General features: G+C 68.8%; 114 protein-coding genes and 3 tRNA genes (2 of these 117 running past the window's edge). 17 read left to right on the forward strand and 100 right to left on the reverse strand.

From position 1 onward, the window contains the following. The 19 genes from RDU83_03175 to RDU83_03265 form a co-directional block, all read right to left on the reverse strand. A protein-coding gene (locus tag RDU83_03175; GenBank protein MDQ7840014.1) for a class II aldolase/adducin family protein crosses the window boundary here: on the reverse strand, window positions 1-506 show its 5' end (the start). Its footprint begins 571 nt before the window's first position; the window shows 506 of its 1077 coding nt (coding positions 1-506); the start codon lies at window positions 504-506; its stop codon lies beyond the left edge, outside the window. A gap of 27 nt (window positions 507-533) precedes the next feature. After that, window positions 534-1190, reverse strand: coding sequence for a response regulator transcription factor (locus tag RDU83_03180; GenBank protein ID MDQ7840015.1), 657 nt, complete (start codon window positions 1188-1190; stop codon window positions 534-536). Further along, a complete protein-coding gene (locus RDU83_03185; GenBank protein ID MDQ7840016.1) occupies window positions 1187-2959 on the reverse strand; it encodes a GAF domain-containing sensor histidine kinase in 1773 nt (590 codons plus the stop codon). Before RDU83_03185 ends, RDU83_03180 begins: the two co-directional genes overlap by 4 nt. 21 nt (window positions 2960-2980) lie before the next feature. Next, complete coding sequence (locus tag RDU83_03190) at window positions 2981-3976, reverse strand: polyprenyl synthetase family protein (protein ID MDQ7840017.1); 996 nt, start codon at window positions 3974-3976, stop codon at window positions 2981-2983. After that, window positions 3976-4884 carry a carboxypeptidase-like regulatory domain-containing protein gene (locus tag RDU83_03195; protein ID MDQ7840018.1) on the reverse strand — a complete coding sequence of 303 codons (909 nt, stop codon included), beginning with the start codon at window positions 4882-4884 and terminating at the stop codon, window positions 3976-3978. Before RDU83_03195 ends, RDU83_03190 begins: the two co-directional genes overlap by 1 nt. Further along, complete coding sequence (locus RDU83_03200; protein MDQ7840019.1) at window positions 4881-5150, reverse strand: hypothetical protein; 270 nt, start codon at window positions 5148-5150, stop codon at window positions 4881-4883. The genes RDU83_03195 and RDU83_03200 overlap by 4 nt, the downstream gene beginning before the upstream one ends. Then, entirely contained in the window at window positions 5147-7102 is a 1956-nt protein-coding gene (locus RDU83_03205; GenBank protein ID MDQ7840020.1) for a heme lyase CcmF/NrfE family subunit, read from the reverse strand. Before RDU83_03205 ends, RDU83_03200 begins: the two co-directional genes overlap by 4 nt. A gap of 8 nt (window positions 7103-7110) precedes the next feature. Further along, complete coding sequence (locus tag RDU83_03210) at window positions 7111-7503, reverse strand: cytochrome c maturation protein CcmE (GenBank protein ID MDQ7840021.1); 393 nt, start codon at window positions 7501-7503, stop codon at window positions 7111-7113. After that, entirely contained in the window at window positions 7503-7631 is a 129-nt protein-coding gene (locus tag RDU83_03215; GenBank protein MDQ7840022.1) for a hypothetical protein, read from the reverse strand. Before RDU83_03215 ends, RDU83_03210 begins: the two co-directional genes overlap by 1 nt. Before the next feature lie 2 nt (window positions 7632-7633). Beyond that, the gene (gene ccsA, locus RDU83_03220; GenBank protein MDQ7840023.1) at window positions 7634-8293 is read right to left on the reverse strand and encodes a cytochrome c biogenesis protein CcsA; all 660 of its coding nucleotides are present in this window, start codon (window positions 8291-8293) and stop codon (window positions 7634-7636) included. A gap of 3 nt (window positions 8294-8296) precedes the next feature. After that, on the reverse strand, window positions 8297-8944 hold the full coding sequence (locus RDU83_03225; GenBank protein ID MDQ7840024.1) for a heme exporter protein CcmB: 648 nt from the start codon (window positions 8942-8944) through the stop codon (window positions 8297-8299). After that, window positions 8941-9654, reverse strand: coding sequence for a heme ABC exporter ATP-binding protein CcmA (gene ccmA, locus RDU83_03230; GenBank protein MDQ7840025.1), 714 nt, complete (start codon window positions 9652-9654; stop codon window positions 8941-8943). Before ccmA ends, RDU83_03225 begins: the two co-directional genes overlap by 4 nt. After that, on the reverse strand, window positions 9651-11261 hold the full coding sequence (locus tag RDU83_03235; protein ID MDQ7840026.1) for a hypothetical protein: 1611 nt from the start codon (window positions 11259-11261) through the stop codon (window positions 9651-9653). The genes ccmA and RDU83_03235 overlap by 4 nt, the downstream gene beginning before the upstream one ends. Then, the gene (bshB1, locus tag RDU83_03240; GenBank protein MDQ7840027.1) at window positions 11243-11926 is read right to left on the reverse strand and encodes a bacillithiol biosynthesis deacetylase BshB1; all 684 of its coding nucleotides are present in this window, start codon (window positions 11924-11926) and stop codon (window positions 11243-11245) included. The genes RDU83_03235 and bshB1 overlap by 19 nt, the downstream gene beginning before the upstream one ends. Beyond that, complete coding sequence (locus RDU83_03245) at window positions 11911-12618, reverse strand: glycosyltransferase family 2 protein (GenBank protein ID MDQ7840028.1); 708 nt, start codon at window positions 12616-12618, stop codon at window positions 11911-11913. The genes bshB1 and RDU83_03245 overlap by 16 nt, the downstream gene beginning before the upstream one ends. A 6-nt stretch (window positions 12619-12624) precedes the next feature. Further along, window positions 12625-13314, reverse strand: a complete 690-nt coding sequence (locus RDU83_03250) for an HD domain-containing protein (protein ID MDQ7840029.1) — start codon at window positions 13312-13314, stop codon at window positions 12625-12627. Further along, window positions 13311-13604 carry a preprotein translocase subunit YajC gene (gene yajC, locus RDU83_03255; protein MDQ7840030.1) on the reverse strand — a complete coding sequence of 98 codons (294 nt, stop codon included), beginning with the start codon at window positions 13602-13604 and terminating at the stop codon, window positions 13311-13313. The genes RDU83_03250 and yajC overlap by 4 nt, the downstream gene beginning before the upstream one ends. Before the next feature lie 67 nt (window positions 13605-13671). Then, window positions 13672-14784 (reverse strand): tRNA guanosine(34) transglycosylase Tgt, encoded by a 1113-nt coding sequence (gene tgt, locus RDU83_03260; GenBank protein ID MDQ7840031.1) that lies wholly within the window; start codon window positions 14782-14784, stop codon window positions 13672-13674. A gap of 14 nt (window positions 14785-14798) precedes the next feature. Beyond that, window positions 14799-16064 (reverse strand): Glu/Leu/Phe/Val dehydrogenase, encoded by a 1266-nt coding sequence (locus tag RDU83_03265; GenBank protein MDQ7840032.1) that lies wholly within the window; start codon window positions 16062-16064, stop codon window positions 14799-14801. 161 nt (window positions 16065-16225) lie between these two features. Here RDU83_03265 and RDU83_03270 point away from each other — a divergent pair, with 161 nt between their 5' ends. Beyond that, window positions 16226-16522: a hypothetical protein gene (locus tag RDU83_03270; GenBank protein MDQ7840033.1), complete on the forward strand. Its 297-nt coding sequence runs from the start codon at window positions 16226-16228 to the stop codon at window positions 16520-16522. Here the strand turns inward: RDU83_03270 and queA are convergent. The 10 genes from queA to RDU83_03320 form a co-directional block, all read right to left on the reverse strand. After that, the gene (gene queA, locus RDU83_03275) at window positions 16519-17550 is read right to left on the reverse strand and encodes a tRNA preQ1(34) S-adenosylmethionine ribosyltransferase-isomerase QueA (GenBank protein MDQ7840034.1); all 1032 of its coding nucleotides are present in this window, start codon (window positions 17548-17550) and stop codon (window positions 16519-16521) included. The genes RDU83_03270 and queA overlap by 4 nt on opposite strands. Then, window positions 17550-18698 carry a SpoIID/LytB domain-containing protein gene (locus tag RDU83_03280; protein MDQ7840035.1) on the reverse strand — a complete coding sequence of 383 codons (1149 nt, stop codon included), beginning with the start codon at window positions 18696-18698 and terminating at the stop codon, window positions 17550-17552. The genes queA and RDU83_03280 overlap by 1 nt, the downstream gene beginning before the upstream one ends. Further along, entirely contained in the window at window positions 18695-19723 is a 1029-nt protein-coding gene (gene ruvB / locus RDU83_03285) for a Holliday junction branch migration DNA helicase RuvB (protein ID MDQ7840036.1), read from the reverse strand. The genes RDU83_03280 and ruvB overlap by 4 nt, the downstream gene beginning before the upstream one ends. Next, entirely contained in the window at window positions 19720-20343 is a 624-nt protein-coding gene (gene ruvA / locus RDU83_03290) for a Holliday junction branch migration protein RuvA (protein ID MDQ7840037.1), read from the reverse strand. The genes ruvB and ruvA overlap by 4 nt, the downstream gene beginning before the upstream one ends. Beyond that, window positions 20340-20813, reverse strand: coding sequence for a crossover junction endodeoxyribonuclease RuvC (locus RDU83_03295; protein ID MDQ7840038.1), 474 nt, complete (start codon window positions 20811-20813; stop codon window positions 20340-20342). Before RDU83_03295 ends, ruvA begins: the two co-directional genes overlap by 4 nt. 13 nt (window positions 20814-20826) lie before the next feature. Further along, window positions 20827-21570, reverse strand: a complete 744-nt coding sequence (locus RDU83_03300) for a YebC/PmpR family DNA-binding transcriptional regulator (protein ID MDQ7840039.1) — start codon at window positions 21568-21570, stop codon at window positions 20827-20829. 16 nt (window positions 21571-21586) lie between these two features. Next, the gene (locus RDU83_03305) at window positions 21587-23938 is read right to left on the reverse strand and encodes a penicillin-binding protein 1A (GenBank protein ID MDQ7840040.1); all 2352 of its coding nucleotides are present in this window, start codon (window positions 23936-23938) and stop codon (window positions 21587-21589) included. 161 nt (window positions 23939-24099) lie between these two features. Further along, window positions 24100-24175 (reverse strand) — tRNA-Ala (locus RDU83_03310). A 22-nt stretch (window positions 24176-24197) separates the two neighbouring features. Continuing rightward, complete coding sequence (locus tag RDU83_03315) at window positions 24198-24560, reverse strand: hypothetical protein (GenBank protein MDQ7840041.1); 363 nt, start codon at window positions 24558-24560, stop codon at window positions 24198-24200. A gap of 10 nt (window positions 24561-24570) precedes the next feature. Further along, the gene (locus RDU83_03320) at window positions 24571-25284 is read right to left on the reverse strand and encodes an SDR family oxidoreductase (GenBank protein MDQ7840042.1); all 714 of its coding nucleotides are present in this window, start codon (window positions 25282-25284) and stop codon (window positions 24571-24573) included. A gap of 103 nt (window positions 25285-25387) precedes the next feature. Between RDU83_03320 and RDU83_03325 the strand changes: the two genes are divergently transcribed. The 3 genes from RDU83_03325 to RDU83_03335 all read left to right on the forward strand — a co-directional run bounded on the left by RDU83_03325 (window position 25388) and on the right by RDU83_03335 (window position 28314). Next, the gene (locus RDU83_03325) at window positions 25388-26137 is read left to right on the forward strand and encodes an acyl-[acyl-carrier-protein] thioesterase (GenBank protein MDQ7840043.1); all 750 of its coding nucleotides are present in this window, start codon (window positions 25388-25390) and stop codon (window positions 26135-26137) included. A 62-nt stretch (window positions 26138-26199) separates the two neighbouring features. Beyond that, the gene (locus RDU83_03330) at window positions 26200-27726 is read left to right on the forward strand and encodes an alkaline phosphatase family protein (GenBank protein ID MDQ7840044.1); all 1527 of its coding nucleotides are present in this window, start codon (window positions 26200-26202) and stop codon (window positions 27724-27726) included. A gap of 99 nt (window positions 27727-27825) precedes the next feature. Then, a complete protein-coding gene (locus tag RDU83_03335; protein MDQ7840045.1) occupies window positions 27826-28314 on the forward strand; it encodes a hypothetical protein in 489 nt (162 codons plus the stop codon). A 37-nt stretch (window positions 28315-28351) separates the two neighbouring features. Here the strand turns inward: RDU83_03335 and RDU83_03340 are convergent, their stop codons facing one another. The 16 genes from RDU83_03340 to infC form a co-directional block, all read right to left on the reverse strand. Then, window positions 28352-29155, reverse strand: coding sequence for an arginase family protein (locus tag RDU83_03340; protein MDQ7840046.1), 804 nt, complete (start codon window positions 29153-29155; stop codon window positions 28352-28354). A 2-nt stretch (window positions 29156-29157) separates the two neighbouring features. Next, window positions 29158-29234: transfer RNA gene (locus RDU83_03345), tRNA-Ile, on the reverse strand. A 34-nt stretch (window positions 29235-29268) separates the two neighbouring features. Continuing rightward, window positions 29269-30441 carry a M20 family metallopeptidase gene (locus RDU83_03350; GenBank protein ID MDQ7840047.1) on the reverse strand — a complete coding sequence of 391 codons (1173 nt, stop codon included), beginning with the start codon at window positions 30439-30441 and terminating at the stop codon, window positions 29269-29271. Between the two features lie 65 nt (window positions 30442-30506). Further along, complete coding sequence (gene tyrS, locus RDU83_03355) at window positions 30507-31724, reverse strand: tyrosine--tRNA ligase (protein ID MDQ7840048.1); 1218 nt, start codon at window positions 31722-31724, stop codon at window positions 30507-30509. Window positions 31725-31761: 37 nt separating this feature from the next. Then, on the reverse strand, window positions 31762-34122 hold the full coding sequence (locus RDU83_03360) for an endonuclease MutS2 (protein MDQ7840049.1): 2361 nt from the start codon (window positions 34120-34122) through the stop codon (window positions 31762-31764). A gap of 13 nt (window positions 34123-34135) precedes the next feature. Further along, window positions 34136-34678 carry a DNA-3-methyladenine glycosylase gene (locus RDU83_03365; protein ID MDQ7840050.1) on the reverse strand — a complete coding sequence of 181 codons (543 nt, stop codon included), beginning with the start codon at window positions 34676-34678 and terminating at the stop codon, window positions 34136-34138. 1 nt (window position 34679) lies between these two features. Further along, window positions 34680-36452: a DNA polymerase/3'-5' exonuclease PolX gene (gene polX / locus RDU83_03370; protein ID MDQ7840051.1), complete on the reverse strand. Its 1773-nt coding sequence runs from the start codon at window positions 36450-36452 to the stop codon at window positions 34680-34682. A gap of 10 nt (window positions 36453-36462) precedes the next feature. Next, window positions 36463-36972 (reverse strand): CvpA family protein, encoded by a 510-nt coding sequence (locus RDU83_03375; GenBank protein ID MDQ7840052.1) that lies wholly within the window; start codon window positions 36970-36972, stop codon window positions 36463-36465. Window positions 36973-37034: 62 nt separating this feature from the next. Then, window positions 37035-39098, reverse strand: a complete 2064-nt coding sequence (pheT, locus tag RDU83_03380) for a phenylalanine--tRNA ligase subunit beta (protein ID MDQ7840053.1) — start codon at window positions 39096-39098, stop codon at window positions 37035-37037. Continuing rightward, entirely contained in the window at window positions 39099-40082 is a 984-nt protein-coding gene (pheS, locus tag RDU83_03385; protein MDQ7840054.1) for a phenylalanine--tRNA ligase subunit alpha, read from the reverse strand. 365 nt (window positions 40083-40447) lie between these two features. Then, complete coding sequence (locus tag RDU83_03390) at window positions 40448-41248, reverse strand: RNA methyltransferase (GenBank protein MDQ7840055.1); 801 nt, start codon at window positions 41246-41248, stop codon at window positions 40448-40450. A 12-nt stretch (window positions 41249-41260) separates the two neighbouring features. Further along, window positions 41261-41917: a TrkA family potassium uptake protein gene (locus RDU83_03395; protein MDQ7840056.1), complete on the reverse strand. Its 657-nt coding sequence runs from the start codon at window positions 41915-41917 to the stop codon at window positions 41261-41263. A 45-nt stretch (window positions 41918-41962) separates the two neighbouring features. Continuing rightward, window positions 41963-43315 carry a potassium transporter TrkG gene (locus RDU83_03400; protein MDQ7840057.1) on the reverse strand — a complete coding sequence of 451 codons (1353 nt, stop codon included), beginning with the start codon at window positions 43313-43315 and terminating at the stop codon, window positions 41963-41965. A gap of 72 nt (window positions 43316-43387) precedes the next feature. Further along, complete coding sequence (rplT, locus tag RDU83_03405; GenBank protein MDQ7840058.1) at window positions 43388-43747, reverse strand: 50S ribosomal protein L20; 360 nt, start codon at window positions 43745-43747, stop codon at window positions 43388-43390. A 48-nt stretch (window positions 43748-43795) separates the two neighbouring features. Beyond that, on the reverse strand, window positions 43796-43993 hold the full coding sequence (rpmI, locus tag RDU83_03410) for a 50S ribosomal protein L35 (protein ID MDQ7840059.1): 198 nt from the start codon (window positions 43991-43993) through the stop codon (window positions 43796-43798). A gap of 18 nt (window positions 43994-44011) precedes the next feature. Next, complete coding sequence (gene infC / locus RDU83_03415) at window positions 44012-44575, reverse strand: translation initiation factor IF-3 (protein ID MDQ7840060.1); 564 nt, start codon at window positions 44573-44575, stop codon at window positions 44012-44014. Between the two features lie 240 nt (window positions 44576-44815). Here infC and RDU83_03420 point away from each other — a divergent pair, with 240 nt between their 5' ends. From RDU83_03420 to RDU83_03430, 3 genes are read left to right on the forward strand one after another with little or no spacing between them, the layout of a single operon-like run. Next, window positions 44816-45613 (forward strand): ABC transporter permease, encoded by a 798-nt coding sequence (locus tag RDU83_03420; protein MDQ7840061.1) that lies wholly within the window; start codon window positions 44816-44818, stop codon window positions 45611-45613. A gap of 16 nt (window positions 45614-45629) precedes the next feature. Beyond that, a complete protein-coding gene (locus RDU83_03425; protein MDQ7840062.1) occupies window positions 45630-46439 on the forward strand; it encodes an ABC transporter ATP-binding protein in 810 nt (269 codons plus the stop codon). Next, window positions 46436-47791: an MlaD family protein gene (locus tag RDU83_03430; GenBank protein MDQ7840063.1), complete on the forward strand. Its 1356-nt coding sequence runs from the start codon at window positions 46436-46438 to the stop codon at window positions 47789-47791. The genes RDU83_03425 and RDU83_03430 overlap by 4 nt, the downstream gene beginning before the upstream one ends. Here RDU83_03430 and ltaE read toward each other — a convergent pair. The 30 genes from ltaE to RDU83_03580 form a co-directional block, all read right to left on the reverse strand. Next, entirely contained in the window at window positions 47788-48834 is a 1047-nt protein-coding gene (gene ltaE, locus RDU83_03435) for a low-specificity L-threonine aldolase (GenBank protein ID MDQ7840064.1), read from the reverse strand. The two genes, RDU83_03430 and ltaE, sit on opposite strands and share 4 nt — an antisense overlap. Further along, a complete protein-coding gene (locus RDU83_03440; GenBank protein MDQ7840065.1) occupies window positions 48824-49117 on the reverse strand; it encodes a hypothetical protein in 294 nt (97 codons plus the stop codon). Before RDU83_03440 ends, ltaE begins: the two co-directional genes overlap by 11 nt. 35 nt (window positions 49118-49152) lie before the next feature. Then, window positions 49153-49950: an S-methyl-5'-thioadenosine phosphorylase gene (locus tag RDU83_03445; protein MDQ7840066.1), complete on the reverse strand. Its 798-nt coding sequence runs from the start codon at window positions 49948-49950 to the stop codon at window positions 49153-49155. Continuing rightward, entirely contained in the window at window positions 49947-50717 is a 771-nt protein-coding gene (locus RDU83_03450; GenBank protein MDQ7840067.1) for an NAD-dependent deacylase, read from the reverse strand. Before RDU83_03450 ends, RDU83_03445 begins: the two co-directional genes overlap by 4 nt. Further along, window positions 50717-51964, reverse strand: coding sequence for a lactate racemase domain-containing protein (locus RDU83_03455; GenBank protein ID MDQ7840068.1), 1248 nt, complete (start codon window positions 51962-51964; stop codon window positions 50717-50719). Before RDU83_03455 ends, RDU83_03450 begins: the two co-directional genes overlap by 1 nt. Next, window positions 51964-56382, reverse strand: coding sequence for a VWA domain-containing protein (locus RDU83_03460; protein MDQ7840069.1), 4419 nt, complete (start codon window positions 56380-56382; stop codon window positions 51964-51966). Before RDU83_03460 ends, RDU83_03455 begins: the two co-directional genes overlap by 1 nt. After that, on the reverse strand, window positions 56382-57269 hold the full coding sequence (locus tag RDU83_03465; protein ID MDQ7840070.1) for a DUF58 domain-containing protein: 888 nt from the start codon (window positions 57267-57269) through the stop codon (window positions 56382-56384). Before RDU83_03465 ends, RDU83_03460 begins: the two co-directional genes overlap by 1 nt. Next, window positions 57266-58258, reverse strand: a complete 993-nt coding sequence (locus tag RDU83_03470) for a MoxR family ATPase (GenBank protein MDQ7840071.1) — start codon at window positions 58256-58258, stop codon at window positions 57266-57268. Before RDU83_03470 ends, RDU83_03465 begins: the two co-directional genes overlap by 4 nt. Before the next feature lie 33 nt (window positions 58259-58291). Continuing rightward, window positions 58292-59878, reverse strand: coding sequence for a hypothetical protein (locus RDU83_03475; GenBank protein MDQ7840072.1), 1587 nt, complete (start codon window positions 59876-59878; stop codon window positions 58292-58294). A gap of 8 nt (window positions 59879-59886) precedes the next feature. Then, window positions 59887-60615: a hypothetical protein gene (locus RDU83_03480; protein ID MDQ7840073.1), complete on the reverse strand. Its 729-nt coding sequence runs from the start codon at window positions 60613-60615 to the stop codon at window positions 59887-59889. Window positions 60616-60635: 20 nt separating this feature from the next. After that, complete coding sequence (locus RDU83_03485) at window positions 60636-62234, reverse strand: hypothetical protein (protein MDQ7840074.1); 1599 nt, start codon at window positions 62232-62234, stop codon at window positions 60636-60638. Window positions 62235-62296: 62 nt separating this feature from the next. Further along, window positions 62297-62569 carry a zinc ribbon domain-containing protein gene (locus RDU83_03490; GenBank protein MDQ7840075.1) on the reverse strand — a complete coding sequence of 91 codons (273 nt, stop codon included), beginning with the start codon at window positions 62567-62569 and terminating at the stop codon, window positions 62297-62299. A gap of 135 nt (window positions 62570-62704) precedes the next feature. Further along, window positions 62705-63910 carry a methionine adenosyltransferase gene (locus tag RDU83_03495; GenBank protein MDQ7840076.1) on the reverse strand — a complete coding sequence of 402 codons (1206 nt, stop codon included), beginning with the start codon at window positions 63908-63910 and terminating at the stop codon, window positions 62705-62707. An 88-nt stretch (window positions 63911-63998) separates the two neighbouring features. After that, on the reverse strand, window positions 63999-64667 hold the full coding sequence (locus RDU83_03500; protein MDQ7840077.1) for a rhomboid family intramembrane serine protease: 669 nt from the start codon (window positions 64665-64667) through the stop codon (window positions 63999-64001). Further along, window positions 64664-65749, reverse strand: a complete 1086-nt coding sequence (ispG, locus tag RDU83_03505; protein ID MDQ7840078.1) for a flavodoxin-dependent (E)-4-hydroxy-3-methylbut-2-enyl-diphosphate synthase — start codon at window positions 65747-65749, stop codon at window positions 64664-64666. Before ispG ends, RDU83_03500 begins: the two co-directional genes overlap by 4 nt. 5 nt (window positions 65750-65754) lie before the next feature. Beyond that, entirely contained in the window at window positions 65755-66774 is a 1020-nt protein-coding gene (locus RDU83_03510; GenBank protein MDQ7840079.1) for a M50 family metallopeptidase, read from the reverse strand. A 5-nt stretch (window positions 66775-66779) separates the two neighbouring features. Further along, window positions 66780-67937, reverse strand: a complete 1158-nt coding sequence (gene dxr, locus RDU83_03515; protein ID MDQ7840080.1) for a 1-deoxy-D-xylulose-5-phosphate reductoisomerase — start codon at window positions 67935-67937, stop codon at window positions 66780-66782. Beyond that, the gene (locus tag RDU83_03520; protein MDQ7840081.1) at window positions 67925-68737 is read right to left on the reverse strand and encodes a phosphatidate cytidylyltransferase; all 813 of its coding nucleotides are present in this window, start codon (window positions 68735-68737) and stop codon (window positions 67925-67927) included. The genes dxr and RDU83_03520 overlap by 13 nt, the downstream gene beginning before the upstream one ends. Continuing rightward, window positions 68730-69482 (reverse strand): polyprenyl diphosphate synthase, encoded by a 753-nt coding sequence (gene uppS / locus RDU83_03525; protein MDQ7840082.1) that lies wholly within the window; start codon window positions 69480-69482, stop codon window positions 68730-68732. Before uppS ends, RDU83_03520 begins: the two co-directional genes overlap by 8 nt. Further along, entirely contained in the window at window positions 69475-69690 is a 216-nt protein-coding gene (locus RDU83_03530; GenBank protein MDQ7840083.1) for a PASTA domain-containing protein, read from the reverse strand. Before RDU83_03530 ends, uppS begins: the two co-directional genes overlap by 8 nt. 10 nt (window positions 69691-69700) lie before the next feature. Next, window positions 69701-70258 (reverse strand): ribosome recycling factor, encoded by a 558-nt coding sequence (gene frr, locus RDU83_03535; GenBank protein ID MDQ7840084.1) that lies wholly within the window; start codon window positions 70256-70258, stop codon window positions 69701-69703. After that, on the reverse strand, window positions 70255-71007 hold the full coding sequence (gene pyrH, locus RDU83_03540) for a UMP kinase (GenBank protein ID MDQ7840085.1): 753 nt from the start codon (window positions 71005-71007) through the stop codon (window positions 70255-70257). Before pyrH ends, frr begins: the two co-directional genes overlap by 4 nt. A gap of 28 nt (window positions 71008-71035) precedes the next feature. Beyond that, complete coding sequence (gene tsf / locus RDU83_03545) at window positions 71036-71611, reverse strand: translation elongation factor Ts (protein ID MDQ7840086.1); 576 nt, start codon at window positions 71609-71611, stop codon at window positions 71036-71038. Window positions 71612-71614: 3 nt separating this feature from the next. Further along, complete coding sequence (gene rpsB / locus RDU83_03550; GenBank protein MDQ7840087.1) at window positions 71615-72436, reverse strand: 30S ribosomal protein S2; 822 nt, start codon at window positions 72434-72436, stop codon at window positions 71615-71617. A 201-nt stretch (window positions 72437-72637) separates the two neighbouring features. After that, entirely contained in the window at window positions 72638-73597 is a 960-nt protein-coding gene (locus tag RDU83_03555; protein ID MDQ7840088.1) for a tyrosine recombinase XerC, read from the reverse strand. Beyond that, window positions 73542-75698: a type I DNA topoisomerase gene (gene topA, locus RDU83_03560; GenBank protein ID MDQ7840089.1), complete on the reverse strand. Its 2157-nt coding sequence runs from the start codon at window positions 75696-75698 to the stop codon at window positions 73542-73544. Before topA ends, RDU83_03555 begins: the two co-directional genes overlap by 56 nt. Before the next feature lie 31 nt (window positions 75699-75729). Then, window positions 75730-76890 carry a DNA-processing protein DprA gene (gene dprA / locus RDU83_03565; protein ID MDQ7840090.1) on the reverse strand — a complete coding sequence of 387 codons (1161 nt, stop codon included), beginning with the start codon at window positions 76888-76890 and terminating at the stop codon, window positions 75730-75732. Between the two features lie 6 nt (window positions 76891-76896). Next, window positions 76897-78408, reverse strand: coding sequence for a YifB family Mg chelatase-like AAA ATPase (locus tag RDU83_03570; GenBank protein MDQ7840091.1), 1512 nt, complete (start codon window positions 78406-78408; stop codon window positions 76897-76899). A 68-nt stretch (window positions 78409-78476) separates the two neighbouring features. Continuing rightward, window positions 78477-80423: a TRAP transporter fused permease subunit gene (locus tag RDU83_03575; GenBank protein MDQ7840092.1), complete on the reverse strand. Its 1947-nt coding sequence runs from the start codon at window positions 80421-80423 to the stop codon at window positions 78477-78479. A gap of 5 nt (window positions 80424-80428) precedes the next feature. Continuing rightward, on the reverse strand, window positions 80429-81421 hold the full coding sequence (locus RDU83_03580) for a TAXI family TRAP transporter solute-binding subunit (GenBank protein ID MDQ7840093.1): 993 nt from the start codon (window positions 81419-81421) through the stop codon (window positions 80429-80431). Window positions 81422-81611: 190 nt separating this feature from the next. On the opposite strand from RDU83_03580, the gene RDU83_03585 reads away from it, so the two are divergent. Genes RDU83_03585 through hemG form a run of 10 tightly spaced genes read left to right on the forward strand, consistent with a single transcriptional unit; the run spans window position 81612 to window position 92071 of the window. Further along, complete coding sequence (locus RDU83_03585) at window positions 81612-82250, forward strand: helix-turn-helix domain-containing protein (GenBank protein ID MDQ7840094.1); 639 nt, start codon at window positions 81612-81614, stop codon at window positions 82248-82250. Then, window positions 82247-83155 (forward strand): hydroxymethylbilane synthase, encoded by a 909-nt coding sequence (gene hemC, locus RDU83_03590; protein ID MDQ7840095.1) that lies wholly within the window; start codon window positions 82247-82249, stop codon window positions 83153-83155. Before RDU83_03585 ends, hemC begins: the two co-directional genes overlap by 4 nt. Next, window positions 83152-83982 (forward strand): uroporphyrinogen-III synthase, encoded by an 831-nt coding sequence (locus tag RDU83_03595; GenBank protein ID MDQ7840096.1) that lies wholly within the window; start codon window positions 83152-83154, stop codon window positions 83980-83982. The genes hemC and RDU83_03595 overlap by 4 nt, the downstream gene beginning before the upstream one ends. Continuing rightward, window positions 83957-84961 carry a porphobilinogen synthase gene (hemB, locus tag RDU83_03600; protein MDQ7840097.1) on the forward strand — a complete coding sequence of 335 codons (1005 nt, stop codon included), beginning with the start codon at window positions 83957-83959 and terminating at the stop codon, window positions 84959-84961. The genes RDU83_03595 and hemB overlap by 26 nt, the downstream gene beginning before the upstream one ends. Continuing rightward, entirely contained in the window at window positions 84958-86238 is a 1281-nt protein-coding gene (gene hemA / locus RDU83_03605; protein ID MDQ7840098.1) for a glutamyl-tRNA reductase, read from the forward strand. Before hemB ends, hemA begins: the two co-directional genes overlap by 4 nt. Window positions 86239-86246: 8 nt before the next feature. After that, the gene (hemL, locus tag RDU83_03610) at window positions 86247-87551 is read left to right on the forward strand and encodes a glutamate-1-semialdehyde 2,1-aminomutase (protein MDQ7840099.1); all 1305 of its coding nucleotides are present in this window, start codon (window positions 86247-86249) and stop codon (window positions 87549-87551) included. Beyond that, complete coding sequence (locus RDU83_03615; protein MDQ7840100.1) at window positions 87548-88672, forward strand: TIGR04053 family radical SAM/SPASM domain-containing protein; 1125 nt, start codon at window positions 87548-87550, stop codon at window positions 88670-88672. Before hemL ends, RDU83_03615 begins: the two co-directional genes overlap by 4 nt. Beyond that, window positions 88669-89703: a uroporphyrinogen decarboxylase gene (gene hemE, locus RDU83_03620; protein ID MDQ7840101.1), complete on the forward strand. Its 1035-nt coding sequence runs from the start codon at window positions 88669-88671 to the stop codon at window positions 89701-89703. Before RDU83_03615 ends, hemE begins: the two co-directional genes overlap by 4 nt. Continuing rightward, a complete protein-coding gene (gene hemH / locus RDU83_03625) occupies window positions 89700-90638 on the forward strand; it encodes a ferrochelatase (GenBank protein MDQ7840102.1) in 939 nt (312 codons plus the stop codon). The genes hemE and hemH overlap by 4 nt, the downstream gene beginning before the upstream one ends. Further along, window positions 90635-92071: a protoporphyrinogen oxidase gene (gene hemG, locus RDU83_03630; GenBank protein MDQ7840103.1), complete on the forward strand. Its 1437-nt coding sequence runs from the start codon at window positions 90635-90637 to the stop codon at window positions 92069-92071. Before hemH ends, hemG begins: the two co-directional genes overlap by 4 nt. A gap of 10 nt (window positions 92072-92081) precedes the next feature. Here the strand turns inward: hemG and RDU83_03635 are convergent, their stop codons facing one another. From RDU83_03635 to priA, 25 genes are all read right to left on the reverse strand, one after another. After that, a complete protein-coding gene (locus RDU83_03635) occupies window positions 92082-92459 on the reverse strand; it encodes a YraN family protein (GenBank protein MDQ7840104.1) in 378 nt (125 codons plus the stop codon). A gap of 10 nt (window positions 92460-92469) precedes the next feature. Beyond that, window positions 92470-93096 carry a ribonuclease HII gene (locus tag RDU83_03640; protein MDQ7840105.1) on the reverse strand — a complete coding sequence of 209 codons (627 nt, stop codon included), beginning with the start codon at window positions 93094-93096 and terminating at the stop codon, window positions 92470-92472. After that, complete coding sequence (gene lepB / locus RDU83_03645; GenBank protein MDQ7840106.1) at window positions 93093-93746, reverse strand: signal peptidase I; 654 nt, start codon at window positions 93744-93746, stop codon at window positions 93093-93095. The genes RDU83_03640 and lepB overlap by 4 nt, the downstream gene beginning before the upstream one ends. Window positions 93747-93762: 16 nt before the next feature. Then, window positions 93763-94104, reverse strand: a complete 342-nt coding sequence (gene rplS, locus RDU83_03650; GenBank protein ID MDQ7840107.1) for a 50S ribosomal protein L19 — start codon at window positions 94102-94104, stop codon at window positions 93763-93765. Between the two features lie 74 nt (window positions 94105-94178). After that, window positions 94179-94904, reverse strand: coding sequence for a tRNA (guanosine(37)-N1)-methyltransferase TrmD (gene trmD / locus RDU83_03655; GenBank protein ID MDQ7840108.1), 726 nt, complete (start codon window positions 94902-94904; stop codon window positions 94179-94181). Continuing rightward, window positions 94894-95463: a ribosome maturation factor RimM gene (gene rimM, locus RDU83_03660; GenBank protein MDQ7840109.1), complete on the reverse strand. Its 570-nt coding sequence runs from the start codon at window positions 95461-95463 to the stop codon at window positions 94894-94896. The genes trmD and rimM overlap by 11 nt, the downstream gene beginning before the upstream one ends. Next, window positions 95432-95836, reverse strand: a complete 405-nt coding sequence (locus RDU83_03665) for a YlqD family protein (GenBank protein MDQ7840110.1) — start codon at window positions 95834-95836, stop codon at window positions 95432-95434. The genes rimM and RDU83_03665 overlap by 32 nt, the downstream gene beginning before the upstream one ends. Window positions 95837-95847: 11 nt before the next feature. Then, on the reverse strand, window positions 95848-96108 hold the full coding sequence (locus tag RDU83_03670; protein MDQ7840111.1) for a KH domain-containing protein: 261 nt from the start codon (window positions 96106-96108) through the stop codon (window positions 95848-95850). Window positions 96109-96126: 18 nt separating this feature from the next. Then, window positions 96127-96402, reverse strand: a complete 276-nt coding sequence (gene rpsP, locus RDU83_03675) for a 30S ribosomal protein S16 (protein MDQ7840112.1) — start codon at window positions 96400-96402, stop codon at window positions 96127-96129. A gap of 30 nt (window positions 96403-96432) precedes the next feature. Continuing rightward, window positions 96433-97752 (reverse strand): signal recognition particle protein, encoded by a 1320-nt coding sequence (gene ffh, locus RDU83_03680; GenBank protein ID MDQ7840113.1) that lies wholly within the window; start codon window positions 97750-97752, stop codon window positions 96433-96435. Next, complete coding sequence (locus RDU83_03685) at window positions 97745-98605, reverse strand: methyltransferase (protein ID MDQ7840114.1); 861 nt, start codon at window positions 98603-98605, stop codon at window positions 97745-97747. Before RDU83_03685 ends, ffh begins: the two co-directional genes overlap by 8 nt. A gap of 98 nt (window positions 98606-98703) precedes the next feature. Then, complete coding sequence (gene ftsY / locus RDU83_03690; protein ID MDQ7840115.1) at window positions 98704-99612, reverse strand: signal recognition particle-docking protein FtsY; 909 nt, start codon at window positions 99610-99612, stop codon at window positions 98704-98706. 6 nt (window positions 99613-99618) lie between these two features. Then, entirely contained in the window at window positions 99619-103251 is a 3633-nt protein-coding gene (smc, locus tag RDU83_03695; GenBank protein ID MDQ7840116.1) for a chromosome segregation protein SMC, read from the reverse strand. A 75-nt stretch (window positions 103252-103326) separates the two neighbouring features. Next, window positions 103327-104595 (reverse strand): glycosyltransferase, encoded by a 1269-nt coding sequence (locus tag RDU83_03700; protein ID MDQ7840117.1) that lies wholly within the window; start codon window positions 104593-104595, stop codon window positions 103327-103329. A 98-nt stretch (window positions 104596-104693) separates the two neighbouring features. Next, window positions 104694-104771, reverse strand: a tRNA-Pro gene (locus RDU83_03705). A 42-nt stretch (window positions 104772-104813) separates the two neighbouring features. Next, window positions 104814-106118, reverse strand: a complete 1305-nt coding sequence (locus tag RDU83_03710; GenBank protein MDQ7840118.1) for a S1 RNA-binding domain-containing protein — start codon at window positions 106116-106118, stop codon at window positions 104814-104816. Between the two features lie 97 nt (window positions 106119-106215). Further along, window positions 106216-107256 carry a histone deacetylase gene (locus tag RDU83_03715; protein ID MDQ7840119.1) on the reverse strand — a complete coding sequence of 347 codons (1041 nt, stop codon included), beginning with the start codon at window positions 107254-107256 and terminating at the stop codon, window positions 106216-106218. Next, window positions 107253-107939, reverse strand: a complete 687-nt coding sequence (rpe, locus tag RDU83_03720; GenBank protein ID MDQ7840120.1) for a ribulose-phosphate 3-epimerase — start codon at window positions 107937-107939, stop codon at window positions 107253-107255. Before rpe ends, RDU83_03715 begins: the two co-directional genes overlap by 4 nt. After that, window positions 107936-109936, reverse strand: coding sequence for a PASTA domain-containing protein (locus RDU83_03725; protein MDQ7840121.1), 2001 nt, complete (start codon window positions 109934-109936; stop codon window positions 107936-107938). The genes rpe and RDU83_03725 overlap by 4 nt, the downstream gene beginning before the upstream one ends. Then, complete coding sequence (gene rlmN, locus RDU83_03730; protein MDQ7840122.1) at window positions 109933-110979, reverse strand: 23S rRNA (adenine(2503)-C(2))-methyltransferase RlmN; 1047 nt, start codon at window positions 110977-110979, stop codon at window positions 109933-109935. The genes RDU83_03725 and rlmN overlap by 4 nt, the downstream gene beginning before the upstream one ends. Window positions 110980-111043: 64 nt before the next feature. Continuing rightward, window positions 111044-112420 (reverse strand): 16S rRNA (cytosine(967)-C(5))-methyltransferase RsmB, encoded by a 1377-nt coding sequence (rsmB, locus tag RDU83_03735; GenBank protein ID MDQ7840123.1) that lies wholly within the window; start codon window positions 112418-112420, stop codon window positions 111044-111046. After that, entirely contained in the window at window positions 112410-113093 is a 684-nt protein-coding gene (locus RDU83_03740) for a zinc metallopeptidase (GenBank protein MDQ7840124.1), read from the reverse strand. Before RDU83_03740 ends, rsmB begins: the two co-directional genes overlap by 11 nt. A 35-nt stretch (window positions 113094-113128) precedes the next feature. Then, window positions 113129-114094, reverse strand: a complete 966-nt coding sequence (gene fmt, locus RDU83_03745; GenBank protein MDQ7840125.1) for a methionyl-tRNA formyltransferase — start codon at window positions 114092-114094, stop codon at window positions 113129-113131. Window positions 114095-114105: 11 nt separating this feature from the next. Further along, complete coding sequence (def, locus tag RDU83_03750) at window positions 114106-114621, reverse strand: peptide deformylase (protein ID MDQ7840126.1); 516 nt, start codon at window positions 114619-114621, stop codon at window positions 114106-114108. Between the two features lie 70 nt (window positions 114622-114691). Further along, window positions 114692-115343: the final stretch of a primosomal protein N' gene (priA, locus tag RDU83_03755; protein ID MDQ7840127.1), read on the reverse strand. The gene runs 1436 nt beyond the window's last position; 652 of the gene's 2088 nt are visible here — the last part of the coding sequence; its start codon lies beyond the right edge, outside the window; the stop codon is at window positions 114692-114694.

Raw genomic sequence — 115343 nt, forward strand, 5'->3', positions numbered from 1 at the left:
TGCCCGGCCTCCGCCAGCGCAGCCGTGAGTTCGTCCCCCTCCCAGAGCGCTTCCTCCAGGTCGGCGTGGAACTCGTTGCTGATCACGAGCTGGGCCGATGCCAGAGGGTACATCCGGTCGAAGATGCGGCCGAAGAACGCCTGGTCGTCGGTCCCGTCCACGGCGAAGTAACCCTGCTCCAGCGTTACCACGTAGGCGCGCACCTCGCTCCCCTCCGGCAGCAGGTACAGCACCATGTTGCTGAGGGTGCGGACCAGCAGCGGGTACAGCGCCGGCAGGACCTCCCCGGTGGGAAGCGGGCCCTCAATAACCGAGACGACGAACGTCGCCTGCGCCCTGCGGCGGAAGGGACGGAGGGCGTCGGGGTCCACGAAGTGGAGCACGACCCTGGGTGCCTGGTCTGGGGAGGTCTCTTCAAATCCGTGCGCCAGGAGCACTCGCCGCAGGCCGTCGGCGAACCAGATCTGCCTGGGGGACCGAGGGTGACCGGCGGTGGCGAAGTTCATGGGCTCCTCCCCCTTGGAGGTCCTGTTCTACGGCTCGATGAGTCCTTTCCGGATAGCGTAGCGTACCAGCTCGGTCCGGTCGTGCAGGCCGAGCTTCTCGAAGATGTGGGCGCGGTGCGTCTGCACGGTCTTGATGCTGATGTAGAGGCGGCTCGCAATTCCCTGGTTCGTGAGCCCCTCTGCGATAAGAGCAAGCACCTCGCGTTCCCGCGCGGTCAGCCCGTCGAACCGCCGGCGCTCGGCCTCCCCGCTGTCCAGACGCCTGAGGTAATCCTGGACCACGGTACGGGCGACCGAAGGGTAGAGAAACGCCTCGCCACGGCTTGCGGCGCGGACCGCGTCCACCAGGTCGGTGGCCGCGCCGCGCTTCAACACGTACCCGGACGCCCCGGCGCGCAGCAGCTGAAACACATAGTGCTCGTCCTCGTGCATCGTGAGCGCCAGAACCCGGACGTCGGGCATCCGCTCGCGGATCTGGCGGGTGGCCTCGATGCCGTTCATGCCGGGCATGCTGAGGTCCATCACGACCACGTCGGGGTGTACCGACTCGACCATCGCGACGGCCTGCACGCCGGTGTCTGCTTCTGCGACGACCTGGATGTCGGGGTGCGCCGCCAGGATCATGCGCACCCCTTCGCGGACGATGGCGTGATCGTCCACGACGACCACGCGGATTCTCTTCACTGTTCCGCCCCGGTGTCGCGCAGCGGCAGCATCGCCGTGATGATCGTGCCTGCCCCAGGCTTTGAGTGAGCCTCCCATCGGCCTCCTACCAGCTCGACGCGTTCGCGCATCCCCATGAGGCCGAAACCGCCATCGCGGCCGGCCGTACGGATCCTCTGGGCGTCAAACCCCTGGCCGTTGTCTTCAATGCGTACGCGCAACTCCCTCCCGACCAGAGCCAGGTCAACGTTCACGGCGGTGGCCCGGGAGTGGCGCTGCACGTTCGCCAGCGCCTCCTGCACCAGCCGGAACGCCACGGTCTCCATAGCCGGCGGAAGGCGGCCGGCGATTCCGCTCACGGAAAGCGACCAGGTGATGCCGCGGGGATCGAGAAGGGACTTGGCATACCAGCGCAGCGCTGCGACAAGCCCCAGGTCGTCTAGGATGGACGGCCGCAGGTCGTAGATCAGCCGGCGGATCTCTGCCAGCGTTCTCTCCGCCAGGTCCCGCAACTGAATCAGGTGGGCCCGAACCCGATCCGGTGATTCCTCCTGGGCGGCGAGCTCGAGGTTCACGATCAGCGCCGTCAGGGCCTGTCCGGCTTCATCGTGGAGCTCGCGGGCAATGCGCCTCCGCTCGTCCTCGTGGGCGGTGATCAGTTTCTCGAGCAGTTCCCCGCGGGTGCGCTCCTTCGCGGCCACCTCGTCAAACAGCATCCCGCGCTCCACGGCAAGGCCGATCTGATGACCCACCGTTGAGAGCATCTGCAGCTCGCGCTCGCTGAAGGTGCGCCCGCCAGGCAGCACCAGGTTCATCAACCCCAGGGTACGCGTGCTCGCGCGCAGCGGAACGCTGGCGTGCTGGGTGTGGGCGATACCCACCTGTGCCAGCCGCTGGCAGTCCACGGCGTTCACGGCAAGGGGTAGCCGGTCCTCGGCCAGCAGGCGCAGGCAGTGGCAGTCCCCACCCATCCTCAAATTCGCTTCAGCGGCAAGCGGCGCCGGCAGTCCGAATGAGGCGGCAAGGCTCAGATGGTCGCCCTCCCGCAGGAAGACCCACCCGGCCTCCACACCCAGCAGCCGCGCCACCAACCGCAACGCCTCCTGGGCCGACTCCCCGACGTTGGTCAGCCGGTTCAAGGCGCCGGCGATCGCGTTCAGCAGTTCCAGCTCGCGGGTGTCGCGCCAGGACCGCACGATCCACCCCACGCCGAGCATCAGGGTAAACAGCCCTGAGAGCAGCGCGCCGGCGATGCCGCCCCACTCCTGTGTCCTCACGAAGGGATATCCTACCGCCAGCAACCCTGTCAGAGCGAGCCCCCAGGTGACCAGGTAGGTCGCGGGATCATGGCGGGGTTCCTCCACGCGATGGTATCGCCGCGCGACCACGATGAACAGCACGCCCGCAACGAGGGACGGCGGAAGCGCGCCCCACGGCCACGGATGCCCTGCCAGGGCCAGCACCCAGGCCGCGAGGACGGCGAGGACGGCCACCGCCGAGGCCCATCGCAGGAGACGTCGCTGGACCGGGAACGATCCCAACAGCAGCAGGGCGGCGGTCAGCCTCAGCAGGTGGCGCCCGATCATCCAAGCCGGGGAGGTGGCCGTGTCAAGTACTACCTCCGCCACCTGGTGCGCCGTCAGGAACCCATACGCCGCCGCCCACCACAGGACCGGCCGGCCGCGCGTGTCGAGGTAGCGCAACAGGAGAAGAAGGGTAACGGCCAGGTGCGTGCCCACGCCGAAGGCGACGGCGGCAGGCACCCAATACGGCGAGGTCAGACTAGGCACGGCGAACGTTTTCCCCTGCCCTCAGCGGGTCCTAACCACGACGAAATCCGCCAGACGCAGAAGGCCTGCCTTCGCCGGGCCATCAGGCAGCACATCGAGGGCGGCGGCGGCGACTCCCGCCGACCTCCGCGCGGCGTCCATCGCGTATCGGAGGCCACCCTGCCGATCGAGGATCTCACGCATCTCATCGCGCGACCCGGCACCCCACGGCCGTTGCAGCAAGCTGAGCAGGCGATCACGGTCGGGCCCTGGCGCGTTGCGCAGCGCGGCGATCACGGGCAGCGTGATCTTGCCCGCGTCTATGTCGCTCCCGGTGGGCTTCCCGAGCGACCCCGGATCGCCGATCAGGTCCAGGGCGTCGTCGGTTATCTGAAACGCCACCCCCCACCGCAGGCCGAACTCCGCCATCGCACCGACTGTGTCAGACGGCGCACCGGCCAGCAGAGCGCCGCACCGGCACGCGGCAGAGAACAGAGCCGCGGTCTTGCCCCCGATGATGGCGTAGTAGCGGGCCTCGTCCTCGTGCGGGCGATCGCCGGGGGAGGCCGCCATGATCTCAGAACGGCTCATCAACACCGAAGCCTCCGCGATCGCCGGCGCGACCTGCGCATGCCGGATGCGGCTTGCCAGGCCAAAAGCGGTGGCAAACAGGTAGTCGCCGGCCAGGACGGCAACCTGGTTGCCCCAGCGCGCGTTCACGGTCGGAACCCCCCGGCGGAGATCGGCCGCGTCAATGATGTCGTCGTGAATCAGCGAGGCGACGTGAACGAGTTCCACGGTCCCTGCCAGATGGAGCCGCTGCTCGTCGGCCCCGCCGCAGGCGCTCGCACTGAGCAGCGCCAGCGCCGGGCGGATCAGCTTCCCCTGAGCCGACAACACGTGATCCACAAGGCCGGAGATGAACGGGTCGCTGGATGCAAGCTCTCGCCGCAGAAGCTGGGCAAGGGATCCAAGGTCCTCGGCTACAGGCGCGTAGATCTGATCGAGATCGCTTCCCATGGGCGACGGGCCAGGCATCAGCGACTCCCCTCGCGCAGCGCGGCCCACGCCAGCCCCAGGGCCAGCAGTCCGGCAAGCAACGCAGCAGCAGCCGGGGCCGGCCACAGCCTAACCGCGGGCACGCCGATCACCGCCAGGGCCAGATCCCCCACGGGCACGGCGCGCGCGGTGGCGCGCGTGTAGGTCTGGCCCTCGGAGACGACCGGCGCGGCCTGCTGCAGCCGCGGGGAACGCGCCTCCGCGGGATCGGTCGTGAACAGCTCCAGGCGCTCGACCGGCAGCAACAGCTTGCGGCCGAGGTCAACCTCGCCGGAGGCGGCCACGCTGTAACCGTACGCAACCTGGTGCGTGCCAGGCCGGACGATCAACCGGTCCACGATCGCGCCGGCCTCCACCCGGGGCTGATGCAGTCCTTGATTGAAAGCCACGTACCGGGCTCCCGGGGGCAGGGGAAAGACCACGCTGCCCAGGAAGGTCTGAGAGCCGGCGTTCTGAAGATGAACGGCTTCCGAGACGCGCACGTACCCCTTCCGGGCCTCGACCGCGATGCCTAGCAGGGAGATCCGCAGCGGCACGCGGTCCGAGGCATCGAGCACTTGAAGAACGACCTCGGCCGGCATCCCGCCGCCGAGGACCGCGTGGGCGGCATAGGTCACCCCGTCGCGGACGGACTGCACCAGGTAGCGGCCGTCGGGGAGGCCGCTGAACGCGAACCGGCCGCGCGCGTCGCTGCGCGCCCGGTCGACCTGCACCGCGCCCTCGGGGCCGATGAAGACGAGCGCCACCTCGGCATCGGGCACCGGCTGCCCGGTGGTGCCGTTGCGCACCACTCCGGCGGCGGTCCCGCCTGCGGGGGCGCCGGATGAGGAACCGACGGCGAGGCCGGCTGCCAGCAGCGCTGCCGCGATCAGCAGGGATCGCCTCACTGCCCGGCTCCCGGCCCGGCCAGTTGCCGGAAGACCTCTGAGGCCTCGGCTTCTAGGGTGGCCCGCGCTGCCCGGTAGTCACACTCTGACAGCTTGCCGGTATGCCAGTCCAGGTCCAGATCGTGCAGGGCGCGCAGCGCTGCGTCACTGGCGGCCTCCAGCGCGTCGCGCGGATCCGCCTCCGGAAGTTCCAGGGACTGAAACGCCGGCGCAAGCAGGTACGCGGCGATCAGTACCGCCACGGTGAAGAAGAGCACCTCGGTCACGGCGCCCTCCGCCTCCGCTCGGGCAGGACGGCAAAGGCCGCCCCCAGGACGGCCACGACGCCGCCGGCCCAGAGCCAGGACACCAGCGGATGCACGAGCACGCGGATCGTTCCCCCCCCGTCCGGCGTCCATTCGGAGAGGATGAGATAAAGGTCCTCGCGCAACGAGGAGCGGATGGCGACGTGGTGCATCGGCTGCTCCTGCGCGCGGTAGAAGTACCGCTGCGGGGAGTATGAACCCAAGAACCTCGCGCCGGCCCAGACCCGCACCGATGCCTCGGTCACGTCTATGCCGGGAAGCTCGCTGTGGCGAAGGCCGCCGTACTCGAGGGTGTACCGCCCAACTCTAAAACGCTCCCCGGGACGCAGCGTGGCCCCGGCCTGGGTGTCGAACGCGCTGCTTGCCGCGATCCCAACTAGCATAAGTAGGACACCGAAGTGCACCGCGTAGCCCCCGTAGCGGCGGCGGTTGCGCGCGAAGAGCCGAACCAGCGCCAGGGGCGCGATCTCCCCACGCCGGATGCGCACGCGCGTGCCCCGGACCGTTTCCAACACGATGGTGCCCAAAACGAACAGCGCGGCGGCAAACACCAGGAGGGCGCCGGCGTGGCGCACGCCGAGCAGACCCAGCACCAGCGCGCCGAGCACCGCCGCCGCCGAAGGGAGCGTGAAGTTCCCGGCGAGCTGTTCCCGCGTGGCCTGCCGCCACGGCAGCAGCGGTCCGATTCCCATCAGCAGGAGTATGCCGATGGAGATGGGCACCATCACCGTGTTGAAGTAGGGCGGCCCCACGTTAATCCTGACGCCGCGGAAGGCCTCGGTCAGGACCGGAAACATCGTGCCCAGCAAGACAACGACGGCCGCGGCCACGAAGAGCAGGTTGTTGGCAAGGAAGGCCGTCTCTCGGCTTATGACCGACTCAACGGTGCCGCGGCTCTTCAGCGCCTCCCATCGCCAGGCGAGCAGGCCGAAGGAGACCAGCAGCAGAACCGACAGAAAACCCAGGAAGAGATATCCTATCAGGGGGGCCTCGGCGAAGGCGTGGACCGAAGACAGCACCCCGCTGCGCACCAGGAACGTTCCGAAAACCGTCAGCCCGAAGGTGAGCAGGATCAGCGCGACGTTCCACGCTGCCAGCATTCCGCGCCTTTCCTGGATCTGGATCGAGTGGAGGAACGCCGTGGCGGTCAGCCAGGGCATGAACGCCGCGTTCTCCACAGGGTCCCACGCCCAGTACCCTCCCCACCCTAGCACCTCGTACGACCACTTCGCCCCGAGCAGCAGGCCCAGCGTGAGGAAGATCCACGGCACAATGATCCATCGTCGGGAAAGCGCCACCCAGGTCTCGTCCAGGCGGCCGGTGATCAGCGCCGCGACCGCCAGCGCGAACGGCACGCTCATTCCAACGAACCCCAGGTAGAGCATCGGCGGATGAACCGACATCCACGTGTTGCGCAGCAACGGGTTCAACCCCTGCCCGTCTGGCGGAGGCGGAACCAGCGGGACGAACGGGTTGCTGGCCCCTGCCAGCAGGACGGAGAAGAAGGCCGCGACCACCAGCAGCGTCGCGGCCGCAGGGCCCTGGAGGTCCGGATGGGACCGGAGGCTCCATACCGCCGTAACCATGTAGCCCGCCAGGATAAGGGCCCACAGCAGCAGCGCGCCGTCGTGCCCCCCCCAGAACGCCATGATCGTTTGTAGCAGAGGCTGGGTTGACTCGCTGGCCATGGCGACAAAGCGCACCGAGAAGTCCCTAGCGAGGAACGCCGTCCAGAGCGCCGCCGATGCCAGCGCCATCAGGAGTGCCCAGACCGTAACGGCCCGGCGCCCGCTGGCGAGATACCCGCCGTGCCGTCGGGTTAGACCTAGCGTCGTTGCCGCGATCCCGTAGAGCGCGACGACCAAGCCGGCCAGCAGGGCGAACCGGCCGACCTCACCCACGAGGTTCACCATTCACGCTCTCACCGCTCCGGGTGCTTCTCCTTGTACTCAACCGGGTGGGTGGAGATGACCTGCGAAGCCAGCAGGATCCCATCGCCGTCCAGCCGCCCCTCCACGAGCACGTTCTTGCCCTCAGCGAACAGGTCGGGCAGCGGTCCGCGGAAGCGCACGTTGTAGCGCGTGGTCCCGTCGGTGATCGCAAACCGGGATTCGCCATCGGCCTTGACCACCGATCCCTCTACAACCCGACCGGCAATCCTGACCCTGGCCGCGCGCAGCTCCGGCCGGCCGGCGAACTCGGTAGTGGTCAGGTAATACACCATGGAGGATCGGGCGCCGTGGTAGGCCGCGAACGCCAGCCCCAGCACGATGATCACCGCCCCCACAAACAGCTTACGCCGAGCCGGAATCATTAGCGTCCCTGGCGCGTGCCGGCCGCGTCGGAGAGGTCGGCGATCAGGCGCTGCCGCGCCACCAGGGTCCAGGCGTACCCCGCGAAGAGCGCGGCGGCCACGATGTAGGCCGCGGCCACGTATCCCACTGCTACGCGCTCCCCTCGAGGGCCTCTGCCAGCGCGTCCAGGGTCCGTTCCTGGCGCACGCGCAGGACAAGAAGCGCCGCAAACACCACCAGGAACGCCACCATGTTGATCACAAGGGGGACCAGCATGCTGGGAGGCAGCGCCGGCCCCTCCGGACGGAAGACCGTCGGCTGTGGGTGAAGCGTGCGCAGGAGGACGGCCGACCAATGGATGATGGGGATGTCCAGCACCCCCACGATCCCGATGATGGCGGCGGCCCGCGCTCCCCGGGAGCCGGGCGCCCACGCGCGCACCATTAGATAGCCGATGTAGATGAACCAGAGAATCAGCGTGGTGGTCAGGCGCGCGTCCCAGGTCCACCAGGCGCCCCAGACCGCCTTGCCCCAGATGGCGCCCGAGAGCAGGGTCATGGAGATGAACAGCACTCCCAGCTCGGCCGCCGAGTGCGCCAGGCGGTCCCACCGAGGGTCGCGCCGCCACAGGAACAGCACGCTGCCGGCGAACACCACCAGCAGCGCGACATAGGCGGTCACCACGCCGGGCACGTGCAGGTACATAATGCGCTGCGGCGCGCCTTGAAACAGCTCGGTGGGCGCCGCCAGCAGCGCCCAGGCGACGCCCACGAGCATCAGTGCAATTCCGAGGAACAGCAGCACCCTCACCCGTCATTCCTCAACAACGTACTCGAACAGCAGGAAACTCGCCGTAACGAAAATGATATCAAAAACAAGCAGTAGCTGCAATTGCGCGCCGATCGCCGAAAGCGGCAGCCCATCGAGGATTCCGGTTGTGGCGCCCACCGCGGCGATAATTAGCGGAAGCACCACCGGGAGCATTAGTATCGGCAGGAGCGCCTCCCGCAGGCGGGCCTGTACGATCAGCCCTCCGAACAGGGTGCCCACGGCCGCCAGCCCAACCCCGCCGAGCAGCATGGGAAGGGCCAGCGCGGGCAGATGGGTCCAGATCGTTTCCGTGAACAGCGCGCCGAAGAGCGGCAGGGAGATCACCTGCACGAGCACCAGCCCCAGCCAGTTCGTGAGCGCCTTGGCCGCAAAGATCAGCCCGCGGTCAAGCGGGGCCAGCAGGAGCGCCGTCAGGTGGTCGCGCTCCAGTGTAAACGTGCGAGTGAACCCCAGCGTCGCGCCAAACGCGTAAGTCACCCACATGGCGGCGGGAGCGGCCTCGGGGCCGGACCGGGTGGCTCCGAGCACGATTGCCAGCAGCAGTGCCAGCAGACCCATGGCCGAAACGATCTCGCGGCCGCGCCACTCCAGGCGCAGGTCCTTGCCCACCAGCAGGCGCACGACCCTCATCGCCGTCCCTCGCGGAACCAGGCCGCCAGGAGCTCCGCGTTCAGCCCCGCGGCCGGCATGATTTCGGTGAGCCGTCCGTCCAACATCACGGCGACGTCCGCGCCCAGCGCCCCGGCTCCGGTCGGGTCGTGCGTCGTCAGGATCACCGTGCAGCCGCGCGCGGCGCCGGCGCGCAGCGTGGCGGTCAGGCGGTCGGCCGCGCCCACGTCGAGGCCGGTGTACGGCTCGTCCAGGATCAGCAGGTCGGGCTCGTGCAGCAGGGCTCGCGCCAGGTTCACCTGTTGGCGTTGTCCGCGCGAGAGCACGCGCACCCGCCGGCGGGCAAGCGGCCGCAGCGCGTACTCGTCGAGGGCGGATTCAACCACTTCCGGCGCCAGGTCGTACAGTCCCCCAAAGAACTTCAAGTTCTCCTCCACGGTCAGCGCATCGTAGAGGAGCGACTCGTGGGGAACCAGGCCGATTCGCCGCCTGATCTCCGGCAGCGGCCCCGACGGCTCGCCGAACCACGCCACGCTCCCGCGGGTCGGCAACGACAGGGTGGCGATAAGGCGAAGCAGCGTGGTCTTGCCCGAACCGTTGGCGCCCAAGATCGCCAGCGTTTCGCCGGAGTGGACGCGCAGGTCCACGCCCCGCAGCACAGGCCGGTGGTCGAAGGCCTTCACCAACCCTCGCACGTCCACCGCCCACCGCTGTGGAACGCCGCCGATCACCCCCGCACCCCGCGTCCCTGGGCACCGTCACTCAGTTGGTCCACAAGCTCCTCCACCGCCTCAACGGGGAAGAGAAGGAACGGATAGCCGCGGTAGCCCGTCGCCTCGACCTCCTGCTCACGCCGGTTGTGCCGGCGGAGCGCCTCCTGCGCCTCGCCCAGGTGGTCGGCAACCGCACCCGTCAGAATGAGGTTGAGTTCGCGGATACGCTGGGTGGCCTCCCGGCGCTCCCGCCGCGTCAGGTCCGCGGCGGCCTCGAGGCGGCGGATGAGCGCCCACTTCTCGGCCACCAGCGCACTGTGCGGTCCGTCGCCGGAGGGCAAGAACCGGTCCGGGTTGTGCTGGAGGTCCAGCAGCAGCCGCTGCAGCCTTTGGCGTTCGTCCTGCAGGGGCGCGGCGGCGGGAAACGGCAGATGCAGGGTTGCCGTGACGGTGGCGTAGGCCGGCGGGGAGACGCCGTAGAAAGCTTCCATGACGGCATCGGTTGCGCGGTCGTATCGCCCGCCGCCGACCCCGTGGATGAACAGGTCGGAGACAACCAGTCGGGCGAATGCGGTCAGAGCAAGCGCGCGGGGCCGGATCCCCATGGCGGCAAAGACCGGATCATCGGGGCGGCGGGGAACCGGGCCCACGTCGCCGCCGCCGGCATAGAACCTGCCGCCATCGGCGCCGACGAACAGCGCCTGCCTCTGCCCGCCGGCCACGAGCCAGAAGGGTATCTCGATCCGCCCGGGCTCCACCGCCAGGTCGGGAAATGGCTGGGCGCCGGTGCGGATGCCGTAGTGCGCGCGGTAGGCGGCCAGCATCGCATTGTGCACGGCCGCGAACCGGCCGGCGTGGTGCGCGATGGAAAGCACGAATCGTCGAAACGACCCTGTGCGGGCCAGCCACGATACGGGCAGGTCAAGGTAGGGACGCGGTCCCTCCAGGGCGCGGCGCGCCGCGGTTACGGCCCCGGCGAGCCCCAAGCCCGAGGGCGGAACCGGCAGGAGGCGCGCGCGGCTCCATCCCATGGCAAGAGCAGGACCGCCGGCCGTCTGCAGGCACGCATCAATGGCTCCCAGGAACGCCCGCCACTGTTCGGGATCGGGCGCCGGAAGCACCTCCGCGGGCACATCAGGACCGGCGCGGGAGAGCACGATTCGTTCGCGGCGCAGTAGGCCGTCGGCTCTGGGCACCTCAGCGGCGATCTCCTCAACCGCGTCGGTGTCCACGATCAGATCAAGCCCAACACCGTCGGGGGGAACCATGCGCGCCAGGGCCAGGTACTTGATCCAGATGCCCGGATGCGCCAGGACTGGCTGGTGGCCGGTGCACAGCACCTGTGCGCTGCCGTGATCGGGCACCTCCAGCCCCAGCCCGCGGGTGTAGGCCGCGGCCAGGGCCAGTGCCTCCGGGCGGGCGGTGCGGCGAAGCTCGCCCAGAGGGATCCCGCCCACCTCGACGGTCGCGGCATCGAGCGCCAGCCGGTTGGCCCTTCCCAGCGCCGGCCACGTGTCGTAGGCAGGGACGCCCACGGCCAGTGGGGAGGTGGTTGGGATCTCCAGCTCGAGCTCAGGCCACCGGAACGGCCCCACGGCCTCAGCCATCAGATCAAGCCGTCCCAACGTGATATCCCAATCTCCTCGCGGCAGACGAACGCCTCGCCGTACCGCCGGTGGATCAGGCGGCCCCAGTAGGCACTGGTCTCTCTTATCGTGTCGAGGATGTGGGCGTTCCCACGCGCGTCGCCGAACTGCGAGGTGTAGGCCGCCACCGCCGCCATCTTGGTCTCGATATGGTCTGAGATGTCCACGATGAACGACGGCTTAACGTGCAGCCGGTAGTGCGTGCTGAAGAAATGATAGACGCGGTCAGGGTAGTGCGGCTCGCCCTGCATGGAGGTTCGTGAGAGCTTGGCCGTGAAACGGGCGGCCTCAGCCAGCGCGCAGGCCGCGACGTGATCGGGATGGGCGTCCACCCAGTATGGGACGAAGAGAACGTCGGGACGCACCTTGCGGATCACATCGGCCACCTGAAACCGCGCCTCGATCGTGTCTTGGAGAAACCGGTTGGGCAGACCAAGAGTGAGGCGGCGCCGAACACCCAATAGGCGTGAGGCCTCGTCCGTCTCCGCGGCCCGTCGTTCGGGCGATCCGATCGGGGTGGGCTCGCCGTCGGTCAGGTCGCACACAACGACCTCGTGCCCCTGCTCGTGCAGCAGGCAGACCGTGCCGCCCATCGCGATCTCGACATCGTCCGGGTGGGGACCTATGGCTAGGACAACGGCCAACGCGCCACCTCCTGGGCGAGCACCTGTTCGTAGTATCGCCGCCTGGCAGCCACATCGTCCAGCCCGCCCCAGAAGCGCCGCTCGGGGTTCTTGTAGATGCGCGGGACCGGGAGCTCACTGACCCGCAGCCGGTGGTGCGCCGCCTGAATCCACACCTGCAGCGGCAGGCCGTAGGAGGGCTCGGTCAGCGCCATTCGGCGGAGCGCGTCGGCGCGATAGGCCTTGAAGCCGCAGAACGCGTCGGTGATGGCGTAGCCGGTGAGCACGCGCAGGCGGGCGGTGATCTCCTCGTTCAGCTCCCGCCGATCGGCCGGGGCCTCATCGCCGCCGACGCCGGGGTCCAGGTAGCGGCTTCCGGAAACGATATCGGCATCCTCCAGCGCGGATGCGAACTTGGGTATCTGCCGAGGCTCGTGCTGCTCGTCGCAGTCGAGCGTGACCACGGCGTCGTACCCGTGGGAGAGGGAAAACGAAAACCCATCAATGAGTGACTGGCCGTACCCCTCGTTATGCGCGTGGGTTATGACGGTGATGTCGGGGTAGCCGCGCAGCACCTCGGGGGACCGATCGGTCGAGCCGTCGTCCACGACGAGCACGGATAGACCCTGAGCCCACCGCCGCACCTCGTCGAGTACACGGGCGAGCGTCGGCTCCTCGTTGAAAAGCGGTAGAACTACAACTGTTCGGCGCATGCACGGCTACAGCAGCTTGGTCCCGTTTATCTGTAACTTGAAGCCGCACCCCAGAAATTCCGCGGCGCGCCGGCACATCAGCATCCGGTCCAGGAAGATCTCAAAGTACTCCATCACCTGCGACATCGTGGTGTCGATCGTCAGCTCTAGCGTGATGGTCTTGCTCTTCTCGTCCACGCGTAGAAACGAGTGCTCCACGGCGTAGTTGACCCTGTCGTGGATGTCGAAGGCCTTGGGATTAGGGTTGCGCACGCGCGAGCGGTGGACGTCGGACTTGTCGGCCAGAATAACCGCGGCGCCAACCGCGCTGACCACGTCCCCGTGACGTTCCTCGTGGTTGCCTATGGCGCCCATGACGACGGCCCGTTCCTCGGGCGGCATCTGCAGGCGTGTGAGGATGCGGTCGGCCAGCATGGCAGAGGCCTGCTCGTGGTTCGTGCGGCTCACCAGGTTGCCGATGTCGTGGAGGTAGGCCGCGATCGCCGCCAGCTCGACGGTTCTCGCCTCATGCCCCAGCCTGCGCAGGATGTTGGTCGCGATGTTCGCGCTCAGACTGGCGTGGCGCACACCGTGCTCGGTGTACCCTATGACGCCCGTGTACTCGTTGGCCTTCGTGATGAAGGCCTCAACTTCGGGATCGCGCCTGACGTCCTCCTGGGTCGGTGGCGTACCGATAGGGCGCTGCTCCGCGGTCACTCCTCTCCCTTCGGCTCAGCCTTGGAGCGGATGTAGCTCACGGCCCCCCGGTCGGCCTTGACGCGGAGGTTGGGTGCCAGGTCCAGGTTTAGGACATCTTCCTTGATCTCGGCGATGGTGGCGTGGATTCCCCCGATGGTAACCACCCGATCGCCGCGCCGAAGGCCGTCGAGCATCTCCTTGCGCTTGCGCGCCTGGGCCCTCTGGGGACGGATCATCAACAGGTAGAAAACCACGAAGATCAAAACCCAGAGAACGACCACCACAACCTGCGACTGTGCTTGGGGCATCAGCAAACCCTCCTACTCAGTTGGGGCCGGGCAACAGTTTCAACGATCAGGGCACGTCCCCTCTAATTTACCACTGCGAAGCATACCTCGCTAGTACCCCCCGCATCCAGTGCTCGTACCGGTCCTCGCGCAATGCCAAGCGTGCCTCTCCGAGCAGGTTTCCCATGAAGGCCAGGTTGTGGTAGGTCGCCAGGCGGGGCCCCAGCATCTCGTCCGCGGCAAAAAGGTGCCGCAGGTAGGCGCGCGTGGTCCGCGCGCAAACACGGCAGGCGCAGTCCGGGTCCGGCGGCGAGAGGTCGTCCCGAAACCGGGCGTTCCTAATATTGATCCTGCCGGACCGCGTCAGGAGGACGCCGGTCCGGGCCACCCGCGTCGGCAGCGCGCAGTCGAAGAGGTCTATGCCGCGGGCGACGGCCTCCAGCAGGCTTGGCGTGTCCCCAAGACCCATGACGTACCGCGGCCGCGCAGGCGGCAGCTCGGCGACCGCGGCCTCGATCGCCTCCTGCATCACCTCGCGGGGCTCGCCCACTGAGAACCCTCCCAGTGCGTAGCCCTGGAACTCCAAGGCTGCGGTCCGCCGTGCGGCCTCGGCGCGGAGCGCGGGATCGAACCCGCCCTGCACTATCCCAAAGAGCACTCCGGTACCGCTGCTGGCGTGGTGATCGCGGGAACGCACGGCCCAGCGCAGCGTCTGCTCCATCGCCGCCCGGTCCTCGCCGGGATCGTGCGGGTAACCCAGGCAGACGTCGAGCGGCATGACGATGTCGGAGCCCAGCTGCCGTTGAATCTCCACCACGCCTTCGGGCGTGAACCGGTGCAGGCTGCCGTCTATCGGCGACCGGAAGGAAACGCCCTCATCGTCCACGGTGCGCGTCGCCGCCAGGCTGTAGACCTGGTACCCGCCGCTGTCGGTAAGGATCGGCCCCGGCCACCCCATGAACGCGTGCAGCCCCCCGGCGCGCGCGATGATCTCGGGGCCGGGCCGCAGGTAGAGATGGAACGCGTTGGCCAGGATCATCTGCGCGCCCGTCTCGGCAACCTCGTCGGGGGTCAGCGCCTTGACGGTCGCGTTGGTGCCCACCGGCATGAATGCCGGGGTCCGAACCTCGCCGCGGGAAGTAAGAAGGCGGCCGGCACGGGCTGCGCTGCGCGGCCCCTGGCGCACCACCTCGAAATCCATCGCGTCGGGTGTGGCTACGGGTAGATCCCGCGTATCATCAGCGCCTCCGCGACGCGTTCGACCGCGATTTGCAAGGCGGCCAGCCTGTAGGAAATGCCCTGCGCGCGGGCCAGCTCGATCACCTCGTGGACGCTGCGCACCATGATCCGATCGAGGCGCTGGTTGATGTCTTCCTCGCTCCAGAAGAACAACTGCAGGTCCTGCACCCACTCGAAGTAGGAAACCACCACTCCTCCGGCATTCGCCAGAATGTCGGGCAGCACCGTGATCCCTTTGGCCGCCAGGATCACATCGGCGTCAGGCGTCGTGGGGCCGTTGGCCCCCTCCACGATTACCTGGGCCTTGATCCGGTCGGCGTTGGCGCTGGTGATCTGACCTTCCAGGGCGGCCGGCACAAGGTAGACGCACGGCAGTTCCAGCAATTCCTGATTCGTAACGGCCACCGCGCCGGGGAATCCCACGACGCTCTTGGTCTCCTCCACGTGCCGCAGCAACGCGGGCATGTCCAACCCGTCGGGATTGTAGATGCCGCCGAACACGTCGCTGACGCCAACGATCTTGCAGCCCTCCGCGGCCATCAGCGCCGCGGAGGCCGATCCGACGTTCCCGAACCCCTGAACGACCACCGACGCCCCGCACCAGGGAAGGCCCAAAATACGTGCCGCCTCGCGCGCGGTGATCATGCAGCCGCGGCCGGTCGCTTCCTTCCGACCCACCGATCCGCCGATCGAGACCGGCTTGCCGGTCACGACGGCCGGCACCGAGTGGCCGGCGTGCATGCTGTACGTGTCCATGATCCAGGCCATGACCTGCGCGTTCGTGCCCACGTCCGGCGCCGGGATATCTCCCAGGGGATGCATCATCACGCTGATCTCGGAGGCGTAGCGCCGGGTCAAGCGTTCCAGCTCACCGGTGGAAAGCGTCGTGGGATCCACTACAACCCCGCCCTTGGCGCCGCCGTAGGGCAGGTTAACCAGGGCGCACTTCCAGCTCATCCACATGGCCAGGGCTCGGACCTCGTTGAGGGTCACGTCCTGGTGGTAGCGGATCCCTCCCTTGGTCGGTCCGAGCACGGTGCTGTGATGCACACGATATCCGGTGAAGATCCTGATGGACCCGTCGTCCATCTTGACGGGGAAGTTGACGGTCAACTCGCGGTTTGGCGTAACCAGATACTCCTGGATCCCCCGCTTGAGCGTCAGACGTTCTGCCACCTGCCAGAACTGCTGCAGCGCCATCTCCCATGGATCATCCTTGATCGTCACAACCTGCGAAGCCATCTCTCCGGTAACCACAATCCAACCTCCCTCTTCCCCCACCTCATCCTTCCTGCCGGTAGATGCGTTATCCTCCAAAAAGAGCGGGCTGCCGAGGGCGTGTTGCCTCCCCTGGGGCCAGCCTGTAGAATGTCGGCGTACGCACGCACCTTTCGGAGGCTCAGATGCCGGAGGAAACAAGCACGGCAGCCACAACCGAGGTTCCGGTCTCCGCACTGAATCCCGGCGGGCGTCCCGCAGCCGCCCCGCATACCCCTGCCGTTACGGTCCGCGACACGGTGAACAGCGGCGTTGAGATCCGCGCCACAGCGTCGGAGGACGAGAACCTCAAGAAGCTGCTGGGCGGGCTGGGGGCCTATCAGAACCCCCTGCGCCCTGGCGCCTGGCAGGTTGATCACCGGTACCGCGCCGAGGCGATGCGCCGGCTGGAAGCTGCCGGGTACTCGCTCGCCGAAGTCTAGAGAATCAGCATAGCGTCCCCGAAGCTGTAGAACCGGTACCGCTCCCGCACCGCCTCCGCGTATGCCCGCAGGATCGCCTCGCGCCCGGCGAACGCGGAGACGAGCATGAGGAGCGTCGTTTTGGGCAGGTGGAAGTTCGTCACGAGCCCCCCCACGGAACGGAAGGCGTAGCCCGGCGTAATGAACAGATCGGTCCATCCGCTGTAGGCCTGAAGGCGGCCGTCAGGGGCGGCCGCGCTCTCCAGGGCCCGCACCGCAGAGGTGCCCACCGCTATCAGCCGGCCGCGTCGGGCGTTCACCTCCGCCGCGGCCTCGGGCGTAATCGAGAAGTGCTCGGCCTCCATCCGGTGCTCGCGCACGTCCTCTGCGCGCACGCTCTGGAAGGTTCCGATCCCAATGTGCAGGGTCAGCGTGACCAGCCCCACGCCCTGATCGCGAAGCCCGCCCAGCAGCCCGGGCGTGAAGTGCAGCCCGGCGGTGGGCGCGGCCACGGCACCTTCCTCCCGGGCGTAGACGGTCTGGTAGTCGTTGGGATCCGATCCGTCACCTCGGATGTACGGCGGAAGCGGCACCTCGCCGCAGGAACGGAGCAAGTCGAGCATGGTCCCGCCCGAGAGCAGACGCACCAGGCGCCGTCCGTCCGGCAGTCGGCCCACCACCTCCAGGGGCGTGGCCTGCGGACCCACCTCGACGATCGTACCCGGCGGAAGCCTGCGTCCGGGGCGCGCCAGCGCCTCCCAGGCGCCCTCGCCTCCCAGGCGGCCGCCTGACGGACGGAGCAGCAGCAGCTCGACCGCTCCCCCTCCGGTGCGCCGGCGCCCGCGCAGCCGCGCCGGGATCACGCGCGTGTCGTTCACCACCAGGGTGTCCCCTTCGCGCAGGCAGTCGCCGATCTCACGGAAGATGCGATGCGTCGTGCGCCCGCTGGAACGGTCGAGCACCAGCAGACGCGAGGCGTCACGGGGCGAGGCCGGGCGCTGCGCGATGAGCTCGGGAGGGAGCGTGTAGTCGAAATCGGACAGGCGCATCAGGGACGCGCGGAGACCGCGACGCCCGTGTAGAAGTGCTTGAGGATGGCGGTGTAGTCGCGGCCTGCGAGCGCCATCCCGCGGGCGCCCCACTGGCTCATTCCCACGCCGTGACCGAAACCCCGCCCCGCGAGCTCGACGGAGCCTTCCCCCGGGAGGGAACGCACCGCGAACAGCGTGCTGCGCAGCACGCTGGTGCCCACCGCCGTACGGAACTCGGTGCCCCGCATCTCGCCTCCTCCGGAGGCAGAGGTGAGCCGGAGGACCATCACCCGCCCTGACGGGCTGGTGGACCCAACCTCAAGACGAGAGAGACCCGTCAGGATACGGCCTGCGCGCTGGAGCCGCGCCTCGATCACCGCCAGGTCGAGCCGGAGGGTCCACTCGTGGCCGGGCGCGTCCCTGGAAAACGGATCGGGCACACCGCGCAGGTGGGGCGACACGCTGCCCCAGACGTACTCGCTACTCTCCGTGGCGCCGCCCGAGTCGGCATGGTATGCGGCGAATGCGGGCCTGCCGTTGTGGAGGAGGATGAGCCCGCGCGTGGCGTCCACCGCTGCGGTTGTGCGGGCATCCTCGGCAGCCACCCCGCCGTAGACCTGCGAATCGGTCGTCGCCCGCACGTCGTAACCCTCGGCCGCGAACCTCCCGGCGCTGTGCACGGCCAGCGAGCGCGCGGCGATCGCCTGGGCCCGCAGCGCCTCGGGCGGCCAGCGTGGATCCATCTCGCTGCGCACCACGCCGTAGAGGTATTCTTCCAGATCGAGCTCGTTGATCGCGGTCACGCGGCCCAACGAGGTGCGGCGAAGCTCGATCAAACCTCTGTACGGCCGGCCGCCGAGCTGGAGGTGGGCGGCCCGCGGCATCAGGCGGACCAAACCGCCGTAGGAGACGCCGTCCAGTTCAAGCCCTCCTGCCGCGGCGCGCGCGGTCAGCCGTCCTGCTTCGAGCGTTTCGCGACGGCCCGACTCGACGTCGAGCAGATCGAATGGACCGGCGCAAGCCACGGCCAGTGACTCCTGGCCCAGCAGCAGCCCCACGCGAACCAGGTCCGCGCTCTGCGCCGTCCCCTGCCATGCACGGGCGGGCGCACACAAGGCCAGCAGCACCACAAGCACGAGCACCGCCAGCCCGCCGGGCGGCCTCATTTTGTCCACAGGCTGCCCTGGCCGCGCCCCTCGGGCTGAACCAGGCCCAGGTGGGCGTACGCTGCCGAGGTGGCGCGCCGGCCGCCCGGTGTGCGGGCAATGAGCCCGGCCTTGAGGAGATAGGGCTCCACCACCTCCTCGAGGGTGTCAATGTCCTCGTGCAGCGACGCGGCCAGGGCCTCGATGCCGGCCGGGCCGCCGCCGTACACCTGTATCAAGGTGCGCAGCAGATCGCGATCAAGGCCGTCCAGGCCGAGGTGATCCACACCCTCGAACACCAGCGCTTCCTGGGCTACCGCCTGGGTTACGACGCCCCCGGCCCGCACCTGAGCGTAGTCACGGACCCGGCGCAGCAGGCGGTTGGCGATCCTGGGGGTACCACGGGACCGGCACGCGATCTCCTCGGCCCCACCCGGCTCCACCGGCACCTGCAGGATCCCGGCCGATCGGAGAACGACCCTCATCAGGTCCTCATTCGTGAAGAAGTCCAGATGGTGGAAGATGCCGAACCGCTCCCGCAGCGGCGATGACAGCAACCCGGCCCGCGTCGTCGCTCCTACCAATGTGAAGGGCCGGAGCTGGTAGCGCAGGGTGCGCGCGTGCTGCCCCTTGTCCAGGACGAAGTTCACGCAGAAGTCCTCCATCGCAGGATAGAGCAACTCCTCGATCCCCCGCGAGAGACGGTGAATCTCGTCAATGAAGAGGACGTCCCCGGTGTTGAGGTTGGTGAGGATCCCCATCAAATCGCCGCCCCGCTCCAGCGCCGGACCGCTGGTGCCCACGAGTTGCGCGCCCATCTCCCGGGCCACTACCGCGGCCAGCGTGGTCTTGCCCAGCCCGGGTGGGCCGTGGAGCAGGACGTGGTCGAGCGATTCGCTCCGACCGCAAGCGGCATCAATGCTGATGCGCAGCCCCTCGATTACCCGCGTCTGTCCGATGCACTCGTCGAGCCGCTGTGGCCGAAGGGTGCGGAGGACCTGCTCCTCCTCGGTGGCGACCTCGGGGTCCAACCGCTGCCGGCTCATTCGACCCCGCCCCGTTCGAGGCGGTAGACTTCCTGGAAGAGCGCCTCAACCGAGTCCAGGTGCGGGGCACGGCGGAGCGCCTCCTCCACCATCCGGTGGGCCTCGGCCGCACGGTGTCCGAGCTGGCGTGTAAGCACCAGAACGACCTCCTCGCGAAAGTCGGCCTCCGGAGCTTTGGGCGGCTCGGCGGCCTCGCGCAGCAGCGCGTACTTGCCCATCTTGCCGTGGAGGGCCGCTATCACCTTCTCCGCGCTGCGGCCGCCGATGCCCGGCAGCCGTTGCAGAAACGCCGCGTCCCGCCGCTCGATCGCGTCGGCTATCTCGTGGACCGACCGCACCATGGCGCGCACGGCCTTGGTCGGCCCCAGGCCGTCCACGGTGATGAACCGCTCGAAGAACTCCTGCTCGATCTCGCGCAGGAACCCTATCAGTACCGGCCGGGGTTGGTTGGTGGTGGCGTGGTAGAAAACGAACAGCTCCAGCGGCGCTTCACCATCGCCGGGAGGCAGAGCCCCCTCGACCACGGGCGGCAGCAGCACCTCGTAGCCCACCCCGCCGACCTCCAGCACGATCGCCCCCTCGCCTCGGCGCAGCACCCGCCCGCGCAGGAATCGGATCACCGGCTCACCGTCCGCAGGCGCGCCAGCCCGGCGTACGCGAGCGCCAGGGCGTCGGCGGCATGTGGTTGGGGCAAACGGCGCAGCCCCAGAAGCGCGCGCACGGCTTCCTGAACCTGGGCCTTCGTGGCCCGACCCGAGCCGGTCACCGCGCGCTTCACCACGCTCGGCGCCAGCGTCACCATCCGGGCACCCGAGGCGGCCACGGCCAGGCAGATGACACCGCGCGCGTGCCCCAGCACAATGGCAGTCCTGGGAAACCGGGGGTGCGCGAACAGGTCCTCGAGGACCACCAACTCGGGCCGCACCTCGCGCAGCAGCAGCTCGACGTCCTGGTGCAGGTGCCGCAGGCGGCCGCCCAACTCGCCGCGTCGGTCCGTCGCCAGCACGCCCATCTCGAGGACCTGGGGGCGGGATCCTCCACCTTGCAGGACACCGTACCCGGTGTGCTCCAGACCGGGATCAATCCCCATGACAAGAGGCGCGTTACCCAACCTGCTGCAGTATCTCGTCAGGAATGTCGAAGTTGGCGTGCACGTTCGCCACGTCGTCCAGGTCTTCGAGCGCGTCCAGCAGCCGGAGCACCTGCTGCGCTTCCTTGCCTTCAACCCGGACCGTGTTCCTGGGATGCATCCGGATCTCCGTGCCGGATACGGTCACGCCCCGCGCCTCCAGGGCCTGCTTGACCTTGAAGGCCGCTTCCGGAGCGGTGAGAACCTCGAAGGCCTCGTCGGTTGTGTGCACGTCCTCGCCTCCTGCTTCCAGCGCGGCCAGGAGGAAGTCGTCCTCGGAGAGGGTGCCCCTTTCCGCGGTTACCGTTCCCTGGCGCTCGAACATCCACGCGACGGAACCGCCGCCCAGGTTGCCTCCGTGCCGGGTGAACACCGCGCGCACCTCGCTTGCGGTGCGGTTGCGATTGTCGGTCAGCGCCTCCACCAGGACCGCCACGCCGCCCGGCGCGTACCCCTCGTACACGACCGACTCGTAGTCCGCGCCTGCCAGCTCGCCTGATCCGCGCGCCACGGCCCGGTGGATGTTGTCGCTGGGCATCCCGGCTTCCCTGGCCCGCTCGATCGCGGCGCGCAGGCGCATGTTGGCGTCAGGGTTGCCGCCGCCTTCCTTGGCCGCCACCATGATCTCGCGCGAGACCTTGCTGAACAACTTGCCCCGCACCAGGTCCACTCTCTGCTTCTTGATCTTTATGTTGTGCCACTTGGAATGCCCGGACATGGCGCATGCACCTCGCTCAGCGGCCCTGCTGATCGGCGGCCGGATCGGTTACGGTCACGGTTCGTGAGGCCCGCGACCCGTTCAATCCGACTGCCGTGATGGATATCACGTACTGCGTGCCGGGCGCCCGGTAGGGCGGCCGGAACTCATAGGCGAATCGGCCCGCGGCGCCGGACTGCATCGAGACCTCGGCCGCCCTGGCACCTCCCCCCGCACCCTCGGCGGTCACAACGATCGTCACCATGGCACCGGGCACCGTGGAACCCTCGATGGTGAAGGGCGGCGTCAGCAGCGCGCCGTCGGCCGGCGCGCTCACGGCCAGCGGCGTGGGCTCCGAACCCCCTCCGGCCGGCTGTACAACGGTGAGGTCGTACCGCGTGGGCGCCGTGGACCGGGTGAACACCTCGCGCCGGGGGTGAGGACAGGCAGGCGTCGCCAGTTGCCAGGTTCCTGCGCAGACGGTGGTCACGACGACGCCCTCGGGAGGCGCCCAGTCGCCGGGTGGGTGCGCTGAGGTGGCCTCCCGCATGAACTTGGCCCAGATCTCGGCCGGCACCATGCCGCCTACCACCCTGCGCATGGGCGTGTTGTCGTCGTTGCCGACCCACACGGTGGTCGCGAGGTGTGGGGTGTAGCCCACAAACCAGGCGTTGCGGTAGTCGTCGGTCGTTCCGGTCTTGCCCGCGGCCGGACGGCCTATTGCGGCGGCGACGCCGGTCCCGCGTTCGATCACGCCCTTGAGGAGATCGGTCATCACGTAGGCAACCTCAGGCGATAGGCCCACCTGACGCCGGGGTCGGTGCGCTTCCAGTACCTTGCCGCGTGAGTCGGTAACCTTCAGGATCGCCAGCGGCTGCGCGCGCAGGCCGCCGCTGGCCAGCGTGGCAGCCGCGGTCGTCATCTCCAGTGGGGTTACGTCGGCCGATCCCAGCGCCAGGGACAGGTGGGGCTGCAGCGGGCTCTCGATCCCCATCGCCCGGGCGGTCTCGATGACCCGTTCCGGACCCAGCTCAACGAGCATGCGCGCCGCGGGTATGTTTATCGAGCGCTCGAGCGCGCGCCGCAGCGTCACGGGCCCGGAGTACTTGCCGTCGTAGTTCTTGGGCGTCCAGTCCGGGGCGCCGCGGATCTTGTAGGTGATCGGTTCGTCTTCGAGGATGCGGGTAGGCGGTATTCCCTGAGCGATGGCCGTGGAATAGACGAAGATCTTGAATGCCGAGCCGGGCTGGCGGCGGGCCTGCCAGGCGCGGTTGAACTGGCTGGCGGCGAAGTCTGCCCCGCCGATCATGGCGCGGATCGCGCCGGTCTTAGGATCCATGGACACCAGCGCTGCCTGGCCGACGTTCAGCTTGCGGCGCGCGGCGCCGGCGATTCCGGCGCGCACCGCCTTATCGGCCGCGGCCTGCATCCTAGGATCCAGAGTGGTGTGCACCTGGAGCCCCCCGTTGTAGACCAGGTCCTCGCCGTAGGTCTCGAGCAGGCGCGCGAGGATCAGCGAGACGAAGTAGGGCGCGCGCATGCCGACCAGGCCGGCGTTGGACGGCGGGGCCAGCGCGATCTTGGCGGTTCGCGCGGCGGCGGCCTCCTGCGTGCTGATGTAGCCCAGGACCGCCATGCGCGCCAGCACAAGGGCCTGCTTCTCCTGGGCCAGGGCCAGGTTGCGGAAAGGCGAGTAGGCCGACGGCGCGCGGATCACTCCGGCCAGCAGCGCGGCCTCGGGCAGCGTCACGTCCCTGACCGGCTTGCCGAAGTAGACGCGGGCCGCCATCTCGACGCCGTAGGCGCCGTGCCCGAAGTAGTACTGGTTCAGGTAGCGCTCAAGGATCTCTTCCTTGGTGAGCCGGCGCTCGATCTCAAGTGCCAGCAGGACCTCAGCCACCTTGCGGCTGAGCGCTCTCTCCTGCGAGAGGAAGAGCATGCGCGCCAGTTGCTGCGTGATGGTGCTGCCGCCCTCCACCAGCTCGCCCTCGCGGAGGTTGCGCCACATCGCGCGCGCGATGCCCCTGGGATCCACGCCGCGGTGGCTGTAGAACCGTTCATCCTCGATGGCCAGCACGGCCTGCCGCAACACCGGGGGAATCTGGGTCAGCGGTACGATCTGCCGGTTCTCGCGATAGAGTGAGGCGATCATCTCGCCGCCCTGGCCGTAGATCCGGGTGGCCTGACTGGGAGGCGTGTAGAGCCGCGATACGTCGTGGATCTGCCGCCCCACGGCGACCGCCACCCCAAGTGCCACGCCGCCGCCAACCAGCAGCACGAGGCCCAGCAGCACAAGCAGCAGGATGATGGCAGTCCAGGAAGACCGGCGGGGGCGGGAGCGCCGCGCGCGCGTGCGACCAGAGTCAGGGAGCGGACGCCTGTGTGCCATGGTGGATGAGCCCGGCGGCGAGGCCGGATCCGTATCATTGTAGCATACCCTTCAGTGCGCTCGGCCCGCCGGCGCCGTAGCTGAAAGGAGCTTCCCGCATAAGGAAGGGACGCGGATCAAGACCCGCGTCCCTATTCTGCGGCATCTGGGTGTGCCGCGCCTGGTGGAGACGAGCGGATTCGAACCGCCGACCCCCTCGTTGCGAACGAGGTGCTCTCCCAGCTGAGCTACGTCCCCGGACAGCAGCGATTATACGCGCCTACCGCCGGGCGCGCAATCGCCGCAGGCCCCACCCGGCGACCGCGCCGGCCCCGCCCGCAGCCCACATCGCCGGCAGCGGCTGCACCAGGATCAGCAGCCCCCACGGCCCCACCCGGTCAAGCAGCGTTACGGCCCGCACCCAGGTCTCGGGGACGATCAGCAGAGGCAGTGGCGCCAGCACGGCTCCCCACAACCCTCCAAGGATGAAGCCGAAGACCGCGCCTTCAGCCAGCACTGGCAGGAAGCTCGCGCTCCACCCGACCTGCCGCAAATCCCAGTTGCCGAGCGCCGCCTCGACCGCGTACCCGGTCAGGTACGCGGCAAGGATAGCCACCGGCAGACGCCGCCAGGAGTCCCTCACAGGAAGCTCCTCACAGCCGGATCGAGACCGGCACCACCGGATCTTCAAGCGTGACCTCGGGGTGCGCCGCTAGGTAGAGCACCAGGTCCGCCACAGCGGCTGTCGAAAGCAGCCGCGCCGGGTCGAAGTCGGGCGTCGCAGCCCAGCGCATCGGCGTGTCCATGGGCGCGGGCGCCAGACAGGCCACGCGTACCCCTTGCGGCTTGACCTCAAGTGCCAGTGCCCGCGAGAAGCCGATCACGGCCGCCTTGGCCGCGGTGTACACCGCGACTCTGGGCGCGCCGGTGATGCCGGCCCGCGAGGCCACGTTCACGATCAACCCGCGCCCGGATGCCAGCATCGGGCGCAGCGCCGCGCGGTTGGCCAGGAAGACCGAGCGCGTGTTCATCGCGAACATGTGCTCCCACTCGACCAGCGTGACCTCTGTAAGCGGCTTGATCAGCGCGGCCCCGGATGTAACCACCAGCAGGTCGAGCCGCCCGCCCGCCTCCAGCGCGTGCGCCACGATGCGTTCGGCGTCGGCCTCCAGGGACGCATCGGCCACGACCGCGCTCGCCCGACCGCCAAAGCGGCAGATCTCCCCGGCCACTGCCTCAACCTGGGAAGCCGTGCGTGCCGCCACGACAACCTCGGATCCGGCGCGCGCCAGCGCCAGGGCTACTTCTCGTCCCAACCCGCGGCCGCCTCCTATGACAACCGCGCACTGCCCTGCAAGATCCATCATGGAGTCTGCCCTCCCATCCACACATTTCCTATATTCCCTGGAACGCGGTTGCACGCCTGCCCGCCGGCCGGTACTGTGAAGGGGTATTCATGAGGGGTGGCCCGTGTCCATCAACGCTCCGGAGTCGTTCTCGCTCACCTCCCGCATCCGCTACGACGAGTGCGGCGCCGGCGGCGTTGTCCGCGCGTCGGTGTACGTCCGGCTCCTGCAGGAGATGGCTTTCGAGCACTCCGCGGCCTGCGGGTATCCGCCGGAGTGGAACATCGCGCGCGGCCTGTTCTGGCTCGCGCGCCGGGTCCGACTCGTTGTGGAGGCACCGGCGCGCCACGGCGACGCGCTGGTCTGCACCACCCGGCTGCTGGGCGCCCGGCGCATCCTGGCACGCCGGCTCGGCACGGTGCGCCGAGGGGACAACGACACGCCGGTGGCCACCGCAGTCGTGGACTGGATTCTGACCCAGAACGGCACCACCCCGGTGCGCATCCCGGAAGATGTGGCCGCCTCCTTCCCGGGCATGGAGCGCACGGTCGCTCCACTTCCCCTGGAGGAGCCCAGTCCGCCGGCAGGAGTGCCCGAGGCGTCCCTGTGGGTGCGGACCAGCGACGCCGACGCGATGGCCCACGCCAACCACCCCGTTTACCTCGACCTGCTCGACGACGCGGTGTTCCGGGCCGGGGGCGGCCAAGCAATCGCAGCCCTCCCACGCACCTACGATCTCCAGTATCACGCCGCGGCCCCTGTTGGGGCACCGCTGCGCGACCTGGCCTGGGCTGAGAGCAGCACCTGGCACTACCGGCTGGTTACACCCGAAGGCCGCCTAATACTGCACGGCCGCCTGGCGACCTCGGCCTAAACGCGCGCGCCCTCGGGCAGGTCTACTCCCAGGGGACACCTCTCGTTCGAATGGAGCCTGCGATGATCCGTGCAACCGCACTGATGCTTGGTCTCTTGCTCGCGGCCGCTCTTCCCCATCCCGAGCGCTCGTCGGCGTCTCCGTTCCAGCACGTCGTGGTGATCGTGATAGACGGCGCCAGGCCCGACTACCTCGATCTCACGCCGATGCCAAACCTACGACGGCTGATGCGCGACGGCACGGTCTACACCCGCGCTTGGATCGGGCAGATGATCGCCAACACCCCGCCGGTGCACGCCACCCTGGCCACAGGAACGCTCCCGCGCACCAACGGCGTGGTCGGCTTCGGATGGAAGGACCCCTCCAGCGGGCGGATGACCTGGCCCACGTCCATGGAGGCGGTGATGCGCGGCGAGCAGCAGCGAGTGCTGGCCACCTCCGGTGTACCGACGATAGCCGGCATCCTACGGGCCAGGCGGCCCGGGCTCGTGGCTGCCTCGGTCAGTTCCAGCAAGTACTTTGCCGCGGATGCGATGGGGTTGGAGGCAAACTACATTGTCTTCCGCACCCGGCCGTCGCGCGCGACCTCTCAGCCCTCGGCCGTGCCTGGACGCGAGCCGCCCCCCGGGGTGCTCGATGTTCCCTCACTGCGCGATCCGCGTAACCCCTCGGACGCGTGGGCCACCGACGCCGCGCTGGCGCTCTTCCGGGCGGTGCGGCCTCAGGTGCTCCTGCTGAACCTGCCGGCCACGGATGAACAGGGTCACGCCACCGGCGGCATCGTCGCCCCGGAGATCATGAGTCGAATCGTGCAAATCGCCGACGTCCAGATCGGTCGCCTGCTGCGCGCGTACGAGGACGCGGGCATCCTGGCGCAGACGCTCTGGGTCGTGACCTCGGATCACGGCATGGTGCCTGGCGAGCGGCTGATTGATGTCGCCCAACTCCGAAGGGCCGCCGCAGAGGCCGGGGCGCGCCTGATGGGCGGTGGAGGATCCAGCGCAGAGTTCTGGGTTGATGACGCCGGGAAGATCGAGGCGGCCGCCCGGGCCATCGCGGGCGTCGGCCTCCCCGGCGTCTCCGCCGTCTATCGCAAGGTGCGCGAGGGCGCCGGTTTCGCCTATGTCCCGGTCGAGGCCGGATCCCCCGTCCCTCCGGATCTCGACGCGGCCTACCGCTATCTCTTCTCTACCTTTGCCGGCGCCCACGGGCCCGAGATCGCAGTCCCGTACCGCGAGAACACGATCAACCGTGGCGATCAGCCCACCGACCCGACGCTGCCGTTTCGCTATCGCGGCTCGCACGGCGGGGTATCGTGGCTGATACAGCACATCCCCCTGGTCATCAGCGGCCCGGGAGTCCGGCGAGGGCTGGTCACCGACTACCCGGCCCGGGTGGTGGACATAGCGCCCACGATCTTGGCCCTGCTGGGCGCGGTCCCAACCGGTATGGACGGTATCGTGCTGGGCGACGCGTTTGATGTCCCGCCGGGCGGCTCGCTGGAACTCCAAGAGGCCCAGGCCCGCCGTCTCCGTCCGCTGCAGGACGCCCTGATCTCGGCGTCCCGGCGTGATCGGGCTGGACGCTAGCCTGGGAGCGCAGAAGACAGGCCTAGACTTCCCCTGCCTTGGGAATATCCAGAGCGACGCGTGCCGCAGCGCTCGGCCCGCTGTCAGGGGGAATACGCAATGGAAAACACGGAGCTGGAACGCCTTCGGGCGCGAATCGAGCACCTGGAGCGCCGGCAGCGGGCCGGCCTGTTGAGATGGTGCTTGAGCCTGGTGGCAGTTGGTGTGATGGCGTTCGGGGTGCAGCAGGCAGCGTCGCAGAACGAAATCCTCAGGGTGCGCGGCCTGGAGGTCACCGACGCCTCGGGCATCGTCCGCATCGGGCTCAACGTCCAGCAGGACGGAACCGCGGAGATCCTGCTCGCCGAGGCCGCGGGGCGCGGACGTATGTGGCTCAACGTGCGCCCCGACGGCACACCTGGTGTCATCATCGCCGATGCCGGCGGTCGCGGCCGCATCTGGTTCGTGGCCTCACCGGACCGGCCTTCAGGCGTGATCCTGTCCGATGGGATGGGCAGGGGCCGCGTATGGCTGAACGCCTCCCCGGACGGGTCGCCGGGTCTCGTGCTTGTGGACAACTCCGGAAAGGTCAGGTTCCAGGCGCCCTAGCCGGGCCGCAGCGGCAATGCCAGTCCAGGTTGCGGTCTCACTTGAGGCTGCCGCGTAGGACGTCGAGCAGCTCCATGCAGACCCTCTTCGTTCGGCCGTCCTCATCCAGGTTCGGATTCCAACTCGACACCGAGATGGCAACTACCCGGGTGGTGTGAGCCAGGAGAGCGAAAACCTCGGCCAGTTGCGATGCCGCTGGGCCACCTTGAGCAAGGTAGTTCTGGGCAGGGGCATCCAGCGGGTTCACGACATCGGTGTCGAAGTGAACGTACAGAGGCCCCTCCGGCAGATCTCCCTCAAGCAATGCTCTGACGTCGCCCACGTGGCGCACGGACGAACGCGCAAGAGCCTCTCGCTCCCCGGGATCTAGATCGCGCGCGTCGGTCAGGACCACCTGCCGCTCTGGCAGGTTCACCAAGCCCGCGGCTTCCACGAGTCTCTGCTCCCCGCGCCCCACGATCATGGCGAGGGGCATTCCTCCCAGGAATCCGCTTGGAGTCGTCTCCCAGGTGTTGAAGTCTCCGTGCGCGTCAAACCAGATCAGCGTGGGGTTGGTGCCCGCACGCTGGAGACCGGCCAGTACTGCTATGGCAGAGCAGCAGTCCCCGGAAATGCTGACTGGTCTCTCACCGCGCCGCACAGCATCGCAAACAAGATCCGAAAGGCCCCTAAGCAGAGGCGACACTGCTGCGATTTGATCACCATGACCAATGGGCTGCTTGTTCGCGTCATAGCAGTCCAAGCCCAGCGCTTCCAGCTGAGAATACGCCTCATCCAGGAAGAAGGGGGTGACAATGAATCGGTCGGGCATGTGCGGATGGGCTTCTTTCATGGCGGGCATTCTGGTGGGCCCTGGTGGACTCGAACCACCGACCTCGCCCTTATCAGGGGCGCGCTCTCACCACCTGAGCTAAGGGCCCACGGGCAGCATCGAGTATACCCGCCGTCACCAGTTCAGGCAACTGCAGGGGGCCCTCCGGCAAACTCCCTTCGCACCTGCGCGAGCAACTCCGGTCGCGCCATCAGGTCGTACGCCGTCAGCGCCATGGCCTTCGCCGCTGCGAGCATCGCCTCCAGGCCGCGATCCCCAAGTGAGGCCTCGCGAAACTCCAGGGTGTGCCCAACCATATCCTTCGGGCCGATCGCCACATACGGGTGGATGGACGGGATCGCCTGGCTGAGATCACCCATGTCCGTGGAGCCCATGCGCGGACGGTCGGGAGGGGTGTCCTCGGGCCATCCCAGGGACTCCAGGTGCCGGCTGAACGCTCCTGCCAGGGCGCGGTTTGGCTTGATTGCCTCGTAGCCCTTGCGAGATGCGTGCTCCAGGGTCGTCCCAGTGGCCAGGGCGGCCCCCCGGGCGATGTTGATCACGCGTTCCAGCAGCTCGCGGGCGTATCCGTCGTCTGTCGCCCGCACCGTGAGCACCGCCTCGGCACGGTCGGGAATGATGTTGGGTGCTGCACCACCGTAGGTGATGATGCCGTGGATCCTGGCATCGTCGCGCACCTGCTGACGAAGCAGTCCTATCCCCACGAACGCCTGGATGAGGCCGTCCAGCGCGTTCACGCCTTCGTCAGGGGCGGCAGCGGCATGCGCCGATCTTCCGGCAAAAGTGACCGCCAGACGGTAGGAAGCCAGGGAGGGCCGGCCTGAGAGGGTGTAGCTTGCCGGATGGAACATCAGGGCCGCGTCCACGCCCTGGAAGGCGCCGCGCTGCAGCATGATCACCTTCCCGCCGCCGCCTTCCTCGGCCGGGGTCCCCATCACCGCCACGCGGCCCGGCAGGTGGTGACGGACCGCGGCCAGCCCGATGCCGGCTCCCAGCGCCGCCGTACAGATGAGGTTGTGGCCGCACGCGTGCCCTATCTCTGGGAGCGCGTCGTACTCCGCCAGAATCGCGACGGTAGGCCCGTGATCTGATCCCGCGATCTCTGCCCGAAACGCGGTTTCCAGATCGGCCACGCCGCGCTGCACGCGGAACCCGTGCCGTTCAAGCGCCTCGGTCAGCCAGGCGGCCGCCTGCCGCTCCTGAAAAGCGATCTCCGGCGTGGCGTGGATGCGGCGGGCAAGCTCTATCAGTTCGCCTGATGCGGCGTCAATTGCCGACAGTATCTGTGCGTGCATGAGGTGTGTCGCCTCCATGGGGGATTGAATGAGGCGTTCTGCGCGTGACCGCGGCTGTCCTCCTGCTACGCGATCGTGATGCGCGCGAACCGTCTCCGGCCGACCTGAACGACCAGCCCCTGACGGGCGGGGACGATTGCCTCCACGTCGTGGATCCGGCCGCCGTCAACGCTGACGCCGCCCTGGCTGATGAGCCGCCGCGCCTCGCTGTTGCTCTCGGCCAGCCCGGTCACCACCAGCAGTCGGATCAGGCGGATCCGCCCATCGGGCGCCTCATCCGCGGGGACGTACGCTTCCGGGATTTCGTCGGGCAGTTCCTTTCCCACAAAGAGCCGCTCGAACGCGGCCCCGGCGGAGTGGGCCGCTTCCTCGCCGTGCCAGAGAGCGACGATGGCCCCGGCCAGGCGTCGCTTCGCATCCCGCGGGTGCACGCTTCCGTCCTCCAGCCCTTGGCGAATCGCCGCGACCTCTTCCATGGGCACGTCCGTAGCGTACTCGAAGTAGTCCGCCATTAGCGCATCGGGAATGGACATCGCCTTGCCGAACATCTCGGAGGACGGCTCGGTTATCCCAATGGCGTTGCCCAGGGACTTGCTCATCTTCTCGACCCCGTCGAGCCCAGGCAGTAGCGGCGTCAGCACCACAACCTGCGGCGGCTGCCCCACCTCGCGCTGCAGGTCGCGGCCCATCAGGTTGTTGAACTTCTGGTCGGTGCCTCCCAGTTCAACATCGGCCTCCAGCGCCACCGAGTCGTACGCCTGGCAGATGGGGTAGAGCAACTCGTGCATGTGGATCGGCACCCCGCTGCGCAACCGGGTGGTGAAGTCGTCGCGCTCTAGGATGCGCGCCACCGTGACGCGCGAGGTCAATCGGATCACGTCGGCAAACGAAAGCGCGCCCAACCACTGGCTGTTGAACGTGACCCTTGTGCGCGATGGGTCGAGGATCAGGCCGTACTGCTCGCGGTAGGTCTGGGCGTTGGAGGCGATCTCCTCGGGCGAGAGCATCGGGCGCGACTGCTTCTTGCCCGTGGGGTCACCGATCATCGCGGTGAAGTCGCCGATCACGATGATAACCTCGTGGCCCAGATCCTGAAACTGCCGCATCTTGCGCAGCACTATCGCGGTGCCCAGGTGCAGGTCGGGCGCAGAGGGATCGAGACCGAGCTTGACCCGAAGCGGGCGGAGGAGGCGCAGCTTGGCCAGGAGATCCTCCTCGGAGATGATCTCGGCACAACCGCGACGCAATCGTAACAGTTGCTCTTCGGGTGAAAGAAACACCATGCTCCTACCTCCGGAAAACGGGCTGCGATACCTCAGCTTACAACATCAGCGTGACAACCGTCGCGCCGTCGCCGCCTTCGAACCGGTCGCCTATGTGGAACTGCCGCACGTGCGGGTGCCCACGCAGGAACTCGTGCACGGCCCGCCGCAGCGCACCGGTGCCCTTGCCGTGAATCACGGCCACCTGCTGCAGCCGCGCGCGAACCGCGTCGTCCAGGTAGCGGTCCACAGCCAGAAGGGCCTCGTCCACGGTCTGTCCGCGCACGCTGAGCGACGTCTCCACGACAGGCCGCGCGGGCACCTCGGCGCGCCCGGCGGACCGCGCAGGGACCGAGGGCGCACCGCCAACTGCCGGGGCCTCGTGCAGCGCCTCCAGGGGGACGCGCGTGCGTAGCGTGCCTACCTCCACCTCCACCTGGCCGTGCGCATCAGGACCGGCCACCACGGTGCCGACCCTGCCCAGCGGCATCACGTAGACCGTCTGGCCTGCGTGCACGCGCTCGACCATCGGTCCTGGCGGCGCCGCGGGCTCCTGGGCGGGCAACGCCTCCAATGCCTCCTTCAGGTGTGACCGCGCCCGCCGCACCGCTTCCTCGGTACGCGCTGCGCGCACCTCTGCCATCACCGCGTCCAGACGTCTGCGCGTCTCGATGATGATCGTCTCGCCGGTCTGCCTGGCCTCTGCCAGCAGGCGCCGGCGCTCGCGCCGAATGTGCTCGGCCTCCTGGACCATTTGCTGCTCGGCCTCCTGGGCCGCCGCCCTGGCCAGCGCGGCCTCGGCCCTGTCCATCTCCGCGGCCTGCCTGTCGCGCGTGAGGTCATCCAGCACCTGCTCGATGGCCACATGCTCTGGCGCCAGAAGGGACCTTGCCTCCGCCACGACGCCGGGATCGAGACCCAGCCGTTCCGCGATGACGAGGGCGTTACTGCGGCCCGGAAGCCCGATCTGAAGCCGGAACGTGGGCCGCAGCGTCTCAACGTCGAACTCCACGGACGCGTTCTCGATACCGGCTTCCACAGAAGCCAGCATCTTCAGCTCGTTGTAGTGGGTGGTGACCACGGTGTGCAACCCGCGGCGGTGCAGTTCCTGAATGATCGCTCGGGCCAGCGCCACCCCCTCGGTGGGATCGGTTCCTGCGCCGACCTCGTCGAGCAGAACAAGCCCGGGCGGCCGCACGTTTCGCAGGATCTGGACGATGGCGCTCATGTGCGACGAGAAGGTAGACAGGTTCTGTTCGATGGACTGCTCGTCGCCTATGTCCGCGTGCACCTGGTCGAATCGGGCGACGGTGCTGCCGTCCGCGGCCGGTATGAACAGCCCTGCCTGGGCCATCAGGGCCAGCAGGCCGATGGTCTTCAGGGCCACCGTCTTGCCCCCGGTGTTGGGGCCGGTCACGACCAGCGTGGTGAACTCGCCTCCCAGGATGATATCCACCGGGACGACCTCTGCGTCACCCCGGGCGAGGACCAGCACGGGGTGACGCGCGCAGTGCACCTGCATGATGCCGTCCTCGCGCACCTGTGGCGCAGTGGCCCGCAGGCGCGCGGCCAGCGCGGCCTTGGCCGATGCCAGGTCCAGATCGCCCAGGATCTCCCCGTTGGTGCACAACGCTCCGGAGTGTTCACCCACCAGACCCGACAGTTTGCGCAGGATCCGGAGGATCTCCTCGCGCTCCGCGGCATCCAGCTCGCGCCGCCGGTTGCCCAACGGGACCAGCGCCAGCGGCTCCATGAAGAGCGTAGCTCCGCTTGCGCTCGCGTCGTGCACGATGCCCGGGAACTGCGCGCGGTGTTCGGCCCGCACGGGCATGACGAACCGATCACCTCGCATCGTCACCAGCGACTCCTGCAGGTAACGCGCGACGGCCGAATCGTGGAGCAGTCGCTCCAGCGACTCCCGCAGGCGTCGCTCCACGGCCTGGTGCTCGTCGCGGATCCGGCGCAGCTCGGGCGAGGCCGTACTCAGAACCCGGCCCTGGTCGTCCAGGGCCCTGACGATCTCCGTCTCCAACCCCGGCAGCGCGGCCAGGCGGTCGGCCATCGCTGCCAGGCGTAGGGCCAGAGTGCGACGCGAGCGCAGGTGGGCCTGGACGCGCCGGGTGACCTCCAGGGTCTGCGCCACGTCGAGCAGTTCCAGGGGTTCGAGCATTCCGCCCGATGCCGCCATCGCGGCCTGCACCCGGATGTCGCGCGCGCCCCGCACCTGGATCTCGGACTCCGCGGCAACCGCCACCGCCTCCGCGGTAACCTCCAGGGCCGCGCGCACCGCCTCGCCTTCGCGCAATGGCGCCAGGCGCAGCGCCAGCTCGCGCCCCATGGGCGTCACGGTGCCCTCGGCCAGCGCCGCAAGGATCTTGGGAAACTCGAGCACTCGAAGGGTGCGCGCGTCGGCGATCATTGACACCTCTTCATTATAGACGAGAGGGAAACCGCCGCGAGAGCGCGGGGTGGTCGTCCAGTCCGAACCGCCACGCGCGGCCCCGGGCGTTGCTAACCCCGATGCGCGGACCGACGGCAACGGCGACGCGGCGGCGGCCGCCATGAGCCAGGTAGAGCGGAGGCACGGTAAGATCGGAGCCGTTGTGCTCCAGGCCGACCGACATCGCGACGGTCAGGCGGCCGGGGCCTGAGGCAGCGGGCTCGATCGCCCGCAGGAGCACCGCCCCCGGCCGTCCCTCGGGCTCGGTGACAACGTTCAGGCAGGCGTGCAGCCCAAACGCACGGTAGACGTAGGCGATCCCGGGCCGGCCGAACATGACCGCACTGCGCGGGGTCCGCTTGAAGGCATGGCTGGCAGGGTCGTCGGCCCCCCGGTAGGCCTCGGTCTCCACGATGCGACCTACCAGCACTCCCGACGGCGTCTCGTGGACCAGCAGATGGCCCAGCAGGGAACGGGCGACGGCCACCGTGTGCCGTGCGAAGAAGCTGCGCGGAAGCGGCCGGAACTGTCTCATCTCACCGGCTGCGCCGCGGGCGGCCTTCCCGGTGGCCGAGCACCTCGCGCAGCGACGCGAGCGGCAGCGTGTTGATGACCTCTCGCGCCTCGACCCAGCCGCGCCGGGCGGTTCCCACCCCAAGCGGCATGTAGCGCAGCTGCGCGCACGAGTGCGCGTCCGTGCCGATCGCCAGGCGCGCCCCCCGCTCCCTGGCCAGGCGGACGTCGGTGTCCTTGAGGTCCAGGCGCTCGGGCGCGGCGTTGATCTCAAGCGCGGTCCCGGTTCGGACCGCGGCGTCCACCACCGCCTCGATGTCCACCTCGTAGGGGTCGCGCGCGCCGAGCAGGCGGCCGGTGGGGTGACCGAGGATATCCACGTGCCCGCTCTCCATCGCCCGCACTATGCGCGAGGTCATCTCATCACGGCTCATTCGGAAGCGGGTGTGCACCGATGCGATCACCAGGTCGAGGTCGGCCAGCAGCTCGTCGGGGTAGTCCAGGGTGCCATCGGCGGAGATGTCGCACTCGGTGCCGATGAGAACGGCTATCCCCAGGCGGTCTGAGAGAGCGCGGACCTGCCGGATGTGCTCGCGCAGGTCCGCGGCCGGCACTCCTCGCGCGACCTTGAGCGACTGCGAATGATCGGTGATGCAGACGTACTCGTATCCCATCGCCACTGCGGCGGCTGCGATCTCCTCGACGCTATCGGCGCCGTCGCTCCACGATGTGTGCGCGTGAACCTCGCCGCGGATGTCCTCGGCCTCGATCAACCGCGGCAGCCGCCCTGCCTCCGCCGCCTCGATCTCGCCCTTGTCCTCCCGAAGTTCGGGCGGGATCCACGGCAGGCCGAGGGCGCGGTAGATGCCGGCCTCGGTGCGACCGGCCACCCGGCGACCGGCCACGCGGCGGTCGTCCCCGCCGCGACCGTCCCCCGACCGCCACAGGCCGTACTCGTTGAGCTTCAACCCGGCGCGGGCCGCCCGCTCGCGCAGGGCGACGTTGTGCTCCTTGCTGCCGGTGAAGTACTGCAGCGCCGCGCCATACGCGGCGGGCTCCACAACGCGCAGGTCGGCCTGCAGCCCGATGTCCAACACCACGGAGGACCGGGTGGAACCCCGCTCCAGCACCTCGCTGACTTCGGGCGCCGTCGTGAAGGCGTCCATCACCCGACCGGGCGCCCGGCTGGTTACCAGGATGTCCAGGTCGCCCACGGTCTCCCTCATGCGGCGGATGCTGCCGGCGGCGCTGATCTGTTTCACGCCTGGGACGGCCCGCAATCGCTCCACCATCTCGACTGCCGCGGGTAGGGCAAAGCCCAGGGGCCGGCGCCCGGCCTGGCGGCGCACCATCGCGATGCCGCGCAGTATGGCCTCCTCGGTCCGCTGACCCATGCGCGGCAGTTCGCGAATGCGGCCCGCGGCAGCCGCGGCCTCCAGTTCGTCCAGCGTCGAGATGCCCAGCTGCTCGTGCAGCAACAGCGCGGTCTTGGGCCCGACCTCAGGCACCAACATCAAGGTGGTCAGCCCAGGCGGAAGCGAGGCGGCCAGTTCTTCGTAGGCGTGCATCGTGCCGGTGGCCAGGAACTCGACGATCTTCTCCGCCAGGGCCTTGCCTATTCCGGGAATCTCGGTCAGGCCTCCTCGGGCGGCGACCTCGGCAACATCCTCTGAGAGTCCCTCTATGGCGCGGGCTGCCCGGCGGTAGGCGTTGATACGGAAAACCGACTCGCCCCCTATCTCGAGCAGATCGGCTATCAGCGCAAACCGTTGGGCGACGGCCCGGTTCTGCGTCACGCCGGGTTCGTCAGAACCTGTGGTCCGGACCGATCGGCGGGAACGGGATCGGGCTGATCCGTTGAAGGTGAGTGACGGCGCCTCGCTGAGCCGCCGCGACGTACCGCACGATCGGCGACCGCTCGACGTCCTGCGCGATGGCCTCCGACAGAGGCGAGGCCAGCAGGATTCCTACCCCGGCCATAGTCGCGACCAGGGCCTTGAGCGCGCCTGTGAGAATCCCAAGGAGCTGGGCGTACAGGCCTGGTCGCTTGCCGCCTGGCAGGATGCTGATCAGCACGGCCAGCAGCGTGTACGCGACCAGGAAAGCCAGGACGAATCCAACGGTCCGCCCCCATTCCAGGGGCAGGGGGCTCCCTTTTGTGATGCGCTCGCCCAGGGCCGGGAAGGCGATCGCCGCGGCCGCGTAGGCAACCACCAGCGCCACCGCGCCCAGCAGGGACGCGACGCCGCCCTTGAACATTCCCTGCACGACGAACCCAATCAGCAGCACGATCGCGATCCAGTCAAGCCAGGTCACTGCAGCCACCTCCAGGATGCCCGTTCACCAAAGACGATACCCTATATGCCACTCCGGCATACCTATGCGCGGACCTTGACCGGCAGGCGCGCGGCCAAGGCCGCGCATATCTCCAGCATCAATCCCTCGATCTCTTCGCCGGTGAGGGTGCGGTCCGGAGCGCGAAACGTCAGGGTGTAGGCCAGGTTGCGCGTCCCCGGAGCGAGCGGCGGGCCGGTGTAGGCGTCGAACAACTCCACCGACTCCAGCAGTGCGCCGCCGGCCTCGACCAGCGCTCCCTGTACCGCCGCATGGGGCAGACCCAACGGCGCCACCAGGGCAACATCGCGCACCACTGCCGGATACCGCGGCATGCCCGTGAATCTCGGCTGAAGCACCGCGCGGCCGAGCAGCACATCCAGATCCATCTCGCTCACGCAGGTGCGGCCTGGAAGATCGAACCGGGCGGCAACTTGGGGATGCAGCTCGCCCATCACCCCGGCCTCCACGCCTCCGACGCTGACGCGTCCACACCGCGCCGGATGCATCCACGCGGGACCGCCGGCTTCCACTGCAAGCGGTCCTGCCCGCAGCTCGCCGGAGAGGGTTTCCAGCACGCCCCTCAGGTGCAGCAGCGTGGCCTCGCGCAGATCCCGGGCGTCCTCCCAGAACCCGGCCAGCCACACCCCGCGCATCGCTATCGCCAGTGCGCGCCGTTCCCTCACCACGCCGCCTTCAGCCCGGAAGGTGCGGCCGATCTCAAACAGGTGGATCGCTCCCTGCCGCCGCGCGACGTTGACCCGTACCGCCTCCAGCAGTCCCGGAAGCAGAGCGGACCGCAGGTGGGTGTGATCGGCGGTAAGCGGGTTGGAGATGGGCACGGCCAGGCGCCACGGATCGCCCTCCTCCACCCCCAACTGGTCCAGCGCGCGCGGGTGGACGAGTGACAGCGTCATCGCCTCGGTCAGGCCCGCACGCACGAGCGCGTCGCGCGCAGCGCCCTCGGCTTCCAGCGTGACCGGGCGGCGTCCCTGCTGCATGATCTCGCACGGCATCGCCTCTGGAATCCGGTCGTAACCGTGGTGGCGGGCCACTTCCTCGACGAGGTCTTCCTCGCGCTCCAGATCCCTTCGGCCGACCGGGGGCACGGCGAAGACCGAATCCCCCTCAAGGCGTACCTCGAGCCCGAGCCGGGTGAGGACGGACACAACCTCATCAGGCGGTATCTCCACACCCAGGACGCGCACCAAGCGCGGGAGCCGCAGCCTGATTACCGGCCTGGGCACCGGCGCCGGATAAACGTCCACCCCAAAGCGCAGGACCCGTCCTCCCGAGAGGCCGGCTATGAGCCCGGCGGCCCGGCGCGCTGCACGGGCGACCCCTTCGGGATCCACCCCGCGCTCGAACCTTGCGCTGGCCTCGGTGCGCAGGCCGATGCGACGGCTCGTGCGGCGCACGCCGGCAGGCGCAAACGACGCTGCTTCCAGCAGCACAGTGTGGGTCCCCGGCCCGATCTCGGTCTCGGCGCCGCCCATAATGCCGGCCAGGGCCACGGGACGGCGGGCGTCCGCGATAACGAGCATCGCGGGGTCGAGCGTGCGTCCCACGCCATCCAGCGTCACCAGGTGCTCGCCTGCGGCGGCCGATCGCACGATGATCCGACGTCCATGTAGCGCGTCGAGGTCAAATGCGTGCAGGGGTTGCCCCCATTCCAGCATCACGTAGTTCGTCGCGTCCACCACCGCGTTCACGGGCCGGATACCGGCCGCCTCCAGCCTGGCAGCGATGGCAGGGGGCGAGGAACCGACCGTGATACCCGTGATCACGTGGGCCACGTAGCGAGGGCAAAGCGAAGCGTCGGCAATCTCCACCGCGGCCATGGAGGAAGCGGGTGGGTCCACCTCGTCGAGATCGTCCTCCGGCAGATGTGCGTCGCAGCCCGCCCACGCCGCCAGCTCGCGGGCGATGCCGATCATGCTCAGCAGGTCCGGCCGGTTGGAGGCTATCTCGAGATCCAGCACCAGGTCTCCCCCGGCGCGCTCGACTCCCTCCACCCCGATGCCCAGCATGGGCAGGCGCTCGACCAGCGCCTCGGCGGGTTCGGGCAACTCAACGTACTCTCTCAGCCACGACAGCGGGGCGCGCATCTAGAACTGCTCCAGCAATCTGAGATCGTTCTCCCACAGCAGGCGGATGTCGGGGATCCCGTAGCGCACCATGGCCGGCCGGTCAACCCCCAGGCCGAACGCAAGAGCCGTGTACCGCTGTGGGTCAATCCCGGCCATCTCCAGCACCCTGGGGTGGAACATGCCGCACCCGCCCAGCTCCAGCCACCGTCCCTCGAACGACACCGCCAGTTCGGCGCTGGGTTCGGTGAAGGGGAAGTAGCTGGGCTGGAAACGCGTCTTGGTCTGGGGCCCGAACATCTCGCGCGCGAACGCGGCCAGCACGCCCTTGACGTTGGCGAACGTGATCGTCTCGCCGACCATGAACCCGTCCACCTGGTGGAACACCGGCATGTGCGTGGCGTCCACGGGGTCCCGGCGATAGCACCTTCCGCTGGTGACGATGCGCATCGGCGGCGTCCGTCCCACCATCACCCGTGCGTCCACGACGGTGGCGTGCGTGCGCAGCAGCAGCTCGTCGCCGAGATAGAAGGTGTCCTGCGTGTCGCGGGCCGGGTGGTCGCGCGGCATGTTGAGCCGCCCGAAGTTGAACTCGTCGGTTTCCACTTCGGTTCCCTCGACCACCTCAAACCCGAGCCCGATGAAGATCCGCTCGACCTCGTCGAGCGTGCGCCGAAGCACGTGCCGGCGGCCCAGCGGCCCGCGCCGGCCGGGCAGCGACACGTCAATCCGCTCATCTGCCAGGCGTTCTGCCTCCTGAGCAGTGGTGAGCTCGGCCGCGCGGCCGTCGAACGCCGCCAGCAGCGTCTCCCGGGCGCTGTTGAGGCGCGCGCCGAGTGACGCGCGCTCGGGTCCGCTCAGGACAGGGATGCCCTTGAGGAGCGCGGCGATCTCGCCCCGGCGCCCCAACACGCGGTGGCGCATGGCCTCCAGCACGTCGGGTGCCGTCACCCCCCCGAGCGCCTCGATCGTTTGGGTCACGAGCCGGTCAACATCATCGGGCATGTGGCCCCTCCCGGGGAATGCCAAAGCGCCTTCGCCCCCAGGGGCGAAAGCGCCTCGCTTCCGCGATACCACCCTCATCCATCGCCTGGCGGCCGTGCCGCACGCTTCTCAGTCGGGCAAGCGGCTCAGCGGACCCGGGGTTGTCCGGGCACACCGCCGATATGCCAGGTATGCCCAGATCGAGCCGGTCGATTCGAAGAGCCGCCACAACGCCTCAGCCGACCAGACCTGGTCCACGGCCCTCCTCTGATCGCTCGGAGAAACGATCCTGAAACCCGCGCCAGATCAGGGTTCCAGCCAATGCCGTGCGCTTGCCGTGAGTATAGCACAGGCTGAAAGCGGCTGACAAGCGTGTGAGGGGCCGGTCATAGAATTGCGGGCGGGGCGCCGCGCCTGCGGACGACCTCGTATAGGAGCACGCCCGCCGCCACCGCGGCGTTGAGCGACTCCACCGGCCCCAGCAGTGGAATGCGGACGCGCGTCCCAAGATCGAACCACGCCGGATCAGGCCCGGCGGACTCGTTCCCAACGACGATCGCCAGCGGTGGACCCAGGGGCGCAGAGGTATAGTCCTGATCTCCTCTAGCGTCCGCCACGATCACGCGGACCCCGCAGGCGACAAGTGCCGCCCGCAGCGAGGCACCGTCGAGCCCAAGCACGGGGACCCTGAAGGCCGCTCCCATGGAGGCGCGCATCGCCTTGGGCTGAAACGGATCCGCGGTGCCCTCGGTCACCGCGACCGCCGAAGCTCCGGATGCGGCCGCGGTCCGCACCATGGTGCCGAGGTTTCCGGGATCTTGGATTCCGTCGGCTACCAGCAGCAGGAGCCCGGGCGAAGTTAGGATCGCAGCGTCCGGCGGGGACGGACGCCGGGCCAGGGCCACGACTCCCTGGGATGTCGTCACGCGGCCGGCGGCCTGCACGACGCGCAAGGTGGCCTGGCAGACGCGCGCGCCTGCATCCCTGAGGCGCGCGCCCAGCGGCGAGCCCGCGGGGTCCTGCTCGTCGCCGGCAATCAGGGCCGCCTCAATGATGATGCCGGCATCGAGGGCCTCCTGGATCAGGCGCGGCCCGTCCAGCACGATCCGCTGCAGGGGATCGCGGCGCGGATGCCCGCCCGCCCTCCGCATCGCCTGCACCAGGGGGTGGCGCGTGGAGGTGATCATGTCGCCGGTTGGCTAGAGTGAGGTCTCCAGCCTGGTAAGCTGCCGGTTCTCCCCCACCACGACCAGCACGTCCCCGGCCAGAAGACCGGTCTCCGGGTCAGGGGAGATCAGCAACTGACTGTCCCGGCGGATCAACAGCACGCTGACGCCGAAACGGGCCTTGAGATCCAGCCTCCCAAGTGTCTGGCCCACCAGGCGATCGGGCACGCTGAGCTCCTCGATCGAGAACGTGGGTGAGATCTCAATGTAATCCAGGACCCCGGGCGACGAGAGGGTGTGTGCGATGCGCACGCCCATGTCGCGTTCTGGGTAGATAACCACGTCCGCACCGACGCGATCGAGCACCTTGCCCTGCAGGTCGTTGGAGGCCTTGGCCACGATCTTCTTGCAGCCGAGCTCCTTGAGGATCAGCGTGGTCAGGATGCTCTCCTGCATGGCAGCGCCGATCGCCACGACCACCGCGTCCATGTTCGCAATCCCAACGCCCCTGAGCGCCTCGGCGTCCGTTGAGTCCAACTGCACCGCATGCGTCACGTCATCGGCTATGCGCCGGAGCGAGTCCTCGTTCTTGTCGATCGCGAGCACCCGGTGCCCTAGCTGGTGCAGCGTCGCCGCTACGCTCCGGCCGAACCGCCCCATTCCAATCACCGCAAATTCGCTCATCGTCATCTCCACCCGCCCGGATGATCCGACCGTGGCGCCGGGCTCACGTCGTTATCCGATGTACAGCCTCTCCTCAGGATAGCGCACCCGGGGCGGCCGGTGCCACCGGGTCAGCCCGAACGCGACCGTCAGCAACCCGACGCGGCCGCTGAACACGGTCAGCATCACGATAATCCTGCCCCACGGTGAGAGGTGTGGCGTCAACCCTGTGCTCAACCCCACGGTCCCGAAGCCCGACGTGATCTCGAACAGCGCCGGCAGGAACTCCACGCGCTCAATGGCGGCAAGCATGACCGACATCGCGAACACGAAGGCCAGCGAGACGAAGGCTATGGTCAGGGCCTTGTTGATATTCTGGACCATAATCCGGCGTCCGAACATCACCGGCTCCCCGGTTCCCCGGATGCTGCTGAGAATCACCGCCAGTGGCGCCATGAACGTTGTCGTCTTGATGCCTCCGCCCGTACCGCCGGGGGATGCACCGATGAACATGAGCGCGGCAATGAGCATTAGTGTCGGCTCCGCCAGCGCCCCGATCTCAATGGTGTTGAACCCCCCGGTCCTGGGCGTCACCGCTTGGAAGAAGGCCGCGAGCAGCCGCGCGGGAACCGGCAGGGCTCCCAGCGTCTTGGGGTTGGCAAACTCAAACAGCGCGATCAACGCCGTCCCGATGCCTATCAGCATCCCCGTGGCCAACAGCACCGTCTTCGAGTGCAGCGTCAGGCGCCGCGAGCGCAGATCGAACAGTACCGAAAACCCGAGGCCGCCAAGGATGATGAGCCCCGCGATGATCATTGACACCACCGGGTCGCCGGCATATGCGGTCAGGCTCCTAAAACCACCCATCAGGTCAAACCCGGCGTTGTTGAACGCCGATATGCTGTGGAAGACCCCCAGGTACAGCGCGCGTACAAACGGCTCCTCGCCCATCCAGCGCAAGGTCAGAATCGTCGCTCCGGACGCTTCCACGATCAGCGTCATCAGAATGAGGCGCCGCGTGAACCGCACCACGCCCCCGAGGTCGTAGAGGTTGTGGGACTCGGTGAGGATGATCCGCTCCCGAAGCCCGATTCGCCATCTCAGAACAAGGGCCAGGAGCGCCCACGAGGTCATGTATCCGAATCCCCCGAGCTGTATCAACACCAGGATCACCAGCTCGCCAAGAGACGAGTAGTGATCCGCGGTGTCCACGACCGTCAGGCCGGTGACGCACGTCGCCGATGTGGCGGTGAAGAGCGCGGTGAGAAAGGGCGTGGGCCGACCCGACTCGGAGGCAGCCGGCAGGCTGAGCAGCACCGCTCCGACCAGGATGATCGTTATGAAGCCAATGATGATGGTCTGGGAGGGGCTGAGGGTCAGCCGTCCTGACCAGGGATGTCGAGCCAGCGCGAACTGGCGAACCATCTACAGAGTCGGCGTCCTCGCCACGCCCATCCCTGGCATTGCACGGAGCCGCCGGGGACCAACTACCGGCGGCTAGGACTCCAGATGTGCCTTGGCGCGCGCGACCAGCGCGTCAAAGGCCGTCCGGTCTTTCACCGCCAGGTCGGCCAGGACCTTGCGGTTCACGCTCACGCCCGCCTTGCGTAGGCCGCTGATCAGCCGGCTGTACGAAACGCCGCTCACGCGCGCGGCTGCGTTGATGCGGGTGACCCACAACCGCCGGAACTGCCGCTTGCGCAGGCGCCGACCCGCGAATGCCTGCGCCAGAGCGCGGGTTACATACTGCGTGGCCAGGCGGTACCATCGGCTCTGGCCGCCCCGGTACCCCCGCGCCAGTCGCAGGATCTTCTTGTGGCGGCGACGTGCTGTGACGCCGCGCTTGATGCGTGCCATGACCAACCCACCTTCCGTTGGGACACTGCCTGGCGGACCCCCAATGCGCTATTGGCCGGGGAGCAACCGCCGCAACCGCTTCTCATCGCTGGCGTGTACGGAGACCACTGCGCGCAGAGAGCGCCTGCGCTTGGGGCTCTTCTTGACCTTCAGATGCCCGCCGTGCTGGCGCCCCCGCGTCAGGCGGCCTGACCCCGTCGTTCTGATGCGCTTCGTGGCGCCCTGGTGTCGCTTTGTTTTTGGCACCGATCCCTCTCCCGTCTCCTACCCCTTGCGAGGGGCGAGGAGCATGATCATGTTCCTGCCTTCCTGCTTGGGCATGCCCTCGACCACCCCGACTTCTGCCACCGCCAGGGCCAACCGTTGGAGCAATGCCTCCCCCACCTTTGGGTGGGCCATCTCGCGCCCCCGGAACCACATCGCGACCCGGACCTTGTCGCCGTCCTTGAGGAACTCCATCACCCGGCGGATCTTGACCTGGAAATCGTGCTCGCCTATCTTCGGGCTCATCCGCATGCCCTTGAGATCGCCGCCGCGCGACTTCCGGTGGGCGTCCCTGTCACGCTTGCTCTGCTCGTACTTGTACCGCCCGTAGTCCATGATCTTGCACACGGGCGGGGACGCCGTGGGGGCTACCTCCACGAGGTCCAGAGTGTGCTCCTGGGCGCGCGTGAGCGCCTCACGGGTGGGCACGATCCCCAGCTGCTCGCCGCCGGGACCGATCAATCGCACCTCTCGGACTCTTATCCGGTCGTTGATCCTAGTCTCGCGTTCGATGCTCTCTCGCCCTCCTTGGCCCCCCGTGCTTGAGATCGTCCGACAGCCCAAGAAACAAAAAGGGGACGGCAGGTGCCATCCCCACATTCGCGCCGCTGCCACAGCGACCCGGGTCGCATCGCGGTACCTCTTGAACGCCCGGGTGAGAAGCGGATGGCTTCTACTTTCGGCTGCCAGACCTTGCGGAGTATAGCACGGGGGTATGTGGCCGTCAATCGTATGCACCGGCCCGTAGCAGCGCGCGCCCCCCGCAGGGGAAACACGCGCCATGACACCGAACGAAGTAGGAGTATGCGGGGGAACTCCAGAGAGACCCGGGGCTCGCACTCGCCGGTCGCCGCGCTCGGCAGCGCGGTCCTCCACGGCCTGTCCGAACTCGGCAGGGCCGCCCAGATGTTGGCCGCGGCGCTCCGCTGGGTGCTCCGCGGGCGGCTGGAGATCCGCGAGACGGTGGTCCAGATCAACCGCATCGGAATTGAGTCCGTGCCGGTCGTTCTGATCACCGGCGCCTTCTCGGGCATGGTCCTGGCCTATCAGACGGCGCGGCAGCTGGCGGATTTCGGCGGCCAGGGCTTCGTCGGCGGGCTGGTAGGTCTCTCCATAGCGCGTGAGGCCGCACCGGTCTTCACGGCGATCACCGCGGCCGGCCGGGTGGGCGCGGGCATGGCAGCGGAGATCGGCACGATGGCCGTAACCGAGCAGATCGATGCCCTGCGCGTGCTGGCCACCGATCCGGTACGCTACCTGGTGGTCCCGCGGCTGGTTGCGGCGGCCCTGGCGCTGCCGATCCTGACCGCCTTCGCAAACGTCGTGGGCGGGGCCGGCGGATACGCCGTGGCCACCGCCGCCGGGATCAGCGGCGGCGCCTTCATGTCGTCGATCCAACGGTTTCTCTGGCCGTACGATATCGTGGTCGGCCTGATCAAGGCGGTCTTCTTTGGACTGATTATCGCCTCGGTGGGCTGCTACCGGGGCCTCAACACCACCGGCGGCGCGGACGGCGTGGGGCGCGCGACAACCGGCGCGGTGGTCGTCGCGATTGTCCTGATCCTCGTGTTCAACTACTTCCTGGACATGATCTTCTTCTAGGCTGTTGCGTGGAGTGATGAACAAGAAGGCGCGCGAGGGAACAATGGTTGAACAACATCCCCCGGGCACGCCGGGTGAAGCGGTCATCGTCGCGTCGGATCTCTGGAAGTCGTTCGGTCCGACCGTGGCGCTGGCCGGCTTCTCCCTGGAGGTCCGCCGCGGCGAGATCCAGGTAATCATGGGCCCCAGCGGCTGTGGAAAGAGCGTCCTGCTCAAGCACCTCGTGGGCCTCGTCAAACCCGACCGGGGCGAGGTTCTGGTCTTCGGACAGCCGGTGCACGCCATGTCGGAGCATGAGCTCGACGCGCTGCGGATCCAAATCGGTGTCGTCTTTCAGTCAGCCGCCCTGTTTGACTCGCTCACCGTGACACAGAACGTGGCGTTCCCCCTGCGCCGGCACCGCCGCCTGACCGAGGGGGAGATTGCCGAGCGGGTACGCGATATGCTGGCACTTGTGGAGATGGACGGCACCGAAGACCTCACGCCTGCGGCGCTGTCAGGAGGCATGCGCAAGCGCGTCGGCATCGCCCGTGCCCTGGCGCTCGACCCCCCTCTCATGCTGTATGATGAACCTACCAGCGGGCTTGACCCGCTGACCGCGCACACCGTGGACAAGCTTGTCCTGCGGCTGCGGGCGGAGCTGGGGGTGAGTTCGGTGGTAGTCACCCACAGTCTGGACAGCGCTTTTCACCTGGCCGACCGGCTGGCGGTCATGGACTCCGGACGCCTTACCGCCTCCGGTACGCCAGAGGAGATCCTGGCATCCACGGACCCGTTCGTCCGGCGGTTCCTGGACACCCGTGCGATCGAGGTGAGGGCTTCATGAGCGCGGAAACCAAAGCGGGGATCGTCACGCTGCTGGGGGTCGTGGCGCTGGTCGGTTCCATAGCCTTCCTGCGCGGAGGGTTCGCGATCCGCGATCAGGGCTACACCCTGCACCTCCGGGTGGCCAACGCGGGCGGCCTGACCCTGGGGGCTCCGGTGCACATGGCAGGGATCGAGGTCGGCCGCGTGAAGCGACTCAGTCTCACACCGGAGAAGAAGGCGGACGTCGTTCTCAGCGTGCGCCATGGGGTCTCCATCCCCGAGGGATCGCGCTTCTCTATCGCCTCCGCGGGGTTGCTGGGTGATCGTCTGGTAACGGTTATCCCGGGCCCGCCCGGCGCCCCGGCCCTGGCGCCGGGGTCGGTGGTAACGGGTACCGAACCCCTGACGACCGACGAACTGCTCGACCGCGTGGTTTCGGTGGCCAAGCGCGCAGAGGAGGCGCTGTCAAGCGTCAACCGGGTCATAGGCGATCCGGACCTCGCCGAAGGTCTGCGCGAGACCGTGCGCAACGCGCGCGAGGCATCGGCCCGGATGGCACGCGCGGCCGACCACGTGGAGCGTACCACGCGGACGCTGGACCGTACGGTTACGGGCGAGATTCCCGAGATCGCCCGTCAGTTGCGCGGCATGGCTGTGGAGCTGGCGGGGGCCGCCGGAGAGGTACGCACGCTGGTCAGGCAGGTGGCCGGGGACGGGCGCACCGCGGAGCAGGTTCGGGCGGCCGTGACCTCGATCCAAAGGGCATCAGCGGGAATCGAGAAGATGGTGGGCGATCTCTCCGGCGTGGTCAACGAGCAGGAGGTCCGCGCCGTGCGCTCCTCGCTGGCCGAGGCTCGAACCGCGATCACCGACGCCAGGCTGGCGGTGGGCGAGGCCCGAACTGCGATCGGACGCGCCGACCGCGTGGTTGAGCGGGTCGGGCGGATCTTGCCCGAACGGTTGGAACTCCCGGACTTCCGCAGCGCCTACCGGCTCGAGTACGCGTTCTGGCACGACGGAACGCGCCTGGCGCACGACGTGAGCTTCACGCTGCTGCCGGATGCGCCGCGTACCTACCTGTTTACATGGCGGGAGGTCGGAGGAGCCAACCGCATTGGGCTGCAGGTGGGCAACAAGCTGGACGAGCGGACGCTGTTCCGCTACGGTCTGATTGACTCTCACCTGGGCGTCGGTCTGGATTACCACGCGTCGCCCAGCACCTCCTATGCCCTGGACCTCTACAACATCAGCAGCATCAGCCTGAACCTCTACGCCCGCTACTACCTCCGACCGGATTACGGTATAACGCTGCGGGCACAGAGCGTGTTCTCCCAACCGACCTTCGGGATCGGGATGTTCAAGAGGTTCTAGCCGACCAGCACCGCCTGGAACGCCCGGACCACGATCGGCACGTCATCGGCGGTGATATGGCGGTTTGTCACAAGCCGAATCCGGCGCGGACCCGAGGCACCAACCCAGACGTTGCGTTCCCGCAGGCGCTCTGCGACCGCGACCGCGTCGTGTCCGATCAGGTCCAGGCGAACGATGTTGGTCTGCACGCGGGCCAGATCAATCTCCAGAGCGGGGATGCCGCCAAGTGATGCGGCCAGCGTGCGCGCAATCCGGTGGTCATCGGCGAGGCGGTCCACCATTTGCCCTAGGGCCACGATTCCGGCGGCGGCCAGCACTCCGGCCTGCCGCATGCCGCCCCCGAGCATCTTGCGGAAGCGCCTGGCGCGGTCCACGAACCCGGATTCGCCGCAGAGCAGCGACCCCACCGGCGCAGAGAGCCCCTTGGACAGGCAGAACGCCACCGAGTCAACCGGCGCCGACAGCGCGGATGCCGGCACGCCCAGCGCCACGGCCGCGTTGAAGATCCGGGCCCCATCCATGTGCACGGGTATGCCGTGACGGTGAGCGGTCGCGGCCAAATCCTCGATCTGCCCCAATGGAATCACAGTCCCCCCGTGCCGGTTGTGGGTGTTCTCCAGGCAGACCAACCGCGTGGGAGGATAGTGTACGTTCGGCGGCCGCAGCGCGTCCTCGAGCTGCTCGCCGCTGATGCACCCCCACTCCGTCGGCAGGGCGCGGGGCATGGTTCCGGCTAGGGTGGCAAGCGCTCCGCCCTCGTAGTGCAGCATGTGGGCCTCTGAGTCGGCGATCACCTCATCGCCCTTCTGCGTGTGGGCCATGACCGCCAGCACGTTGGCCATGGTCCCGCTGGGAACGAAGATGGCCGCGGCCATGCCGGTGCGCTCTGCGGCCAGCGCCTCCAGCGCGTTGATCGAGGGGTCTTCGCGGTAGACGTCGTCGCCGACCTCGGCGCGCGCCATTGCCTCCCTCATCGCCTCGGTGGGATGCGTCACGGTATCGCTGCGCAGGTCTATGGCGCGCGGCAGAGAGCTACTGCTCATGGGGAGCCCTGGAGGCGGAGTACAGGCCGATGCCGCGGCCGGCCACGGCTGACCCGACATACGCCATCAGGAACAACAGCACTCCCTTCAGGGCCAGCGTCCGCAGCGCCTCGCCCGCGTCCACCGAAGGAGCAGAGCCCGTGAGTTGCCCGATGACGCCGGCACCGGTAATATCCCGGTAGGCCAGCGTAAAGACAATCACCAGAAAAAGGATCCCCAACAGAAATACAAACAGACCCAACCACCTTCCCGACTGATCGCCTTCTGAACGCGCGCTGATCATCGATCTCCCTCCGATACTTTTTTTTGTGCGCCCGACTACGAACGGGCACCGGCCAGCGCGGACCCGCAACGACACGTGCGCTCACCGGGCACCGCGGCCACCACGCCCAGTATCAGCTCCCGCAGCCGGGGAAGGTTGGCCTGGAAGTTGCGGAGCACCTCTTCCGCGCTGACGGGTGCGGCCTGCGGGTCGCCCTCCACCCCTACATCATAGTCGGTTATCAGCGAGACGTTCAGGTAGCACAGCTCGGCCTCCCGGGCCAGCAGGGCCTCTGGGTACTGGGTCATGTTGATGACTTCCCAGCCGGATGCGCGAAACCAGCGGCTTTCCGCCCGGGTCGAGAACCGCGGCCCCTGTATGACAACCACGGTACCTGAGGGGTGCGCGCTCAGACCCAGCCGGTTGGACACCTCTTGGGCCACGCTCCGGAGCTGCGGGCAGTAGGGATCGGCCAGACTAACGTGCACCGTCTCCGGTCCGTCGAAGAAAGTGTCGCGCCGACCGCTGGTTCGGTCCACGAGCTGATCGCAGATCACGAATTCGCCCGGCCGGACGTGGGCCTGGAGACTGCCCGCGGCCACCGGACCTATCACGCGGGTAACCCCAAGCTGCTTCATCGCCGCGATGTTCGCACGGTAGTTGATGGCGTGCGGCGGCAAATGGTGTCGCCGGCCGTGTCGGGGCAGAAACGCCACCTTTCGGCCCGCGACCTCGCCCAGGGTGACCACGTCGCTGGGCCGCCCGTACGGGGTATCGACCTCCACCTCCCGCGCGCCTTCGAGCAGCGAGTAGAACCCAGAACCTCCAATCACGCCGATCTCTGCCTCGCTCATCCGGCCTCACGCCTCCTCCTGCACATGTCGTGCTCGAGCAGGGCCGAGATCTCCGCAAGCACGCCCCCGGCGCTTGCCCTTATGGTAATCGCAGCCCGATCGTCGTACGGCGTCGGTTCGCGGTTGACGATGATGAGCCTGCCACCGGCCTCCAGCGTTTCCAGGGGCAGGTAGGCCGCGGGAGTAACCTGAAGCGATGAGCCCACAACAAGCATCAGGCGACTGGCGCGGGCGGCCCGCACCGCGGCCTGCCACGGTTCCTCTGGCAGCAGTTCGTCAAAGAGAACCACGTTGGGCTTCAAAAGGCCGCCGCACGAAGGACATCGCGGCAGGCCGCCGGCTCCAATCGCGGTGCGAAGCCGTGCGGCGGGGCCCAGCTCTCCGCACCCGATGCACGCCGACTCCCGCAGGTTGCCGTGCAGTTCGATAACGCGGCAGGAACCTCCGGCCTGATGGAGGCCGTCCACATTCTGGGTGACCACGGTCTTCACCCATCCTGCGCGCTCCATCGCCGCAAGAGCACGGTGGCCGATATTGGGAGCCGCGCCGCCCAGGTGACAGAGTCGCTCGCGGTAGAAGTCGTAGAAGACCTCAGGCCGCCGCTCGAGCGTCCCTCGCGAGGCAACCGCGATGGGATCCACTCCCGCCCACAGGCCGGACGCTGAGCGAAAATCGGGAAGACCCGACTCGGTGCTCATACCGGCGCCGGTGAAGACGATCGCTCCTCCGGCCATCCTCAGCAGCGAGGCCGCTTCAAGCGTGCTCATCATAGGTCAATCAGCCACCCATCTGGGTCAAACGGCCACCCCTGACCCTCGCCGATCTCGACCCCTTCCTGGTCGTGCATCTCCTCGGCCACGGCCTGGGATACCAACAGGCGCTCCAAGTGCAGGGTGTTCGCGATGCGCACTACCCTGGCCTTCCGGGGTTCGTCAATGCCCAGCGTCTTGAACGCCGTAACTATCGCGTCGCGGTCGGATGGAAGCGTGATGGGAATGAACGTCCTCTGTATAAAAGTGCTGGTAATAGCGTTCAGGTTGGTAACCTCCCGGTCAATGGCGTCCACCAGCCGCTGCGTGGTAAGGTCGGCAAGACCGATGCCATTGGCATTGCCCTCGGACTCGGGCGAGAGGCGCAGGGCCACGATGCGGCCGATCCGGGGAGAGGCGGGCTCCGGCATTCCGGGGACGCGCATCCGCCCGATTATGGTGGGATCCATCCCGGTGCCGGAGAAGTTCTTACCGACCCGGTCCACCACGAGGACATCCATCTCCTCCACGGGCAGGCGCGGCATCATCTCGCGCGCCCTGGCAAAAAGCGCCATCTCCCGCTCCACCAGCTCGTTAGGGAAGAGCGCCTCGACGATGGCCGGCTCGTCGCGGGCATTCTCAACAACGGCCAGCCCTCCCACCACCATGCCGCGATCAAGGTACACCTGTGCCATCGCGCGAATCGCGCCGGGCAGCGCAGTCAGCCCCTGCCGGTGAATCTGCGTTGCGCCCTCAACCTTGCCCAAACCGACACCGAGCATCTTCATGAGGCCGCTGCCAAACGGCTCGAAGAAGATGGTGTGGGGCTTGATGCGGTTGACCACCAGGATCCCATCGCAGCCGGCAGCTGCGCGGTCGCAGAAGGCGGCCAAGCCGTCCGGCGTGTGTCCGATGACCACGGTCTCCATGCGTGTCGAGATCGGCGCTCCCACCGTTTCTTGGGTAATGCCGAGATGCGCGAGTAACCGGCGCTGCCCATCGCTCGTGCCCCTGCCGTGACTGCCCATGGCGGCCACAACCAGCGGATCGGCCCCGCAGCGGCGCAGGTGATCCACCGCGGCCCGCAACACAACCGCGATCTGGGCGATCCCCCGGCTGCCCGCGGTCAGCGCGATGCGCCTCCCCCTGATCCGCGGATCCAGCTCCAGGCGCGCCAGCGCCTGGTGGGTCGCCTCCTCGAGGTCGGGAATCCTCGTGCCGGGCAGGCGCCGGTGTATCGCGTGCATTGCGGGAAGTGCCGTCATCAATGATCTCCAGGCCTGTCCCGTTGGGTGCGCTGGCGGCGCAGCCGGGCGATGTAGAGGCGGGCAGCCGTCTCCATGGAGGCGGCGCGCGCCGCTGCCTCGGCCTCGTCCTCGATGCGCCACCTATCGGCGGCGTCATATTCCGCGTCGTCTGGGGCCGGTGCTCTCCTTGCAACGGCCGCCGCCATCGCCGCCAGGCGCCCCAGGTTCTGCTCGATCGCCGAGAGGCGGCGGAGCGCCACCTCGGCCGCAAACCCCACCATTGCCATGGCGCCGAAGAGGGGCCATAGCGGCCTTGACCTACGCTCGGGAGAAAGCGGGGGCGCCAGAGCCTCGGCAGGCGTTGCCACGACACGCGCGCCTGCCGCTTCCACCATGTGCGCAATCACCGCTCGGTTCAGCCCAACCTGCCGGAGCTCCGGCGAGTACGGCACCGCCAGCGGGAGCGTGAACCGGCCCGTCTGCCGGCCGCCTTCGAACGCAACCACCCTAACAAGATACGCCCCAGGCGGCGGAAGCGGAAGGTCGGCCTCGTACCAACCCGGCCGGGTCTGGACGAGGGGAGCCGCCCCCACCTCGCCACGATCGCCGGCAAGCGTCACGGCGGCCTCCCAGCCCATGTAGGGAGAGCCGTCGGTGGCGCGCGCGTCGAGCACGATGCGCACCCGCTCACCGACCGTCTCGGCGTGAACGTCCAGCGATCCGGTCTGGCGGCTCATCGCCCACCGCACCGCCTGGGACCAGAACCGCGCCGCACCGCTCCAACCGCTCCAGGGAGCGGTCCACCGAGACCGCGCGTCGGTCGTGATCGCCACGGCCCGTCCGACGCCGTAGTTCCATGCCGCCAGGATCGGATCGTCCTGGTGGGAAGTCAGGATCACCTCTGTTGACGGCTTGGGGGCCGTCACAAGGTAGCCCAGCAGCGGCGGCACCGGTCCCAAATCCGCGACCAGCGCGGAGGCGCCCGCGAGGCGCGGGGTGAAGCGTTCCTCCACCACGTACGAACGTGTTGCCAGGAGCGCCTCTGCCGCGAGGATCCTGGGGATACTGTAGGCATCATGGGCAACGTACGCCCGGCCGCGGCCCCATCCCGCGATGCTGCGCATGATGTCAACGTCGGCGTCACGGCCTATGGCGACCGTGCTCACCGTGATCCGCTCTGAGGCCAACGCGGTGGCAAGACCGCGGAAGTCGCCGGGATCGGTCTGCCCGTCCGACAGCACTATGATGTGCTTGACCCTGGCTTCTGCCTTCCGCAGCGGCTCCCGCGCTGCCACGAGCGCGGGATACAGATTGGTGCCGCCTCCGGCGCGGATGCGGCTCACCGCCTCCAGAATGCGCGCGCGCTGCGAGACAGGCGTGGGTTGCACGAGCCAGCGGGGCGCCTGATCAAACGACAGGACACCAACTACATCGCGATCTCCCAGCAGGTCCACCACCGACTGAGCGGTTTCCTTGGCCAGTTCCACCTTGGCCAGCTCGTTGCCGAACCCCCCCATGCTCCCGGAGGCATCGAGCACCAGGACCACAGCCATCGTCGGTATCGCCAGGCGGTGCCGCACGTCCATGCTGACGGGAAGCGCCTCCTCCAGCGGGGTCCCGGCATACCCGCCGATGCCGAAGCTCTGGGTGCCGCCCACCGCCACCAGCCCGCCGCCGCCGATCCGGACGTAGTCGCGCAGCGCGGCCATCTGCTGGGGAGAGAGCAGGTAGGCCGGCACATCATCGAGCACAACAGCCGAGGTTCCGTGGTACCCTGCCGCGGACCCTGGAAGCTGGGCAGGCGAGATCCTGCGCACGGAGAGCCGCTGCGACTCCAGCAGGGCTGCCAGCGGACCCGCGGGCGTGCCGGCATAGATGACCGACGGCGCTCCCGAGACCAACCCGAGCGCGAACGCTCGGTTGTTTCCCGGTTCGGCGTCCGGGGATGCCTCGATCGTCGCGTCTATACGGAGCAGCCCGGGCTGCACGGCCAACACCTCCAGGTCCACGCCGGTGCGGCCTGCACGCAGATTAAGATCCCGCGTAAGCAGCAGAATTCCATTGGCTCGAACCCGCAACTCGGCCTCGGCCGGCGCGGATGCGCGCAGGGTCACGGCCACCGGCACCCGCTCACCCACCGATACCAGGGCCGGCACCGTGACCTCCTCGACCAGAACGTCGGGGGCAGGATCGGACGCCATCGGCGCCACGACCAGTTCGATGCCTCGGGCCCGAACCTCTGCGAGGGCCGGCGCCAGATCTCCGGCGGTGGCCTGGCCGTCGGTAAGCAGCACGAGCCGGCGCGCGGCCCCTGCGGGGAAGGCCGGGATGGCACGCTGGATAGCCGCGGCGATGTTGGTGCCGTCGGTTCCGGGCTGCGATGCCATTGCCAGTCTGGGCTGAGCGGACGGCGCCTCTTCCAGTTCGGCATTGGATCCAAAGGTCACCAACCCCACGCGCAGACCAGGGCCCGAGCGGGACCGCGCCTCGTCCAGAAACGCGCGCATCCGTCGCGCGCCCGCCGGCCCGATGCTGTCGGAGCGATCGGCAGCCAGGATCACCGTCAGATCTCCCACCGCGGAGGCAATCTCAACCCCGGCGAGGCCCAGCACCAGAAGCGCGATCACGCCCATCCGCAGGGCTACCAGGCTCCTCCTCCGGCGCGAACGGGGCGGCAGGCTGCGGGTCCACAGCCACCACTCCGCCGCGATCAGGGCTGATGCGAGTCCAAGCAGCCACCGCGCCAGCGGGATACTGGACGGAAGTCGGACCGGCGCCGCCGTGGCGCTGATGGGGGAAGGTGCGACCTCAAGGTCCGACTCACGCCTATCCACCGCGGGCACTACCCAGCGCCGCTCCCATCCGTCGGTTCGAAGGCGGTAGGCGCCCACGCGGTCGAACGGCGGCAGCATGAACATGCCGTCCCGCTCGAGTACCTGCAGGACACCGCCCGCGGGATCATGCAGCCGGGCCTCACGCCAGGGACCGGCCAGCGCCACTGGCGCATTACCCGGCGCCAGAGCCAAACCGCCGCCCGCAAGCCAGTCCAGGGCGTTGGCAATCAGCACCGGGAAGGCAGCATAAGATGGAAGATCGCTCGCCGCCAGCGAGAACGGCAGCACCACGGCCCGGATGCCACGCCCCTCATAGACCCACACGAGCGGTACGTCGCCCTCGGCCAGCACGGTGCCGGCCTGGGGCCGGAGTACCATGGCTTCACCCACGCGGACGCCGCGCAGATCTGCCATCCGCGTCACCCTATGGGTGGCGGACACCGTGCGGACCACCTGCTCGGCGGTGTCACCCTCGATGCGCACCGGCAGGTTGACACCGACGGTGCCTATCAGCAGATAGGCGCCCGGAGCCAGTTCGAGCGGCGGCACCCCATCGAGCACCACAACATCGGCCCCTCCCCACTCCGAGGGCGCAACCCCCTCGGTGCGCGAGATCCCTGCGAGGGGCACCGCCCGCAGAACCGCATCCAATATCGGGTTGTCCTCGCCCACCACGAGTACCCGCGGCAGCCATTCCCGACCGCCCGCCGCCACGGCACGGTCGTCCGCGGCCAGCGCGTCGTCACCCTCCAGCGAGACCGTGACCTCCCCGCTGATCGCCCCCAGGTCGAAGACCGCGGTTAGAGGAGTGCCGGGAAGGAGACCGAGGGTTCGGCGGGCGATGGTCTGCCCGCCTACCGCCACCACCAGCGCCTGATCAGGGAAACTCCCGCCGAAGGCCTCAACCCTTACCAGCAGACGCGTCTGGCCCAGGGCGTCGGCGCGGGCGTGCACTGCGGTCACCGCCGCGTTGGGCGCCCCATGCCCGACCCGGTGCCAGCGCACGTGCGCCTCCGCCGGGGGTTGATCGCTGAAGAGGTGCACCTCCGCAGCCCGTCCGTGCGCACGCAGGCTGCCGGCCAGCGCCAGCGCCTCAGCGATCGAGTCCCCGGCATCGGATGCCCGCAGGCTGCCCAGCGCCCTCCCCAGCGCGGCGCGGTCGGTTGTAAGCTCGACGACCAGAACAGGGCGGGCGCCCGCGGCGAGGAGCGCAACGGGCTGGCGCGGAGAGAGCCCGGCCAGCAACGCCCGGGCCTCCTGCTGCGCCACGGCCAGGCGGCTGGGCCGGACGTCCGTCGCCTGCATGCTGGCGCTGGTGTCCACCACCAGAACCACCCCGCCTCCGGCCAGGCCGGGGAGTGATATGGAAGGCCGGGCAAGCGCCAGGGCCAGAAGGGCGATCGCCATCACCTGAAGCAGCAGGAGCAGGTTGCGCTCGAACCGGCGCACCGGCATCCGGGCCACGAGATCGCGCGCCGCCCGCTCCCACAGCAGCGTGCTGGAAACCACGCGGGGCTCCCGGCGCGCCCGCAGCATGTAGAGCAGGACCACCAGAGGGACCAGGACCAACCACCAGAGCGCCGCGGGCGCGCCGAGGACCATCAGGCGATGAGCCCCCCCCTGCGCAGGTAGCGGAGCACCAGGTCCTGGAACGGGATCGAGGTGGCCGCGCGCAGGTACTCCACCCCTAGCGACAGAGCGGTCCGCTCGATCTCATCGAAGTACCGGTCCCGTGCGCGCGCGTAGGCCGCGGCAGATGCGGCATCCGCGGTAACCTCCACCGCGGAGCCGGTCTCGCTGTCCACCAGGCGCAGGTCGCCGTCGAGGACCGGGACCAGCTCGTCGTCGGAAAGCAGGTGAACGAGGAAGGGCTCGAAGCGATGGTATCTGGCCAGGCGCAGTCCGGCCTCCACCCCGCCGGGGAACATCAGGTCCGAGATCACGACCAGGATCCCGCGCCGCCGGGTGCGGACCGCATACTCCTCCAGCGCGGATGCGAGATCGCTCGTGCCGGAGGGGACGATACCGCTCAGGAACCGGAAGAGGGCAAGGACACCCGACCTGCCCCGGCGCGGCGCCAGCGTGCGGACCGCGCGGTCGCTGAAAGCCACCGCTCCCACACGGTCCAGGTTGGCCAGCCCGATGTAGCCGAGCGCGGCCGCGGTCCTGACCGCGTAGTCCAACTTGGATGGCCATCCCCATCCCATTGACCGGCTGGAGTCCACGAACAGGTGCACGCTGACGTCCTCATCCTCGCTGAAAAGCTTGACGAAGAGGCGATCCAAGCGCGAGTAGATGTTCCAGTCCACGTACCGGAAATCGTCGCCGACCTGGTATGGCCGAAAATCAGCAAACTCCACGCCGCGGCCCATCGTCGCGCTGCGGCGCTCGCCCCGGATTCCGCTCCGGTACAATCGGCGAGAGCGCAGCGTCAGGCGTTCCAGCCGCGCCAGGAACTCCGGTTCGAGCAACAGCGGCGTCTCGGTCATGGACTCCAGGAGGCGGCCGGGGTCGGCGGGACCTCGGCCAGGATGCTGCGGATCACCTCGTCGGGATCCACTCCTTCGGCCTCCCCCTCAAAGTTCAGGATGAGGCGGTGTCGCAGCGCGCCCGGGGCAACGGCCTGGATGTCCTCCGTGCTGGCGTTGACCCTTCCCTCGGCGAGGGCGCGCACCCTGGCCGTAAGCAGCAGCGCCTGCGCCCCCCTCGGACTGCTGCCGTAGCGGACAAAACGGCGGGCAAGGGAACCTGCCGCCTCATCGCCGGCATGGGTGGCACGCACCAGCCTGGCGGCCAGCAGCCGGACGTGATCCGCCGCGGGCACCTCACGCGCCAGCGCCTGCATCGCTTTGATCTCAGAGCCAGTTGCCACGACGCTGGGGACCAGCGGCATCGAACCCGTTGTCCGGTCCATGATCTCCAGCAGCTCGCGCAGCGTGGGGGACTCCACCTTGAGCTTGAACATGAACCGGTCAATCTGCGCCTCGGGCAGGGGGTAGGTCCCTTCCATCTCGATCGGGTTCTGGGTGGCCAGGACCAGGAACGGCTCCTCCAGTACGTACGGACCGCCCGGCGCCGTGACGGTCCTCTCCTGCATCGCCTCCAGCAGCGCCGACTGCGTCTTGGGGGTGGCGCGGTTGATCTCATCGGCCAGCACGATCTGCGAGAAGATGGGCCCCCGCTGGAACTGGAAGTAGCGCCGGCCGTCGGAGTCCTGCACCACCACGTTCGTGCCGATGATGTCCGCGGGCATCATGTCGGGCGTGAACTGTATCCGCGAGTAATGCAGGTCCAGGCACTGGGCCAGCGTCTTGACCAGCAGCGTCTTGCCCAATCCCGGGACGCCTTCCAGCAGCACGTGGCCGTTGGCGAACATCGCGTACAGCACGTGCTCGATCAGCGTTTCGTGCCCGACCATAACCCGTTGTATCTCGCGGCGGATCGCGGCAAAAGTGGTCCGGAAGGTGGCGGCATCCATCAACGGCTCGTCTCCTCGTCCCTGCGCGGCGGTCTAGCGGGACCCGACCAGCGCATCGAAGTACCTGCGTACTATCTCGCGGTATTCCGGCGGTATGCGCATGCGCGACATGTAGCGGTCGGCCTCAGCCCGCACCGTCCCTCCCGCGCGCCCCGGCACCGCCCGCACCTGCCCTGGCCTGCCGGGCCCCAGCAAATCCGAGGTCGCGGCACGGCCCTCGCCCTGCATCCCGCGGATGCGGGTCTGCGGACGCTCGCCCTCCAGTCGCGGAGTGCGCTCTCCCAGCCTGTCCTGGACCACACCCTGCCCGGCGGTGGTTCCCTGGTTGGGACCAGGAGGCGGCTCCTGCTCGGCCGGTCCCTCTCCCTGCTGGAGCTGCCGCCGCCCCGGCGCCGCGCCGCCCGGCTGCACAGCGGCCTCGGGCGGCTGCTCCGACTGGGTGGGCGCGCCGCTTCCTCCGCGTGCTATCCGGTCGGCAGACCTGCGCAGGTCGCGCTGCGCCTGCGTCAATCCCTCTTCGTCGGCCAGCATCGCCCGGAGCTCCTCCATGTCCATGGCGCCCTGCCGCAGCGCCTGCCTGGCCCCTGCGGTGTTCCCGGCAGCCGTCTGCCGCCGGGCCGCCGCGGCCTGCTCCCGCCCGCGGGTTGGAACCTCCCCCTCGCTCCCACCCTCAGATAGGGCTTCGATCTGGCGCATCAGGGAACGGCGCTCCTCGGGTGAGGGGTTCTGCGCCAGCCGCTCGGCGATCTCCTGGAACTGCCTGATCGTCCGGTCCAGGGCGGCGCGCTGGCGGAAGAGCTGCTGGGGTAGGGCGGAATCGGGCGTGGCCGGCCTCTCACCTGATTGCTCGCGCCTTGCCCTCACCTGCCGCCGGGAGGCCTCGATCTGACGGCCCAGCGACTCGATGCGCGAGAGCGCCTCGTAGCGGTCCAGCCGCTCGCGCTGGAGGTCCTCACCCAGGCGCCGAAGTGAACCTGCCGTGCGCCGGGAGGACCGGGCGCGATCGAGACGCGCCTGGTCCTCCATCGCATCGGCCGCCCGCTCAATGCGGCGGCCTTCCTGGCGGATGGTCTGCGCCACCTGGCGCGCTGGTGTCCCGGGCACCGAAAACCCGGTAAGTAACCAACCGGATGCAACCGTAACCGCGGCCAGCCCCACGGCGGCCCACATCGGACGGCCGGGCAGCCACCCTATGCTCCGCGCGGGTGAGTGGACCGCTGTCCAACGCGCGGCATCGGCCACCACCGCGGGAGACAGCGCCGTGGGCGGGTGCGTTCCGGCCAACACCTCAACCGCGGTCGCCATCCGGTCTCTACCTTCGAACCGGTGGTCCAGAACCTGCGCGGCCATCAGAGGCGGCACGCGCCAGAAGGCGAACAGCAGCAAGAAGGTGAGCACGCCGGCAGCCAGCCCCAGTCCGCACAGCAAGGCGTAGGGCAGGGTGATCGGGATTACGGCGCGCGCAAGCACGAGCGCCAGCACCACGAGGATCCAACTCAGCGCAACCCATCCGCTCCACAGCCAGGCGCGGCGCGCGGCCAGGCGCCGGCATGCACCCTCAACGGTATAGAGGACCTCGTTGCGCTCCATCTCACCCCGGTTCTCAATTGAAGCTGCCATCGTTGGCCCTACCCGCCTCGGCCCTCGGCCCGCGTTGCGTCCACCTGACCGGCGATCAAGCGGACACCCAGGGACGAGATGGCCAGATAGACCGTTCCTGCAACGCCCATCCACCAGTGCCACCCGCTGTGCACCAAGAGGTCAACCATGCGGATTGGGCTGGCCGCCCACAACGGCTCGGGCAAAGCCGCCGCCCCGCCGAACAACGCGGCCAGAGATCCCCAGTGCACGATGGTGCGCGCGAACTCCGAGACGAAGCGTCCACCCAGCCAGGCACCCCAGACTCCCGCGGCCGTGGCGACGGCCACGGTCAGCACTCCGGCCCGGGCGACCGTTGCCACTTGGCCGCCGCGCAGGGCGGCACCCAGCACCACCAGTGGGAGCAGGATCGCGACCAGGTAGAGAGCGTAGATGGCGCTGGACTGCCACTTGCCGGCCGCTATGGCCCGCGCGGAGAACGCGGACACCGCCAAATCCGGTATCCCCTTCTCTCCCTCCAGCGCCAGCTCGGAGGAAGCGACGGCCGACGACACATAGGTAACCGCGAGCATCTGGACCGTCAGCAGCAGTGAGAGAAGTTCGGCGTCGCGCAGCCCGAAGGCGCCGGACTCCGAGGGAAGCGTCAGCAGCACCAGGGTCCCGCAGGCCGCCAGCAGTGCAGTCTGCGTCCAGATACCCCGGGAGGTACCCAGCCGTATTCGCAGATCCCCTCGGGCCACAGGGTTGATGCCTGGCATGGCCGCACCTCGGCCGCTGCTCACGGCGCGGTGAGAGGTACCAGTACGAGCTGCAACGACGGCTCTGGTCGGTTGCCCCATAGGAGTCCGCCCGCAGGGTCGCGGATCCAACCTAGCAACCAGGCCGGCTCTCCTCTAAGTATAGCACCGGCCTCCAGGCGCGCGAACGCCCATGCCTGCAGGGCGGGATTGGGGTCGGCGCGCTGGAGCCTTCCCGGTACCTGCCACTGCCGATCATCGAGCGCAATCCGCGCCGCGGGCCCCACCGCCGGAATCGGTTGGACCCTGCCGGCCGCGTACACCCAGGCCGGCTCCAGCCTGTGACCCGAGCGGTTGGCCACGGTGACCTCGGCCCCCCCAGGCATCGGTGCGAAGGTCCCGGTGATCGGCAGCGGTACGATCGCGGTGCCGGTGAGAAGCACGCCCCCGGCGCTGCCCTCTAACGAGGTTCCATCAAAGTGCACAACGCGGAGCCGGGCAGGGACCGATGGGCGCAGCAGCAGGTTCCGTCCCGTCACCACGGCGACGCCTTCGCCGTGTGCGTGGACCCCCCTGGCGGCGACCGCGAGCAGGCCGTGACCGGTTCCCGGCAACCCTTCGATAACGCTGGAGGCAACCACACCGGACGCCGCTCGTCGGGCGAGCGCGGCCGTCCATATCGCCGCACCGGTGGCAACCGCCAGCACCAGAACGGTCGCGATCACGCCTGTGGGCCGGAGCCCGGCGAGGAACCGGCTGAGCCTGCGTGCTGCCAACACGTATGCCAAAACCAGTATCCCGATCGCGGCCTGGGTGCGCGGCGGCACGCCGCGGTCCGGTGGCACCGTGGCCTCGAGGCCCGGCGCCACGGCCGGGAGGTCGCCTGCCAGCACCTGCTCCCATGCCCGATCCTGGATGGGCCGGCCGCGGCGCTCAGGCAGGGCGGCGTCGTGCCCCCACACCGTGGTCCTACCGAGCCCCACGCCTCCCCCGGCGATACGCGCGAGCAGGGGTTCCAGCGTCGGGCCGCGCAGGTGCCGCACGTCGTCTCCCGACGGCATAGCCAGCAGCCGGCCTCCTGACCACACCCACTGAAGGATCGCCCGGCGTTGCTGATCGGTGATCCGGCGCTCATCCAGATCCCGAACCACCAGCAGCCGAACCGACTGGTAGGCCTGCCACACAGTGGGCAACGCCTCCGGTTCCATGTAGGCCACCCCGAGGCCGGATGTACGCACCGCGACACCCTCGATGCCCAACGGCTCGGCAGAGAGGACTGCCGCGATCTCGTCCACGGGCCGCAGGCGCGGCAGAGCAAGCGACGCCACCTGCCCCAGCCGGTCGTGAAGCCGCACGGTGCCGGGCGAACGCGCATCGTAGAAGATCACGGGCACGAACACCCTCAGGCGGGCGCCCGGGGCCGCCCGAACCGGCACGGCAAAGCTTGTGCCGGCCTGGCCCGAGGGGCCGAAAGTGTCAATTTGCAGCATTCCGTCCACACCGCCGGGTGGAACTACCAGATCAATCCACACCGGCGTCCAGGCACCCAACCGCACTCGACCATCGTAGCCAAGGCTCGCGACGGTCAGCAGGCGGTCAGCCGCGGCATGGACGGGGACCGGGACAACAAACGCGACCACCGCCAGGACGGCGATGGCCGCAGAAGCTACCCGGACGGGTGTGAAACCGGGGCGGTCTTTCCCTAAGACTTCTCGGAAGCGGCCGGCGCGGATGGCGGCGTGGCCCCAGAAGTGCTGGCAGGGTCTTTTGGTGCGGTGTCGCCGTTGCCGGATGGCGGACTCTTCCGGTAGTCGGTGCTGTGAAACCCGCTGCCCTTGAAGATCAGGCCGACCGAAGAGTACACCTTCCGGGCATCCCCGCCACACTGCGGGCACCCAGGCGCGGGTTCACCCACAGGCCGGAAGACCTCGAAGTCGTGATGGCACCGCGTGCAGCGGTATTCATAGATCGGCATCTAAACCCTCCAACAACCAAACCAGCCTGCCACTCTTGGCAATCCGCAAGTGGTAACGCGGAATCCTTCGCAGAATATTCCGAGGCCCGTCGGCGGTCCCGGAAGCCGGCGGCCCCTCCGGGGAGCCGATGGCCCTCAGCAGACCGGGTAGCGCCCCTCGGCAAGATCCTGCGACAGCTGCCGGATGTTCGCCAGTTCATAGTCGAGGATCTCGCGCACCCGTCGTTCCACCGTGCTGCGACGGGCGTGCCGCGCCAATACGAGCTGGGCCGCGGCGACCTTTGGCTGGTCCACGGGCGATCCGATCTGGCTCAGCAGCCACACGTAGACCTCATCAATGCCGGGAACGTCAAGGTAGATCTTGTTGGCCACCTGGTGCGTCAGGATAGTGTAGATCTTGCCGACGTGCGACACCGGGTTCTTGCCGGCCGCGGCCTCGGTCCCCATCGGGCGGTTCAGCGCGATCACGCCGTTGACCTTGTTCCCGCGTCCCACCTGGCCCGAGTCACCGCTCTCAGCGGAGGTGCCGGTCACGGTCAGGTACATGCCTCCGATTCCGCGGCCGGGCTCGTCGAGCGTGTTCAGGTACAGTTGAGCCTTGGTGAAGGACTGCATCGTTGCCAGCCGGTCTGATACGGCCGCGTGCAGCTCGGCCTTCCTGCGAATGTAGGTGGCCTCGCTGTCAACGAACCGGTCCACAAAGGCCACCGCCGTGGTCAGGTGAAGCTCGTCCCCCTGCCGGAATCCCATCACCTTGATATCCTCCCCCACCTCGGGGAAGTGCTCCTTGAAGGTGCGGGAGTTCATCAGGCGCTCGACGTCCAGCACTGCCTGCTCGGTGGGCGTAAGCGGCGCATAACCCACGGCCGCGGAGGTGTCGTTGGCCACGGGCGCGCCCGCGCGGTGGAATATGTCAACCAGCTCTGGGGCGCCGGGCTTGATCTGGACGTCGTAGGCTACGTGCTTCTCGGAGTCCACGAACCGCAGGTTCTCCCGAATCCATGCCTTGGCGGTGTCCACCGCGATCTCTTCTACCGGGATCTCCTCACCGTTGGCAAAAGCGGTCGCCCGATCGCCGAAGATCAGCCGCATAGGTTCGGTCACGACGCCCCCGCCCAACCGGATCTCCGCGTTGCCGGCCACCAGAAACGCCTTGTCAATGTTGTGGTGGAGAATCCGGCCGAAGCGCTGCAGGTACTCGCGGCTCAGCGCTATCGAGACCCGCTCCATGATAGCGTCGCAGATCGAGTCGGGATGGCCCACCCCTTTGCGCTCTACGATCTCAACCTTGTGACGGGCCACAGGCGTGCGGGATAGGACGTCCACGGTAATGTTGCGCATTCTCGCCCTCCTAGGCTAACCCGATACGGGTCACGCGCCACACTATAGCAGAACCGGCGTAGCGCGAGAAGCGGCCCGGGGCTTCGGGCTACGCCGGGCGGATGCCGCGGCGCCTGGCTAACGCGGGCACGAGCACAACCCCGGCCAGGAACCCGCCTATGTGCGCCCACCAGGCCACCGTGGTAATCCCGGGGGCTCCCAACGCTGCCACGCCTGAGAGCAACTGAAGAACGAACCAGAGGGAGAGCACAAGCACCGCCGGCAGCTCCGCCAGGCGAACGAAGATCCCCAGTATCAGAAGAGACAGGATGCGCGCCCTCGGGTAGAGGACGATGTAGGCGCCGAGCACGCCGGCGATCGCGCCGCTCGCGCCTATCAGGGGCACGGGTGAGGACGGTGAGGTGGCCACGTGGGCCAGCCCTGCGATCACGCCGGTGACGAGGTAGAACGCCAGGAACCGGCCGTGCCCCATCGCATCTTCCACGTTGTCCCCGAAGATCCAGAGATAGAGCATGTTCCCGCCCAGGTGCGCCCAGCTACCGTGCAGGAAGATCGAGGTAATCAGGCCCAGCCAGGCATCGGGCCACGGCCCGGCGGTCACGGCCTTGGGAACCGCGCCCAGGGAGGCGTAGAGGGCCATCTGTGCGCCGCCGCCCAGGCTCTCGGCGTAGAGAAAGGTGCCGACGCACGCGGCGATGAGGCTGTAGACGACCACGGGCGGCGACGCGGAGCGGGTGCTGTCCCGCAGCGGGATCACGGAGCAGGCCCGACCGCGCCGTACCGCTCGCGGGCAATCGTCCAGACCGTCTCCATGAGCGCGTCAATCAGTTGGTGTTCCGGAAGACTGGCCACGATCCTCCCGTCCCTGAAGATCAGCCCCATCCCCCGTCCGCAGGCGACGCCGACGTCGGCCATGCGTGCCTCGCCCGGTCCGTTAACCGCGCACCCCATCACCGCCACCTTCACGGGAGATGGGATGTGGCGGAGGCGCTGCTCCACTTCCTGGGCGATCCGGATGATGTCCACCTCGGCTCGGCCGCAGGACGGGCAGGCCACGAACTGCACCCCGCGCGAGCGCAGTCCCAGACTCTTGAGGATCTCATACGCGGCCCGCACCTCCTCCACGGGATCGGCCGCCAGCGACACCCGTATCGTGTCCCCGATCCCCCGGGCCAGTACAGTCCCGATTCCCACCGCGGACTTCAACCCACCCGCCCATGCGGTGCCGGCCTCGGTCACGCCCACGTGCAGCGGATAGCGGGTCCGCTCGCTCAGAGCCGTGTAGGCCTCGATCATCATAGGCACGTCGGACGCCTTGACGGAAATGACGATGTCGTGGAACTCCAGGTCCTCCAGAACCCGCACGTCTTCCAGGGCGCTCTCCACGAGCGCGTCCGCACAGGGTCGGCCAAACCTCCGCAGCGCGGCCTTGGACAGCGAGCCCACGTTGGCTCCGATGCGGATCGGGATCCCGCGGGCCCTGGATTCGCGCGCTACAATCCGGGTACGTGCGCGGCTGCCTATGTTGCCCGGATTGATGCGCAGCTTGTCTACCCCGGCCTCCAGGGCCAGGAGGGCGAGGCGGTGGTCGAAGTGGATGTCGGCGACCACCGGCAGCGGGCTCCTGGACTTGATCTGGGCCAGCGCCGCGGCGGCTTCGGCGTCGGGGACGGCAAGCCGCACGATCTCGCATCCCTCGGCGGCGAGTTGGTAGATCTGGACCAGCGTTGCCTCAACGTCCCGCGTGTCGGTGACGGTCATGGACTGCACGGCCACCGGCGCGCCGCCGCCGATCTCCACCGGTCCGACCTTCACCTTCCTGGTCAGCAGACGGTGCATCTTGACTACAGTCGCGCGACGTCACGAACGGTCAGCCCGATCAGAAGCAGCAGCAGCAGGGCGAAACCGATCGTGTGCACCAGGCCCTCCCGGCGCGGGTCGAGCGGACGCCGGCGCACCGCCTCCACCAGCAGGAACACCAAGCGGCCTCCATCCAGCGCCGGCAGCGGGAGCAGGTTGAAGAACCCGATGATCACACTGAGAAACGCGGCCACATGGAAGAACACCGCCGCTCCGGAATCCGCCGCCTGCGCCAGGATGCTACCGGCGGCCACAGGCCCTCCCAAGTTTTCCAGGAGCTTGCGCTCGCGGGTCAACGACACCAGGGCCCCGCTCAGCGTGGTCACGAGCTGCCCTGTCCGCTCCACTCCCCAGGCGAGGGCCGCCGGAGGATTGAGGCGTTTCCAGAGCGGCTCGGGGGAAAACCCTATCCGGCCGACGCCGCGCCCTGGGTCCAGCCGGGGAGTAACGGTCACCGTGAACTCCTGCGTGCCGCGGAGCACGCGCAGCTCCAACGGCCGCCCGGCGCTGCGGTGGATCGTTTCGATGATGCGCTCCCCATTCGGCATCGTCACGCCGTCTATGGACACGATCAGATCGCCTTGTTGAAGCCCGGCGGCCGCTGCCGGCCATCCGCTTTCCACCGTGCCGATGCGCGTGCTGGGTCCTGAGGGGATCCCTGCGGTTCCGGCGGCCACGGCCAGGATTACCACGGCCATAAGCATGTTCATTATCGGGCCGGCGGCTATGATGGCCATCCGTGCGCCAACGCTCTTGGAGGTGAAGCTGTCAGGGCCGCTGCCGCCCTGGCTGTCCTCGCCCTCCATGCGCACGAAACCGCCCAGGGGTATGAGGTTGATGGAGTATCTCGTCCCGCCCTTCTGCCAGCCCACAATCTGGGGACCAAACCCCAGGGCGAATACGTGGACGCGCACCCCGGCGCGGCGGGCCATCAGGAAGTGCCCCAACTCGTGCACGAAGATCATGGCGCCAAACGCGGCTATCGCCGCCAGTACGTTGTGCACAGACCTCACCCCGTGGGCTGAATCGTCTCGGAAGCCCGGGCCCGAGCCCAGGCATCCGTCTCCAACACCGCCTCGATCGTCAGGGCAGGACGCGGCTCGTGCCGCGCCAGCACCTCGGCCACGGTCGCGGCTATCCCGGTAAAGCATATCGCACCGGAGAGGAACCGTTCCACCGCGACCTCGTTGGCGGCGTTCAGAACAACCGGCGCCGTTCCACCTAGCCGTAGCGCCTCCCGTGCCAACGCAAGTGCGGGGAAGCGCTCCGGCTCTGGACGTTCAAACGTCAAGGCGAGATGGTCCCATTCCATCGGCGCTACCAGACCCGGGCGGCGGCGGCCTCTGGATAGGGCGTGTTGGATCGGCCCCCGCATGTCTGGGCGCGCAACCTGTGCGATCGTCGAACCGTCCACAAACTCCACCATGGAGTGCACGAGGCTCTGGGGATGGATCACAACCTCGATGTGGTTCTGGGGAACCTCGAACAGCCAGTACGCCTCTATGATCTCCAGCCCTTTGTTCATGAGGGTCGCGGAGTCAACCGTGACCTTCCTGCCCATGGTCCAGGTCGGGTGGGCCAACGTCTCCTCCACCGTGACGGTGCCGAGCTCGGCCACCGGCCTTCGCAGGAACGGCCCGCCCGAGGCAGTGAGTATCAACCGCCGCACCGCGGCAGGATCCTCCCCGGCCAAACACTGGAACACCGCACTGTGCTCGCTGTCCACCGGGAGCAGTCTGGCGCCGGTGCGCTCGCGGGCGGCCTTGACTAGATGGCCACCCGCCACCAGCGCTTCCTTGTTGGCCAGCGCCACGTCGTGCCCGGCGTCCAAGGCCGCCAGCGTGGGACGCAGCCCTGCCACGCCGACCACGGCCACCAACACCATATCTGCCTCGGGGAGCGCGGCCAGTTCGGTGGCGGCGTCCGGCCCAATCAGCAACCTGACCCCGGGCGGCAAGATCCCTCGCAGCCGCTCTGCAGCCGCCGTGTCTTCGATCGCAACGGCGCGCGGGCGCCACCGCTGCGCCTGAACTGCCAGCTCCTCGCCGCCGCGGCGCGCCGCCAGCCCGATCACTTCCACGTCGCCGAGCGCGGATGCGACCTCGAGGGCCGCCCTGCCTATGCTCCCAGTCGAGCCCAGAATCACCAGCCGCGTCACAGCAGCCATCTCCACAGGTAGTACCCGGCAGGCACGCCGAACAGCACCGCGTCGAACCGGTCCAGCACGCCGCCGTGGCCCGGGAGCAGCGCGCCCGAGTCCTTGACGCCGGCCCTCCGCTTGAGAGCGGACTCCCACAGATCTCCGGCCACCGCGGCCAGAGCGACGCCCAGACCGATGCCGGCCAGCGATCCCAAGGGCCAGTCCATCAGAAAGGCCAAGACGGCCGCGGTCCCCACCGCGGCCGCGATCCCGGCAAGAAACCCTTCAACGCTCTTTCCCGGACTGATCGAGGGGGCCAGTTTGCGGCGACCCCAGGCGCCTCCGGCGAAGTACGCCGCGGTGTCGTTGGCCCAGATCAGCCCCACAACCACCAGCGTTACCGCGGGGCCGAGGGCGCCGCGCATTAGGATCAGGTGAGCGAACAAAGCGCCGACATAGAACACTCCCAGCGCGGTGGCGGCGGCATGCCTTGGCGCGGCGACCCGATGCGGGGATACGAGCGAAGCCGCCGCGGCCGCCAGAACAAGCCCAACCGCGAGCACGCCCGCGTCGGTCCACCGGCCCGCTGCCGCCAGGAGCGGGAAGAGCAGCGTGCCCGCGAGCACCACCACGGAGATGCGATATCCGGCCAACGTGGCCAGGCGACGGAACTCGACCGCGCCGGATGCGGAGAGTATCAACACAACAGCCAGCAGCGCCCACCCGCCGAACCAGATGGCGGCGATCAGCACCGGCGCGCCCACGCCGGCCGTGGCAACGCGCCGCGCCAGCATCCGATCCTTGGGCCCCTGCGTTAGGTCAGGCACTGGTGGCGCCGCCAAATCGTCGCTGCCGCCTCTGGTACTCGTTGACTGCCGCGACGAGGTGGTGGCGATCGAAGTCCGGCCAGTAGACGTCAAGGAAGAGTAGCTCGGCGTAGGCCGCCTGCCACAGCAGGAAGTTAGAGAGCCGTTGCTCGCCGCCCGTACGTATCAGCAGCTCGGGATCGGGCAGGCCGGCTGTGTAGAGGCATTCGGCCAGGGCTGGCTCGGAGATCTGCTCCACCCCGAACCGCCCGTCCCGCACCCCCTCAGCCAGCGTGCGTGCCGCCCGCGCGATCTCGGCCCGGCCGCCGTAGTTGAAGGCGATGTTGAGCAGCAGCGCCTGACTTTCCACCGCCATGGCCTCTACCCGCTCGATCTGGGCGCGGGTCTCGGGCGCGATCGCGCCCAGATCGCCGACGATCCGCACACGGATGCCGCTCCGCTGTAACTCCTCGGCCTCGGCCACGAGCCGCTCGTGGAGCAGACCCATCAGCAAGCCCACCTCATGGCTGGGGCGCCGCCAGTTCTCGGTGGAGAAGGCGTACAGCGTGAGGATGCGGATGCCGAGGTCGCGGCAGCCCTCGATGGCCCTCCGGACGGCCCCCAGCCCGGCCCGGTGGCCGGCGGAGCGGGGCAGCCCGCGAGAACTGGCCCAGCGGCCGTTGCCGTCCATGATGATAGCGACGTGAGAGGGAACGCGCAGGGGATCCAACGGCGCCGGGGACGGCGGTGAGTTTCCGCTAGCCACCCGGCGGCCTCGGCGCAGGCGCAAAGCGCTCGTGCGTCACCACCAGGCGAACCAGACGATCGGCCGGTTGCTGCTGCCGCACGACGCGCAACCCGCCGGTTGGAATCACCCGGCGTGGGCTGCGGGTCTCGACCACCTCAACAGTGAATCCCTCTGCCTCCAGGGCGGAGCGGGCCTGGTCGAGACCGCGCCCCAGCACGTCCACCACGGGTGCCGACCTAGACCTCCATGATCTCCTGCTCCTTGGCATGGAGCAGGAGATCGAGTTGGGCGATCGTCTCGTCGGTCAAGTGCTGGAGCCGTTCCAGACCCCGGCGGCATTCGTCCTCGGGGATGTCGCCGTCGTCCTCGAACTGCTCGAGCATCTCTTTAGCTTCGCGGCGAGCATTCCGGATGGACACACGGCCCTCCTCGGCGTGCCTGCGCGCGATCTTTGCCAGATCCTTCCGGCGCTCCTCGGTCAATGTGGGTATGGGAATGCGAATCACGATCCCATCGCTGCTCGGGACGAGGCCCAGGTCGCTCTTGAGAATCGCCCGTTCGATGTCGCGCGTCGCGCTCTTGTCCCACGGCTGGATCACAAGCAGCCGGGCTTCGGGGACCGAGATCGTGGCGAGCTGGTTGATGGGCGTGGGTGTCTGATAGTAGTCAACGCGGATCTGGTCCAGCAGCGCGGAGTTCGCTCTTCCGGTGCGGAGGCTGGCGAACTCTCTGCGCGTGGCCTCAACCGCCTTCTGCATGCGCAACTTGGCGTCGCTCAGCACCTCGTCGGTCATGCCCGGCCTCCCCCCACAAGGGTTCCGATGGGATCCCCGGCTACGGCCCGCGTTATGTTGCCGGGCCGCGTGACATCAAAGACAACGATGTCCATCTTGTTGTCCTTGCAGAGAGCGGCCGCCGTGGCGTCCATGACGCGCAGGTCGCGGCTCAGGATGTCCATGTGGTCCAAGTGGGAGAACATCACGGCGTCGGGGTGCTGTCGCGGATCCTTGTCGTAGACCCCCGAGACGCCCTTCTTGGCCATCAACACCGCGTCGGCCTGCATCTCAATCGCGCGCAGCGCGGCCGCCGTATCGGTGCTGAAGTACGGGCTGCCGGTACCGGCCACGAAGATCACGACGCGGCCCTTCTCGAGATGGCGCAGCGCCCTCCGGCGGATGTAGGGCTCTGCTACCTGGTGCATCTCAATGGACGAGAGCACCCGCACCACCAGCCCAGCCCGCTCCATGGCGTCCATGAGAGCCAGACCGTTGATCACGGTGGCCAGCATCCCCATGGTGTGCCCCGTAACCTCATCGATTCCGAGGCGGCGGCTCAGGTCGGAACCGCGGACGATGTTCCCGCCACCGACCACTATCGCCACCTGAACGCCGCGGGCTGTGATGTCGCGAACCTCGCTGGCGACCAGCCGGAGCACGTCGGGGTCGAGCCCGGTGCCTCCGTTGCCGGCAAGCGCCTCACCGCTGAGCTTGAGCAGGACCCGGCGATAGGCAGGCCGCTTCGCTGGTTCGGCTGCGGTGTCCATGATCTTCCCCTTGAGAGGCGTCTCTGCGCTACTCCCCCAGCTTGAACCGGGCGAACCGCCGTACCGCGATCTTCTCGCCCACGCGCGCTGCGGCATCGGTAATCAGATCGCGGACACGCCGCCCTGCGTCGCGGATGTAGGGCTGCTCCAAAAGCACGACCTCCTCGAGCCATTGCCCTACGTGCCTGTCGAGTTCGGCGTCGGAGATCCCGGGCGACTCGCCGGCGATGGCGGCGCGCCGCTCCGCCACCAGGTCGGAGGCAACCTCCTCCTTGGACACGAAGCGCGGGGACGCGGCGGCCACCTGCATGGCGAGCTCGCGCGCCATGGCCCGAAACTCGTCGGTGCGGGCCACGAAGTCGGTCTCGCAGTTGAGCTCCACCATTGCCCCAAGGCGGCTTCCTGCGTGCACGTAGGTCTCAATCACGCCCTCGGAGGTGGTGCGGCCGGCCCGCTTGGCGACGGCCGCCAGCCCTTTGGCGCGCAACACGCCCGTGGCGGCATCCAGGTCCCCCCCGGTCTCCTCCAGCGCCCGCCTGCAGTCCATGATGCCGGCCCCGGTGCGCGCGCGAAGCTCCTTCACCATCTCTGTCGTCACTGCCATCGGCTACCCTCTCGCCTCCTCGACGTCAGGAACCGCACCCGAGAACTCGTGCTCCCGCACCTCGGGCACGCCCTCTGCCATCTCGTCTTCCTCTGCGGCGGGGCCTGCCTCGATCTCTTCCTCTTGTACCTCGCGCTTGCGGCGCTCCTCAATGCCCTCCAGACAGGCATTCGCAACACGGCTGGTAATCAGCCGCACGGCCCGGATCGCGTCGTCGTTGCCCGGAATCGGGTAGTCCACCTCGTCGGGGTCGCAGTTGGTGTCAAGGATCGCCACCACGGGGATTCCGAGCTTGCGCGCCTCGGCCACCGCGATGTGCTCCTGGCGCGTGTCCACGACGTAGACGGCCGAAGGCTGGCGGTTCATGGTCTTGATGCCGCCGAGGAACTTCTCCAGCCGTGCCGCCTCCTCGGTGAGGCGGTTCTGCTCGCGCTTGGGCAGCACGTCCATCACGCCGCGTTGGCGCATGTCCTCGATCTCGCGCAACCGCTCGACGCGCTTGCGAATCGTCTGGAAGTTCGTCAGCATGCCACCCAACCACCGCTGGTTCACGTAGGGCTGGCCGGCGCGCACGGCTTCCTCGCGGATCGAATCCTGGGCCTGCTTCTTCGTGCCGACGAAGAGCACGTCGCCTCCGGAGGCGGCCGCTTCGCGCACGAACCGATAGGCCTCCTCGATCAAAGGCACGCTCTTCTGGAGATCGATGATGTGGATGCCGTTGCGTTCGGTGAAGATGAAACGGCGCATCTTGGGATTCCACCGACGGGTCTGGTGCCCGAAGTGAACCCCTGATTCCAACAACTGCTTCATGGTGACTACCGGCAACTGACAACCTCCCCTGGGATCCGGAGCCCGCCGGATTCCCTCATGGTTTTTCGTTTCTCGCCTCCGCTCCCCTCATCCCCGCAGGCCGGGCCGAGACCTCAAGAGGCACCCTCGGCGGGTCGGGAAGCGTGTGAAGTTTGACGCCGCGGTAGTATAGCACGCCGCGGCACCTCGGGAAAACCCCAAGCAGGCTTCAGAGCGCTACGCCCTCGGGTGCGCCGACGCGTAGATGCGCTTGATATGGTCGCGCGAGACGTGCGTGTAGATCTGGGTCGTGGAGAGGCTCGCGTGCCCCAGAAGCTCCTGAACGACGCGCAGATCGGCGCCGCCGTCCAGCAGATGCGTTGCAAAAGTGTGACGGATGACGTGCGGGCTGACGCGGTGCGCCAGGGCGGCGACCTTGACCCAGCGCCCGACGATGAGCTGCACTGCCCGCGCAGAGAGCGGCCTGCCGCGGGCGCTGAGGAACAGCGCCTCGGTCTCGCCCCGCAGCAGGCGCGGCCTGCCGTCGGACAGGTAGCGCCGCAGAGCCGCAGTTGCCTGTGCGCCGATCAGCACCAGCCGTTCCTTGCTCCCCTTGCCGCGCACGCGTATCTCGTCGCCACAGAGTTGAGCGCACCCGATGCTGACGAGTTCGCCGACGCGAAATCCACCCGCGTATAGGAGCTCAAGGATGGCGCGATCCCGCAGGCCGGCGGGACGGTCCATAGGAGGAGCCGCCAGCAGCGCCGCGATCGCTTCATGGGTGAGCGCGGATGGGAGCCGACGGCGGCCTCGGGGGGTCGAGGCCAGCCGCAGAGGGCTGGTTTCAACTAGGCCCCCTCGGCGCAGGAACCGATAGAACGAGCGCAGGGTCGAGACGTGCCGGGCAACCGAGGCCCGCGCGTAGCGTCGGTGGAGCGTGGCCACATAGCGACGGACCACGGTGGGGGTCACCTGTTCCCAACCCGCGATGCCCTCGCCCAGCAGGAACACCCGGAAGGCGTCGAGGTCGCGACGATAGGCTGCCCGTGTGTGCGGCGAAGCGGCCTGCTCGGCCTCCAGCATTTCAAGGAACGCCCTGACTTCGGGGTCGAGAGCCGGGGCGCCCATGCCCTGACGGCCCCTATCCCGCCGGAGGCGCTGGGGCCGCGCGCGGCGCATCCGGACGGGCCGTCTCACGCAGCGACACCCGATGGCCGCAGTCCTTGCTCGTGCAGCGCACCTCGTCCCCGCGCCGGGTGCGCTTGATCACCGTCATCTCACCGCACCGCGCGCACGGGCGGTCGCCCGGGCGGTCCCATGAGGTGAACGAACACGCCGGATATGCGCTGCAGCCGTAGAAGGTTCGCCCGCGCTTGGTGCGGCGCGCCACGATCTCGGCCCCGCACTTCGGGCAGGCCACGCCGATGCCCACCGGCCGCGTGTACTTGCACTCGGGATAGCCCGAGCACGCGATGAACTCCCCGAATCGGCCGTGCTTGCGCACCAGCGGCCGGCCGCACTGCGGGCAAGGTTCGCCGATCTCCACCTCGGGTACCTCAACCACCGGGATATTGGCCTCGGCGCGCTCGAGTGTTTGCGCAAATGGCTCGTAGAAGTCGCGCACGACCTGCACCCAGTCGGCCTTGCCCTCCTCGATGAGGTCCAGATCGCTCTCGAGGCCGGCGGTGAAATCCACGTCCACGATATCCGGAAAGTGCTCCACCAGGATATCGGTCACCATCTGCCCGACTTCGGTCGGGACCAGCCGGCGCTCCCGCGATGTGATGTATCCGCGCTTCTTGATGGTCTCGATCGTGGGCGCATACGTGCTGGGCCGGCCGATCCCCTTCTCCTCCAGGGCGCGCACCAGGGAGGCCTCGGTGTAGCGGGGAGGGGGCTGCGTGAAGTGCTGCTCAGGGGTTACCCCATCGAGGGTCAAGGGGTCGCCGGGCGCGAGCGGCGGCAGCCAGTTCTCGCGCTCGTCGTCACCGTTATCGGTGGCCTCGCGGTACAGGATGAGGAAACCGGGGAACTTGATGCGGCTGCCGGTGGCGCGGAGCGCGAACCGGCCGCCGGTGACGTCCACGGAGAGCGTGTCGAGGACCGCCGACGCCATCTGACCGGCCAGGAACCGCTCCCAGATCAACCGGTACAGGCGGAACTGGTCCGATCGGAGGTGAGGCTTGATGCGGTCGGGAGTTCGCGCCAGACTCGTGGGCCTGATCGCCTCGTGGGCGTCCTGGGCGTTGCGGCGCGAGCGGTACTGCCTGGGCCGCTCTGGAACATACGCGTCCCCGAACGCCCGGGCGATGTAGTCACGGGCATCGTGCAGCGCAGAGTCGGCCACGCGCACCGAGTCGGTGCGCATATAGGTGATGAGGCCGACCGTGCCCTCGGCGCCCACGTCGAGCCCCTCGTAGAGTTGCTGGGCCACGGCCATCGTACGTGAGGCCGAGAACCCCAACTTGCGGTTGGCTTCCTGCTGCATCGTGCTGGTCGTGAACGGCGGCGCTGGATTCCGCGCCTGGTCCCTGCGCCGAACCTCACCGACCGCATACGACACCCCTTCGAGCTCGGCGGCCAGCGCGTGCGCCTCGGCCTCGGTCGCGATGACCACGGCGCCCTCTTCGTGAGGTGCGCCAATCCGCTCCCCGTCTCGCGTGAGCAGGCGTGCCAGGAACGTCTGGTCGGAAGCGGTCCGAAACATCCCCGCCAGCGACCAGTGCTCCCTGGGGACGAAAGCTTCGACCTCGCGCTCGCGGTCCACGATCAGCCGCACGGCGACCGACTGCACCCGGCCCGCGCTGAGGCCGCCGCGAACCTTGCGCCAGAGGAGCGGGCTCAGCTTGTAGCCGACGAGCCGGTCCAGTATCCGACGGGCCTGCTGGGCATCCACGAGCTGCTTGTCTATCTCACGTGGGTTCTCGAGCGCGCGCCGGACCGCCTCGCGGGTCACCTCGTGGAACTCGATGCGCTGTATCGACGGGTTGACAGGCCGGAGGACCTCCGAGAGGTGCCAGGATATGGCCTCGCCCTCACGGTCGGGGTCGGTCGCCATGTAGATCGTTGAAGCCTTCTTGGCGGCCTCTTTCAACTCCTTGACGATGGGACCCTTGCCCTTGATCAGGATGTAGCGGGGTGTGAAGTTGTCGTCCACATCCACGCCGAGCCGGCTCTTGGGCAGGTCCTTCACGTGGCCCATGGATGCCTTGATCTGGTGGGATCGCGCCAGCATCTTGCTGAGCGTCCGCGCCTTGGTAGGCGACTCCACGACGACTAGGGCTCTTGCAGGGCTCATCCCAACCTCCGGAACACCGGTCTCCTGGCTTCTAGCCGCCTCTGCCCCGCCCTGCCGGGTTACGCATCACCATCTGCCCCGGCAGGGTCCGGATCAGACCCCGCATCTCCAGCATGGTGACCAGCGCGCCTACCGCGGCCGCCGACAGCGAAGCCTGCTCTGCCAGCTCGTCGAGCCGCAGGGGGCCTCCCTCCAGCAGGGCCAGCAGGCGCGCAGCTCCCTCCGCGCCCGCCGAGGGTACCGCAACGTCGCACGGTTCCCCGGGCCCGGACCGCACCGAGGACCCCAGTCCCAGCTCGGTCAGTATGTCACCGGCGCTCTCCACCATGCACGCGCCCTGCCGCAGCAGCCTGTGCGGCGCTGCGCTGCGCGGGCTGAAGATGCTGCCGGGCACGGCGAAGACCTCGCGGCCCTGGTCCAGCGCGTAGTCCACCGTCACAAGTGCGCCGCTGTCCCCGGCACCCTCGACCACCACCACGCCCAGCGCAAGCCCACTGATGAGGCGGTTGCGCCGCGGGAAGTGGCCGGGTAGCGGTGGCGTCCCAGGCGGGAACTCGCTCACCAGCGCTCCCCGCGCCGCAACCGCCAGAGCCAGCCGCCGGTGCTCAGGAGGGTAGGTCACGTCTGCGCCGCAACCCAGCACCGCGACCGTCCGCCCGCCCCCGTCCAGCGCCGCCTTGTGCGCGGCACTGTCGATACCTCGGGCCAGCCCGCTCACGATCGTTATGCCCTCCTGCGCAAGATCGAACGCCAATCTCTCAGCGGCCGCCAGCCCATAAGGGGTGGCCCGGCGCGACCCCACAACCGCGACCGAGGCCGCCTCATCGAGGCTGCCCCGAACGTACAGTACGGGCGGCGGATCCGGGATCGCCCGCAGGAGCGCGGGAAACCCAGGATCGCAGACCGCCAGCACCGTCAGGCCCAGCGAGCGGGCGCCTTCCAAGATCGCGGCAGGATCAACCTTCCTCCATGCCGCCAGGATCTCTGCCCGCTCCGCCCGCTTCTGGATGAAGGCGGGCAGGTGCTGCCAGACGGCCCGTGCCGATCCTGCCCGGTCCACCCATCCTGCGATCGTCCTGGGTCCCACACCCGGCAGGCGGCTGAGGCCTACCCAGGCTGCGACCTCGTCCCCTGACGCCGGAGCAGGCGCGTCAGGCGGCGTGACCCCAAAACCCATCCTATACCGTAGCATGGGATGTCAAGGAGCCGGCGGTGCCCACCGGTCGAGCACGCGGTACCGGAGGGCTTCGGCAAGGTGCTGCACCGCGACCGCCTCGGTACCCTCCAGGTCGGCGATCGTCCGTGCAACCCGGAGAACCCGCTCCGTGGCCCGGGCGGCCAGCACCAGCCGGTCGGCGGCGACACGCATAAAGGCCAGCGCCTCGGCGCTCACCGGACCCCACCGCTGCGGTCCGCGCAGAAGCAGGCCCTCTGCCTGGCAGGCCGCGGCGCGGGTCGTCGCCCGCATGCGCGCCGCGGTCACCCGCGCGCGCACTGCGCCGGACGGTTCGCCCTGTTCGCCTGAGAGCATCTCGTCGGTCGGGGGCCGCGGCACCTCGACATGGAGGTCTATCCGGTCCAGCAGGGGACCAGAGAGCCGGGCCAGATACTGCCGCAGCCGCCCTGGGGTGCAGGTGCAGTCGCGGCGATGGTCGCCACGATACCCGCACGGGCACGGGTTCATCGCCGCAACAAGAGAGAACCGCGCGGGGAACCGCACTGTACCGTGGATGCGGGCCACAACCACTATCCCATCCTCCATCGGCTGGCGCAGCCCTTCCAGCACGTCGTGCCGGAACTCCGGCAGCTCGTCCAGGAACAGTACGCCGTGGTGGGCGAGCGTGATCTCGCCCGGCCGCACGCCGGAGCCGCCACCCACGATCGCCGGCGCGCTGGCGGCGTGGTGCGGCGCCCTGAACGGGCGCCGGGTGATCAGGCCCTGCCAGGCCGGCAGCAGTCCTGCAACGCTGTAGATCTTGGTCACCTCAACGGCTTCCGCGCCCGACAGCCGGGGAAGGATCGTCGGCAGCCGGCGCGCGAGCATGGTCTTCCCGACCCCGGGCGGCCCGATGAGCAGCAGGTTGTGGCCGCCCGCGCCCGCGATCTCCAGGGCGCGGCGAGCGGCTCCCTGGCCGCGTACCTCGGCCAGATCGTCCGGTGCCGCATCTTCCGAAGGGGGTTCGAGCACCGAGCCTTCTGTCGCCCGAATGGGGTGGGTTCCCTGGAGGTGCTGCACGGCTGCCCGCAGGGTGGGGATCGCATAAACCGGTACCTCCTCGCCGGCGGCCGCTTCCCGCGCGTTCGCCTCAGGGACCAGCAAGGCACGGGCGTGAAGCGCCCGGGCCGCCTGTGCCACGGCCAGCACGCCGGGAACGGATCGCACCGAACCGTCCAGACCCAGTTCACCGACCGCCAGATGGCCCGCGACCGCGTGCTGAGCCAGCTGGCCGGTGGCGACCAGCACTGCCAGGGCGATCGGCAGGTCGAGTGCCGGCCCCTCCTTGCGCCTGTCCCCGGGCGCCAGGTTCACGATGGTCCGCCGCGGAGGGATCTCGTAGTGGGAGTTGCGGATGGCCGACCGTACCCGCTCCCGCGCCTCCTGCACCGCGGGATCAGGCAGGCCTACGATGGCAAAGGTCGGCAGGCCTGGGCCCACGTCCACCTCGACGGACACGGGCAGGGCTTCAAGACCTACAATCGTCGCGCTCAAGACGGCGGCAAGCATGTAGACAGCGGGCAGAGGCCCGCTGTCTACATCGGACGGAGAGGATCAGTATTTCAGGTGGCGGGCAGTTGCCGGGAACCTCCAGGCGTCATCCGCTGCAGGACGACCACGACGGCGAGCAGCCCTAGACCCAGACCATCGGTCAGCAGCCCGGGCACGATCAGCAGCAGGGCCGCCGGAAGAAGAAGCAGCCGTTCCACCACGGTCGCAGGCCGCAGGAGGTAGCCGATGACGGCGCCGGCCAGGCAGAGCGTGCCGATCGTCCCGGTGGCAAGCGCCAGCACCGTGGGCTGCCACGGTCCCTGCCCAACAAGCAGCGCCGGTCCGTAGACGAACATGTACGGCACGATGAACCCGGCGATCGCCAGCCGCACCGCCTGGACGCCGGTGTCCCACATCCCGGCCTTGGCCAGGCTGGCCGCGGCGAACGAGGCCAGGGCCACCGGCGGCGTGATCGCCGAGAGGACCGCGAAGTAGAACAGGAACATGTGGGCGGCCAGCGGGATCACGCCGAGCTTGATCAGCGCCGGCGCCAGGACGCTCGCGCCGATGGCATAGGCGGCGGTCGTGGGCATTCCCATGCCCAGGATGATGGCCACCACCATCGTGGCAATGAGCGCCAGCAGTAGGCTCCCGCCGGCCAGGCCAATGAGCAGTTCGGAGAACTTGCCGCCCAGGCCGGTCAGCGAGAGCACCCCAACGATGATGCCTGCTGCGGCGCAGGTAGCCCCGATCTCGATCGTGCGCTTGGCCCCGTCCTCCATGGCGCCGACGATCTTGGGCAGGTTCAGTCGAGTGTCCGCCCGCAGCCATGAGAGCACAACGGTGGTCGCCAGGGCGTAGAGCGCGGCACGGAACGGGGATGCGCCGGCCCCCATGATCATGTAGAGCAGTAGCACCAGCGGGAACAGCAGGTAGCCGTGCCGGAGCATGACCGTCCTGAACCGGGGTAGCTGCTCGCGCGGCAGCCCGTGCAGGTGTGCCGAGGCCGAGTACAGGTCGATCATCCAGTACGCGGCCACGTAGTACAGCAGCGCCGGGCCGATGGCGGCCACCGCGATCTCCGAGTAGGGCACGCCGATGATGTCGGCCATGAGGAAGGCCGCGGCGCCCATCACCGGTGGCATGATCTGCCCGCCGGTGCTGTTCATCGCCTCCACGCCGCCGGCCACGGCCGCACGGAAACCGGTGGCCTTCATCAGGGGGATGTTGATGACCCCATCCACCATCACGTTGGCCACCGAGGAGCCGCTGGCGGTCCCGAACAGGGCGCTCGTGATGATCGAGACCTTGGCCGGCCCGCCGCGCTTGCTGCCGGCGACGGACAGCGCCATGTGCACGATGAACTTCCCGATGCCCGACGCTTCGATGAACGCCCCGAAGAGGATAAACAGGTAGACGTACCGGGCCGAGACGCCAATAGGGACCCCGTAGATCCCGTTGTCACTGAACAGGAACGATACCAGCGTGTCGAACCGGAACCCCTTGTGCGCCAGCAGCCCGGGCAGCCACGGCCCGGCGAAGACATAGAAGATGAACAGCCCGCAGAGGATCGGGAGCGCCAGCCCCGTGGACCGCCGCACTGCCTCGATGGTGACGATGACGAGCAGGGTGCCGACGATGACGTCCTCGCGCGTGGGGAAGACCCCGGCCCGCCCGGTCAGCGCCTTAAAGGTCGCGAACATGTAGACGAGCACGACCAGGCTGGCCAGGATCAGAACCCAGTCGAAAATGGTCGGCGCCGCGGCCGAGGCGCGCCTGCCCGGGACCAGCAGGAAGGCGAGCACCAGCACGAACGCCAGGTGGACGGCGTAGAGTTTCTGCGGGTCTGTCACGACCCCGAAGAAGCCGCCGAGCTGCAGGATGTGGTAGGCGGCCATCCCGACCCCGAGCGCCTGAACCAGCAGGCGGAGAACACCCCGGAGGGGACGCGTGCGGATCTCCGAGGTGTCCCCGATCTGATCGATGTCAACCGGGAGGCCGAACGATGGATCGGCCATCGGCGCTACCGCTTCATCTCGGGCGGGATCTGCTCGTCGCTGAGCTTCACCCCCTGCTCACGGAAGTATTTCACCGCGCCGGGGTGCAGCGGCAACTTGACGTAGAAGAGGTTCACCGGCAGGGTCTCGTGCGACGTGGGGTGCACGATGGCCAGGAACTCACGGTTGTCGAAGATCGTCTTGACGAGCGCGTAGACGAAATCCTCCGGCATGTCCTTGTGCACGACCGCCGCGTTGTACATCTGCAGGGTGGGGATGACGTAGTCCTGGCCGCGGTAGACGCCGGCGCGAATTGCCGTTCGCGCCAGGTAGGGGAACTTCTCGGTAAGCGTGTCAACCTGGTCCTTGGTGAACCCGAATAACCGTGTCGGTCGGGTGAGCGAGGCCTCCTGCCAGGCCGGGACCGGCAGGCCGATCACCCCGAAGTTGGCGTCCACGGTGCCGTCGCGCATCGCGGTGGCCCCGTCTGCGAAGCCCAGGTAGACCACCCGGCGGGGCTTCACGCCGAACAGCTCGAGCACCCGGTCACCCACGAACTCCGCCGAGCCGCCGCGCGGACCCAGGCTCACCACCTTGCCGGAAAGGTCGGCGACCGATCGGATGGGCGAGTCGGCGTTGACGATCCAGTGCGCGTACGAGGTGTACATAGGGAACGCCACGCGGATCGCGTCGGTCTTCTTGCCCTTGAAGTCCCCGAGGCCGTTGAGGCCCTCGTAGGCCGGCCCAGTCGTGGTCATGCCCAGCTCGATCTCCTTGGTCTGGACGAGCTGCACGTTCTGCACCGGACCCCCGGTGACCCGGTTGGTGGCCGGCATGCCCATCTTCTCGCCGATCACCCGCGCGTAGCCGCCCGCCACCACGAAATACACACCGCCGATCGTAGCCGAACCGATCGTGACGCTCCTGGGCCAGCCCGGCCGCGGCTGAGCCTGTACCGACGTCCCTACGAGGGCCAGTACCAGTACGGTAAAAAGCGCTAGCGCACGATAGACCATCATCCAGTACCCCCCCAGCAGACACCCGTGCGTCGCCTGTCCCACGGCGCGCGCCCTGGTAGTTCGCAGTAACCGCACGAAACTCCTACCAGCGATCATTTGCCCTCTGGCCAAACGACCTCGAAGCCTGTAGATTAGTAGATTAGTGGAAGATTGCGTAGGCTTGCACAGAAAGGGTGCGTGGAGGCTCCGGATGGCGAAGCAACGTGCGGAACGCTGGTTGCCGCTCGGTGAGGCCGCATCGCGCCTGGGAGTGGATGAAGCGACCCTGCGGCACTGGGCCGACACCGGCAGGATAAAGACCTTCCGGACTCCCGGCGGGCACAGGCGGTTCCAGGAGGGTGACCTGCACGCCCTGATCCACCGTGAGGTCCCCCGCGTGGAGGATCTGGGGCACCTTCTGGAGCGCCGCTGTGCGAAGCTGCTGGCCCGGAATCCGGCGCAGGTGCTCGCGGCGCGACCTTGGTTCTCCGGGCTCGACGAGCCGCTGCGGGCGCGGGCGCGCGAACACGGCCGGCAACTGTTCGGCGGGATGATCCGGTTCGTCAACGATTCCCGATCCCGGAAGGCGATCCGCCGACAGCTTGAGGAAGCGGGCCGCGACTACGGCCGTGAGCTCCGCAGGGCAGGCCTGGGCGCGGTCGAGGCCGCTGAAGCCTTCGGCTTCTTCCGCCATCTTGTGCTCGAGATGGTCACCAAGCCGAGGGGACGCGGTGGGATGCTGGACGAGGAGCAGGTCCGAACGCTGCTCGAGGTGAGCGATCTCCTGGACGCGGTATTCCTGTCCGTGCTGCGGGCATGGGATGAGATCCGGGAGGGTGTCCTCCAGTGAAGCTACGGCTCGGCACGCGCGGCAGCGCGCTCGCGACGGCGCAGACCGCCCTTGTGGCCGCGGCTCTGGAAGGCAGGGGCCTGAGTTGTGAGATGGTCACTATCCGAACGCAGGGGGACCAGCACCCCGACCGGCCCGCGGTGTCGCTGGGCGTGGGGGCGTTCGTGCGCGAGATCGAGGCCGCGCTGCTCTCAGGGAGAGTTGACATCGCCGTTCACAGCGCCAAGGACCTCCCCGGCGAATCCACGCCCGGCCTGATGCTGACGGCGTTCATGCCGCGCGAGGATCCCAGGGATGCGCTGGTGACGAGGGACGGAATCGGGCTGCGCGCCCTTGCCCCTGGCAGCGTTGTGGGCACCGGCAGTCCGCGGCGCCGGGCGTTCCTGCTCGCCGCATACCCGTCTCTGTTGGTGCGCGAACTCAGGGGCAACGTGGACACACGTATCCGGAAGCTCGAGGCGGGCGAGGTGGACGCCCTGGTGATAGCTGCGGCGGGTCTGGAGCGGCTCGGCCTTGGCCATCGCGCCGCGGAGCGGCTGGATCCCGCGGTGATGCTCCCGGCGGTCGGCCAGGGTGCGGTGGTGATCCAGTGCTGTTCCGGCCAGGATTGGCTCTGCGAGCGGCTCTCTGCAATGGATCACCCCCCGACCCGGGCCGCAGTGGAGGCGGAGCGGGCCTTCCTGGCTGCCCTGGGTGGAGGATGCCAGCGCCCGATCGCAGCACTGGCCACCACCGATGGGACACGCCTCTGGCTCCAGGGTGCCGTACTGGGTCCTTCTGGAGAGCGCATCGTCCGGGATCAAGCCGAGGGCGACACCTCGGCGCCCGCGGAACTGGGCAGGCAACTGGCGGCCAGGCTCCTGGACCGGGGAGCGGGCGAGCTCCTAGCGGAGGCGGTCCGGTGAGCGCGGAATGGCTGCCGCTGGAGGGGCGGCGCATCCTGGTCACTCGACCGCGCCGCCAGAGCCGGCAGATGTGCGAGCGGCTGAGCCGGCTGGGAGCGCAGCCGGTGGCGGTTCCAACGATCACCATAGCCGGACCGCGTCCGGGCGGATCGCTGGACGCTTCTCTGCGGGTGATTGACCGGTACGACTGGGTTGTGATCACCAGCGCGAACGGTGCGCGCGCGGTCCTCGCTCGGGCCCGGGCTCTGGAAGTCAACCTCGCCGGCGGAACCCGCCCGCGCTGGGCGGCGATAGGGCCGGCCACCGCCGCGGTCCTTCAGGAGGCCGGGGTTCGGGTCGCCCTGATGCCGCCGCGGTTCCTTACCGGTGCAGTCGCCGAGGCGCTGGATGACATCTCCGGCCTGAGAATCCTGCTGCCCCGCACGGACGCGGCCGGCCCTGCGCTGGGCGAGGCGCTGATCGCGCGGGGCGCGACCGTTGAAGAGGTGACGGCCTACAGAACGGTGCTGGCACCGGAGGGGTCCCGCATCGAAGTGCGCCGGCTCATCGGATCGCGGGCCGTGGACACCGTGCTCTTCACGAGTGCTTCGACCGTCCACGGCTTGGTTAGGTTGCTGGGAGAGGAGCGCGACGGCCTCCGGGCAATGGTGATAGGATGCATCGGACCGGTCACGGCGGCAGCGGTCGTAGCTGAGGGGTTCGAGGCGACCGTCGTCGCCTCGGAGCACACCACGGATGGGTTGATCGCCGCCCTGGTCGCCCACGGCGGCGGGCGGCCCGCCGGGACCAAAGGAGACAGCGATGTCAGAGATCACGCCCCGCACTGATCTGCGGGCGCGTCCACGCCGGCTGCGGGCCGGGGACGCACTCCGCCGGCTCGTCCGGGAGGTTCGCCTGCATCCGGAGATGCTCGTTGCGCCGCTGTTCGTCCGTCCGGGCCGCCGCGTCAGGGAGCCGATCTCCTCCCTGCCGGGCCAGATGCGGCTCTCTCCCGACGAGCTCGTCCGCGAGGTGGACGGCCTGGCGGACCTCGGCATCCAAGCCGTGCTGCTGTTCGGCGTTCCCGACGCGAAGGATACGGAAGGCAGCGGCGCCTACGCCGACGACGGCATCGTCCAGGAGGCGGTGCGCCTGCTCCGCGGGGGGAACCGCGCGCTCGTAATCATGACCGACGTCTGTCTGTGCGCCTACACAGATCACGGTCACTGCGGGATCGTCGCCGGAGAGCACGTGGACAACGATGTCACCCTCGGCCTGCTGGCCCGCACCGCGGCCTCGCACGCCGCATCCGGCGCAGACGTGGTCGCGCCCAGCGCCATGATGGACGGCCAAGTCGTCGCCATCCGGGAGGCGCTCGATGCTTCCGGCTTCAGCCAGGTTGGCGTGATGGCCTACGCCGCCAAGTATGCCTCGGCTTTCTACGGCCCGTTCCGCGAGGCGGCAGGGTCGTCCCCGCAGTTCGGCGACCGCCGGACCTACCAGATGGATCCGGCCAACGTGCGCGAGGCCCTGCGCGAGGTCGCGCTGGACGCCGAGCAGGGCGCCGACATCATCATGATCAAGCCCGCCCACGCCTACCTGGACGTGATACGCGCCGCCCGGGAATCGGTGGCACTCCCGATCGCGGCCTACCACGTCAGTGGCGAGTACGCGATGCTCAAGGCGGCGGCGCAGCTTGGGTGGATCGAGGAGCGCCGCGCGACGCTCGAGGTGCTGACCGCCATTCGACGCGCAGGGGCCGACATCATCATCACCTATGCCGCCGCCGACGCCGCGCGCTGGTTGGCGGAGGGTACCGGGGGTTGAACGATCCGATGATCCTATCGGCGATCGGGCTCAGCCACAAAACCGCGCCCGTCGAGATCCGCGAGCGCATGGCCTTCGCCGAGTCGGATCTTCCTGCGGTCCTCGACACGCTGCGCGGACGGGGGGGGATCCGCGAGTGCATGCTGCTTTCCACCTGCAACCGCACCGAGGTGTACCTGATCACGCCCGGCGCACCCCCGATGGCCGAGGTGGCCGAGCTGCTCGCCGCCTCCCGCAGAGTGCCCACCGAAGCGTTCGCTCCTTCGCTTTACCAGTACTGCGGGATGCCGGCCGCCCAGCACGTGATGCGGGTGGCCTCCGGCCTGGACTCGATGATGCTGGGCGAGCAGCAGATACTCGGGCAGGTGAAGCGCGCCTTTGACCTGGCGTGTCTGAGCCGGAGCACCGGACCGGTGCTCAACCGGCTGATGGCGCTCTCCATCACCACAGGGCGCCGCGTGCGCCGCGAGACCGGCGTCTCCCGAAGCGCGCCCTCGGTTCCCCGGGCCGCGCTGTCCCTTGCCAAGCGCGCGTTGGGATCGCTGAACGGGCGGGCCGCGCTCGTGGTAGGAGCAGGAGAGGCTGCCGGACTGGTGGTGAAACTCCTCGTAGCGGCCGGAGCCCGAGTAGTGGCCGTGGCCAACCGCACCCTGGAAGCGGCCCGCGGGCTGGCCGCTCTTGCCGGAGCCGAGGCGGTCCCCCTTGAGGCGATCGCGGCGGCAGGACGGGGTGTTGATCTCATGGTGGTCTGCGTGGGAGCCAATGCGCCGCTCGTGTCGCCGGATATGATCGGCGGCGACCGGGATAGGCCCCTACTGGTGATTGACCTGGGCATTCCCCGCGGCGTGGATGCCGCGGTGGCCGCGCTACCGGGCGTCGCGCTTCACGTGCTTGACCAACTCCCCGTCGAACCCACCTCCGGAGGGGTTCCTCCCGAGGAACTGGCCCGGGCCGAGGAGATCGTTGAAGCAGCCCTGGCGGGATTCAAGGAATGGATGGCCTCCCGCATGGCGGTGCCGCTGATCACCGCGCTGCGCAACCGGGCGGACCGCGTCGTGGAGGGCGAGCTTGCACGCGCGCGCGCGCGCCTGCAGGGACTGGACGAAGCGCAGTACGCGGCGGTCCGCGTGGTCGCAGAGGCCGTGGCGCGCAAGCTGCTCCAGACGCCGATCGTGCGGCTGCGCAGGTCGGCCGCCTGCCAAGACACGCGCGCCCTGGAGCTGGCCGGCGAGCTGTTTGACCTGCCAGAGGACCCAGAAGGGTCCGGAGAGGCGTGAGGCACAGGATGGACAATTTTGCAGCCGCGGGTCCGCGGGCCGCAGCCCTCTTCAAGGAAGCAGAAGGCCTCTTCCCTGGAGGCGTGAACAGCCCTGTGCGGGCCTTCCGCGCGGTCGGCGGCGACCCGCTCGTGGTGAGCTCCGCTCGCGGCGCGCGCCTGACCGATCTCGACGGCCGCGAGTTCCTGGACTACATCGGATCGTGGGGAGCGCTGATCCTGGGACACGCCGACCCGGACGTTGTTGCGGCCATCCAGCAGCGGGCCGCGGAGGGGACCAGTTACGGCATGCCCACTCCCGGCGAGGTCGGGCTGGCCCGGCTGGTCCGCGCCGCGGTGCCGACCATGGAGCGGATGCGCTTCGTCAGCTCCGGCACCGAGGCCTCGATGAGCGCGATCCGCGCGGCCCGTGGGTTCACCGTAAGGGACAAGATCGTCAAGTTCGCCGGCTGCTACCACGGCCACGCCGACCCCCTGCTCGCGCAGGCGGGTTCTGGGATAGCCACCTTCGGGCTGCCCAGCAGCGCCGGAGTGCCGGTAGCCGCGGTCGCCGACACGCTGGTGGCCCAGTACAACGACCTGGACTCCGTACGGGCGCTCTTTGCGGCCAACCCAGGGGCGATCGCCGCGGTCATAGTCGAGCCTGTGGCGGCCAACATGGGCGTCGTGCCACCGGTGGCAGGATTCCTGGACGGGCTGCGCGCCATCACCTCAGGCGAGGGCGCGCTGCTGATCTTCGATGAGGTCATTACCGGCTTCCGTCTCGGATGGGGAGGCGCGCAGGCACGGTACGGCATCGCGCCCGATCTGACCTGCCTGGGCAAGATCATCGGCGGGGGAATGCCTGTTGGCGCCTACGGCGGGCGGCGCGAGGTGATCGAAACCGTGGCGCCGCTGGGCCCGGTGTATCAAGCAGGAACCCTCTCCGGGAATCCACTGGCGATGGCGGCCGGGACAGCGACGCTGCAGCGCCTTGCCGACCCCTCCTTCTACGCACGGCTTGACGCCCTCACCGCCCGCCTCGCCCAGGGGCTCACCGAAGCAGCGGCCGAGGCCGGAGTCTTGGCATCGGTCACGCGCGCGGCCTCGATGCTGACGGTGTTCTTCACCAAAGACCCGCCCCGCGACTACGCGACCGCCCTGTCTGCGGATGTAACCCGGTTCGCGCGGTTCTTCCGAGGGATGCTCTCCCGGGGCGTGCTGCTCCCGCCCTCGCAGTTTGAGGCCTGGTTCGTGTCGGCTTCGCACAACGAGGAAGACATCGCGCACACGGTCGCGGCGGCGCGGGCCGCCTTCGCGGAAGCAACCACATGATGCCGCCCCCACGCGTCCGGTCCGGGGGAATCGCGCCGTCTTACGAGGCGGTGCGGGCGGCGCAATCCGGATACGAGTACGCCAGGGCGCCCATGCTGGTCTACTGGGAACTCACCCGGGCCTGCGACCTTGCCTGTCGCCACTGCCGGGCGGAAGCAGTGGTGAACCGCGACCCGGACGAGCTGAGCACGGATGAGGCCAGGGCGCTGCTGCATCAGGTGCCGGCTTTCGGCAATCCGCTGCCGCACATGGTGTTCACCGGCGGCGATCCCCTCAAGCGGGCCGATCTGTACGAACTGCTCGAGGAGGCCGGACGCCTGGGAATCGGTGTCTCGCTGGCGCCCAGCGGCACAACCCTCCTGACCCGGGGGGCCGTCCGCCGGTTGCTCGGCTGCGGCGTCCAGAGCATGTCGCTGAGCCTCGACGGCTCCACCTCGGATCGCCACGACGCGTTCCGTGGCGTGCCGGGTTGCTTCGATATGACCATGCAGGCCGCGGGGTGGGTGGCCGAGGCAGAGATCCCGCTCCAAGTTAACACCCTTGTAACCGAGGAGACCGCGGGCGATCTGCCGGCGATCTACGATCTGCTGACCTCTATGCGCGTCGAACGGTGGAGTCTCTTCTTCCTGATCTCGGTGGGGCGCGGGACCGCGCTGCGCGAGATAGCGGCCGGGGACGCAGAGCGGCTGATGGAGTGGCTCTACGGACTAAGCGAGCAGGCCCCTTTCGCGATCAAGACCACGGAGGCGCCTCAGTTCCGGCGCGTGGCGCTGGCGCGGATGCACGCCGCCGGGCTGGACGGCGCCGGGGTGCACAACAGCAGCGTCGGGCGGGGGTTCGGCATTCGTGACGGCAACGGCATCCTGTTCATCTCAAGGACCGGCGATGTGGCGCCCTCAGGATTCCTCCCGCTGGCTGCCGGGAACGTAAGGACCGCCTCCCTGGTCGAGCTCTACCGCGCGAGCCCCCTCTTCACCGCGCTGCGCGACACCTCGCGGCTGCGGGGCCGGTGTGGCCGCTGCGAGTTCAGGGCGATCTGCGGGGGATCGAGGGCGCGGGCCTTCGCGCACACCGGTGACATCCTGGCGGAAGACCCATTGTGCCCCTACGAGCCCGCATGAACGATCGGTTTCTGCGCGCCTGCCGCCGCGAGCCCACCGATTGCACCCCGGTGTGGTTCATGCGCCAGGCCGGTCGCTACCAGAGGGAATACCGGGCGTTGCGGGCACGCCACTCCATGCTCGAGTTGTGCCGCACGCCGGAGCTGTGCGCCCAGGTAACGCTGCTGCCGGTGGAACAGCTGGGCGTGGACGCGGCGATCCTGTTCGCGGACATCATGCTTCCCCTGATCGGCCTGGGCGTACCGTTCGACATCGTCGAGGGCACGGGACCGGTAATCGGCACGCCGATCCGCACGGACGCGCAGGTGGGCGCGCTGCGCCCCCTGGAACCGGAACGCGACCTGCCATTCGTACTGGAGGCAATTCGCCTCATACGGGGGGAGGTCCGCGTCCCGCTGATCGGATTCGCCGGCGCGCCGTTCACCGTGGCCAGCTACCTGATCGAGGGCCGCGGCTCACGCGACCTGCCGCACACCAAGGCGATGCTGTACGGTTCGCCGGCGCTCTGGCACCGGCTTATGCACCGTCTGACAGACGCGACGATCGAGTACCTGCGGGCCCAGGTGGCCGCAGGCGTACAGGCCTTGCAGCTCTTTGACTCATGGGTGGGCGCGCTGGCGCCGCGCGACTACGAGGCCGCGGTGTTGCCTCACATGCAGCGGCTGTTCGGTGCGCTGGCCGCGCTGGAGGTGCCGGTAATCCACTTCGGCACCGGCACCGCAGGCCTACTGCCCCAGATGGCGCGGGCCGGGGGCGACGTCATAGGCGTGGACTGGCGCATCCGCCTGTCCGACGCGTGGGCGCGGATCGGTGGCGCCGGAATTCAGGGGAATCTGGACCCGGCAACGCTCCTGGCGCCGTTTGAGGTGGCGGCTGGGGCCGCGCACGACATCCTGAGCGAGTCGGCCGCGCGGCCCGGCCACATCTTCAACCTGGGACACGGTGTCCTGCCGCAAACGCCGCCGGACCATTTGAGGCGACTCGTCGAGCTGGTACACGAGCACTCCCAGGTCGCACCCGTGCGCCCATGACAGGGGTCCTGCTGATGGCCTACGGCAGCCCTTCCGGACCCGAGGACCTGGAGGTCTTCTACACCAGCGTCCGGGGAGGCAGGCCGCCGTTGCCCGAGATGCTGCGCGGGTTGGGGGAGCGCTACCGCGCGATCGGCGGGCGCTCTCCGCTGCCGGAGATCACGCGGCGGCAGGCCGCCGCGCTGCAGGCCTGCCTCGACGTTGACGCGCCCGGGCGGTTCCGCGTCTATGCCGGAATGCGGCACTCCCCACCGTTCATCGCGGAGGCCGTAGCCGCCATGGCTGATGACGGGATCACAGCGGGCGTGGGACTGGCCTTGGTGCCGCACTACTCGCGCCTGGGCGTCGGTGCCTACATCGCGGCGGCCGAGGCGGCGCGTGAGAGCACGCCGGCGCTGTCGCTGCGCTACGTGGAGAGGTGGGGCAATCATCCGCGCTTCCTGGACGCGGTGGCGAGCCGTCTGGGGGACGCGCTGACAACCCTTTCGCAGGAGGAGCGGGGGACTGCTCGTGTGGTCTTCACCGCCCACAGCCTGCCCAAACAGGCACTCGCCGATGGGGATCCTTACACCGAAGAGCTGCACCGCACCTGCCAGGGGGTCGCCGACCGGTCCGGCGTCCGGGAGTGGATCCTAGCCTACCAGAGCGCCGGCCGCACCGCTGGTCCCTGGTTAGAACCAAACGTCCACGAGGTGATTCTTGGGTTTGCGGGAAGCGGGGCGCAGGCCGTGGTAGTCTGCCCGGTGGGCTTCATCTCCGACCACCTGGAGGTCCTCTACGACATTGACATCGAGTGCCGGGCTCTGGCCGCGTCCGCAGGCCTGCGCATGGTACGCGCGGCATCGCTCAACGACTGCCCGCTCCTGATTGAGGCGCTGGCCGACCTGGCAAGAGAAGCCGCTGCATCCTTCTCGATGGAGCAACCGGTCCAGTGAGCGCGCACGTCGCGATCGTCGGAGGCGGAATCACCGGCCTGGCAGCGGCCCACGCGCTGGCGTCCGACCGCAGGGCGCGCGACCTGGGAATCAGGTGCACGCTCGTTGAGCAGGAGCCTCGTCTGGGCGGCAAGCTGCTGACCGAGCGGATCGGCGACTGCCTGGTTGAGGCCGGACCGGACTCGTTCCTCGCCACCAAGCCCTGGGCGGCCAACCTCTGCCGGGCGCTGGGACTGGGCGACCGCCTGATCGGTACCCTGCCGGGCCAGCCGGTCTACGTCGCCTTCCGTGGGAAGCTGCACCCGTTCCCAGAGGGCCTGGCTCTGGGCGTGCCGTCGCGCATTGGGCCAATGGTGCGCACGCGCCTGCTCTCCCCCCTTGATAAGCTCCGCGCAGGCCTCGACCTGGTGCTCCCCCGCAGGCGGGAGGCCGAGGACGAGACCATGGGAGCCTTCATCCGGCGGCGGCTGGGCGACGCGGTGGTGGCCCGCCTGGCCGGCCCGATGCTGGCAGGCATCTATGCCGGCGACGCGTATGCGTTGAGCCTGCGGGCAACGTTCCCGCAACTCCTCGAGTGGGAGGCCAGCCACCGCAGCCTGGTGCTGGCGGCGATGGCGCGGAGGAAGCAGATGGCGGCGGCCGCTTCCGGCAGTCCCAGCCCCATGTTCCTGAGTCTGACAGGCGGTGTAGGCGAGCTCGTCGAGGCCCTGGTTGGGGCGCTGGGCGGCCCCCGGGGTAACGACAACACGAGGTTGATAACCGGAAGGTCCATAGTACGCCTGGTGCCGGTGGTCGAGCGCGGGCGCACATCCTACGCGCTCCACCTCGACGACGGCGAAACCATCATCGCCGACGGGGTGGTGCTGACGGCGCCTGCCTTCGCCAGCGCCGCCCTGCTGGGGCCTGTGGCGCCCCGGGTGGCCTCCCTGCTGGGAGCAATCCCATACGTGTCCACCGCAGCGATAACACTGGCCTTCCGACGCCAGGAGGTGCACCATCCGCTTGTGGGACACGGCTTCGTGGTCGCCCGTGACGAGCCGATGGAGATAACCGCCTGCACCTGGGTGTCGTCCAAGTGGCCGCACCGGGCGCCGCCCGACCTGGTGCTGCTGCGGTGCTACCTCGGTGCCGCCGGCCGTGAGGCCGTCCTCCGGGAGGACGACGGCCGTCTGGTGTCGCTGGTGCGCCGGGATCTCCGCAGGACGCTGGGCATAAACGCCGATCCGGTCTTCGCCACGGTGGCGCGCTGGCCGAACTCGATGCCACAGTACCTCAGCGGGCACCTCGATCGGCTCGAGGCGATCGGCACGGAGCTGCGGGCCTATCCCAACCTGGCCCTCGCGGGCGCCGGCTATGGGGGCACCGGCATCCCTGACTGCATCCGCCAGGGCACGGAGGCCGTGGACGGGATCCTGGCCTCGCTGACCACCTGACCGGCCCTGTTCATTCCCCTGCCTGAAATGCATCGGGGATGTGCTCGATCCCGAAGACGTGGCCATCGCGTCCGAGCCGTACGGCGATCACATCAAACCGCGTCGCGCACCCGCCCAGCCCGTGGGCCAGCAGGTACGCCGACGCGAGCCTCGCGAGGCGGCGCTGCTTGGTAGCGGCGACGGCCTCGCCGGGGTGCCCGAACCGCGCGCCCGTGCGGCTCTTCACCTCGACGAAGACCACAACGGTCCCGGACCGCACCACCAGGTCTATCTCGCCGTATCGGGTGCGCACGTTGCGGGCCAGAAGTTGGTATCCCTGCTGTGCAAGCCAAGCCGCGGCAGCGTCCTCGCCGGCCGCGCCAAGGGCGCAGGAGTGTGAAGGCACCATCCTGCCGTTGTTATCGGCCGGGCAGGGAAGGAATGCCGGGGGGCAAGAAGGCCCGGCGGTGCGCCGGGGTGGGGCCCCACCGCCGCAGCGCAGCCAGGTGCTGTGGGGTCGCGTAGCCCTTGTGCCTGGCAAACCCGTAGCGCGGCTCGTGGAGATCGAGCTCAACCATCAGGCGGTCCCGGGTGACCTTGGCGACCACCGAAGCGGCGGCGATCGAAGCGCAGTGCTGATCACCCTTCACCAGCGTCACCTGGGGTACGGACAGGGGGGCCCGCACGTTCCCATCCACCAGGACCAGCGCCGGCACCTGCCCGAGCGCCGCAACCGCCCGGCCCCATGCCAGCTTGGTCGCACCCAGTATGTTCAGCCGGTCGATCTCCATCACATCCGCGATGCCGATGCCTACCAGCGCACCCGAGGCCTGGATTGCGTCGAACACCGCTTCACGCATCCGAGGCGTCAGTTGCTTGGAGTCACGCAAGTTGGGAATCGGTCGTTCGCAGGGGAAGATGACGGCGGATGCAACCACGGGGCCTGCGAGCGGCCCGCGGCCCGCCTCGTCCAAACCGGCCACCGGCGAGATACCCTGCGCCCAGGCCTCGCGCTCTCTGGTGAAGAGCGCTAAGGGCCGGGTCACCGCACGAGGCCTATCCTTTCGGGCGGCCAGTAGACCACCATCGCCCGCCCCACCACGTTCTTGATCGGAACAAACCCGAAGAACCGGCTGTCCTCGCTGTTGCACCGGTTGTCTCCCAGCACGAACAGCTTGTCGGGCGGCACTACCTCAGGGCCGTAGCTGCTGGAGCAGGCCCTGTCGCCCCCGGGCAGCACAGTCGGGTATAGCTCTCCCAGCGGCCGGCCATTGATCAGCACCAGCCCCTCCTTCAGCTCGATGCGCTCCCCGGGCAGGCCCACGACACGCTTGACGAAATCCTTGTTGGGGTTGAGCGGATACCGGAAGACAATGGTATCCCCGCGGCGGATCTCCCACAGCCGGTAGGCGAACTTGCCAACAAGGATGCGGTCGCCGACGCGCAGGGTGGGCTCCATGGAGCCCGAGGGGATGAAGAAGGCCTGGACGACGAAAATGATGATGACGAGGCTGATCAACGCCGCGAAGATCGTGGCGTCCAGCGTCTCCACGATCGAGAGGCGCACCGCCGGCGGGATTCGGTATATGCGGCGGACGATCTGGCGCAGCACGAACAGCCCCAGCGCCAGGGAAATGATCAGCGTGGGTATGCCAAATGGGATGCGCTCGGCAAGGACCAGGAGGTCGCGGCTCATGTTGCTGGGACCGGGACTAGCGCCGTTCCTTGATGCGCGTCTCCTTGCCGACCTTTCCCCTGAGGAAGTACAGCTTGGCGCGCCGCACCTTGCCGCGGCGGACCACGTCAATCTTCTCTACCCGCGGTGAGTGCACGGGGAAGACGCGCTCCACGCCGATCCCGTGGCTGATGCGCCGCACGGTGAACATCTCGTTCACGCCCGCGCCCCGTCGCGAGATCACGGTGCCCTCAAATGCCTGCACTCGCTCGCGCCCGCCCTCTGTGACGCGGATGTGGACACGCACGGTATCGCCGGGAGTGAAGGCTGTGACCTTCTTCTTCACCTGACCGGCCTCCACCATCTTAAGCTTATTCATTACTTTCGCCTCCCTGTCGGCCGACGCATCCTGCGGCGCCGCAGTCACGACTGATGATTGTAGCACAGCCCGCCCTAGGCGTCATCGTCGCGCAGCAGCGCGCGGTCTTCATCGCCTAGAGCGTCCCAGCAAATCAGGTCCGGCCGCCGGGCCAGTGTGCGCCGCAGTTGCTCGCGGCGGCGCCACCGCCGGATCGCCTCGTGGTGCCCGCTCAGCAGCACTTCGGGCACTCGAAGCCCGCGGAAATCGGCCGGACGCGTGTAGTGCGGGTGGTCGAGCATCCCGCCGGCGAACGACTCCGCCACGACCGACGCGGCGTCGCCCACAACCCCGGGAATCAACCGTACCGCGGCATCCACGATGACCATCGCGGCAAGCTCGCCGCCGGTCAGCACGTAGTCGCCGATCGAGAACTCCTCGGCGCCGAGGCCCTCCACCACCCGTTCGTCCACTCCCTCGTACCTGCCGCACAGCACGATCAGGCGCCTCTCGCGGGAGAGATCCTCCGCGGCACGCTGATCGAAGCGGCGGCCCTGTGGGGAAGTCAGCAGGACGCGCGGGCGCGGGCCCTCGGGAGGCGTCAGTGCCTCCACCGCCGCGAAGAACGGCTCGGGCTTCATAACCATGCCCGGACCGCCTCCGTACGCCAGGTCGTCCACCTGCCGGTGGCGGTCGGACGTGAAATCACGCAGGTCCACGACCGAGATCTCCACCAGCCCCCGCGCGCGAGCCCGGCCGAGGATCGAGACCTCCAGCGGAGCCAGTGCCTCCGGGAAGATCGTCACGATGTCAATGCGCACGGTCCGGCTCCTCCAGACCCGGCAGGAGGGCAACGACCATTTCGCCCGAGGCGGGATCAATTCGACGCACTACCTCCCGCGTGGCCGGCAGCAGGATCTCTCCTGCCTCACCCCGGACCACGTAGACGTCGTTGGCCGGCGCCCGTATTACCTCGGCAACGGTGCCCAGCATCCGCCCCTCCTCGGTCCGCACGCGCAGACCGACGATCTCGAACACGTAGAAGGCGCCTTCCTCCAGAGGCACCACGGCGTCGCGGGGGACCGCGATCTCCGCACCGCGCAGTCCTTCGGCCGCCTCCAGGTCGCCGATCCCGTGGATGGTAAGCAGCAGGCCTTCCTTGAACGGCCGTCTACCGGTTATCTCGGCTACCTCCACGCGGCCGGCCCGGATCAGGTAGACCTCTCTGAGACGTTCAAACCGCTGTGGGAAGTCCGTCTCCAGGCGCACCCTTACCTCGCCGCGCAGCCCGTGCGGCCGGACCACTCGTCCCACCGTGACAAGGTCGGCAGGGACCGGGCGCCCGCGGCTAGATTTCGCGGATCTCGATGACAATCCCATCCTTGATGATGACCTCGGCTCGCGCCAGTCGCGTGAAGAAGTTGTCGCCGACGTTGAGCTCAACCATGCTTTCCAGGGTGCCCTGGGAGAACTCGGACTGGAGCTCGAGCGCCTCGGCCTCCCTTATGCGCGCTGCCAGCTCCATGCGCGCGGCTTCCTGCCTGGACCGCTCCACCTCGAGCTGCTGGCGGATCGCCCGCGATTGCGGGGAAGCCTGCCGCTCCAGCTCGGAGCGGCGGATCTGGGTATCAATCTGCGTGACCATGGCGTCGAGGCGCCGGACGGTATCCTCGAGCTCGCTCAGGTACTGCTTTTTGAACGTCTCCGTGACTATGGCCTTCACAACTACCGGTCGAACCACGGTTATCCCCATGCCGGCCTCCGTCATCCCAGACTGGACTGCTGCTCGATCTCCACTATCACGCGCCGGCCATCGGGCAGGGCCGCGGCCCTAACCATGGTGCGAATCGCGCCCACGATGCGCCCGCGGCGGCCTATCACTTGACCCAGATCCCCTGCGGCCACTCGGATTCCGATGATCACCAAGCGGTCACGCTCGGTTGCCTTCACGCCGACCGCCCCGGGATCGTCCACCAGCCCCCGGACCAGATACTCGACTAACGCCCGCAGATCAGCTCCCGGCATGGCGTTTCAGACCGGGCCTTACGCGCCGCCGGAGCGACCGGCTTCCCAGCGAGGGAGGATGCCGGTCTTCACCAGCAGCACGCGGGCCGCGTCCGAGGGCCGGGCGCCCCGGTCGAGCCAGGAGCGCGCCTTCGTCTCGTCAATCTGGATCGTTGAGGGCTCGGTCCTGGGGTTATAGTGGCCGAGCGCCTCCAGGTACCTGCCGCCCCTCGGGACCTTTGAGTCGGCCACCACCACGCGGTATGACGGCTGGTGCTTGGCTCCTATTCGCATGAGTCGGATCTTCACGGCCATCGGTCTGCCTCCTTGGGTATGCGTACCGTCCTAGAACGGATGCCGCCTGCTGCCCCGGCCGTGCTCGTCCGTGTGCCGCACGAGCCGGCGCACCTGCTCGAACTGCTTCAACAACCGATTGACGTCCTGCACGGATACCCCGCTCCCCCGCGCGATGCGGCGGCGGCGGCTACCGTCAATGACCGCCGGCGTGTCGCGCTCCTGCGGTGTCATGGACTGGATCACGGCCTCGACCCGGCTCAGTTGCCCTTCGTCCACGGACGCACCCGCCTCACGGATGCGGGCGAAGCCGGGGACCATCTCGAGCAGTTGGTCCAGCGGCCCCATCTGGCGAACCTGGCGCAGTTGTTCCAGGAAGTCGGCAAAGGTGAACTGATGCCGCCGCAGCTTTCGCTCAAGCTCGGCCGCTGCCTCCGCCGAGACGGTCGCTTCCGCGCGCTCGATCAGCGTCAGCATGTCGCCCATCCCAAGGATGCGGGAGGCCATGCGGTCCGGGTGAAACCGCTCCAGCGCATCGGGCCGCTCTCCCACCCCCACGAACAGGATCGGCCTGCCGACCGTGGCCACGACCGAAAGCGCCGCGCCCCCGCGGGCGTCGCCGTCCATCTTGGTGAGCACCACGCCGTCCAGCGGTATCCGCGCGCCGAACTGCTCTGCCATCCGAACCGCGTCCTGCCCTGCCATCGCGTCCAGAACCAGCAGGGTCTCGTGCGGCGCCAGAGCCGAGTGCATCGCGGCAAGCTCGGCCATCAGGTCGTCGTCCACGTGCAGCCGGCCTGCCGAGTCCACAATCACCACGTCGTGCCCGTCCGCAACGGCCGCCGCCACCGCGGCACGCGCCACGCCGATCGGATCCGTCTCCCCGTGGCGGGCAAACACGGGTACTCCCACCTGATCTCCCACGATCTCGAGCTGCCGGATCGCGGCGGGCCGCTTCAGGTCCGTGGCCACCAACAGGGGTGCGCGGCCCCGGCGCCGCAGATAGCCGGCCAACTTCCCGGCGGTCGTGGTCTTGCCTACGCCGTGTAGACCGATCAGCAGGATGATCGTGGGAGGCGGTGCCGCCACGAGCAGCTCGCGCGCCGTTCCTCCCAGGAGCCGGATCAGCTCCTGGTGCACGATCTTGACCACCTGCTGGCCGGGGCTTAGGTGTTTCCACACCTCCTGCCCAACCGCCGCCGCGCGGACGCCCTCGACGAAGTCACGGGCTACGCGGAAGTTCACGTCGGCCTCCAGCAGGGCCATGCGCACCTCGCGCAACACCGCGTCAACGTCCTCGGGGCTCAACACCCCGCGGCCGGCGAGCCTGCGGACGATCTCCCCCAATCTGGACTGCAGCGCCTCAAACACCGACGATCACCTTTGCGTTCGTATCGTGCCCGCGCCGGGCCTCGTAGACGCGATATCCCTCGGCAGCGCTCACCTCGCGGGCATCGCCGAAACGCCCGGCCACTATTCCTGCCAGCGTTCGAGCGCCCTGTCCCGTGCGCGCGACCATGTAGAACCGGCCTCCAGGCCTCAGCACCCGCCATGCTCCTTCAATGAACTCCACCACCACCCGGCGCCCGGCCCGTATGGGCGGATTGGTGAGCACCAGGTCAACGGAACCGTCCCTGAACGGGGCGGCCCCGTCGCCCACCAGCACGCAGACGTTGGTCAGCCCGTGCGCGGCGGCGTTGGCGTGCGCCATATGCGCGGCGCGCCGGTTGAGATCCACCAGCCACGCGCGGCCGCGCGTCGCAAGCCCGGCCGCCACCAGGCCGATCGCCCCGTAGCCGCATCCCAGGTCCAGGATGCGATCGCCGCGGCGGACCTCCATCGTCTCTATCAGCAGGCGCGTCCCGGCGTCGAAGCGGCGGTGCGCGAAGACACCTGAGACCGACTGAAAGGCCCAGGCCCGGCCCCGCAGCTCCACCCGTTGCTCCCGCGTCCTCGGCGCTGAACGCGGCGAGGGCGTGGAGTAGTGATCCTCCCGCGCCGCGAGTCCCAACGCGCCCTCCAACCGTTCCATCGCCGCCAGCGCCCTGCGCAGGCCGTCGTGCACGGCCTGCCGCGTCACGCGCGTCTGTGCGGCGATCTCGCCCAGCGAAAGGTCGTCCTGGTAGTAGCGGCGCAGGAGGTGCTGCTGCTGCGCGGTCAGCAGCGCCCCGTATGCGTCGAACATCCGGTTGGCCCGGTCGCGGTCGGCGAGCGTGCGCTCCATGTGGCTCGACCTGTCAAGGCAAACCCCTTGACAGCACCATCACAATAGCGCACGGACTGGGCGCCGTCAAGAACGGAGGTGCCTAGATGTAGAGGGACCTACTCCGCGAGCAGCGCGGCAACAAACGCGGCGGGATCGAACGGCACAAGATCCTCCAGACCCTCCCCGATGCCGACGAAGGCGATCGGAATCCCCAGATCCCGCGTCACTGCCGCGGCAATCCCGCCCTTCGCCGTCCCGTCGAGCTTGGCGAGAACGACGCCGGTCAGGCCAACCGCCTCGTGGAAGCGGCGCGCCTGGGCTAGGCCGTTCTGGCCCGTGCCCGCGTCCAGGACCAGCAGGCGCTCCACCGGCGAACCGGGCAGCGCGCGTGCCAGCACCCGGTCCATCTTCTTGAGCTCTTCCATGAGGTTGACCTTGGTGTGCAGCCGGCCGGCGGTGTCCACGATCAGCACGTCCGCTCCCCTCGCCTGCGCCGCCTGCGCGGCATCAAAGACAACGGCGGCCGGGTCTGATCCTGTCTGATGCCGAACAACCGGGACACCCACCCGCTCTCCCCACAGCTCGAGCTGCTCAATCGCCGCGGCACGGAACGTGTCGGCCGCGGCCAGCATGACCCGGCGGTCCTCCTGGCGCATCCTGAAGGCGAGCTTGCCGATCGTCGTGGTCTTGCCCGAACCGTTTACGCCCAGAACCAACACCACCGCAGGAGCCGGATCGAGACGCAGCAGACCCGGCGCGCCCAACAGCTCGCGCAGGATCGTCCCAAGCGCGGCGCGAACCGCCTCGGCCGTGCGGGCCCCAGGGTCGCGGCGCAGCCGCTCCACGATCTCGGCACTAAGCCCGGCGCCCACGTCGGAGGCAATGAGAACCTCCTCCAAGCCGGCGAAGAACGCGTCGTCAGGGGGTGCCAACAGCAGGGCATCGAGACGTGAGGAGATCGCCTCTCGCGTGCGCCCGAGCGAGGTGCGCAGCCGGGCAAACCAGCCGGGGGATCCGGACGACACGGTCGTCTACTCGCCCGGAAGGGCGACCGCCTCGCGCAGCCGCGAGGGCTCCTTCACCCCGAGTTCCTCGCGCGGCTCGGGCTCCCCCCCGTTCCGGGACGGTACCAGCCGCAACGAGACCAGCGCGGAGGTGCCCAGCTCCTGCATCGTCACGCCGTAGAGTACATCGGCCGCGGCCATGGTGCCCTTGTTGTGGGTAATGATGAGCACCTGGGTCTGCTGGGCCAGATCCCGCAGCAGGCCGGTGAACCGCCGGGTGTTCTCGTCGTCGAGCGCGGCCTCCACCTCGTCGAAGATGCAGAACGGGCTGGGGTGCACCCGCAGCAGCGCGAAGATCAGGGCCAGGGCCACGAGCACCCTCTCCCCTCCCGAGAGCGCGACCAGGGATCGGCGCTTCTTGCCGGGCAGCTGGGCGATCACCTCCAGCCCTGGCTCCGCGCCCAGCTCGTCCTCGACCAGCTCCAGGGAACCCTGCCCCCCATCGAACAGCTGCTGGAAAAGCCGACCGAACTCCCGGTCAACCTCCACGAAAGCCTGATCGAACCGCACGCGCAGCGCCGCGTTGATCACCGCAATCGAGTGCCTCAGCGCGTCCGCGGCGGCGCGGACATCCTGGGTGCGGGTGCGCAGGGCCTCCAGGCGCGCCGTCAGGGCGGCGTGCTCCTCGATCGCGCGTAGGTTGACCGGCCCCAGTTCCCGCAGCGCGGTCCGCAGTTCGTCCAGCCGTCGCCGGGCTTCATCGCGAGACACCTCAAGGCGGCGGGAAGCGGCATCTTCAAGAGCGATGCCGTACTGCTCGTCGAGGCGCTGCGCGGCCGCGGCCAGTTCGGCGTCCGCCTGCGCACAGCGCAGCTCGGCGCGATGCAGCGCCGCCTCTCCGGCCCGGGTGGCATCGAGCGCGGCGTGGAGCTCCGCTCCTCGGACCGCCAGGCAGTCGCGCAGCCCTGCCCGCTCGGCGGCCAGGCGCTCCAGCCTGGCCTTCCCTGCGGCCTGTCCGACAAGAACCGCATCGTGAGTGGCAGCCGCCTCACGGCGGTGCGCGGCTGCGGCATCCAGGTCGGCGGAGATACGCTCCGCGTCGCGGGCCAGTCCGGCACGGCGTGCCTCAATCTCCTCCATCACGGTGGTGCGGTCGCGCAGCCGCCCCCGCAGGGCCTCCAGGTTTCCGTCCACCTGTGCCATGGCGACCTGACACGCGGCCAACGCCTGTGCCGATGCTTCCCGCGCACCACCCAGCCGTCGTGTCGCCTGTTCGAGTTCCACCAGGCGGGTCTCCAGATACCCGGTCTCGTCCTCGAGGCGGCGCACGTCAGCGGCCAGACGGTCCACCTCGGCCTGCCTGCCGTGAAGCTCCAGACCGCGTGACGCCGCCTCTGCCGCCAGCGCGGCCTCGTCCCCGGCCAGGCGCGTGGCCTCGGCTTCCAGTTGAGCCAAGCGCTGCGTGCGCTCGGTCAGGGCCCCGGCCGCTGCGCCGCGGTCGGCCCTACGTGAGGAAAGCGCGGCCTCGGTGGCCGCCGCCTGATCGGCGGCGGCCAGATGCTGCATCTGGGCCATCTCCCGGCGCGATGAAGCCCTTGCTGCGTCGACCCGCAGCGCGGCCAGCGCCTGGTTGCGCCCCAACGGCATGAGGTCGCGACCGCGCCGCCCGCGCAGCGACAGCACGCCGTCAGGGGAGAGGAGCGTGCCGTCCTGGGTGACAACTCGGCCGGAGAAGCCCGATGCGAACAGCTCCCAGGCGCGGTCCAGATCGGCTACTATCGCCACGTCGCCCAGCAGGGCTTCTACCGCAGGCCTGATCGCCGCGCCGGAGGTCACCACATCGGCCGCGCGCACATGTGCCCCGTCCGCGGGGATAGACGCCGCAGGGTGCCTGGCGCGAGCCGAGTCCAGGGCCAGGACCGCGGCTCCCCCATTCCCCTCTGCCTCAAGGAAGCCATGAATCGCCTGGATCGCCGCCCTGCTGTCCACGACCAGGCAGTGGAGCCTTCGCCCCAGGGCCGCGGCAACGGCGGGCTGGTACGCGCCCGGCACCTCTATCAGGTCGGCCACCGCGCCCCTGAGTTCCGGGAACCGGGCGGGATCGGCGCGGGCAGCCAGCAGCACACCACGTGCGCCCTCCTCGAAGCCTGCGAACTGAGCGTGCGCCTCTTCCATGGATGCCAGGCGGGACTGAAGTCCGTGTTCTTCCAGTTCAGCGGCCCGCAGCCGCTCCGCAGAGGCATCGAGGCCGCGACGGCACTCGTCGGACGTCCGCGTGGCGGATGCCAGAGCATCCTCCACCTGTTCGAGGGTCTTGCTGGCCTCGCTGCAGGCCCCTCGCGCGGATTCGAGGGCACTCGATATCCGCGCCGCGGCCTCGCGAAGGGCTTCAGCCCTCTTCTCAGTGGCAGCGACCGACTGGCCCAGCACCTCGGCCCGTGCGCAGAGCGCCGCCAGATCGCTGCGCGCCTGTGCCAGTGTCCGCGCAACGCCTCCTGCCTCGGGGCGGGCCAGGGACAACCGGGCCTCCGCTTCTTCTGCCGCGGCCGCGGCATCGGAGAAGCCGGCAGTCGCATCCGCCAGCTCGCGCCGCAGCAACTCACGCTGGTCCTCGACCACGACGGCCTCCAGACGCAGCACCTCTGCGTCTGCCTCCACGCGCACCCGCTCTTCCAACAGGCGGCCGGCCTCGTCCATCAGGTGCCGGTGGTGGGCGCGCAGACCATCGAGCCGCCGCTCCGCCTGCTGAACCTCGGCTGCGCGGACCGCGAGCTCCTCGGCACCGCCGAGGAGCGCCTGCTGGCCTTCCTCCCACTGGGTGGTCAAGGAGGCAACCTGCGCCTCGACCTCTGCCACGGCAGCTGAGGCGGCGTCTGCGCGCGCAGCGGATAGCGCGGCCTGTTCCCTTTCAACCAAGAGCTGGGAGGCCAATCGCCGCGCGGTCCCCAACAGGCGCCGCGCCTCGTCCGCGTACAGCGCCAGTTCCAGGTCGCGCAGCTCCTCGCTGTGCGCACGGTATAGAACCGCGGCCTCGGCCTGCGCCGCCAGCGCCAACTGCTGCGCCTCCAGCTCGGAGAGCAGATCGCCGGCACGGTCAAGATGGGCTTGGGCGTGGCCCAGCCGGCGCTCGGCCTCGGTGCGCTGCCGCTTCTGCCTTGCCAGACCCGCGGCCTCCTCCAACCACTGCCGGCGTTCGAGCGGCGTAGCGCGCAGGACCGCGTCTACCTCGCCCTGTCCGATCAGCGCATACGAACGGCCACCCAGCCCGGTGCCCAAAAACAGCATCTGGATGTCGCGCAGGCGGCAGTCCACGCCGTTGATGGCGTACTCACCCTCGCCTCCCCGCGTCACGGCGCGCGACACGGTAACCTCGCTGAACTCCAGGGGGAGATCGCCGGCGCCGTTTTCCAGGGTGAGCGAGACTTTGGCCAGGCCGAGGGGCCGGCGGGATGCGGTGCCGGCGAAGATGATGTCCTCCATCCGTGCGCCCCGCAGCAGACGGGCGTTGGTCTCGCCCAGGGCCCAGCGGATGCTGTCCATGATGTTGCTCTTGCCGCTCCCGTTGGGGCCCACTATCGCGGTGATTCCTGGATGGAACTCGAGTTCGGTGCGGTCCACGAACGTCTTGAATCCTACGAGCTCCAGCCTCCGAAGCTGCACTCTCCGTCTCCTCCTCGACTCGGACCGCCTGCGCGGCCCGCCCGTTGTCCGACCGCCGCCAGGGGCGGCGAGAGTCTAATCGGGCGCTGCGACGATAGGTGTAACCATTGCAGCATGACGATACAGTCCAACCAACCGCTCGGTAAGGGTCTCGATGGCGTAGGATTGGGCCGCGGTCCGACCGGCAGCGGCAAGGCGGCTCCGCAGCGCCTCGTCGCCAAGGAGCCGGCGAATCGCCGTGCCCAGCGCCTCGGCGTCCAGACCGGTCAGAAGTCCGGTCAGCCCGTCGCTGACAACCTCGGACACCCCTCCTGCGCCCACTGCGGCCACCGGCAGGCCGGCCGCCATCGCCTCCACCACGACGAGCCCCTGCGTCTCCGTGGGCGACGAGAAAGCAAACAGGTCGGCGGCCGCGTAGCAGTCGAGGACCCGGTCGTGATCGAGCGGGCCGGTGAAGATCACCTGCCCGGCTATGCCCCGCTCCGCGGCCGCGCGCCGGAGGGCCGCGGCCTCAGGGCCGCCGCCGACGACCAGCAGGCGCGCCGGCGTCCCCTGGGCGGCCACGGCAAAGGCCGCCAGCAGCACGTCAAAACGCTTCTCTCGCGCCAGGCGACCGACCGTAATGACCAGGGGCACGCCCGCGGGGATCCCAAGCCTGGGCCGGACCCAGTGCGGGTTCAGACGATCGAACCGGTCCAGTTCGAACCCCGCGGTCGCGAGAACCTCGACCCGAGCGGTAACGCCGCGTGCCAACAACCAGTTCCGCACGGCATGGGAAGGCGCGACGACCAGCGAGCAGCGGTTGCAGTATTTTATCGTGTACCGCGTAACCACCTCGCGGGAGAACCGTTGGGACACGATCGGGACATAGTGCACGTACTCCGAGTACATCGTGTGATGCGTGAAAACCAGCGGCAACCCCAGGCGGCGGGCCGCGTAAAGACCCGCGGTCCCCATGAGGAACGGCGAGTGGGTGTGGATCACGGAGAGATGCCGGGCGCGCAGGCCGGCTGTGAAGCTCCGGGCCACCGGGATGGCCAGCGGGAAGTCAGGGATCCCGGGCGCCCGAACCGAAGGGAATCGAACTACATCGGGGTCGTCGTCCCTGTAGCCCGGATACGCGGGCGCGAAGATCGCGGCCTGGTGTCCCTGGCGCCGGAGCTCTGCCACCAAGGCCTCGATCGAGCGTACGACGCCGCTGATCCGCGGGAGGTAGGAATCGGAGAACACCCCCACGCGCACGGGGCCGTCGTCACGGGGCACGCCCTCGATGACCCACCTCCGTCCCGCACGGGACCGCCGGACGCCCGGGCCGGCTGATCCATTTATCGTTCGCGACGTCACACCGTTCTCCTTCGGTTCAAGATAGCCGTCCGCAGCACCGCCAACGCGAAGGGGCAGCGCTCGTGCGCCGCCCCGCGCATCCACGGTCCTCGGTTGTATGGTCGGGGAGGGGGGATTTGAACCCCCGGCCTCAGCGTCCCGAACGCTGCGCGCTAACCAAGCTGCGCCACTCCCCGCTGCGCTCCATTGTAGTCAAGGGAGCGCCGGCGGGCAAGTCATCACTCCTTCTGCTCGGACTCCACCGTCTGCTCGGACTCCACCGCGGACTCGGCCGGACCGTCTTCTTCGGCCGGGGATGCTTCGGGCTCCGGGTGCTCCGCCCTGGCTTCCGCCGCCTGCCGGAGCAGGGCGCCCATGGCGTCACCTACCGCGTCACCGATGGTGATCCGCCCTTCATCTTCCTGCGCCCGCATATAGTCCTTCACGCGCTTGCGCTCGGTCTCCCTGGCCAGACGCCGAAGGCTGAGCAGCATCCGGCGCTCCTCGGGCCGTATCTCGGTGATCATTGCCTCGATCACCTGGCCGACCTCAACCACATCCTCCACCTTACCGACGCGTCGCTCCGCCAGCTCGGCGATCGGGAGGAACGCGTCGAGGTCGCGGAGACGCACGAACGCCCCGGACGGCACGATGCGCACGACCTTGCCCTTTGCGACCTCGCCCGCGCGATGCCGCTCGGATACCTCGGCCCACGGGTCGTCCAGAATCTGCTTGAGGCCCAGGGAGATCTTGCCGCTCTCCCTGTCCACCCGCAGAACCTGCACGCGCAGGTGCTGGTTGCGGCGGACCACCTCGGAAGGATGCCGGATGTAGGTCCAGGCCATCTCGCTGATGGGCAGCAGGCCATCCACGCCGCCGAGGTCCACAAACGCACCGAAGTCGGTGATGCGCTTCACCGTGCCCTCGACGATTGCGCCTTCCACCAGGCCGCCCAGTACCTCCTCGCGCTTGGACTTGCGGTCTTCCTCCACGGCCAGCCGGTGAGATAGGATCACCCGGCCCTTGCCGCGGTCCACCTCGATCACCCGAAGCGGAATGGACTGGCCCACGAACCACTCGAAGCGCCGGCCCTTTGCCTGGGAGAGATCCACGTGTGATCCGGGTACGAACCCGCGCACGCCCAGATCCACCACGAGGCCGCCCTTGACCTTGTCAACGACCATCGCGTGCAGGATCGCGCCCGATTCCTTCATCTGGGCGATCCGATCCCAGGCATGAATGAAGTCGGCCCGCTTCTTGCTGAGGATGATGTTGCCCTCCTCGCCCTCCACGCGCATCACCATGACGTTGATCTGGTCGCCCACCGATACCGCGTCCACCTCGTCACCGTGACGGGTCATCTCCTTCGGTGGAATCAGCCCCTCGGACTTGGCGCCCACGTCCACCAGGATGCCCTCGGTATCAATGCGCACAACCGTTCCTTTGACGATCTGTCGCTCCTGGAGCCTCGGTACCGCGTTTTCTAGATCCAACGCATCGCTCCCAGGAACCTGATCGCCGTACACCATGATCTCTTCGCTCATGCCTGCCACGCCCTCTCACGCGTACTCCGTCCCGGGCCATTGATTCCTCCGGGCACATCTAGGCGTCTTCGCCGCGACAACGGGGTTTCCTCCCGCCCTAGATCCGCCAGTAGTTCAGCATCCGGCCCCGCGCCGCGCGCAGCCGCGGGCGGATCGCCGCGGATGGGGCTTCCGGCGGCGGCTCCTCGTCTGGGATGCCCCAGGCCGTGCGACCGACCAGCGCTTCCAGCGTCGCCACGGCGGAAGCTCCCAGCGCCGCCAGATCGTAGCCGCCCTCCAGCGTGACAAGCAGTGGCGCCCCGGACGCGCGGGCCGCTTCCTCGAGCAGCCGTGCCAGCCGGCCGAATCCCCGGGCGGTCATGACCATGCCTCCCAGCGGATCGGCAAAATGGGCATCGTACCCTGCCGAAACAATCAGGAAGTCCGGGTTGTAGGCCGAGCCAAGCGGGAGCACCACCTCGGTGAAGGCTTCCTCGTACCCACCGTCCCCTGTCTCGGCCGGAAGCGGCAGGTTCACGGTGAACCCCTCCCCAGGGCCCTCACCGACGTCTTGAAGAGCGCCGGTGCCTGGGTACCAGTACTCCTGGTGCAGGGAGATGAACAGCACCCCTGGATCGCGCCAGAAGATGGCCTGCGTTCCGTTGCCGTGATGGACGTCCCAATCAATAATCATAACACGCTTCCTGCCCGAGCGGCGCGCCGCGGCCGCGGCCACCGCGGCGTTGTTGAGCAGGCAGAACCCCATTCCCCGCTCCGGCAGGGCATGGTGACCGGGAGGACGGACGGTGACGAAGGCGCGGGAGGCCTCTCCGGCGCACAGCGCCTCTGCCGCATGCGCTGCGGCGCCGGCCGCGTAGGCGGCGGCGAGCGCCGAGTCCGCGCCGACACGGGTGTCCTGATCCAGCCACCCGCCCCCGCGCTGCGCCATCGCCTCCAACTCGTCAACGTACGCGGCAGAGTGAACCGAGAGCAGGAGATCCCGCTCAACCGGCGGGAACGCGGACACCTCCACCAGATCGGCCAGCCCGCTCTCTCCGATCGCCCGTTGGATCGCTTGGAGGCGTTCCGGCCTCTCCGGGTGTCCTGCGCCGGTCAAGTGCCGCTCACTGGTGGGATGGGTGAGGTAGAGCACGCTCACGGGTGGGCGGCTGCCCGCAGGGCGGCGACGGCTGATTCGATACCCTCGGGGGCGTTGAAGATCGCCGAGGCGGCAACCAGTACGTCTGCGCCGGCAGCGACGGCAGGACCTGCGGTCTGCGGCGATATGCCCCCGTCTATGCCCACCCAGCCGGACCAACCGACCAGGAGCGCTCTCAGGCGTCCGATCTTGGGAAGGACGCCCGCCAGAAAGGGCTGCCCCGCATAGCCCGGGTTGACGCTCATGACAACCACGAAATCCAGGATGTCCCTCAACTCGGCGCAGACCTCCGGGGGCGTACCGGGATTCAGGGCGATCCCGGCCTGGACGCCGAGGGCCCGGATCTGGGACAGCGCGCGGTGCGGGTGCGCCGTCGCCTCGGGATGCACGGCCAGGCTGGAAGCGCCGGCGCGGGCGAACGCCTCCAGGTGGCGCTCGGGCCGGCAGATCATCAGGTGAACGTCCAGCGGCAGGGTGGTAACACGGCGCAGCGCCTCCACAATCATGGGACCCATTGTGATAGGCGGGACGAAGCAACCGTCCATGACGTCCACGTGGATCATGTCGGCGCCGCCCCGCTCGGCCGCACCCACGGCCTCCGCGAGGTGGGTCAAGTCGGCGCTAAGTATGCTCGCCGCGATGCGCACGCGCCCCGTGTGGGCCGGCGGCCGAGGGACGGTCACGGCCGGATCTCCTGGACCAGGCGGCCGTCCACATAGATCTGGATAATCGTGTACCCCTGGCTGCTCACGGTCTGGTCAACCCGGTCTCCGGGCGAGTGCGGGGCCTGATAGGCGGTGCGCACACCGGTCTCATCAATGACCACGATCCTGACCTCCTGCATTCCGCCTTCGGGGACGATTACCTGTACTCGGGTGCGGCGTGCCAGGCCCGGCGAAGCCGCGGGCGAAGGCTGCGGCGACGGCAGAACGCGGGGGCCAGACGTCGGTGTGGGTGCTGGTTGAACGCGTGGCCCGGGCGTCGGCGTCGGAGGCCGCTGGGGTTCCACGATCTGAGGCTCGGCGGTTATGACCGGAGCCCGAGGCGGAGCGCTCTCTTCTCCGGGCCTGGCGCTGACGGTAAGGATTATCTGGACCGTCCCAGGGCGCAGGGGAGTTGCGGCCGGCGGAGACTGCTCCAAGACCGTTCCCGGTTCGGCGGCCATGGTCGCCAGCGTGCGGAGATGGGTGATCACCAGGCCCCGCTCCTCCAGGAGCTGCCTGGCATCTGCCAACGTGCGACCCACGAGCGACGGCATCTCCACCTGGGCAGGGCCGCGGCTGATCACGAGCAACACCGGTGTGTCCAGCGGCACGCGCGAGCCCGCGGGCGGGTCCTGCCTGATCACCGTTCCCGCTTTCGCGATCTCGTCGTATCCTTCCTGAAGCGTCCCGGCCTGAAGACCCGCTCCCTCCAGCGCGAGCTGCGCCTCCTGGAGAGTCCGGCGCACCAGGTCGGGCACCGTAACAAGCTGCGCTCCCAGGCTGAGCACCACGCCAACGCTCCGTCCCCGCTTGACACGCTTCCCCGGTGGCTGGTCCTGCGAGAGGACGATGTCCTGGGACACGGTGGAACTGTAGGCCCGCTCCGTGACCGCGATCGTCAGACCCGCCTGCTGCGAGATCAGCTCGGCCTGGGGCAGCGTCCGCCCTACCAGGTCCGGCATCTCTACCTCGGGGACGTTAAGGTAGCCGCTCACCGCCTGCCAGCCGGCCCATGCGCCCAGCGCGGCGAGGACCAGCACCGCGGCGGCAATTCGGAGCGCGGCTCCTCGCGGGCGATGCCGCGGCGCCACCTCACCGGTGATTGCAAAACGGCGGGTGGTGCCTTCGTCGATCGCGGCGGTCTCCTTCCACAACTCGGTCTTTCCCTCCAGGTCACCTGCCATCTCGCGGGCCGAGCCGTAGCGGTCCTGGCTCGGCTTGGCCATGGCCTTCTGGATGATCCCCTCAAGCCGCAGGGGGATGCTGGGCTCGATCGAGCGGGGAGCGGGAGGTGATTCGTGCAGGTGCTTGAGCGCAATCGCGATCGGGCTGTCACCGGCAAACGGCAGCCTGCCCGTCAGCATCTCGAAGAGCACCACGCCCAGCGCGTAGATGTCCGATCCGCGGCCGACGGAGGCGCCGCGCGCCTGCTCGGGCGAGAGGTAGTGAACCGTCCCTATGACCGTGCCGGGCTGCGTGATCGTGCTGGTGGCCAGGGCCCGGGCGATCCCGAAATCTGCCACCTTCACGCTGCCGTCGGGAGCCAGGAGTATGTTCTGAGGCTTCACGTCGCGGTGGATGATTCCCTGGCGGTGGGCGTACTCCAGCGCCTCGCAAACCTGCAGGGCTATGCGTTCCGCATCGGCGGGCTCGAGGCGACCGACCCGCCGGAGGTAAGCCTTCAGGTCCGGGCCGTCCACGTACTCCATCGCGATGAAGTACGTGTCGCCGTCCTGCCCGCTTTCCAGAACGCGGACGATGTTCGGGTGAGCCAGGGCCTCCGCGGCGCGGGCCTCGCGGGCGAATCGCTCTATGAACTCGTGGTCGGCGGCGTACTCCCCGCGCAGGACCTTGAGCGCCACAACCGCACCGTCGTCCAGCCGGCGCGCCCGGTAAACAGTGGACATCCCGCCCTCGGCGATGCGCTCCGCCACCTCGTACCGCCCGGCGATAACGGCGCCTCGGCTCACGCTCATGCCGGAACCCCCACGGCCCGGGTCTGGTGGAGTTTCCCGCAGGCGGCCTGGATGTCCACCCCTCGGTCCAGGCGAACAGTGGCGGACGCGCCGCCCCGGCGCACCAGCGCCGCGAAACGGTGCACCGCGTGGACCGGTGGCCGCGCGTATTGCAGCCCGTGGACCGGGTTCCAGGGTATCACGTTCACGTGCGCGCCGCTCCCCGACAGCAGCGACGCCAGCCGGCGTGCATGGTCGTCGTGATCGTTGACACCGTGCATGAGCACGTACTCGAAGGTAACCCGGCGGCCGGTGGCGGATGCGTAGTCGCGCGTGGCCGCCAGTAGCTCAGTCAGCGGCCACCGCCGGTTGACCGGCACGAGCTGCGACCGCAGCTCGTCGGATGGCGCGTGGAGCGACACCGCCAGGGTGAGCTGCAGCCGCTCCTCCTCCAGGCGGCGAATCTGCGGCACCAATCCGACCGTCGAGATAGTCATGTGACGCATGCCGATGTGCGGCCCGTAGTCGGCATTGAGGAGGCGCACCGCGCGCAGCGTTGCGTCGTAGTTGGCCAGGGGTTCGCCCATGCCCATGAATACGACGTGGGTTACGCGCTCGTCGGTCTCGCCGCCGACCAGCAGGACCTGGTCCACGATCTCCCCGGCGGTAAGGTTCCGTACCAACCCGGCCATGCCCGTGGCGCAGAAGGTGCATCCCATGCCGCACCCCACCTGCGTCGAAACACAGACCGAACGACGGCCGTCGTCGTAGCCCATCAGTACGGTCTCGATCGTCCGGCCGTCGGGTAGACCGAGCAGGAACTTGGTGGTGAGATCTCCCGGGGCGTCCGAACGGGCAACCGCACGCAGCCGCATCAGGGTCGCCACATCTTCCAACCGCCGGCGCAGCGGCTGCGGCAGATCGGTCATCTCGCTGAAGCGAGACACGCGTCGCTGGTAGATCCAGCGCGCGATCTGGAGGGCGCGGTAGCGCGGCTCACCCATCGGCGCGAGGGCGCTCTCGATCTCCTTGAGCGTGCAGCCCACCAGTTCGATCGGCATCATCGTTCCACAGGTCGCCGCTGCAACCGGCGACCTCCTGATTATAGCGTCCTCTCGCTCGTTGCGTTCATAGCCGCCGGAGACGGGCGATGTAGAAGCCATCGGTACCGTGCCTGTGGGGCAGGAGGTGTGCCTCCCCTGCCTCCACCCCGTCAACCGGGTGACCGCCCACCACCTGGGGAAAGGTGCCGGCGAACGGGGCGAACGCAAACGACGGGTGCGCCGAGAGGAATCCCCCGATCGCCTCCGGGCCTTCCTCCGGCTCGTTGCTGCAGACGCTGTACACCAGCGTGCCGCCGGGCCGGACCGCGCCTGCTGCTCCGCGCAGGATCGCCTGCTGCTTCTGGGCGCTGCGGACCAGCCACTGCTCATCTATGCGCCACTTGATCTCCGGGCGGCGCCGGACGGTGCCCAACCCTGAGCAGGGAGCGTCCACCAGCACCGCGTCGGCCGCGCCGGGCCACCGCCGTCCGATCTCCGCCGCGTCCAGGTTGTGCACCTCGACGCAGGTCGCGCCGAAGCTGGCCGCCCGTCGCGCCAGCGCCTGGACCTTGCCGGGATGGACGTCCACGGCCAGCACGCGGCCGCGGTTGGCCATCAGGGCCGCCAGGTGCAGCGACTTGCCGCCGGGCGCGGCGCAGGCGTCAACAACCGTTGAGCCGGACACCGCCGCATCGGCGAGGGCGTGGACTACGAGCATGGCGCCCTCGTCCTGCGGGGCACACAACCCCTGCTCGTACAGCGGCAGGCGGCCGATGAGCGAACCATGGACGCGGACCGCCTCGGGTACGATCCCGGGATCGGCGTCCAGCCCGCGTGCACGGAGCAGACCCATCAGCTCGTCCCGCGTCGTCCGCAGGGTGTTCACGCGGAGGGTCGTCGGCGCCGGGCGCGCGTTGGCCGCCAGCAGCGCCTGCGCCTCTTCCATCCCCCACCGGGCCACCCAGCGGGTCACCAGCCAGCCGGGGTGCGAGTGCACCACGGAGAGGTGCCCAATCGGGTCCGATCCGGCCTCCGGCGGAGGTACCGGGCCTTCGGCGGCGAGACGACGCAGCACCGCGTTCACCAGAGCGGCGGTCCCAGCGTGCCCGTGCCTGCGGGCCAGTGCCACGGCCTCGGACACAGCGGCAGGGGCGGGCACGCGATCGAGCTCCAGAACCTCGAAGGCGCCCATACGCAGGACCGTCCGTATCGCAGCCGGCAGCGTATCCAAGGGCCGCGACAGCAACGCGGCCAGCGCGTGGTCGAGACGCGCGCGGTGGCGCAGTACCCCCAGCACAACCGTGGTGGTCAGCGCCCGGTCGGCATCGGACAATGACGAGCGGGCCAGGGTCCGAAAGAGCAGGGCACTGACAAATGCACCGGCCGCCTCCACGCGGTACAGCACGGCGAAGGCGGCCTCGCGCGCGGGCGTCGCCGCCGGGATTGCCGGCTTACTCGTCACGCATGTTGCGCAGCAGAACCAAGCGCACGAGCTGCATCACCGCCATAGCGGCGGCGGCCACGTAGGTCAGCGCGGCCGCGTTCAGCACGGCGCGGGCCCCGTCGGCCTCGCGGGGCATCACCAGGCCCTCTCCCTGCAGCACGGCGACGGCCCGGCGGCTGGCGTCGAACTCCACCGGCAGCGTAACCAGCGCGAACGCGATGTAGCCCAGGAACAGCAGGATGCCGAGATCCATCAACGGGCGCATGCCGGCAAACATGCCGATCATGAACAGGATCCACGCCGCGTTCGAGCCGATGCTCGCCAAGGGCACGATCGCGGATCGCAGGGCCAGCGGAGCGTACTTCTCGTGGTGCTGGAGGGCATGGCCGCACTCGTGCGCCGCCACGCCAACGGCTGCGATCGAGTCGCTCCCGTACACTTCTGGGGAAAGCCGCAGCGTCTGGGTCCTGGGGTCGTAGTGGTCGGCCAACAGGCCCTGCACCGGCTCGATCTTCACGTGGCTCAGGCCGCGTCGCCGCAGCAGCTCCGCCGCCACCTCGGCACCGGTGCGACCGCCCATGGTGCGCACCTGGCTGAACCGCCGGAAGGTGCTCCGGACCTTGAACTGAGCGTACGCCGCGAGCACCAGGGCGGGTATCAGAATCAGGAACGTACCGTCACCGAAGAACATGTGCTTACCCCCAAGGGATCTTGCCCTTCATTCTATCACAGCCCCCCTGGCGCCTCACTCTCGCCCAGTCGGTCGCCCAATCGGTCGCCCGCGGCTATGCGGTGGCCGCGCGCAAAGGCGGCCGCAGGCATGCGCCGGCCTCCCTCGGGCTGCACCTCGACGAGCGCCACGGCACCCTCACCCGCGGCAACCGTGATCCCGGCTTCCCCTGCTTCCAGCACCAGCCCCGGGGGGCCCTGCCCATCCGTTACCCGGGCCTGCCAGACCTTGAGGATGCCGCCGCGCCACGTCGTGTGGGCGCACGGCCAGGGGTTCATCGCGCGGACCAGGTTGACCAGGGTCTGGGCAGGACGCGCCCACTGGATCGCGCCGTCGGCCTTCGAGAGCTTCCCCGCATAGGTCGCGCGCGCGTGGTCCTGCGCCCGGCGGCGGGCCTCACCCCGGGCGATCTGGCCGACGGCCCCGAGGAGCAGAACGGCGCCTTCCAGGGCCAGTCGCGCCTCGAGTTCGCCGGCAGTTTCCTCGGGCCCGACGGCGACCCGGCGCTGGAGGATGATGTCGCCGGCGTCGAGCTCCTCGGCCAGGTGCATTACCGTGACGCCGGTTGAGGCAGCGCCGTCGACGATCGCCCGCTGGATCGGCGAGGCGCCCCGGTACTCCGGGAGCAGCGACGGGTGGAGGTTTATGCAGCCCATCGGCGGGAGCGCAAGCACCGCGCCGGGCACGAGCCGGCCGTACGCCACGGTCACCAGGAGGTCCGGCCGCAGCGCCGACAGCTCTGCCAGCGCCTCCGCCGACCTCAGACTCTCTGGTTGCAGCAGCCGCAGCCCCATCTCTCGCGCCGCCACCGCCACCGGAGGCGCCACCGGGACCCGGCCCCGGCCCGAGGGGCGGTCCGGCTGGGTCACGACACCGACCACGGTTGTGGCTTGGGCGATCGCGTGCAGCGAGGGGAGCGCGAAGGTTGGGGTGCCCAGGAACACCACCCGGAGGGAGTCCATCTATCCCACGGTCACTCGGCCGCCGGAGCCGCCTCGCCAGGGGCGGTCACGCATCCGATGGTGCTGGGATCGCGGACTCGGTCGAGAAACAGGATGCCGTCGAGGTGGTCAATCTCGTGCTGCAGAACGCGCGCCAGCAGCCCGGTGGCCTCGATCGTGACCCGGCGGCCGCGGCGGTTCTTGCCCCGCACCGAGATCGCCACTGAGCGGGGAACGTCCCCGTACATGCCGGGGACGGAGAGACAGGCCTCGGCGGCCGTCTCCTCGCCGGCGGACCGGATAACCTCAGGGTTTACCAGCGTCACGGTGCGGTCCTCGACCTGCGCGACAATCACGCGCACGCCCTCGCCTAGCTGCGGCGCGGCCAGACCCAGCCCGTGGGCGACGCGCACGGTGTCCAGCATCGTCTCGATGAGCCGCACAATCTCCCGCGTCACCTTCCCAACCGGAGTCGCGCGCCTGCGCAGGATCGCCGCCTTGGGGTCCCAGACCGTGATGATTTCTCTTGCCGTTGCGGTGTCTGCCACGCTCTTCACGATAGCACGGGCAGGGCCGTGGCTTCAACGCGCACCGGATCGCGCAGGCCTCCTTGCCGCCTCATAGGTCGTGCGGGTCGGCATCGGCGCTGATCCGCACGTCACGGGGCACGCCGATCCCCAGCAGCAGGGGCCGCACCAGGCGGTTCGCGGCCGAGCGGCCGGCGGCCTTGATGACGATCTCCCAGCGCGCCCTCCCCTCCCACGGCGCGCCTGCCTCCGGGATCGGGCCCAGGATCTCGACCTCCGGCGTCGCGCCGGCGGCGAGCCGGGCCGCGACGGCCTCGGCGGCCGCCTGTGCCCGGGCGGTTATGCGGAGCGCCGTCAGGGACCGGAACGGTGGATAGCCCAGCGCCTCGCGCATTTCGAGTTCCCCGGCGTAGAACGGCCTGAGACTGGGAGCGGTGACGGCGCGAACGGCCGGATGGGAGGGATCGGCGGTCTCTACGAGCACCAGCGCCCGGGTTGCCATGCCCACGGTCCGGATCAACGCCAGCGCCCGCTCCGCGGCCCGGTACTCGGGCCGGTGCAGCATCCTGTCGGCCGCCACGAAGCCGACGAGATCGGGCCGGAGTGCCCCCAGATGGGGCAGCACCAGGGAGGTGGCGACCAGCACGCCGCCGCGCTCACGAAACGGCGCGAGCAGCGCGGCGGCTTCGGCGCCCGAACCGAGGACATCGCTGTCAAACCTCCAGACCGCAGGGGTGATCCGG

It is taken from the genome of bacterium, from assembly GCA_031082185.1.
Classification (GTDB): Bacteria; Sysuimicrobiota; Sysuimicrobiia; order Sysuimicrobiales; family Humicultoraceae; genus VGFA01.

Excerpts from the sequence above, each read along its gene's own strand:
- RDU83_03190 (MDQ7840017.1), bottom strand. The coding sequence starts at position 3,976 with ATGCCTGGCCCGTCGCCCATGGGAAGCGATCTCGATCAGATCTACGCG.
- RDU83_03205 (MDQ7840020.1), bottom strand. The coding sequence starts at position 7,102 with ATGGTGAACCTCGTGGGTGAGGTCGGCCGGTTCGCCCTGCTGGCCGGC.
- RDU83_03210 (MDQ7840021.1), bottom strand. The coding sequence starts at position 7,503 with ATGATTCCGGCTCGGCGTAAGCTGTTTGTGGGGGCGGTGATCATCGTG.
- RDU83_03225 (MDQ7840024.1), bottom strand. The coding sequence starts at position 8,944 with ATGAGGGTCGTGCGCCTGCTGGTGGGCAAGGACCTGCGCCTGGAGTGG.
- RDU83_03245 (MDQ7840028.1), bottom strand. The coding sequence starts at position 12,618 with ATGCGCCGAACAGTTGTAGTTCTACCGCTTTTCAACGAGGAGCCGACG.
- yajC (MDQ7840030.1), bottom strand. The coding sequence starts at position 13,604 with ATGCCCCAAGCACAGTCGCAGGTTGTGGTGGTCGTTCTCTGGGTTTTG.
- tgt (MDQ7840031.1), bottom strand. The coding sequence starts at position 14,784 with ATGGATTTCGAGGTGGTGCGCCAGGGGCCGCGCAGCGCAGCCCGTGCC.
- RDU83_03265 (MDQ7840032.1), bottom strand. The coding sequence starts at position 16,064 with ATGGCTTCGCAGGTTGTGACGATCAAGGATGATCCATGGGAGATGGCG.
- RDU83_03270 (MDQ7840033.1), top strand. The coding sequence starts at position 16,226 with ATGCCGGAGGAAACAAGCACGGCAGCCACAACCGAGGTTCCGGTCTCC.
- queA (MDQ7840034.1), bottom strand. The coding sequence starts at position 17,550 with ATGCGCCTGTCCGATTTCGACTACACGCTCCCTCCCGAGCTCATCGCG.
- RDU83_03280 (MDQ7840035.1), bottom strand. The coding sequence starts at position 18,698 with ATGAGGCCGCCCGGCGGGCTGGCGGTGCTCGTGCTTGTGGTGCTGCTG.
- ruvB (MDQ7840036.1), bottom strand. The coding sequence starts at position 19,723 with ATGAGCCGGCAGCGGTTGGACCCCGAGGTCGCCACCGAGGAGGAGCAG.
- RDU83_03295 (MDQ7840038.1), bottom strand. The coding sequence starts at position 20,813 with ATGGGGATTGATCCCGGTCTGGAGCACACCGGGTACGGTGTCCTGCAA.
- RDU83_03300 (MDQ7840039.1), bottom strand. The coding sequence starts at position 21,570 with ATGTCCGGGCATTCCAAGTGGCACAACATAAAGATCAAGAAGCAGAGA.
- RDU83_03305 (MDQ7840040.1), bottom strand. The coding sequence starts at position 23,938 with ATGGCACACAGGCGTCCGCTCCCTGACTCTGGTCGCACGCGCGCGCGG.
- RDU83_03320 (MDQ7840042.1), bottom strand. The coding sequence starts at position 25,284 with ATGATGGATCTTGCAGGGCAGTGCGCGGTTGTCATAGGAGGCGGCCGC.
- RDU83_03330 (MDQ7840044.1), top strand. The coding sequence starts at position 26,200 with ATGATCCGTGCAACCGCACTGATGCTTGGTCTCTTGCTCGCGGCCGCT.
- RDU83_03335 (MDQ7840045.1), top strand. The coding sequence starts at position 27,826 with ATGGAAAACACGGAGCTGGAACGCCTTCGGGCGCGAATCGAGCACCTG.
- RDU83_03340 (MDQ7840046.1), bottom strand. The coding sequence starts at position 29,155 with ATGCCCGCCATGAAAGAAGCCCATCCGCACATGCCCGACCGATTCATT.
- RDU83_03350 (MDQ7840047.1), bottom strand. The coding sequence starts at position 30,441 with ATGCACGCACAGATACTGTCGGCAATTGACGCCGCATCAGGCGAACTG.
- tyrS (MDQ7840048.1), bottom strand. The coding sequence starts at position 31,724 with ATGGTGTTTCTTTCACCCGAAGAGCAACTGTTACGATTGCGTCGCGGT.
- RDU83_03360 (MDQ7840049.1), bottom strand. The coding sequence starts at position 34,122 with ATGATCGCCGACGCGCGCACCCTTCGAGTGCTCGAGTTTCCCAAGATC.
- RDU83_03365 (MDQ7840050.1), bottom strand. The coding sequence starts at position 34,678 with ATGAGACAGTTCCGGCCGCTTCCGCGCAGCTTCTTCGCACGGCACACG.
- pheT (MDQ7840053.1), bottom strand. The coding sequence starts at position 39,098 with ATGCGCGCCCCGCTGTCGTGGCTGAGAGAGTACGTTGAGTTGCCCGAA.
- pheS (MDQ7840054.1), bottom strand. The coding sequence starts at position 40,082 with ATGCCCGATGATGTTGACCGGCTCGTGACCCAAACGATCGAGGCGCTC.
- RDU83_03390 (MDQ7840055.1), bottom strand. The coding sequence starts at position 41,248 with ATGATCACCTCCACGCGCCACCCCCTGGTGCAGGCGATGCGGAGGGCG.
- RDU83_03395 (MDQ7840056.1), bottom strand. The coding sequence starts at position 41,917 with ATGACGATGAGCGAATTTGCGGTGATTGGAATGGGGCGGTTCGGCCGG.
- RDU83_03400 (MDQ7840057.1), bottom strand. The coding sequence starts at position 43,315 with ATGGTTCGCCAGTTCGCGCTGGCTCGACATCCCTGGTCAGGACGGCTG.
- rplT (MDQ7840058.1), bottom strand. The coding sequence starts at position 43,747 with ATGGCACGCATCAAGCGCGGCGTCACAGCACGTCGCCGCCACAAGAAG.
- RDU83_03420 (MDQ7840061.1), top strand. The coding sequence starts at position 44,816 with ATGCGGGGGAACTCCAGAGAGACCCGGGGCTCGCACTCGCCGGTCGCC.
- RDU83_03425 (MDQ7840062.1), top strand. The coding sequence starts at position 45,630 with ATGAACAAGAAGGCGCGCGAGGGAACAATGGTTGAACAACATCCCCCG.
- RDU83_03430 (MDQ7840063.1), top strand. The coding sequence starts at position 46,436 with ATGAGCGCGGAAACCAAAGCGGGGATCGTCACGCTGCTGGGGGTCGTG.
- ltaE (MDQ7840064.1), bottom strand. The coding sequence starts at position 48,834 with ATGAGCAGTAGCTCTCTGCCGCGCGCCATAGACCTGCGCAGCGATACC.
- RDU83_03440 (MDQ7840065.1), bottom strand. The coding sequence starts at position 49,117 with ATGATCAGCGCGCGTTCAGAAGGCGATCAGTCGGGAAGGTGGTTGGGT.
- RDU83_03445 (MDQ7840066.1), bottom strand. The coding sequence starts at position 49,950 with ATGAGCGAGGCAGAGATCGGCGTGATTGGAGGTTCTGGGTTCTACTCG.
- RDU83_03450 (MDQ7840067.1), bottom strand. The coding sequence starts at position 50,717 with ATGAGCACGCTTGAAGCGGCCTCGCTGCTGAGGATGGCCGGAGGAGCG.
- RDU83_03455 (MDQ7840068.1), bottom strand. The coding sequence starts at position 51,964 with ATGACGGCACTTCCCGCAATGCACGCGATACACCGGCGCCTGCCCGGC.
- RDU83_03460 (MDQ7840069.1), bottom strand. The coding sequence starts at position 56,382 with ATGGTCCTCGGCGCGCCCGCGGCGCTCTGGTGGTTGGTCCTGGTCCCT.
- RDU83_03465 (MDQ7840070.1), bottom strand. The coding sequence starts at position 57,269 with ATGACCGAGACGCCGCTGTTGCTCGAACCGGAGTTCCTGGCGCGGCTG.
- RDU83_03470 (MDQ7840071.1), bottom strand. The coding sequence starts at position 58,258 with ATGGATGCCGCCACCTTCCGGACCACTTTTGCCGCGATCCGCCGCGAG.
- RDU83_03475 (MDQ7840072.1), bottom strand. The coding sequence starts at position 59,878 with ATGGCAGCTTCAATTGAGAACCGGGGTGAGATGGAGCGCAACGAGGTC.
- RDU83_03480 (MDQ7840073.1), bottom strand. The coding sequence starts at position 60,615 with ATGCCAGGCATCAACCCTGTGGCCCGAGGGGATCTGCGAATACGGCTG.
- RDU83_03490 (MDQ7840075.1), bottom strand. The coding sequence starts at position 62,569 with ATGCCGATCTATGAATACCGCTGCACGCGGTGCCATCACGACTTCGAG.
- RDU83_03495 (MDQ7840076.1), bottom strand. The coding sequence starts at position 63,910 with ATGCGCAACATTACCGTGGACGTCCTATCCCGCACGCCTGTGGCCCGT.
- ispG (MDQ7840078.1), bottom strand. The coding sequence starts at position 65,749 with ATGCACCGTCTGCTGACCAGGAAGGTGAAGGTCGGACCGGTGGAGATC.
- dxr (MDQ7840080.1), bottom strand. The coding sequence starts at position 67,937 with ATGGCTGCTGTGACGCGGCTGGTGATTCTGGGCTCGACTGGGAGCATA.
- frr (MDQ7840084.1), bottom strand. The coding sequence starts at position 70,258 with ATGACCGACGAGGTGCTGAGCGACGCCAAGTTGCGCATGCAGAAGGCG.
- pyrH (MDQ7840085.1), bottom strand. The coding sequence starts at position 71,007 with ATGGACACCGCAGCCGAACCAGCGAAGCGGCCTGCCTATCGCCGGGTC.
- tsf (MDQ7840086.1), bottom strand. The coding sequence starts at position 71,611 with ATGGCAGTGACGACAGAGATGGTGAAGGAGCTTCGCGCGCGCACCGGG.
- topA (MDQ7840089.1), bottom strand. The coding sequence starts at position 75,698 with ATGAGCCCTGCAAGAGCCCTAGTCGTCGTGGAGTCGCCTACCAAGGCG.
- dprA (MDQ7840090.1), bottom strand. The coding sequence starts at position 76,890 with ATGCTACGGTATAGGATGGGTTTTGGGGTCACGCCGCCTGACGCGCCT.
- RDU83_03575 (MDQ7840092.1), bottom strand. The coding sequence starts at position 80,423 with ATGGCCGATCCATCGTTCGGCCTCCCGGTTGACATCGATCAGATCGGG.
- RDU83_03580 (MDQ7840093.1), bottom strand. The coding sequence starts at position 81,421 with ATGATGGTCTATCGTGCGCTAGCGCTTTTTACCGTACTGGTACTGGCC.
- RDU83_03585 (MDQ7840094.1), top strand. The coding sequence starts at position 81,612 with ATGGCGAAGCAACGTGCGGAACGCTGGTTGCCGCTCGGTGAGGCCGCA.
- hemB (MDQ7840097.1), top strand. The coding sequence starts at position 83,957 with ATGTCAGAGATCACGCCCCGCACTGATCTGCGGGCGCGTCCACGCCGG.
- hemL (MDQ7840099.1), top strand. The coding sequence starts at position 86,247 with ATGGACAATTTTGCAGCCGCGGGTCCGCGGGCCGCAGCCCTCTTCAAG.
- RDU83_03615 (MDQ7840100.1), top strand. The coding sequence starts at position 87,548 with ATGATGCCGCCCCCACGCGTCCGGTCCGGGGGAATCGCGCCGTCTTAC.
- hemE (MDQ7840101.1), top strand. The coding sequence starts at position 88,669 with ATGAACGATCGGTTTCTGCGCGCCTGCCGCCGCGAGCCCACCGATTGC.
- hemH (MDQ7840102.1), top strand. The coding sequence starts at position 89,700 with ATGACAGGGGTCCTGCTGATGGCCTACGGCAGCCCTTCCGGACCCGAG.
- RDU83_03635 (MDQ7840104.1), bottom strand. The coding sequence starts at position 92,459 with ATGGTGCCTTCACACTCCTGCGCCCTTGGCGCGGCCGGCGAGGACGCT.
- lepB (MDQ7840106.1), bottom strand. The coding sequence starts at position 93,746 with ATGAGCCGCGACCTCCTGGTCCTTGCCGAGCGCATCCCATTTGGCATA.
- rplS (MDQ7840107.1), bottom strand. The coding sequence starts at position 94,104 with ATGAATAAGCTTAAGATGGTGGAGGCCGGTCAGGTGAAGAAGAAGGTC.
- rimM (MDQ7840109.1), bottom strand. The coding sequence starts at position 95,463 with ATGGGATTGTCATCGAGATCCGCGAAATCTAGCCGCGGGCGCCCGGTC.
- RDU83_03665 (MDQ7840110.1), bottom strand. The coding sequence starts at position 95,836 with ATGGGGATAACCGTGGTTCGACCGGTAGTTGTGAAGGCCATAGTCACG.
- RDU83_03670 (MDQ7840111.1), bottom strand. The coding sequence starts at position 96,108 with ATGCCGGGAGCTGATCTGCGGGCGTTAGTCGAGTATCTGGTCCGGGGG.
- rpsP (MDQ7840112.1), bottom strand. The coding sequence starts at position 96,402 with ATGGCCGTGAAGATCCGACTCATGCGAATAGGAGCCAAGCACCAGCCG.
- RDU83_03685 (MDQ7840114.1), bottom strand. The coding sequence starts at position 98,605 with ATGGAGCGCACGCTCGCCGACCGCGACCGGGCCAACCGGATGTTCGAC.
- RDU83_03710 (MDQ7840118.1), bottom strand. The coding sequence starts at position 106,118 with ATGAGCGAAGAGATCATGGTGTACGGCGATCAGGTTCCTGGGAGCGAT.
- RDU83_03725 (MDQ7840121.1), bottom strand. The coding sequence starts at position 109,936 with ATGAGCGTGAGCCGAGGCGCCGTTATCGCCGGGCGGTACGAGGTGGCG.
- rlmN (MDQ7840122.1), bottom strand. The coding sequence starts at position 110,979 with ATGATGCCGATCGAACTGGTGGGCTGCACGCTCAAGGAGATCGAGAGC.
- RDU83_03740 (MDQ7840124.1), bottom strand. The coding sequence starts at position 113,093 with ATGTTCTTCGGTGACGGTACGTTCCTGATTCTGATACCCGCCCTGGTG.
- fmt (MDQ7840125.1), bottom strand. The coding sequence starts at position 114,094 with ATGGACTCCCTCCGGGTGGTGTTCCTGGGCACCCCAACCTTCGCGCTC.